The following is a 114,030-nucleotide window of genomic DNA, read 5'->3' on the forward strand; positions in this document are numbered from 1 at the left end:
CCTTGACCGAAGCCGAGGTCCGGCTGGACTGCACGATATCCTGCGCGGGGACGCAGTCGATATTTATCAAGGAATTTGGTCAGGCCTTGGGAGGCTGCGTGGGCGGCTCAACGAGGGCGGACGGTCGTTGGTCGTCGCGCAGCGGGCCATGCAAAACTGCACGCACGCGCCGGACAACAGAGTTTGGCGAGTTCTCGCAGGCTATGGCGGGTGAATAGCAGGTCAACGCCTGAGGGCAGAGGCCGCCGCAGTCGCGCGTCTGTGCCGGCAGTTCGCTGCGGCAGCAGTCGTCCTTGTCCATGCCGGGTTCCATGCCGGGCATCGCACCTTGATGTGCCTCGGACATGCCCATCATTGCCGGCGCGGCCGCAGCCGCATAGACGGGAGCGAACACGATCCCGAGCAAAGCCAGCAGAAAGTAGAGTCGTCGGAACACCGCAATTGCAAACATGGGGCGCAGAATGGCACGCGGCGGCGCCGGTTGGAAGCGGGCTGCGCGCATTGCGACGCACGGCCGCAACCTGGTTGGCTCCCCCTCGGGAGACCTGCTTCAATAGCCAAGCGCAGACTGGGCCCCGACCGTCGCCGCGGCCAGGGCAACGTAGCGGCCCGTCTTCGCAACGGCCACCAGCAGCAGAAAAGACCACAGCGGCTCTCTCAGAACGCCTGCAAGGACGGTCAGCGCGTCTCCGAACAGAGGCATCCACGACAGCAGCAGTGACCAGCGGCCATACCGCCGATACCATTTGCCCGCCCCGTCGAGCGAAGAGCGTTTTGCGGGGAACCACGTTCTGTCACCGAACCGATCGATGAACCGCCCGAGGATCCAGTTGCACACCGCACCGGCTATGTTACCGACGCTTGCCACCAATACGAGGCTGGGAATGGAGAACTGTCCCGACACCAGAAGACCGACCAGGACCGGCTCGGACTGAAACGGCAGCACGGTCGCGGCCCCGAAGGCCGTGAGAAACAGGCCGACGTAGGCGCCCAGGCTGGTCATCACGCGTTTCCGCATCCCTATGAAACGCGCCTCTTGTCTCATGCTTCGGTTTGCCGAGCAAACCGGTGCCGGCCTTGAGCAAGCGGATAAAAAAGAGCGCCATTGCCACAAATTCTTTGCATGCCTGCGCTATGGACTTACGCGCAGGCTGTCAATCCAACACCGACGCGGTGAAAATCTGCTCCGTCCCTAATGGAGCCCAAGCCATTAAAACGGAGAATTGCATCTATTTACAGCTTGATTGCCGCAATGCAGCGTGGCAACCATGACGAGAATGAAGGAGGGGACGCATGAGCAATCCTTCAACGATGCAGGCCAAAGGTGAACTGTCTTCCCAGTTCGGCCCGTGGGGGGCCGCATTCGACTACTTCCTGGACGCAACCCAGCGAAGCGTTCTGTTTTGGGATGTCATGCGCCAGCGTGGCAATCAGTATCGCACCCAAGCCGCCAAGACAGCGCCACATGTACTAAGCTATACGCCGGAAATCCTGATCGATGGCCGTACATTGGAGCGGCCCGTCAACTATGGTCTCGCGCGGATCGTGCCTCCCGAGGGCACCGAGGTGGATGAGACCCGCCGCCCGTTCGTGGTCGTCGACCCCAGGGCCGGACACGGTCCGGGCATCGGTGGTTTCAAGGCCGACAGCGAGATTGGTGTCGCGCTGCACGCCGGCCACCCGTGCTACTTCATCGGCTTCCTTCCGGAACCGGTTCCTGGCCAGACGATCGAAGACATCACCAGGGCCGAGGCGATATTCCTGGAAAAGGTCATTGCGCTGCACCCGGATGCCGACGCCAGACCCTGTGTTATCGGCAATTGCCAGGCCGGCTGGGCGGTCATGATGCTCGCAGCGCTTCGTCCCGAGCTCTTCGGGTCGATCATCATTGCAGGGGCGCCGCTGTCCTACTGGGCAGGGGTGCACGGCCAGTATCCGATGCGCTACAGCGGCGGCCTGCTCGGCGGCAGTTGGTTGACCGCGCTGGTGAGCGACCTTGGCCAGGGCAAGTTCGACGGCGCCTGGCTGGTACAAAATTTTGAGAACCAGAACCCGGCCAATACACTCTGGACCAAGCAGTACAACCTCTACTCCAAGATCGACACGGAGGCGCCGCGCTACCTCGGCTTTGAACAGTGGTGGGGCGGGCACGTCAATCTCAACGCCGAAGAGATCCAGTTCATCGTCGACGAACTGTTTGTCGGCAACAATCTGGCAGCCGGCCGGATCAATACATCCGACGGGTCGACGATCGATCTGCGAAACATCCGCGCGCCAATCGTCGTGTTCTGCTCGAAGGGCGACAACATCACCCCGCCGCAACAGGCGCTTGGCTGGCTCCTCGATCTCTATGACGACGTCGACGAGATTCGCGCCCACGGGCAAACCATCGTCTATACCGTGCACGAAAACGTCGGCCATCTCGGCATCTTCGTGTCGGGCGGCGTCGCGCGCAAGGAACATGGAGAATTCGCCGACAACATTGACCTGATCGATGCGTTGCCGCCCGGCCTCTACGAGGCGATCTTCGAGCCGAGGACCGAGGAAACCGCGGGTGCCGAGCTTGTGACGGGCGACTGGATCATGCGGTGCGAGGCGCGGACGCTCGACGACGTCCGGGCGCTCGGCGGCAACGATGCGGCCGATGACCGCCGCTTTGCGACCGCCGCAAGGGTCTCCGACACCAATCTGGCGCTCTATCGAACATTCGTGCAGCCCTTCCTGCGCGATCTCTTGCCGGATGGATATGGCGAGTGGCTGCGCAAGCTTCATCCCCTGCGGCTTCAGTATGAGATCTTCTCCGACGCCAACCCGCTGATGGCGGCCGTCGCCGAACTGGCCGCGCAGGCTGCACGCGAGCGCCGGCCGGTTTCTGCCGACAATCCGTTGCTTGGCCTCGAACAGGTCGCCTCCCGTCAGATCGTCGCCGGTCTCGACGCCTGGCGGCAATGGGTGGAAACCGCATCGGAAGCGACCTTCCTCTCCGTCTACGGTTCACCGCTATTGCAGGCTTCGGTCGGCATAGACCCCGCCAGCGATGCGCCGCAGCGCAAGGCCGGCAAGACGGGCCTGCACCGAATGATCCTTCAGTCGCGAATTGAGGAATTGAAGGGGCGTATCAACGAAGGGGGATTGCGCGAGTGCCTGGCGCGTGCCCTGCTTTACGTATCGATGGCACGTGGCGGCGCCGACGAGCGCGGCTTCGTCGCCATCCGCCGTCTGCGCAGGGTAGAGGACGGCTTGCCCCCCATGACGCTCGGTGAATTCAAATATCTCATCCGCGACCAGTTCCTGATGCTGGTGCTCGATGAGGACGCGACAATTTCGGCGATCCCGAACTTGCTTCCGGCAGATCAGGAGCAGCGCCGCAAGGGCCTTGCCGCCCTTCAATCGGTGGTCAGCGCTCGCGGCGAGTTGACCGGGGAGGCAAACCTACGTTGGCAAAGGATCGCGGGGCTTTTTCTCCCGGACGGCGAACCGACTGCCGTCGCGCCCCCGTCACGGGCCAAGACACGACATGTCAAGATCGTCCGGCAATGAATGGCCGGTCTCATTCCGGGTTTGGTCGCAGCGGAAGCGTGAAGTAAACACGAACAGGGATCTGCGTGATGCAAGTTGACAGCCCCCTTCAGGAAAACACGCACGAAAAATATGAGCGCCTGATCGCAAGAGCGAAGCAATCGCCTTCCGCGCGGACAATTGTCGCCCACCCTTGTGACGAGACGTCGCTGCGCGGCGCGATCGAGGCCGCCGAGGCGGATCTGATCGTACCGACGCTCGTCGGTCCGGCCCACAAGATCGGCGCGATTGCAAAAGCGCACGGCCTCGACATCGGCTCCTACGAGATCGTCGATGTGCCACACAGCGACGCCGCGGCGGCCAAGGCCGTGGAACTGATCCGCGAGGCGAAGGGTGAACTGCTGATGAAGGGCAGCCTGCATACCGACGAACTGATGCGTGCCGTCACCTCGTCGACCACTGGGCTGCGCACGGAGCGGCGGATAAGCCATGTCTTTGTCATGGATGTGCCGACCTACGCTGAAACGCTTTTCGTCACGGATGCGGCGATCAACATCGCCCCCGACCTCGACGCCAAGCGCGACATCATTCAGAACGCCATCGACCTGTTCACACAGGTCGGGCTGGGGACGCCGCGGGTCGCGATCCTCTCGGCCGTCGAGACGGTCACCTCGAAAATCCCCTCCACAATCGATGCAGCCGCGCTCTGCAAGATGGCCGAGCGCGGGCAGATCACCGGCGGGCTTCTGGAGGGGCCGCTCGCCTTCGACAACGCGATCGATCCCGAGGCCGCGAAGATCAAGGGCATTTCATCCCCCGTGGCCGGCCGAGCGCAGATCCTGGTCGTGCCCAATCTGGAGGCCGGCAACATGCTGGCGAAAAACCTGTCGTTCTTGGCACGGGCCGACGCCGCCGGCATCGTTCTTGGCGCCCGCGTTCCGATCATATTGACTTCGCGGGCGGACTCGATCCGCACCCGCCTCGCCTCTTGTGCGGTTGCCGTCCTTTTTGCCGCGGCCCGCCTGCGCACAGCCGCCCTTACGAGCGCGTGAAGCCCATGGACACCATCCTTGTCGTCAATGCGGGTTCGTCCAGTCTGAAATTCGAGGTCTTCGCCATCGGCAATGGCCCGAGAAAACTTCTACGCGGGCAGTTGGAGGGCATCGGTACGGCACCCCGGCTGCGCATCAAGGGCAGCGACGGACAGATCCTCGCCGATCAAACCCACACGCAATCCGACGTGCCTGACCTGCCCACCGCCATGCGGTTTGTCGGAGCCTGGCTTCGCGAGCACCATGAAGGCCGCCTTGCCGCGGTCGGCCACCGGATCGTCCACGGCGGCCCGGACTACGACCGGCCGGTGCTGATCGACGAGGAGGTGCTGGACCGGCTGGAACGCTACGTGCCGCTCGCCCCGCTGCACCAGCCGAACAACCTTGCCCCGATCCACGCGATCCTCGAGCGCAGACCGGACCTTCCTCAGGTCGCCTGCTTCGACACCTCGTTCCATCGGGACCACAGCCTGGTGGCGAGCCACTACGCGATCCCCGAGCGCTTCTACTCCGAGGGCGTCCGGCGTTATGGTTTCCACGGCCTGTCCTACGAGTACGTGGCCGGGAAGCTGCGTGAGGTCGCACCGGAATTCGCCGGCGGCCGGGTGATCGTGGCGCATCTCGGCAGCGGCGCCTCGATGTGCGCGATCTCCGGCGGCAAGAGCATCGAGAGCACGCTGGGCTTCACCGCCCTTGACGGATTGCCGATGGGGACACGCTGCGGGCAGATCGATCCGGGCGTCATTCTCTACCTGCTCCAACAGCGGGGCATGACAGCGCAGGAAGTGCAGGACCTGCTCTACAAGGATTCGGGCCTGAAAGGCTTGTCCGGGATCAGCAACGACGTGCGGATGCTTCTGGAGAGCAAGGATCCTCGCGCCGCCTTTGCCCTCGATCACTTCGTCCATCGCATCGGCCTGCATGCCGGATCGCTTGCCGCGTCACTCGGTGGCCTGGATGCCTTCGTCTTCACGGCAGGCATCGGGGAAAACTCGCCGCAGATGCGCGCGCGGATCGCAGCGCGGCTTGAATGGCTCGACGCGCGGATCGATCCGGCCCGGAACGTCGCCGGCGAACTCGAAGTGTCGACGGCGGAGAGCAAGGTACGGATCCTTGTCATCCCGACCGACGAGGAACTGATGGTCGCCCGCCACACGCTGGCGCTGCTCGGCTGACAAAATCGCAGGCCGCAGATACGACGAGGTATCCTGCCAATTCTCGAACGGTGAGGCCAAGATGATCCCACAGGTGCAGGCAAAATTGTTGGCAGGCAAGAAGGGCCTGATCGTCGGCATCGCCAACGACCAGTCGATCGCCTGGGGCTGTGCCAGGGCGTTCAGGGCGCTTGGCGCCGAGCTTGCCGTCACCTACCTGAATGACAAGGCGAAGCCGCATGTCGAACCGCTGGCGCGCGAATTAGCTGCACCGATCGTGATGCCGCTCGACGTCGCCGTGCCCGGCCAGATGGAGGCGGTCTTCGACCGCATCGAGAAGCACTGGGGCGAGATCGACTTCCTCGTCCATTCCATCGCCTTCGCGCCGAAAGACACGCTGCAGGGACGCGTCGTCGACGTGCCGCGCGACGGTTTCCTGACGACAATGGAGATCTCATGCTGGTCATTCATCCGCATGGCTCACCTGGCGGAACCGCTGATGAAAAACGGCGGCACGCTGTTCACCATGACCTACTACGGCAGCCAGATGGTCGTGAAGAACTACAACATCATGGGCGTCGCCAAGGCCGCTCTGGAAAGTGCCGTGCGCTACCTGGCGGCAGAACTCGGCCCGAAAGGCATTCGCGTGCACGCCATCTCTCCGGGCCCACTCGCAACACGCGCCGCCTCCGGCATTCCGCAGTTCGATGAACTGCTGCACAAGGCGCAGGAAACCGCACCGGCCCGCAGCCTGGTGAGCATCGATGACGTCGGCATGGCGACCGCCTTCTTGGCGCACGACGCCGCCCGGCTCATCACGGGGGAGACGCTCTATATCGATGGGGGATACCACATTATCGACTGAACGCGGCGGACTGGCGGACCCGACAGTTTGTTTGTCATTGCCTCGGCTGGTCGGGCAGCAGGGCCCAGAAGGCAAACAACGGGCGCTCTTTCGAACGCATCGCATGCCTGATGCCCGGCGGGTTGTAGAACGACCCGCCGATGCCGGGAGAAAACCAATCGGAATCGCCGTGCATGAACTCGCCATCGGACAGGACCAGATAGGTTTCCTCCGGCGCATGGTCGTGATCCGGATAGCGCACGTTCGGCGCCATCAAGGTTGCGCCCAGCCAGATGTCCTTGCGATCCTCGAGGCCACCCGGTCCGACGATAAGGGCATTGGCATGACTGTCCGGGAAGTTCTCGCTGGCGGTGATGCCATGGCTCTCGCGTTGTTCCCATTCCAGGACTGGTTCGAGCGCCTTGAAGCGTTCGATCAGCACATCCAGGGACGCGTGCCCGGTCTTCGTCGCAAGAGTGCTTTCGAGGTAGCGGTCGCACACCGGAAGCCGCTTTCCGATGTTCGATTGCTCCGGCTGCGGTGTCTCCAGACCAGCAAAAATCTGCGCGATGGATAGCCGCGACTGTGGGTCCTGCGCGAAACTGTCGTACGCGGCAAGCGCCGCGTCGAGGAACTTCTGCAATGCCTCGCTCCGCGCCATCGTCAGATATCCTTGGCAAGGCGCAGCGCATCGTAGACGGCCGCATGCGTGTTGCGGGCAGCGACCGCATCGCCGATCCGGAAGAGCTGGTAGGTGCCGTTCGGGTTGCGCTCGACAGTCTGCGGTTCACCCGAAATCAGTTCGTCGTAGGAGACTTCCCCAAGGTTCTTCGATCCCGGCTTGAGCTCGAAATAAAGGTCGTCCAGCGGAATGGTGCCGTGGTTGACGACGATCTGGTCGACCGTGCGCTGCTTGGCGACGCCGCCGTAATCGCTGCCGACGTGAGCAATGAGCTGGTTGCCGCTCTTTTCCGCCGACTCGAGCCGATAGGTGACGGTGAAGGTCGTGTCGAGCTTCTGCAGCGAGCGCATGTAGGGAACGAGGTTCATCGCCATGACTTCCGGCGCGAAGGAGCGATCCGGCGTCATGATTTCCACCCTGCCACCCGCCTTGGCAATGAACTCGGCCGCCTGGAGGCCGGCATGGTCGCCGGCATCGTCATAGACGAGCACGTTCGACCCAGGCTTCACGTCGCCGGAGATGATGTCCCAGGAGGAGACGACAAGCTCGTTGCCCTTCGACAGAACCTCGGTATGCGGCAGGCCGCCGGTCGCGATGATCACGACGTCTGCATTTTCTGCCGTGACCGTGGCGGCGTCCGCCCAGGTATTGAAGCGGAAGGTAACGCCCAGCTTCTCGCACTGGCCCATGCGCCAGTCGATGATGCTGATCATTTCGCGACGGCGCTCGCTCTGCGCCGTCAAGCGGATCTGGCCGCCGGGTTTGTCCGCCGCCTCGATTACCACGACCTCGTGGCCGCGCTCGGCGGAAACACGCGCGGCCTCAAGCCCGGCCGGGCCAGCGCCGACGATCACCACCTTCTTGCGGACATCGGCCTTTGGGATTTCGTGCGGCATCGTCTCCTCGCGGCCGGTGGCCGCGTTGTGGATGCAGAAGGCCAGTCCGCCCTGATAGATGCGGTCGAGACAGTAGTTCGCCCCGACGCAGGGGCGAATGTCGTCCTCGCGCTTTTCCATGATCTTGCGCACGATGTGCGGGTCGGTCATGTGGGCGCGGGTCATGCCGACCATGTCGACCTTGCCGGCGGCAATGGCGTGACGCGCCGTCGCGACGTCCTGAATCTTTGCCGCATGGAAGGTGGGGAAGTTCGTGGCCGCGCGAACCTCACCGGCGAAATCGAGATGCGGCGCGCTGGCCATGCCCTGGATCGGGATGACGTCGGTGAGGCCGGGGTCCGTGTCGATATGGCCGCGGATGACGTTGAGATAGTCGATCAGGCCGCTGTCCCGCAGGCGTTTTGAAATCTCGATGCCCTCGGTCTTTCCAGTCCCGCCGGGCAGACATTCGTCGGCGGTATAGCGAACGCCCAGGATGAAGTCGTCGCCAACCCTCTTGCGGATCGCCTTGAATACGTCGAGACAGAAACGCATGCGGTTTTCCAGTCCGCCGCCATACGGGCCGTCGAGCTCGTTCGTCAGCGGCGACGTGAACTGGTCGATCAGGTGGCCGTAGGCCTCCAGTTCGACGCCGTCCATGCCCCCCGCCTTCATGCGCTCGGCCGCGTCGGCGAAATCCTTGATGATGCGTTCGATATCCCAGTCTTCCAGCTTCTTCGGGAAGGCCCGGTGCGCCGCCTCGCGGTGATGGGACGGTGCGACCACCGGCAACCAGTCGCCCTTGTCCCAGCGCGTGCGACGGCCGAGATGGGTGAGCTGGATCATGATCGCCGCGCCGGTTTCATGGACGGCGTCGGTCATTTCCCGGATCCACGGAACGATCTCGTCCTTGTAGGCGAGCAGGTTGTTGAACACCGGGGGACTGTCCTTGGAGACGGCCGCGGAGCCGGCGGTCATCGTCATCGCCACTCCACCCCTCGCCCGCTCCACGGTATAGGCTCGGTAGCGTCCCTTCGGCATGCCATCCTCTGGATAAGCGGGCTCGTGCGACGTGACGATGATACGGTTGCGAAGGGTCAAATGCTTCAGTTGGAAGGGCTGAAGGAGGGGATCGTTCGACATGCGACGGCTCCGGCTTAAGGGACTTTGTGTGAGGCTAAACGGAAATGTACATACGCGTCAATTATCAAAAACAGGAAGGTACGGAATATTGACATGGCTGTACATTTTGCTTGTAGCAGCACGCTGAATTTGCTAGGAGGCAATCATGGAACAGGCGATGAGTGACAGCGGCTGGCGAGGCTCTCACGACGGATGGCTCGAAGCGGCCTATGACTCCCTGCTCGAATCCGGAGTGGATTCGGTAAAGATCCTGCCGCTCGCCAAGCGACTCAATCTCTCCCGGACTAGCTTCTACTGGTTCTTCAAGGACCGGGAGGAACTGTTGAGTGCGCTCATCGCGCGCTGGAGGGAAAAGAATACGGGCAATCTTGTGAAACAGTCCGAAGCCTACGCGGAGTCGCTTGCCGAAGCGATGCTGAACGTCTTCGACTGCTGGCTGAACAAGGAGCTTTTCGATTCCCAGTTCGAGTTTGCCGTCCGCAGCTGGGCGCTGCAATCGCCGGACATCCTCGAAGAGGTTCAGCGCGCTGACCAGACGAGGATAGAAGCGCTGACACGCATGTTCATGCGATTTGGCTATGGCGAAGGGCCTGCGGACGTTCGCGCACGAACGACCTACCTCGTCCAGATCGGATACATCTCCATGCAGTCCAAGGAAGACCTTGCGCTGCGCGCGAAGCGCATCCCGGAATACATCGCAATTTATACCGGTCAGGTTCCCCAGCAGAGAGAACTCGACCGCTTCTTCGCCCGCCATGGCTACAAGCCAAAAAAATGAGGTCTCGGTGGAAACAGGCAAGGGCTTGAGGATTGGCGTGATCGGCGGTGCCGGCTGGCTGGGCGGAGCCATTGCCGCAGCGATGCTGGACGCCGGCGTTGTCGAACCTCAGAACCTCTCGCTTTCCTATCGCCGGGAATGTCCGCAGCGCTTCCCCGGCGCTTTCTGGACATCGGACAACCAGGCCCTGGCCGATCGCTCGGACGTCGTCATCCTCTCCGTCCGTCCAGCCGACTGGCCCGGCCTGAACGTCGATGCAGGAGGCAAGCTCCTCATCTCGGTCATGGCCGGCATTCGCCTGGGAGCGCTTTGCAAGCATCACCAGACCCGGCGCGTGATCCGGTCTCTACCGAATGCCGCCGCCGAGGTGCGCAAGTCGTATACGCCGTGGATCGCCACCCCGGAGGTGGGCGACGCGGACCGCGCCATCGTACGCGCTGTCTTCGATGCGTGCGGCATTCAGGATGAGGTTCGGTCAGAGGCCGAGATCGACTACCTCACCGGTCTGACAGGTTCCGGGCCAGCCTTCCCGGCGCTGCTTGCCGAAGCGATGATGACCGACGCCCTCGCGCAAGGGTTAGACCCGCAGGTGGCGCAGCGGGCCGTCAACACGCTGATCGTCGGCGCTGGCCGAATGCTGGAACAAAGAGACGACTGTCCCACCGACACAGTCAAGACCTTCCTCGACTATCGCGGCACCACGGCAGCCGCGATCGAGGAGATGCGCGCTGCGGGCTTCAGCACCGCCGTTGCGCGCGGACTGTCGGCGGCACTCCAGAAATCGGTGCGCATGGGGGAGGCCTCGTAGCTCCGTCAGGGCGGGCCAAAGCGGCACCCCGCTCGAAAGAAGAAGCCGCAAACAGAGGGAACGATAATGAAAAGCTTGCTTGCATCGACATGCCTCATTCTCGGAACTATCGCCGGTTCGTCGCTGGCCAATGCTGCGGAGTGCGGAAACGTGAGCATCGCCAGCATGAACTGGCAGAGCGCCGAGGTGATTTCCAACCTCGACAAGATCATCCTCAACGAAGGCTATGGCTGCAACGCCGAGATCACCATCGGCGACACCGTCCCGACCATCACGTCCATGTCAGAAAAGGGCGAGCCCGACATCGCCCCGGAAGCCTGGATCGACCTGCTGCCCGACGTGGTCAAGAAAGGCACGGAGGAAGGGCGCATCATCCAGGTCGGTTCGCCGCTCCCCGACGGAGGCATCCAGGGCTGGTGGATCCCGAAATACTTCGCCGATGCGCACCCCGACATCAAGACCATCCCTGACATGTTGAAGCATCCCGATCTGTTCCCCGCTCCTGAAGATCCAAGCAAGGGCGCGATCTATAACGGCCCGCAGGGCTGGGGCGGCACCGTCGTTACTGCTCAGCTTTTCAAGGGTTTCGAAGCGGAAAAGGCAGGCTGGACGCTCGTTGACACAGGCTCCGCGGCAGGCCTCGATGGCTCCATCGCCAAGGCCTACGAGCGTCAGCAAGGGTGGGTCGGCTATTACTGGGCCCCGACCGCCCTGCTCGGCAAGTACGAGATGGTGCAGCTGGAAGCCGGCGTGCCGTACGACGAGGCTGAATGGAAGCGCTGCGTTACCGTCGCGGAATGCCCTGACCCGAAACCGAGTGCGTGGCCGGTCGACACGATCGTGACGCTCGTCGCAAAGCCCTTCTCGGAAAAGGCCGGCCCGGAGGTGATGGACTACCTGACCAAGCGCTCCTGGAGCAACCCGACGATCGCCAAGCTGATGGCCTGGATGACCGACAACCAGGCCAGCGGCGAGGACGGTGCCAAGCACTTCCTCAAGGAGAACCCGGACGTCTGGACGAAGTGGGTCACCCCCGAGGCCGCAGCGAAGATCGAAGCCGCGCTCTAAGCGGCAACCGCCATGCAAAGGGTGCGATGTGTCTGACCCGCACATCGCACCTTTCATTCCGAAAAAAACAATAAGAACGAAGCGGCTCTTTTCGAGACGGGGAACCGAATGGACTGGTTTTACAAGTTTCCGCATATGGAGGACAACGCCCTTCGTGGCCTGAAGAAGGCCATTGATGAAGGCTTCCGCGGCTTCACGCGCAGCTACGGCGACATGATCGAAGGCTTCTTCACGCCGCTGCAGCACTTTTTGATCGGCGCCGAGCGGTTCATGTTGAAGACGCCCTGGCCCATCATCACGCTCCTCATCCTGGCCATCGCCTATGCGGCCACGCGAAGCGTCCGCATCACACTCGGCTGTCTCGCGACGCTGCTTCTGATCGGCTACTTCGATATGTGGGACGACACGATGCGGACGATCTCGATGATCTTCGTCTGTACCGTGCTGTCCATCGCGATCGGCATTCCGATCGGCATTCTGATGTCCCGCTCGGATCGGGTGCAGCGGACCGTCAATCCCATACTCGACGTCATGCAAACGATGCCGAGCTTCGTCTATCTGATCCCCGTCGTCATGCTGCTCGGCATCGGCAAGGTACCCGGCCTCATCGCCGTCGTCATCTACGCAATCCCGCCGATGATCCGGCTGACCGATCTCGGCATCCGCCTGGTCGACAAGGACGTACTGGAAGCCGCAGACGCCTTCGGCGCCGACAACAAGCAGAAGCTTTTCAAGGTACAGCTCCCCCTGGCGCTCCCGACGATCATGGCCGGCATCAACCAGACGATCATGATGGCGCTGGCGATGGTCGTGATCGCCTCGATGATCGGCGTACAGGGCCTCGGCCAACCGGTGCTGAAGGCGATCGCCAACCAGTACTTCACCCTCGGCATCTTCAACGGCCTTGCCATCGTCGGCATCGCCATCATGTTCGACCGCGTTAGCCAGGCCTATGGCAAGCGCCTCCAGCGGCACCGGGAGATCGCGCATGGCTGAGCACGTCTTTGGCGGAATCAAGATCCGCCACCTCTACAAGATCTTCGGACCCAACGGGCAAGCTCACATCGAAGCCGTCAAGAACGGCCTGACGAAGGCCGAACTGAACGAAAAGCACGGGCACGTGCTCGGCCTGCGCGACATCAACATCGAGATGCCGTCGGGATCCATCCAGGTCATCATGGGGCTGTCCGGCTCCGGCAAGTCGACGCTTATCCGGCACATCAACCGCCTGATCGATCCGACGGTCGGCGAGGTCCTCGTCGACGGCGTCGACGTGGTGAAGATGCCAGACGCCGACCTGCGCCAGTTCCGCCGCCACCAGACGGCCATGGTGTTCCAGAGGTTCGCGTTGCTTCCCCACCGCAGCGTGCTCGACAACACGATCTTCGGTCTCGAAATCCAGGGCCTATCTCACAAGACGAGCGTCGACACCGCCATGCGGTGGCTGGAGCGCGTCGGCCTGAAAGGCTTCGAGCAGAAGTACCCGAACCAGCTCTCCGGCGGCATGCAGCAGCGCGTGGGCCTTGCCCGGGCGCTGGCCAACGACGCGCCGGTTCTCCTCATGGACGAGGCCTATTCGGCGCTCGATCCCCTGATCCGCATGGACATGCAGTCGGTCCTCCTCGACCTCCAGAAGGAGATCAAGAAGACGGTCGTCTTCATCACCCACGACCTCGATGAGGCGCTCAGGCTCGGCGACCAGATCGCCATCCTGCGCGACGGCGAGGTCATCCAGCAGGGCACCAGCCAGGACATCGTGCTGCGCCCGGCCGACGACTATGTCGCCAACTTCGTCAAGGAGGTGAACCGGGGCCGGGTCGTCCATGTCGAGGCCGTCATGAGCCCGCTGGGTGCCACGAACGCCGCAGGCGGGCCGGCAATACCCGCCGGTGTCACGATCGAGGAGGCCGTGCGCACCTTGGCATCCGCACCCGAGGGAGACATCACCGTCGTCGATCCATCCGGAAAACCGCTCGGTACCGTCACATTCCGCCAGCTCGCAGCAGCGATGGTCAACTCTGGTGATCCTGGCCATAAGGCCGCAGCTTGAAAGAAGCCGGCCGGCGAATGGCGCCGGCCTCCCTTGTCTTAGAACCCAACTGCACGCTCGGAATTGCGCGATGTCGAAAAGATTCCCTCGCCTGTTTTCTCCGCTCAGATTGCGCTCGCACACGCTGAAGAACAGGATCGTCTTCGGCGCGCATACCGCCAACATGGCCGTCGAGGGTCTGCCCACCGAGCGCCACGCCGCCTACTACGAGGAGCGGGCGATCGGCGGCGCTGCGATGATCGTCGTCGAGCCCATGCCCGTGCACGCGGCGGCCGTTCTCACCCGCGGCAACTTCCGCCACTCCGATGACGCGGTGGTTGCCCCCTTCAAGAAGGTGGTCGGGGCCATGAAGAAGCATGGGGCCGTGGCGATCCAGCAGCTCTATCACATCGGGGCGCATGGCGACTCCGACAACTCGTTCCATCCGCATTGGTCTCCGTCCGGCCTGCCCAGCTATCACGACAGCGACGGATCGCACCCGATGACCGAGGCGGAAATCTGGGAAACGATCGACGGCTTCGTCCAGGCCGCGCGCCGATGTCGCGACGCCGGCTTCGACGGCGTCGAAGTCTGGGCGGCCTATCTCGGCATGGTCGACCAGTTCTGGACTCCCTGGTGCAACCGGCGTGACGACCAATGGGGCGGTTCGCTCGAAAACCGCACGCGCATGTCGCGGGAGATCCTGACGCGCATACGCGAGGTCTGCGGCCCCGACTTCATCATCGGCCTCGCCATCAGCGACGAACCGGATGTGAAGGTTGCCCTCCAGCGCGATGAGCTCGCCGAGATCATAAGGCTGCACGACGAACTGGGCCTTATGGATTATGTCACCTGCGGCTCGGGCGGCTATCTCGATTTCTACAAGCTGATGCCGACCTTCCTCTATCCGGAAAAGCTTGGCGCCGACCTCGCCTCCGTCCTGAAGGGCGTCGTCAAAAACGCCGTCGTGATCGCCGAAAGCCACATCAGGACCCCGGAAAACGCGGAGACGGTGCTGGGCGAAGGTGCTGCGGATCTCGTCTCGATCGTGCGCGGCCAGATCGCAGATCCGCATCTGGCAACGAAAGCGGGCGAGGATCGCCCCGAGGACATTCGCGGCTGCATCTCGTGCAACCAGATGTGTTGGGGCCGCCGGTCGCGGGATTACTGGATCAGTTGCCTGATCAATCCGTCCGTCGGGCGCGAGGCCGAATGGAATGGCGACCGTATTCTCAGAACGGGCGATCCGAAACGCGTGCTGGTGATCGGCGGCGGCCCGGCCGGACTGGAAGCGGCGCGGGTCGCTGCCGAACGCGGCCACCACGTGGTGCTCGCCGAAGCCTCGAACCGCCTCGGCGGCAACTTCCTGCTGGCGGGCATGCAGCCCCGACGGGCGCAGATCCTCGACCTCATCGCCTGGTATGAGCGACAGCTGGAAAAGCTGGGCGTGGAGGTTCGCCTCAATACCTACATCGAGGCCGACGACATCGATCCGTCAGACATCGATGTGGCGATTGTCGCGACGGGCTCCTATTCCCCGGAGACGGGTTTCCAGAAAGCGCTGCCGACGGTCGACACGATGCCGGGAATCGAGAAGGGCAACGTCTTTACGGTCGAAGCCGTCATGGCTCGGCAGGCGAGACCTGGCAAGCGCGTTCTGCTTCTGGACGAAGGCGGCGGCTGGCGCGGCTGCGGCACGGCCTGGAAGCTTGCGGAGGAAGGCTATCAGGTAACGATCCTCACGCCCGACCCCTTCGTCGGCAAGGAATTGCAGAGAACCGCCGCCGACGTACCGATGCGGCAGGCGCTGCGCAAACTCGGAGTGCAGTGGATTGTCGAAGCCAGCGTCGCCGAATGGCATGGGAACGGCGCGACCATCATCGACCACAACTCGGCGGAGCATCGCTTCGTCGACGCCGAGACGCTCGTCACCGCGACGACAAATTTTCCGGCCGACTGGCTGATGCCGGGTTTGGCTGCGAAGGGGCTGGCCACCCGCCAGATCGGCGATTGCGCAGCCCCGCGCCAGGCGCCATACGCGTTTTTCGAAGGCCGGAAAGCGGGGCTCGAAATCTAGTTTAAGATGTTCCGCAGCTAGTCGACGTAATACTTGGCATAGTGCTTGCGGAATTTCTCCGATCCGCCCTGATCGCTGTAGGAGGGAAGTTCGTCCATGTCGGTCTTGTTCAGCACGACGCCGAGGATCTTCGAATTGATGTCGATCTCGGCCTCGAGGATCTCGCTGACAAGACGCGCGGGCGTCTTGCCCCACTCGAGCACCAGGATGAAGCCGTCGGCGTGCTGCGCGAAGGCCTTCGCATCCACCACAGGTCCGAGCGGCGCCAGATCGACGACGGTGTAGTCGAAGGTCTTGCGCGCATTCTCCATCAACGTGGCCATGCCAGGAGCCGCGAAGATCTCGTTGGTGTAGTGAAACTCGTCGTCGAGCGCTCGCGGCGCGAGCGGCAGGATCGCGAGCTTCGTCTGCTGGTCGACCTTGATCGTCGACGCCCAGGGCACCTCGCCTAGTGCCGCTTCGACCAGACCGGCCTTCGGCGCGGGCTTCAGCATCCGGCTGAGGGAAGGATTGCGCAGGTCGGCGTCGACCAACAGCGTGCGCTTGCCCATCGAAGCGAGCAGGAGGGCGAAGTTGGCGGCAAAGGTGGTGTTTCCCTCGCCAGGAGCGGCCGAAATGATGCCGATGACCCTGTTCGGCCGCCGCTGCAACAGCACGTCGCAGGCAAGCTTGGCATGCCGCAGCGTTTCCGCAAAAGTCGATTGCGGCGCCTCGCGGACGATGCGGGTCATTCGCTCGAGGGGCAATGGTTCCTCGGGCGCATCCGGCTCGACATCCCGTGGACGGAGCAGATCGCGCAGGTCAAAGCGCTTCTTCGGCCGCTTGCCGATCAATGGCAGGTATCCGATCGACCTGTGCCGCAGGAGCCTGCGGACGTCGCTTTCCAGCCTCAAGCCACGTTCCTGCATCTCCTGAAGGAAGGCGAAGGCCCCGCCTGCCATCAGGCCAAGGACCGCCGATAGCGCGAGCACCATCGTCTTCTTCGGACTGGACGGCGAAACCGGCACGCCCGCGTCGGAAATCACCCGCGCCCTCGCGATCGGAAACGATCGCTGCTGCGAAGCCTGCTCGTAACGGTTCAGGTAGGTATCGTAGAGCGCCTTGAGCGCGGTCGACTTCTGTTCCAGCTCGCGAAGCTTGACCAGCGCCTGGTTGGCGTCCGAGTTCGTGCCGGACACCGTGTCGATGCTGTCCCGCAGCGACTGTTCACGCTTTCGGGCGACCTCGTATTCGTTGCGATAGGTTGCCGTCATCTGCTGCAGCTCGCGGAAGATCTGTTTCGACAGGTCTTCCCGCTCCGCCCGCAGCGCGACGGCCTGCGGATGGTCGGCGCTGAAATTCTGCGTCACGTCCTGTTCGCGTTTGCTGACGGCGGAGTATCGAGTCTTCAGCTCCTGGATGACGGAGCTGTCGATTTCCTTGGAGGCGACAGTGGAATTCTGGACGGCGTTCTCCGGCCCCTTTCCGACGATCGCCTTCAACTGCTCGTAGCGAGCCGAGGCGCTGGCCGCATCCGCCCGGGCAACGATCAGCTGGCTGTTGAGGTCGGTGAGCTGCTGTTCCGACATGAGCTCGCCGCGGGTCGAGGTCAGATTGTTCTCGCGCCTGTAGGTCTCCACCTCCATCGCGGCGGCCTGCGAGCGCTGGCCGAGGTCGTCGAGGCGCTCCTGCAGCCACACGGTGGCCCGTTCGGAGGCCTCGAGGTTTGCGCTCAGCTGGTCGGAGAGGTAGGCGTCGGCATAGGTCCGCGCGATCAGTGCCGCCAGCTGGGGTTCCGGCGAGGTGAAGGCGACCGAAAGAACGGAGCTTCGACCGACCCGCTCGACCTTCAGCGCCTGCTGGAGCATCGCTGCCGCCTTTTGCCGCCTGGCGTTCGCGGCCGCTTCCTCGGAAACGGGATCGCTTCCAGAAAAGACGCTCATGACCGCCTTGACCGATGATTTGACCGTGGCGATCGGCGAGCGCGCCGGATCGATCAAGGTCGGTTCGCCGGAAAGGTCGGCCTGGTCGACGACGCGTAGCGCCAGCTTGCCGGAGCGCAGCAGCTCAACCGTACTGGCGATGCGCGTATCCAGTTGCTGGCCGCTCTGGGGTGAAGCCTCCTGATCTTCCGCGTAGCGTGACATGCTGTCGTCGATGAGGATCTGCGTCATCGACGTGTAGAGCGGGGTGGCAAAACCGAGATAGGCAATGCCGCCGACGATGAAGACACCGGTGAGGATTGCGATCGTCTTTGCACGCCGCTGCACGGCGGAAAGCAGACGATCGAGGTCGATGAAAGAATCGGAGCTCTCCGCGTTTCGCGGCAACGGTCTGGTCAACGGTAGACTTCTCTGGTTCATGAAACCTCGCTCTCCCGGAGAGGGAAACCTGCCCCGGCGGCCGGGACAGGTCTGTGATCGGCTTGGTCCCGGCTCGGCCGGGGGCACGCTTATGCCGCGTGGATGCGGCCTTGATGAGACAGAACCATGTCCCTGACGGACTCAAACACCATTCCGCCGATGTCGGGTCGCGCTAACGCAAAGGCGACGTTGGCTTCAATGAAGCCCTGCTTCGAGCCACAATCGAAGGTGCGCCCCGTATAGGGATGGGCGTGGAACGGCTGGGTTTGCGACAACTTCAGCATGCTGTCGGTAAGCTGGATCTCATTGCCGGCGCCGCGCTGCTGGCGGGCGAGAAAGCCGAAAATCTCCGGCTGGAGGATGTAGCGGCCGTTCAGGAAATAGTTCGAGGGCGCCTCTCCCTGCTTCGGTTTCTCCACCATTTCGGTGACGGCGAAGCCATGCGGCACCGTGTGCCCCTTGCCGACGATGCCATATTTCGACGCCTCCTCAGGAGCGCACTGCTCGACGCCGACGACATTTCCGCCGGTAGATCCGTACAGGTCCATCAGACCCGCCATACAGCCGCGCGGCCCGTGGCAGATCATGTCGGGCAGCAACAGCGCGAACGGCTCGTCGCCGATCAGGTCGCGGGCGCACCAGACGGCATGGCCGAGACCCAGCGGGGCCTGTTGCCGCGTGAAGCTGACGGTGCCCGCCGCCGGGAGCATCGCCTCGAGTTCGGAAACCTGTGCGTCCTTGCCCGATCGCGCAAGCGAGGAGATCAGCTCAGGCGCATCGTCGAAATGGTCCTGGATTGCCTGCTTGTTGCGCCCGGTGACGAAGACGATGTGCTCGATGCCGGCTTGGCGTGCCTCGTCCAGCGCATATTGCACCACAGGGCGATCGACGATGGTCAGCATTTCCTTCGGCATGGCCTTGGTGGCGGGAAGGAAGCGGGTTCCGTTTCCTGCAACCGGAATGATGGCTTTGCGCACAGGTCTGATTGTGTCCATGGCGTTATCCTTTGCTGCTGTATGGGCTTTTGCCCGGGATCGATCGTCCGCCTGCCGGTTTGGCGGCGGAGCGTATGGAGGAAGGCGCGGAACGGCCCAGGAGACGGCGCAGGCGGGCGGCGATCGGCATGCGCAGATGCCGGATCGCGGCGGGATTGCCGATGGCCTCGCCGAGCGCGCGCAAAAAAGCACCGCGTTTGAGATGTTCGACCAGCGCGAGGAAAGAGCGCGCCTCGTAAAGGCTCTGGCTGCGGCGCTGTTGTGCCGCCTTCGCAGCCCGGTCGAGGCGGTGATCGATGACGAAGCGCTGATCGGACAGGATCATCGCCTCGACATGATGCGGCTTCAGGACACGGGAAATGGATCCCTCGCGCAGGTGGTAGACGTATCCGGCGGTCGGCTCGACCACGCATCTGCCGCCACGGGCCAGCGCCGAGGCGAGCAAGATGTAGTCCTCGCCGATCATCAACGTCTCGTCGAAGCGCAAGCCGTGGTCCGCAAGGAAGCTCCGTGCGAACACCGGCTTCATGTAGCCGAAATTGTGCTCGGTTCGGAACAGGACATTGGAGGCGATGAAGGCTGGCAGCGTCAACTGATTCTGCCGCGCCAACTCCGCTTCCGAAAACATGCGCTGGCGGGAACCGTCGCCCGCGACGACGTCGAGATTATCGACGGCGATCTGCGCCCTCGCCTTCTCGGCGCGCGCGATCAGCCGTGCCAGCCGGTCTGGCTCCACGGTATCGTCGGAATCGAGGATCGCGACCCATCGCCCGCGTGCCGCCTCGAGGCCGGCGTTGCGTGCACCGCCGGGACCGCGGTTCTGCGCCAAAGCGATCAAGCGCACGCGGGGATCGGCGATCTGGCTGACGATGTCGCGCGTCGGATCCGACGAGGCATCGTCGACGACCACGACTTCCGTGACGACATCGCGTTGGGCGAGCGCGCTCTCGATCGCCCGACCGATCGTATCGGCGGAATTGTAGGCGGCAATGACGAAGGTGACGTCAGGAGGTTCGATCATGGCGTGCGTGTCTCCGGCAGGCCGTACTGCTCGATCTCCCGCACGCCCATCAGGCCGCTCACCACACCGGCGTGCATGATGGCACGCAGCGCATAACCGTAGCCTTGAGCCGGCAAAATAGCCGTCGCGACGCAAGCGCCGGCGCAAAAGAGTGATTTTGCCGCGGCCAGTCCGACCTGCGCAGCTCTGCCAGCATTTTGGGGGCGACCGGCAAGCAGCCGGCCGTGGGTTTGCCCCATGCGGTAACGGCGCTTGGCAAGCCATCCGAAGGTAGCCCGATTTTCGGTTACCGGCTCGTGCACCCAGGCGGTTGGCGCAAAGGCAATGCGGGCACCGGCACGATTTGCGAGCGAGAAGAACTCGGTGTCCTCGCCGCCCGTGCGGCCGAGCGACAGGCTGAAGCGACGTTCCGCAAGGGGCCTGGCAGTGAGACGCAGCAGGACGTTGCATGTGTAGCCGGTACGGATTTCGCCTCCGACCCAGACCGGGCGGGTCGAGTGCATGTCCGCGCGGCGCATCCATTTCGGCGCGGGGGGGCGGTACTGTGCCTTCACCGGTCCCAGGACGACGTCTGCTCCGCTGTCGCTCATCGTTTCCATGAGACGGACCAGCCATTCTGGCGAGGCAGTTTCGTCGTCGTCGATGAATGCGAGAAACTCGCCACGGCTATGATCGAGGCAGGCGTTCCGGGCAATCGAGATGTTTGACGCGGGGCAGTGGACGTAGTCGATCCCGAAGGGGATTTCGGCGCGTAGGCTTTCGACGAGGCCGGCGGCGCTCGGTACCATATCATTGTCGGCGATAATGATGCGCACCGAACTGTCGGCGGGCACGTCGATAGCAGCCAGCGATCGCAGCGTCCGCTCCAGTTCCGGACGCCTGAAAGTGCACACCGCGATATCGATGCAGGAGAAAGGCAGTGTCTGCGGCGTCGGGGTCATGGCATCACCCGCGCGTCGGCACCATAGGCCTCCATTCGCCTGCGGCGAAAATCGAGAAGCTCGCGCCAGAAGCCGGCAGACCAGGCGAAATGCATGACCATCGCCGAAATGGCGGCAAGCGGGCCGTAGGGGTTGCGTTGCCCGACGGCCATCCAGAAGCCGTAGCCAAGGCAGGCCACAGCCCAGAACCCGACCGGAATGACCGCGGCCCAGTTGATGAAGGCGAGCAATGCACCCGCGGCCACCGGCGCGACCGAAAGTGGGATCATCTGGCGCAGGCTCGGCCAGGCGCGATGTTTGAGAAAGTTCCGCGCCCGACCGCGTCCGTAGGCGAAATACTGACGGAAGAGCGGCCCGGCGCTGGCGCGCGGATAGTAGATCATGCTTGTCCTGTCGGTCATCCAGATGCGGTATCGCGCCCGGTTCAGCCGGTAGTCGAGTTCGGCGTCCTCGTTGTGGCTGAAGTCTTCGTCGTAGCCGCCGACAGCCTGGAAGGCTGCAATCCGCATGAGGGCGTGGTGGCCGTGGTCGGCCCAATGGCTGGCCGCGCCAACGCGATGCCTGGCGCCGCCATTGCCGAGCTTCGAGTTCTGCGCAAAGGCGGTCGCCTTCTGGAACGCGCCGAAGCCAACCGTCTGCATGGCGACCACGACGGAATCGGCACCGGTCGCCGTCGCCTCGTCCACCAGCACCTGGCAATAGTCGTCGGGGTATTTTCCGTGGGCATCGATCCGGATCAGGTAGTCGTACTGCGCGCCGAAGGTGGCGACGGCGAGATTGACGGCCGCGCTCTGGATGCGTCGGGGATTGTCGAGCAGTTGGACCTTCGGGTTTTCCGCCGCAATCTCGCGAACAATCTCCCGCGTACCGTCGGTGCTACCACCGTCGACGACGACCAGTCTCGAATCGAGCGCCTCAAGCGCGCCGCCGAGCTTGTCGATCAGCGGGCCGATGTGCTCGGCCTCATTGAGGCAGGGAATGATGATCAGGCAGCGCACGGATTTAAGCGTTTCACCTGTCATGTCAGTCGATCTCCATTGTTGCTTCTGCCAAGGCACGGGGGCGACCGCTCGATTGCGGCGTCCCGGCCACTTTCGCGAGACGATGCACCAGGGCCTGGCAGTCGCTCCGGCCGAAGGTCCATTGGCCGGCGCCCAGTCCGGCGATGCGGTCGAAGTGGTCGGCGTAGCTTTGCCGGTCGATCGCCGAAAACAGCTCGCACAGGCTTGCGACGGAGGCATTCTCGAGTGTGAGACCGATCCGCTTGCCGGCGATGAAGCGGGCGGTCTCCGTGCCCCTGATCGCGATTGGAACAGCGCCGTACCGACAGCCTTCGTAAACCCGGTTTGGCAGCAGCCAGGCCGAGTTCAGGCCCTCTTCGAAGAAGTCGATGGCCCAGCAGAACTGGACTTCGCTGTAGATCTCGCCGAGGTCTTCCGGATTGCGGTAGGCGCCACGAAAGCTCATGAAGGGTTCCCCGCGCATGAAGCTGTCGAAGTCCTTCAGCTCGGCATAGGTCGGACGGCCGCGAATGATGATCTCGACCTTGCCGCCCATTGCGCGCGAGAAGCTCGAAAGCAGGTCCAGCGATTTGCGGCAGCGCAACGCACCGAACCAGCCGATCCTCCAGGGGTCACCCTCGCCGGGGCAACGCGGCTCGGGTACGGACGAATCGTCGTCATCAAGTTCCAGGACCTTGTTTTCAAGGAGAAGAACCGGTGCAGCGATGCCGGACAGCGGACGAAAATAGTTTTCGACGAACGCGGGCGAGCTCGTCACGAGCAGGCGCGCGTTCCGCCCGAGCCTGGCTTCTACAGTCCGCATGGCCCGACCGGCCCAATCCTTGCGCAGCAGCAGGCGGTGGATGTCCAGGCACTCGTAGACGATCGGCACATCGCCGCCGAAGACTGACACGGCCTTTTGCGCGATCGCGAGCATTTCGAGATTGCGCGCGATGATCAGGTCCGGCTTCGCGACACCTTGCAAGGCGCGCTCGAGCCGCAGGCGCGCAACGGCAATCGCGCCGACGCGCTGGACGAAGCGGGCATCCTCGGTCACGCCAAGCTCGATCGGCGTGACGCCGTTGATTGGCACACCTGTCTTCTCGCCGCGGCGGAACCCGGCGAGCGTCACCTTGGCGTCGCCCGCCTGTAGGGTAAGCACCCTGCGCCGGACTGCCGGGTCGGCAAGGTCGTGTGCGAAATACAGGATTCGCAGCATCAGAACTCCCGTTCTCCTGCCCGGAGCGGACCGGGCGCGTTTAAATCTTGATGGCAGCCACGACGGGGGTCCCTGCCGTGGCCGACGATTGCGTGACGGCGCGTGTGGTTGTCAGTTCAGCGTGCAGGCCACGGATGCGGCGAACTGGCACGCCTCCCCTTCGGCGGTGAACGCGATCCGGTCGATGAGGAGCTGCGTCGGCGCGCTGTAGGTGAACGTGCCCATCCAGTCGCTCAGGCTGTCGGTGCCCCAGAGACTGGCAAAGATCTTCTGGGCATTGACGGGAAGCTTCGCGGCATCCGTCACCTCGTGGACGAGCTTGCCGTTGACGAAGTAGCGCAGGCGCTCTTTTTCCCAGACGAAGGCGTAGTCGTTGAAGCCCTTGTTTGCGCCGCCGGGCACGTCCGCCAGCGCCTCGTTGCCGCCCTTGCCGGAAACGTACTGATTGAGCTGGACCTTGGCCGGGTTCTTGCCGAGCACCTCGAAATCGATCTCGTCGTGCGGTTTCTTGTCGGCCGGACCTATATAGGTGAAGAAGGCCGAGTTGAGACCGGAACCGTCGGCGGTTTTCATCCGAACCTCATAGGTGCCGTAGCCGAAGCGGCTGCGTGTCTGGATCTCTCCGCAGGCATATTCCCGTTCGCCAAGCTGGCGCTGCTCGAAGGTCAGGGAAAGTACACCGCCCTCCACACGGACCTGGTCCTTCGACCATGTGCAGTTCTGGTGCGCGCCGTTGTTCCAGCCATCCGAGACGTACCAGACGGATGTGTCCAGCTTGTCGAAATTCTCGACGAAGGATGCGCCGGTTGCGCCCTCCTGCGCAGCCGCCGGGGCTGACAGGACTGCGGCCAACGCAGCGGCAAGGGTCAGGGAGTGGGGTCGTTTTGTCATGATTGGTCTCCGTTTCAGCGTTGTCGGGTCGCGTAGCCGACGCTCGCGGCTGTGGCCGGAGCAGGCTGTTTCTGCGAACCGTGGCGCGAGGTGCGGCTCCCGGTCAGAAGCGCGTGCAGGCCTGGAAGCCTTCGCTGCACGAAAGCGTGGGAGGGAATGAGGATCGCGAACGCCAGCGCTGGAGCCGCGAAATAGAAGAGCACGTAGTGGTCGATCTGCAACCGGTTCCAGACCATCCAGAACGCCAGCAGCAACGGGTAGTGCCCGCAGAAAATCCAGAAACTGAGCCCGCCACCCGCAGCAAGCCGTGCGCCGAGAGACGTGCGGACGAGGAATTCGGAAAGGGCCCATGACCCGACGATGCCGCAAAGCGCCGTCATGGCGCGGAGGATGTCCAGCCAAAGCGGAAACACCGGCCCGGTCAGGTAGAGACCAACGGAAAGGAGCAGCGTGACCGACAGCATGGCCAACGCGATCGCTCCGGCATGCCGATCCACGACCTTCAGGTCGATCCGGTGCAAGGCGACGGCGATGCCGGCGCTGAAGCCGAAGAGGATCGACTTCTTCAGGAGAATTCCGTTCGGCAGCGGGAGCACCGCATAGGCGAACAGTGCGATCAAGGTGGCGCGCGGATAGCGGATCACCAGCAGGGCAAGCACCGGCGACAGGAGCAGGCACAGGAGCAGGTCCCGCAGGAAATAGAGCGGCAGGTTGATTGGCCAGGTTTCCAACGCAAGCGCCAGGCTCGCCATTTCCCGCGGCGTCGCATTGACGACATCGGGCAGGTATCCGAAGCCTATTCCATTCTTCTGGGCGAGGAAGACAAGTGCGAGAAACGCTCCGTTCCAGAGCAGAAATGGCACCAGCACGGTCAGCGCCTTGGTCCGCATCGTCCTTCCGTAGCTGAAACTTTCCAGGCCGCGTCGGAAAAGCAGATAGCCGGAGATGGCGCTGAGGCAGGGCACGCCCACACGAAACAGGCTGTCGCCGAGAAAGACCCGCAGCCAGTCGATCAAACCATTTTCGCCCGAAAACGGGCTGTTCGCCGGATCATAGGGCACGTGCACGAAGACGATCCCCGAGATGAGCACGATGCGCATCAGATTGATCCGCGAAGAGACGTTCGCGTTCATGTCCACGATGTCAGTCACCTCTATTGGGGCCGCATCTTTGGCGGTCGTTTCAAACAGAGCAGACTCGAGCCCGCGCCAAAAAGGTTAGGGTGGTTCGGGCAGAAAAATATGGCGATGCAGCAGAAAACACCCGCGCTTGCCCTTGCAGTGCATCGCCAGCAGGCGGTGGTCGCGACAGGCGGTGGCGGTTGATTGCTCGCTTCAAGGGGGAAAAACACCCGCCCACCTAGGCTATTGAAGCACATGCTCATAAACGCAGAGACGCACAACTTAAGGCCGCACTCCAACAGCCGTTTTTATTGGGAAATTATCTTCGAGCGGCTGTTGCAGTGTTCAATTTGACGGCGAGCGCGGCAGAATGTGGCGAGGCCATGGCGACTGTATCTGGCTTTGCCACCCTATTCGGCGGGACTTGTCTCGCCGATCGGTGTGCGCTTGCGCGCCAGCTGCATCAGCTTCGTGAGCAGGGGCCGCTCGGTGAGCAGGATAAGCCCGCCGTAGATCGCGCTGCCGACTGCAGCGCCGAGGACAACCTGCGCTGCAGCGTTCGGCACCAGAGGACCGAAATGGTCAAGCAGATAGCGAACGATGAGCGCCATGATGATGGCGGTGAACATCGGTCGGCAGGACAGCACGAAGCCGCGCAGCAACGGCGTGCCGTCGGCGCGAAAGACGACGATGGAATAGCCGACAAGCACGAATACATTGACCACGCACAGCCAGACCATGGCTTCAACGAGCGAACCAGCATAGGCGCCGCAAGCGACGGCAGCCGTGGTGATCACTGCACGCAGGATAGCCCACCAGAACAGCGTGCCGCCATGGCCGACACCCTTCAGATACGGAATATAGGTGCTGCAGGGGGTGAGGATTCCCTTGGACAGCGCCAAGAGGCCCAGCACCGGCCAGGCATAGGCCCACTGGTGGCCGAAGAGCGTCAGCATCGCGGGCTCGGCCAGGGCCCAGAGGCCAAACATCATCGGCGCGAGCAGCACGGTCGTTACCTGGGTGCTGAGCATAAGCGCGTTCGAGCGGCGGGCGCTGTCCTGCATCATGCTGCTGAATGCCGGAAACAACACCCCCATGACCGCAGACAGAACCACCTGGTTCGGGATGCTGGAGAAACGATTCGCCGCCGAATAGGCGCCGGCGTCGGCAAGACCGAGAAAGCGGGAGATGATCACCATGGGCGATTGGAAGCTGACAAAGTTGGCGATCTCCGACCCCATCATGCCAAGGCTGAACCGCGTTAGTCCCAACACGCGGCGCGGTGAGAACACCAGTCGCGGTTTATAGCGCGAGACCGCGAACAGGCCGGCGAGGCGAATCAGCGCCGACAGGAAAATCTGCGCGACCAGCGCCCAGACGCCGAAACCGACCAGTGCCAGCACGACAGCGGCCAACGCACCGGCCGATTCGGAGATCATGTTCCACAGCGCATCCGTGCTGAACTGCATGCGCCGGGCCAAAAGCGCATAGGCGACGTCGCCGCCAAGCTGCAACGGAATGAGCAGGCTGAGCAGCCGCACGAGATAGGCTGCATCGGCGGCGCCGAGCAGCGCCGCAATCGGCTCGGCCCACAGAAAAATGCCGAATGCCATCAGGCTGGAAATCGCCAGGTTCGCCCAGAAAACCGAGTGAATCGTCTCACTGTCTTCCTCGCGCTGGATGATCAGCGCGGACGCCAGACCGGCACCGCCGATCATCGCCAGGAACTGCACGACGGTGAGCGCAACGGCCACCGCGCCGAACTCTTCGGGGCTGAGGATTCGCGCCAGAATCGGCACGGTGACAAACTTCAGCCCGAATGTGCTTGTCTTGGATAGGACGCTCCAGCCGACGTTTCGTGTGACCGATTTCGCGTTGATGACGGTGGGCATATTGGCATCCTAGGCGCGCTGAGAAGAGCGAAAATCGTTTAGGATCAACGCTGTAGGTAAGGCCGAACCCCATTGGGAGAAGACCAGGCACACCTCTTTTTAGGAAAACCGCAAGGGCGAAAAGATGGCGAAGCTGACCGTTGCAATCCCATACTACCAGAAGGAACCCGGTATTCTGAGGCGTGCGCTCGCCTCCGTCTTCGCCCAGACCTTCACCGATTTCGACATCATTGTCGTCGATGACCAGTCACCCTATCCGATCGATGACGAGCTTGCGCCGCTGCCTGCCGAGCAACGATCCCGCATCAGGATTATCCGCCAGGACAATGCCGGACCGGGCGGGGCGCGCAACACCGCGCTCGACCATGTCGACGCGGCCACCGAGTTCGTCGCCTTCCTCGATTCCGACGACGTCTGGACCGCCGATCACCTGCGCAATGCCTATGAGGGCATGACGCGCTTCGGTGCAGACTGCTACTGGGCCTCCATCACCGGCGGCGACGCGTTTTACTACCACTTCGGCGTCGCCGATCTCGAAAAGACGGAGCGCGTCGAGCGCCTGCAGGAGACGCCGCTGCTGGTCGAAATTCCGGAACTTTCCAGCGTCATGCTGAAGAACTGGAGCTTCCTGCACCTCTCCTGCATGGTCATCGGCAGAAAACTTTTTGAGGCGATCCGTTTCGATCCCAAGCTGCGGCTTGCGGCAGAAGACGTTCTGTTCTTCTGCGACTGCGTGCTCGCGGCCGAACGTGTCATCCTGTGCGACGCACCCGGTGCGGTTCGTGGCGAGGGCATCAACATCTTCCACGGGATCGACAACGATTCCCCCCAGTTCCTGAAACAGCAGTTCAACACCTGGGTGGCACTCGATACGCTCGAGGGTCGCTTTGCCCGCCGCTCACCAGAGGCGACCTCGATCCGCTCCTACAAGGGCACGGCCCGGCGGCAGGCGCTGTGGAGCCAGGCGCGGCTGGTCAAGCGGCGCAAGCTGCCGCAATTCAACCTGCTTGCCAAATGGGTCTGGCGCGATCCCGTGCTGCTGCGCAGCGCCATCGAGCTTGCCGCCGGCAAGTTTTCCCGCTGAGCATCATCCGCTCGCGCCTATCCCGAAGACACAGGAGACCTGAATGAAGCCCTATTACTGGGAATCACAGCACGGCAATTTCGGCGACGACCTGAACCTCTGGCTCTGGGATTTCCTGCTGCCCGGCTTTCGCGACGTCCATCCTGACACGCTGCTGGTCGGAGTGGGTACCGTGCTCAACGAGATGCTGCTGCCGAAGGAGGGCCGCAAGCTGGTGTTGGGAAGCGGCTTCGGCTATGGCGCGCTGCCCGACATGCGCGACGCCGCCACATGGGATATCCGCTGCGTCCGCGGGCCGCTGACCGCGCAGAAGATCGGCATCGACGAGGCGCTCGGGATCATCGACCCGGCGGTGATGGTGGCCGACATGCCGGAGTTCCGCCATCTCGCGAAGGCACATCGAAAGAGCTTCGTGCCGCATTGGGAATCGGCGATTGCCGGCTTGTGGCCGGAGGTCTGCGCTACGGTCGGTGTCAATTACATCGACCCACGCGGTGACGCGAAGGAGGTGATCGCCGAAATCGCCCGGTCGGAAATGATCATCGCCGAATCGATGCATGGCGCCATTCTCGCTGATGCGTTCCGCGTTCCCTGGGTGGCGGTGACCACATCGCCCAACATCAACAGCTTCAAGTGGAACGACTGGGCGGACACCGTCCGCGTCAGTTACCGGCCACGCTATGTTCCCGTTTCCAGCCGCGCGGAGGCGATCTTCAAGGGCACCCGTTTCTGGGGCGTCGAGTTCGAGCCGCGACGCCATGTCGCCGACAGCCAGCAGGACCACGCTGAACTTCTGGTTCGCGAGAAGTCATCGAGCCGCAAGACGCTGCGGTCGGCCGCCAAGCAGATGCTTGCCGCCCCCTCCGCACTGGCGCTCTGGCAGGCAAGCCGTGCCGAGCCGCAACTGAGCGCCGATGCCGCGCTCAGCGAGCGCAAGGAGCGCTTTCTCACAACACTCGAAGGCGTTCGCCGCGATTATTTCTGACAGGATGGCCCGACCGTCGGACTATTGCCCACGCGGCGGCGCGGCGAGCAGGTAACGGATCCTACCGGTTCCCCCGAGCGCTTCCGGCGCCTCGGCGCGGCGGCGAAAACGCGCGGTCTTGTCGGACAGGATGCCACCAGCGATGGCTGGAAATGCAAGGGGGTGCGTCACAGCGTAGGAGATGGCTCGCGCGACGCCGAGCTGCTTTTTCAGATCGAGGAAGTGCCGCAATTCATAGCGTGCCCGGATATGGCGCTCGTGCTTGCGGATCAACGCCCGATCCTTTGGCAGCAGGCCCGGCCCGGCCAGCATTGCGCGATCGGCCTCGTAGAGACGCTTGAGGTCCTCCGTGCGGTGGCTGCCGCTCAAGGAATCGCCGCGCACGACCGCACCATAGCCGCAACTGTGAATGATCTTGTAGCGCGCTCCCTTCGCAAGAGCTCGGGCATAGAGGTTGTAGTCCTCACCGAGCCTCAGCTGTTGCTTGTAGCGCAGCCCATGGCGGTCGAGAAAATCACGCCGGATCAGCGGCTTGAGAAAGCCGATTTCACCCCTGCGGACGCCGCGCCGGGAGATATTGCCTTCGACGAAGGCCCCCAGGCCGATATGGTACGGCTTCGGCTCGAATTCTGCGATCTCCAGATGGGCTTGCGGTGCCCTTGCCTCGTCGACGAAGGCGATGTTGTCGGCGACAAAGTCCCAGCCGTCTTCGGCAAGCAGTCGCGCGGAGCGTCCCGGCAGCAGGAAGTCGTCGGCGTCGAGGACGCTGAGGATCGGCGCATGCGACACCCGGATCGCGTGGTTCCGGGCAGCAGCCGGTCCCTGGTTTTCGTCGAAACGAAGGATGCGCAACCGGCCGCTCGCATCGTCTGCGGCGCGCGCAGCCCCGCCCGTGTCGTCCGTCGATCCGTCGTCGACGACGATGACTTCGCTCGTTTCCGGCTCTCTCAATGCTGACGATACGGCACGCCCGATGGTTGGGGCGGCATTCTTGGCAGCGATGATGACGCAGATTCCATTGTTCATCGTTCCGACCGTTCTCCGTTGCAAGTGTGCGCGTGAAACGCGGGGCCAGTCGCCCGGGTAGGAGCGAAGCGGCACGTCGGGACCATGGAAAATGATCGTGTCCCCTTCGGGGCCATGCTGGAGATGATCGCAACAGTTGGCACGAAAGCGAGCCTAAAGAGGCGTCAGTAGTTGGAAGGCCCGGGTTCGTTCAGCCTGGAAACTGTGAGGCTCGAGGCCGATTTATCCTCAGCACCCACTGCAGTGGGCACGATCGCCTCATCGACCTTCCGTTGGCGCTCGCGCGCTTCCCTCCAGACGAGAAAGAGTACGCCCGCGAAATAGCCAACCTGCAGCAAGACCGCGCAAATCAAAGTTCGAATGAGGGTCCCGGTTAGCGAACCCGTCAGCCCATACGTCACCAGTCCGAAGACCAGCAATGTGCCGACCATGCTTATGAAGACGCGCGGACCATACATCGCGCTAGCTCGGGCCCATGGAATGAATTGGGAATGTCATGTCGAGGCGGCCTCCTCCCGGACACCTTGGGAGCGCGTCGAGTATATTCGCCGGGCGTCGCAGGTTCAATCTTTGGCTGCGCTTCCTTATTGAACAGGATGAAAAGGCGGGCAATTCAACAGGTTGTGATCGCCTTGGCTCGACCTCGTCTCCTGCAACGAATCGGACCGCGGCCAAATCGGGCGGCATTCGGCCGTATTGCCGCCGCATTACATCAACTGCGTGATCGGCTGAACGCAGATGCAGCCTCTGATGTATGCGACCAGCTCCCCTGCGATCACCTTTTGTTACAGGATCTATACCGACAGTCCCCTGCGATCAGCACATCGCCGCGCAATGCTGCACTGCAATAGCAGAAGGAAATTTGCTATAAATAGAAACACTGCATCCGTTCACAAAGACAAACAAAGAACTACTTAAATGAAAAAGATAAACATGTTCAGCGATTAAACTATCAAATTTGGCCAAGCGCAAAAAATTGCAATATTATTTATATAAATTACTCCATACGATAAGATGATACATGCGAGAATTGAACTATAACTATGAAGAACATATATTATAAGCGCCTTAAATAGAAGGCCTCACGCGCTGTCACCAAAAATTCTCCCCTGAAACAAACTCTGACCAAACGTTGCGTGTTGGATGGCGCCCGCGTCCCAAGCGGACACGACCAATCGACAAACCGGAACGGAGCCCCCTCTATGAAGTCCGCGACACGATCGGCCAGTTCGACGTTTCTCAGCACCGGTACAGCCGGCGCCCCGCCCCTTGGCGGAATTACCAAGCGTGGTTTTGATATCCTGGCCGCCTCGATGGCACTCGTTTTTCTCAGCCCGATCTTCCTGCTGATCAGCCTGCTCGTCAAAATGTCCGATGGCGGCGCGGTGTTTTACGGACACCGCCGCGTCGGCCACAACGGGCGCAGCTTCCGCTGTCTGAAATTCCGGACCATGCGGGTCGACGGCGACCGCGTCCTCCAGCAATACCTCAAGGCCAACCCGGATGCCTATGAGGAGTGGCGCACGACCCGCAAGCTCAAGGACGATCCACGGGTGACGGTCGTCGGCACCGTGCTGCGCAAGCTCAGCCTCGACGAGCTGCCGCAACTCTTCAACATCCTCCGTGGCGAGATGAGCATCGTCGGTCCGCGGCCCGTCGTCGAGGACGAGCTCGAGCTCTACGAGGCTGCCGCCGCCTACTACCTGCAGACGCGCCCGGGCCTGACCGGTCTCTGGCAGGTCAGCGGACGCAACGATGTCTCCTACGCCGCCCGCATCGCATTCGACTCCCAGTATGTCCGGACCTGGTCGCTGACCAACGACGTCATCATCGTTGCCAGGACGATCCCCGCCGTCTGCCTGTCGCGCGGCAGCTACTGATCTCACTGAACGGGTACATCCATGACGAAGGTTAGAGCGGCTGCGATGCCGCGACGATTCCGTATTCGCACTTCCGCCGCCGGCATGGCCCTCGGTCTGGTGCTGGGGTTGCTGCACAGTGGCCAGGCACGTGCCGAGGAATATCGGCTCGACGTTCTCGACAAGCTGCGCATCCGCGTCGTTGAGTGGCAGACCGCCGAGGGGGCCGTGCGGGACTGGTCTGCGCTCAGCGGCGACTATGCCGTTGGCACATCCGGGCAAATATCCCTGCCGCTCGTCGGGGAACTTCCGGTCGCCGGCAAGACGACCGCCGAAGTGGCCGCCGAAATTGGCGATCGGATGCAGAAGCTCTTTGCGCTGCGCGACCTGCCCTCGGCGTCGGTCGAGTTGGCGCAGTACCGGCCGATCTATGTCGCCGGCGCGGTGCAGGATCCCGGCGAATATCCTTTCGCCCCCAGCATGACGGTGCTGAAGGCCATCAGCCTCGGCGGCGGCTTGCGCCGCGGTGAGGCGGGGCAGCGCTTCGCCCGCGACTTCATCCGGGCGGACGGGGATGCATCGGTGCTGGTGGCGGAGCGCAACCGGCTCCTGGTCCGGCGCGCCAGGCTGCAGGCCGAAATCACCAACAAGGATAAAATCGCTCCGCCCGGCGAACTGAAGGACGCGCCCGACCTGACGAGCCTCGTGGAAAGCGAGACAGCGCTGATGGAATCCCGCGACCGCAGGCAGAAGGTCCAGCTCGCGGCGCTGGCAGACCTGAAGGCGCTGTTGCAGAACGAGATTGATTCGCTTGCCAAGAAGTCGGAGACGCAGGCCCGCCAACTTTCCCTTGTCGATGAGGATCTCAAAAAGGTCGAAAGTCTCACCGAAAAGGGCCTGACGGTCAGCTCGCGAAAGCTGTCGCTCGAGCAGCGGATCGCCGATGTGCAGGCTTCGCTGCTCGACATCGACACGGCGTCGCTGAAAGCCAAGCAGGACGCCAGCAAGGCAAACCAGGACGAGACCAATCTGAAGAACGATTGGGATGCAATGCTTGCGCAGGAACTGCAGAACACCGAACGCGAACTGGAGGCGGTGACATTGAAGCTTTCAACCAGCCAGAAGCTGGTGTCGGAAGCCTTGCTGCAATCGGCGGAAGCGGCCACCACCAAGGAGAACGGTTCCGGTGCCGACATCGCCTATGTGATCGTCCGCCAAAAGGACGGTCAAGCGACCGAAGTCACGGCTGACGAGATGACGGAAGTACTGCCCGGCGACGTGGTCAAGGTTCAGTTGAACATGGCCATGCGATGAGGCTCGCATGAGGATCGCCAAGGCCAGCCTGGTAACGCCCGGTGAGAACCGGGCCTACGGCATCGTTGCGGTGGCCCTGTCTCTCTTCGTGTTTGCCTACTCGACGCTGTTCGGCCAAGTATCTATCCTCGCCTATTACGGGTTGTGGCTCCCGCTTGTCCTGGTCGACTACCGCAGAGTGCTCGGCAACTACTCGCGCTACCTCTGGATCCTCCCATTCGCGGTCTTCGCCTGCCTGTCGATGTTCTGGTCAGCCGCCCCCGCGCAGACGCTGCGCACGGGCATCCAGTACCTGTCGCATGTTATCTGCGCGCTGATTGCCATGCGCACGATCGACATTGCGACGCTGGCGCGCGGTGTGTTGGTTGGGGTCGGCCTCGTGCTCCTCTATTCCTTCGCTTTCGGCGTTTATCATGCCGACCCGCTCGATGGCACGGTGAGCTTCGTTGGCGCCTTCGCCTCGAAGAACCAGCTCGGCTTCTACGCCTCGCTTGGCGTTTATTTCGCGGTCGCGGCGGTCACGATCCTCGGCGAGCGCCATCTGTGGATGGCCGTGAGCGCAGGCGTGGGACTGCTCTCTGGCTATGCCCTTGCAGTATCGCAGTCGGCAACCTCCGTGCTAACGACGGCTGCAGTTGTCGGCTGCTGCATTGGCCTTAACATATTGACGTGGCTTACGCCGCGAAACCGCAAATCGCTGTTTGTCGGCGGAACCATCCTGTTTGCAGTCGGTGCTGTCGCCTTCATCTCAGCCGGAGGCTATGGCCTCGTGCTCGGAGCCTTCGGCAAGGACGCGACACTGACTGGCCGAACCTATCTTTGGCAACAGGGGATCGAGGCGGCCGCGGCCAACCCGTGGTTCGGTGTCGGCTATCAGGCGTACTGGGTCCAGGGCTTTTCGGAAGCGGAGCGGCTGTGGGAGGAATTCTACATCGGCACCCGAACCGGTTTTCACTTTCACAACACCTTCATCGGGGCTGCGGTCGAGACAGGTGCCATCGGGCTCCTGCTGCTGTGCATGGTGCTGGCCGTCACGATCGCCGGGCATCTTGGCCGCTTCCTCTCGACTGACCGCCATCCGGAGGCCGCACTGCTGCTGGGCCTGGCTGTGCTGCTCGCCATGCGCGCCTTCGTGGAGATCGACATCATGACGCCCTATCATGTGGGCTCGTTCCTCCTCTATGTCGCCGCCGGCAAGCTGACCATCCGCCAGCCGCGCCGGATGGCAGGCCCGACACCATGGCCGACCGTTCCCCGACTGCCCGTGGCGTCGCTCGCCACGGCCACCAGCCAGCGACATCACCTTCGCAGCTAGAGCAGGCCCAGCCAGCGCGGCAGAGCCAGCGACAGCGCCGGGATGAAGGTCGTCAGCACCATCACCGGCAAGGCGACGAAGGCCATCATCCGCAGCGCAGGACCGACGGCGTGATGGACCGAGACCTTGCCGATCCTGCAGGCCATGAACAGCACCGGCGCCATGGGCGGGCTGTTAGCGCCAATCACCACCGAGGTCGCGACGATCGCCGCGAAGTGAACGGGATGGACATCGACCGAGACCATCAGCGGCAGCAACAGCGGCGCAATCACGACTGTGACCGAGACATCGTCGATCAGCGCCCCGGCGATGATCAGAAAAACGTTCACCAGAATCATCACCCCGATCGGGTTGCTGACGAGCTGGGCGACAAGTTCGGTCAGGTCCTGCGGGATGCGCTCGGCAACGAGGATGCGGCCGATCACGAAGGAAAAGAGCAGTATGAGCACGATCGAGCCGGTCGTCTCGGCGGCCGCGACGGTGCTGTCGCGCAACCGCGCAAGGCTCATGTCGCGATAAACGAAGATGCCGATGGTGACGGCGGCGACGACGGCGAAGGCGGCCGCCTCGGTTGGGGTGAAATAGCCTCCGTAGATGCCGCCGATGATGATCACGGGCAGGGAAAGTGCCGGCAGTGTGCGCAGCGTGATGCGCCTCTTCTCAGGCCCCGAGAGCCTGCGCTCATCGTGAAGCTCGTGGATGCGACGCCCGATCTGGGCGCGGTTGAAGAGCATGAGCCCGATCATCAGCATGATCCCGGGCACGATCGAGGCGGCGAAGCAGGCCGCGACCGACTGCTGGGTCGCCACGGCGAAAAGGATCATGGTGATCGACGGTGGAATGAGGATCCCGAGCAACGAGGAAACCCCGAGAAGCGCCGCCGAATAGCCGCGTGGATAGCCGCGCTCGGCCATCGGGTCGATCATCAGCGTCCCGATCGCCGCCACTGCCGCCGTGGCGGTGCCGGCAATCGCGCCGAAAACCCCCGATGCCCCGACCATGGCATTGCCAAGCCCGCCGCGCCGCCGACCGATGGCCATTTCGATGAAGGCGACGAGCCGGCTCGCGATCCCGCCCGACTGCATGAGATAGCCCGCGAGGATGAACAGGGGCAGTGCCAGCAGGATCACGGAATTGAGCGACCTGAAGCCCTGAAGCATCAGGGTGTTGAGGTTCACGTCATAGATCCAGACCAGCGCCGCGACGACACCGGCGAAGGACCATGCGACGGGAAGGCCGATCCCCAGAAGGACAAGCAGCAGCCCCAGGACGAGTAAAGCCTCCATCTTAGGCCCCCTTGCTGGAATAAACGATCTGAAGGCCTGTGCGGACGAGGTCCCGCAGCGCGTAGAGGATGGCCGAAAGTGCGGCGAGCGCAAACGATGCCTGCGCCGACCACAAAGGCAGGTCAAGGACCGGAATGGTCTGGGGACGCTTCATGCCCCATGCCAGCATCTTCCAGACCCACAGCGCGAAGAAGCCGGCAATGACGAGGGTCAGGGCAGCGACGACGAGACTGTGGATCGCCTTGACGCGGGGCGATTGAAGCGAGGTTGCCAGGAAATCGACAACCAGATGCTCGTTGCGGCGCGAGGCCAGAACGGCCCCTGCCATGTAAAGCCAGATCGCTGCGAGAAGGCTCGCTTCATGCATGCCAAGCAGCGCATAGTTGAAGAAGAACCGGCAGATCACCAGAGCGACCAGCGCAAGCGTTACGATTGCGCTGGTCACCAGGACGGTCGCGCGCAGGAGCCAGGCAAAGACCCGGTCGGTTTTTGTCAGGAAGGCGATCACGCGAACCTCGATGGCGACAGGGATCAATCGGCGGATGCGTTCTGCCGGACGAGATCAAGGAGATCCGCGCCGATGAGCGGCTCCATCTGCGGCCAGACCGCCTCGCGCACGGTTCGCCGCAGCGTTTCCAGCTCTTCGGGGCTCAGTTCGACGTACTTGTGGCCGAGCTTCTTCCATTCCTCCACGTACCCGTCATCGGCCCGCTTGGCGGCCTCGAACTGTGCCAGCATGACCTTTTCCGCCCCGGCGGCGACGGCCTGCTGCTGTTCGGGCGAGAGCTTGTCCCAGCTTTCCATGTTGGCGGTGAGGATGCCGGTCAGGAACTGCTGGCGGCTGTGGACGTAGTCGGTCAAGACATCGCCGAAGTACTTGAAGTCATAGAAGATCACGTTGGCGCTGTCGCCATCGACGACGCCGGTCTGAAGCGCCGAGTAAAGCTCGCCCCAATCGATCGTCGCGGTCTGATAGCCCATGGCGGCGATGGTCTCGGTGAAGGGCGAAACCGGCGGCACGCGGACCTTGAAGGCCTTGGCTGCCTCGACGGTGGTCGCATGGCCGCCCTTGGTTCCGACGCCGTTGAAGCCTTCCGGCCATGCGCCGAGATACTTCAGCCCGGCATCGGCATAGACTCCGGACAGCGCGCTGCTCAGCCAGCCGTCCTTGCCATAGGCGGTCAGGGCGGCAGACCAGTCGGTGAACATGTAGGGCGTGTAGATCAGCGAGATGCGCTTGTCATAGGAGGTCATCGGCCAGTTCAGCATCAGATCCACGTCGCCGGCCATCAGCAGGTCGAACACCTCCTGCTGGCCGCCAAGCTCGTTCTGATAGAAGATCTCGAGCTTCAGTTCGCCGTTGGTGGCGGTCTCGATCTCCTTCGCCCAGGTCTCGATCGCATTGCCCGCATCCGAGCCTTTCGCGCCGGAATCGGTTGCGATCTTCAGCGTCTCGGCCACGGCCGGGGCCGCCCATGCCGTGCAGGACATGAACGCAGCCGTAAACGCTGCCGCTTTCAGGTTGCGCATTGCATTCGTCATCGTGTCTCCTCCCCCAGGGTTGGTCTTCCCTCAGGCCTCGTGTCGGTTCTTGTAAATCTCGTAAGCGAAACGCGCCCTCACCCCGATGTCGAGGAACGGCCGTGGCGGGACCGGCGTCGGCGTGCCGAGGCTGATCATGTCGGCGATCAGCGGATCGTCCTCGCCAAGCGCCATTTCCGCGGCAAGCCGCCCGCTGATCGTGCCCTTGGCGACGCCCACGGCGTTCTGGCACACCGCGCTCCAGACGTTCGGGGCGACCTGACCGAAACCCGGCGCGCCATTGCGCGACAGGCAGATATAGCCCGTCCAGGTATGCTCCATCGTGACGCCCTGGAGCATCGGGAAACGGTCGTCGAACAGGCGCTGGTGTTCTGCGCGGATCTTCAAACGGCGCTCGTCGGATTGCCGCAACCCAGGGCAGAAATGAATGTTCTGCCGGATCAGGATGCGGTGATCGTTGGTGTAGCGCATGGTGATGCCCGCGAAGGCATTGGCCGGAGTCGAGCCCCACGGCGCGATATTGCCGAGCGCAGCCTGTTCCGCCTCGGTGAGACGACGCGAAAGGCTGGCGTGCGCGGCGAAGCTCAGGAGCTTGCCTTTCCAGAAACCGAAGCGCGCGGCGAGCCCGTTCACGGCCAGGATGGCCTTAGGCGCCTTGACGGAGCCCTGCGCGGTCCTGAGTGTGATGGTGGAGCCAAAATCCGCCTCGAGCACCGGGCAATTTTCATAAAGCGTCACGTTCTCGGGCAGGTTTTCACCCAGACCGCGATTCAGGGCGGCAGGATTGAGAAGCACCGTCCCGCGCGTGTAGACCGACGCCGCGAAGTGGCGCGTGCCAAGCCGTTTAGCAGTCTCTTCGCGCCCCAGCCATTCGTAGGGCTCGTTCAGCCGGTCCAATTCCTTGATCGTCGGCCTGAGAACCTCTTCCGCCCCTCTCTCCGAGCTGGCGGTATGATACTTCCCATGCTCGCTCCAGTCGCAGTCGATACCGTAGCGCTGTACGCAGTCGCGCAGGGAGGAGATCCCTGCACGGGAAAGCCGCATGTAGGCATTTCCCTTGGCCAGTTCTTCGAGCGACGAGCCGACGTTGTGGGGCAGATCGATGGCAAAGCCCGAGTTTCGCCCCGAGGCGTTTTCGCCGAGTTGCTGCGCATCAAAAACGACGATCTTTGCATTCGGACGCAACTCGCCCAAGCGACGCGCCGCGCCGATCCCGGCAAAGCCGGCGCCGATCACAACGACATCGGCGCTGATATCACCGGTCAGCGGCGGACAAGGCTGACGCGACGGCAGAAGCGCACTCCAGCCGTTCACGCGGTCGTCCTTGGGAAGCAGCTTGATGCGGGTCATGCGGCAACCCCGCGCGCCCAGCTTGCAGGCTGAAGACTGTAAAAGACCAGCGCATCCTTCGAGCGATAGCGCACCGGCGTACCGGCGGGCAGCCAGATCGTGTCCATCGGCGCCGCTTCGAGCAGACCCGCGGGTGTCTCGACGGAAAATTCGCCCGAGATCACAAGGATCAGCTCGTCATATTCCACCTGCCACGGAATATCCGCATCCCGAAAACGGGCAAAGCCGCCGGAAAGCTCGCTCCGATCGGCAAGCCCTGCAACCTCCACGACATCCGCCATCTCGGGATAGGCGAAACGCGGTTGAAATTTCAACGCAGAAAAGCGGTTCACGCGCGCCGGCGCCTTGGCTTCGTCCGTCATCTTTCTCTTCCACCCGGTCGTTCTGTCTGATCTAAATAAATCATGACCACAAGACACATGTGTATGGACACATGCATGCCTGTATGGAGAAGTCAATGACGAACCGCGAACTGATCGAGCGAGTCAGCGCTGCCGCCGGGGAGAACCGCGCCGAACCGCGACTGACGCGCGCCGATTGGCTCGACAAAGCATTGAGGGTGCTGATCGAAAGCGGCATCGATTCGGTCAGGATTACGCGTCTCGCGGATTTGCTCGGGGTCACGCGTGGCAGCTTCTACTGGCACTTCGCCGACCGCGGACAGTTGCTCGCGGCGATGCTCAAGGTGTGGGAGCAGTCCAATACCGCCAGCATCATCCGTGCCGCGACCACTCCGGGAACACTCGAGGACCGGGTCCTTGCGCTTTTCATGTGCTGGATCGATCCTGGACTGTTCGATCCCCGGCTCGATTTCGCCGTGCGCGACTGGGCGCGCGGCGATGCGGAGCTTCAGCGCAATATCGCAATGTCGGATCAACAGCGGATGGACGCGCTTGTTGCCATGTTCGAGTCCCATGGCTTTCCCGAGCGCCAGGCTCTCATCCGCGCCCGCAACTTCTACTATACGCAGATGGGATACTACGCCCTCAACATACACGAGCCGCTGTCGGCCCGCTTGTCTTATCTGTCGACCTACTTCGAGACCTATACGGACGAAACGCTGAGCGCCGAAGCCGAACGCGCCTTCCGTGTCCGCATCATTGCACGCAAGGATCTCTGGGGCGATGAGCCCATTCCGCACTGTTGAGATGGACTGGTTGATGTCGGCGCGCGAACCATTAGATCAATGGAATTGATAGGCGTTCATCGACCACGGATGCCAACGCTTGGCCCGCATGCCACCGCCGGCTCAGATAGCGCCTTGTCCCAAGCCGATCTATTCAGGCGCACGCGGCCATCTTGGCTTCTTTCAAGCGGGGATAGTCGTAGGCGTTGACCTTCGAGGTGGTGTAGCCGGCACCGACCAGCGCCTCGGCCAACTTGATCGCTGCCGTAACACCGTCGATGACGGGGACGCCCGTCGCCTCGCGCAATCGATCGCAGAGAGCGGACATGCCGGCGCAGCCGAGAATGATGGCCTCCGCCCGATCTTCCTTTTTCGCCGCCTCGATCTCGCGGATCAGCAGTTGCTCGGCCTCGGCCGGATCCTCCTCCAAACCGAGCACCGGCAAGTTGATGGCGCGAACCATGCGACAGTGGCGCTCCGCGCCGTAGTCGCTCACCAGGTCTTCGATAATCGGGATCGATCGGGGCAACGTCGTGATGATCGAGAAGCGGCGGCTGATGGTCATGGCGACCTGCACGGCCGCCTGGCAGATTCCGATGACAGGTCCGCGCGCCACTTCTCGCGCGGCATGGAGTCCCGGATCGTCGAAGCAGGCGACCACATAGGCATCGACGCCCAAGCGCTCGCCCTTGCGGATCTCGTCGAGCATGCCGGGCACCGCCATCGCCTCGTCGGCACCGCCCTCGATACTGACGGGCGTGTTCACGGGATTGACGGCCGAGACATGCGTATCCTTCTGCTTGACCCGCAGCGCGCTCTCCAGCGCCTGCGCGGTCATGGAGGCCGTGGAATTGGGATTGATCAGACGGATGTGCATGTAGTCAAACCTTTCAAAGCCCTTACTCGCCCTGCGGCTTGATAAAATCGGCAATCGGCGGAGCCTTCAGGACGAACTGGCGGTCGGAGGTGATGTAGTTGTCGGAATGCAGACGCGCGATCGGCTGATAGCGCTCGGGGTCGACATAGCGCCCCTCCCCGTCCAGGCATTCCCGACGGACATGCATGTGGACGACCTCGCCGAGGACGAGAGTGCGGCGCGGGTAATCGATCAGCCGCTCGACCCGGCATTCGAAAACGCACGGCGATTCCGCAGCGTAGCTCGCATCGATTTTGCTGCAGGCCTGAGCCGTCAGCCCGGCCATGGAAAGCTCGTCGACTTCGTTGTCGAACCCCAGGCCGCAGACGAGCATCTGCTCGGACAACGCCATGTCGACCATGTTGATGGCGAACTCCTGCGTGCGGCGAATGTTCGCCATCGTGTCCTTTTCCTCGCCGGTCAGGCGCGGCTGGATGCCGAGCACCACGATCGGCGGATCGTGGGAAAAGACGTTGAAGAAGCTCATCGGCGCCGCATTGTTGTGGCCGGCGGACGAACGCGTCGTCACGAGCGCGATTGGCCGGGGCCCGATGAAGTTCGTCAAAAGACGGTAGCGGCTTTGCGGCTCAAGCTCGGTAAAGTCGAATTCCATGGCGCTTTTCCGGATTTATGATCTACAATGTAGTGTCATATTGTTGACAATTCTGCAATCAAAATCCTACTGTTACAGTTGACTTTTTCTGCGGCATCCCGCTTGTCTAGCCCCAATGGGGAGTGAATCCGATGTCCGAGCAATCCGGCCCGTCCACGCAACAAATTGTCGAGAAAGTCTGGCTGTCCATCGCCGAGCGCAGGCTCCGTCCCGGTGTGCAGCTGAAGGAAGAGCAGATGGCGGCGATCTTCAATGTCAGCCGCGCCCGCATCCGCCAGGCCCTTGCCGTTCTTGAACGCGACGGTCTCGTCACCATCGTGCCCAATCGTGGCGCCTTCGTCTCCAAGCCTTCGGTCGAGGAAGCCCGCGATGTCTTCTTCGTGCGCCGCACGGTGGAGCGCTGCGTCGTCGATCGGCTGTGCAAGTCGGTGTCCAAGGCCGATCTCAAGCGCCTGCGCGACCACGTCGCCAAGGAACGCGTTGCCAATGCCAACGATGTCACGACCGATATCATCAAGCTCTCCGGCGGTTTCCATCTGCTGCTCGCCGAAACCGTGGGCTCCGACTTCTTGTTCACGACCATGCGCGACCTGATCTCTCGCTCCTCGCTGATAACCGCGGTCTACCGCAACACCAATCGCTTCAATTGCGGGCCGGACGAGCATGCGGACATCGTCGAGGCGATCGCCGCCAACGATGCCGACACGGCCACCCATCTGATGGCCCATCATCTCGAGCACGTTGAATCCGAACTCGACCTCAGCGAAATCCGCGACCTTTCCCATGATCTGCGCGCAGCACTTGCCTGACGCATAACGTCAGGCAGGCACCGCTTCCTCCTCGGCGAGGTGGCAGGCGACGCGCGTGCCGTTGCCCAGAGCACGGATGGCCGGCACTTCCGCGGAACAGCGCGCCGTTGCGAGCGGGCAACGCGGATGGAAGGTGCAGCCGGACGGCGGCTTGAGCGGGCTCGGCACTTCGCCGCCCGAAGGTTCCCGGTCGCGCCGCGGCGCGTCGATATTGGGGATGGTCTGCAGCAGAAGCTGCGTATAGGGATGGCGCGGGTGGGCGAAAAGCTCTTCCGTATCCCCCTCCTCCACGATCCGGCCGAGATACATCACCGCGATGCGATCCGACATATGGCGCACCACGCTCATGTCGTGGCTGATGAAGAGATAGGTCAGGCCCAGCTCGTCCTGCAGCCGGCGCATCAGGTTCAGAACCTGCGCCTGCACCGAAACGTCGAGCGCCGAGGTCGGCTCGTCGCAGACGAGAAATTCCGGCTCGCTCGCAAGCGCGCGGGCGATCGAGATGCGCTGGCGCTGGCCGCCGGAAAACTCGTGCGGAAATTTCTCGCCGTCCGAGGCCGAAAGACCGACGGTGCGCAGCAGCTCCTCCACGCGCTCGGTAATCTCGGCCGGCGTCTCGCGCAGCTTCAACTCGCGTAGCGGCTCGGCGATGATGTTCTTCACCCGCCAGCGCGGATTGAGCGAGGCATAAGGGTCCTGGAAGATCATCTGGGCGGAAAGCGGTGCCCCCTTGCGGCCCGGCGCGAAGCGGACTTCCCCGGCACTCGGCCGGTACAACCCGGTGACCAGTCGCGCGACCGTCGACTTGCCGCAGCCACTCTCGCCGACGATGCTGAGGCACCCGCCGGCCGGAACGGTGAAGTCGATGTCGTTGACCGCCTGTACGAATTGGCGCGGCTTGCGCTCGATGACACGGTTGAGCCAGGGCGCGGAAACATCGAAGGTCTTGACCAGGCCGTTGACGGTCAGGGCCGGTGCTTTCTGAGCGGATGTGGTCATATGTTTCCTCCCGCGTTAAGCCAGCAAGCGCTGGCGCCTTCGCCGACGGCTATGAGTTCGGGCCTTTCGCGCAGACAGCGCGGGCCGGCGGAAACGCAGCGCGGATTGAAGGCGCAGCCGGCAGGGATGGCGTCAAGCCGCGGCATCGAGCCGTCGATCTGGTTCAGCTTTGCCACCCGTGCACCAAGCGAAGGGATCGAGGCCATCAGCCCCTGTGTGTAGGGATGGCGCGGTGCATGCAGCACCTGCTCGACCGGGCCGATCTCGATGAGGCGACCGGCATACATGACGGCGACGCGGTCGGCGGCTTCGGCGATCACGCCCATGTCGTGGGTCACCAGCATGACAGCCGTCTGCTTCTCCTTGCAGAGGCGCCGCAGCAGCGAAATGATCTGCGCCTGGATCGACACGTCGAGCGCCGTCGTCGGCTCGTCCGCGATGATCAGCTTCGGAGACGCGGCAAGCGCGAGCGCGATCACCACGCGCTGGCGCATGCCGCCGGAGAACTGATGGGGATAATGGTTGACCCGCTCCTCCGGCGAGGGAATGCCGACATCTTTCAGCAGCTGCACCGCCCGCGCTCGCGCCTCGACCTTGCTGAGCGACAGGTGCTGGCGGATCGTTTCGGTAAGCTGAGCGCCGACCGTGAAGAGCGGATTGAGCGAGGTCAGTGGATCCTGGAAGATCGCGCCGATCTCGCGGCCACGGATACGCTCCATCTCCCGGTCGCCGAGCGTATCGATGCGCCGCTTGCCGAGCCAGACCTCGCCATCGGCGATGCGGCCGGGGCGTTCGAGCAGGCCCTGGATGGCAAGGCCGGTCATCGACTTGCCGGCGCCGGATTCACCGACCACGCCGAGGATCTCGCCGGCGCGGATGGAGAGGCTGACATCCGACAGCGCGGTCACGGTGCCGCGCCGCCCCGGAAACTCGACCTTTAGATTGCGGACATCGATGACCGCCTGTTCTGCTTTACCCATTTTCGTCCACCTCGATCGGATAGCTCGGCGGGAAGATCTCCGAAACCGGGGGATTGGCCCAGCTTCGCTCGGGATATTTGGCGATCAGCCCGTCATACTGGGCCTGCGCCTTCCTACGCGCCTCCTCCATGTCGATGCCCGCCACCTTGCGGGCGAGCATGGAGACGCGGCCATCGACGAAGACGGCGCGGGTGACCTTGCCCGAACCGCCGGTAACCAGCGTCGTGATCGGATCGATCGACGGCGCCATGACCGCATCATCGAGATCGAAGACGGCAACATCGGCGCGGGCGCCGGGCGACAAATGGCCGAGGTCCGACCGGCCCAAGGCCCGGGCACCGCCGAGCGTGGCGGCATCGAAGAGATCGGCCGAACGCAGCTGATCGGACGCGCCGTCGGCGATGCGGCCGGTGATCAGGCCCACCAGCAGGTTCATCCACATATCCGCAGGCGTCGTATCCGTGCCCATGGCGATGTTGATGCCGCGCCTGCGGCAGGCGGAGAAGGAGTTGAGGATGCTGCCGCCACGGCCGGAGACCAGCGGGCAATGGACGATGGAGACGCCATTTGCCGCGTACAGCGCCAGGTCCTCCTCGGTGGCATTGGTGGCATGCGGCGCGATCAGCCGGTCGCTGAGCAGGCCGGCCTTGGCGAGCCAGACCGGTGCGGTCGAACCGTGGAGTGCGCGAACCGTGTCCACCTCCATGCTGCCCTGCGCCATGTGCAGGCGGAACTTGCAGCCGAGATCGCGCGCCGCCGCGTCCGTGCGCTGGATCAGCGCCAGGGTGGAGGTTTCGACCCGGTCGGGCGCCAGCATGCCACGCACGAGATCGCCGTGGCGGCCGTTCTGCCGCTCGATATAGGCGATGGCGTCCTTCAGCCCCTGAAAGCCGCGCTCTTCCTCGAAAACCGGCACCATGCGTCCCGGCGCTTCCAGCACCATACCGCCGGAGCGATAGGCGGGGCTAAGATAGACCCGAAGGCCGAGTTCGCCGGCGGCATCAGCCGCCGCATCGAATTCGGCAACCGTCTCACCCCATTCGCGATAGAACAACGAGGCGATCGGTGCTGCGGTGGTAATCCCGTTCAAGAGCAGCTGACCGAAGGCGAAACGCTTCTGGAAGGCCAGCTCTTCCTGACTGTACATCTCATAGGGACCGGCCTCGACATAGGAGCGCGGCCAGACGCGGCCCTTGGCCCAGCCGGGGTGATGGTCGATGCCGAGAACGGTCGTATCGAGATCGGAAAGCGCGTCGAGATCGATCAGGCCAGGGCTGATCAGAGCATTGCCGAAATCGATGCGCCGTGCCACTTCACCGGGAAAGCGATGGCCGACGAAGAGGATCTCGCCATTTTCGAAAACCACCTCGCCGTTGCGCAGAAGACGATGGCTGCCATCCTTGTGGCCGACAACCCAGCTTGCGGTGACGAGCGTGCGGCCTTCGGGACGGCGGCCGAGTTCCAGGGAGATATCGGCCATCACGGCATCTCCACGATCGCCTTGCCCTGACGGGCAACGACGCGACCACCCTTGACGACCAGCGGTCGCGGCGCGATGTCAACGACGGCATGGGCAAGGGTCTCGCCGGTCAACAGCGTGAAGTCGGCATTGCAGCCGACATCGAGGCCATAACCCTCCAGTCGCATGACATCAGCGCCGCCCTGCGAGACGACGTGCAGCACGTGGGCGAGCTCGTGATCCGAGCGCAGCCCGTTCTTCATACCGATCACCTTGGCGCGGTCGAGCATGTCCGGCTGGCCCCACGGGCCCCAGGTATCGCGGATACCGTCACAACCGCCGCCGACGCGGACGCCCGCTTCTTTCAGCCGCATGATCGAGGGCACATTGGCGGACGGTGCGCCCGTCGTCAGGATCGCGACGTCGAGGCGGGCGATCTCTTCGATCAGCTTGCCGACGCGGACGTAATCATTCATGCCGAGGGCGAAGGCGTGGCTGATCGCCACCTTGCCTTCCATGCCGTTGGCGCGAATGCGCTCGAAGATCAGTTCCATGGTGAAGGCGCCGAGATCGGCCGCCTCATGCAGGTGGATGTCGATCGGAACGCCGTGCTTGACCGCCAAGGCGAAGAGAATGTCGAGCTGGCCCTTCGGGTCGCGGTCGATGCCGCAGGGATCGATGCCGCCCAGCACCTCGCAGCCCTGACGCAGCGCTTCATCCAAGAGCTCCACTGTACCCGGCATGACCATGACGCCAGACTGCGGGAAGGCGACGATCTCGATATCGATGACGCCCTTGAGCTTCTCGCGCGTCTGCCACACGCCTTCGACCAGCGAGAGGCCGTGGGTCGGGTCGATATCGACATGGCTGCGGATATGGGTGGCGCCGTTCGCCGCAAGGCCGATCGCATGGCGCATCGACTGGCGGTGCGGATCGATGCCGATCTCGAGCCGGTGCTCGCGTTCGAAATCGATGCGCTCGCGCAGGATCGCGGCGCGGTTGTTGACGTGCCAGGGCATGCCCCAGGTCGTCTTGTCGAGATGGGTGTGGGCGTCGATGAGACCCGGCACGACGATCGCGCCCTGTCCATCTTCCACGACCATGCCGACCTCCGGCTGGTAGGCGCTCAGGCCTGCGATCTTTCCATCCTTGATCAGGATGTCGCAGCGTTCGCCGGCCATCGGCCTGACATTGCGGAGCAGGAGATCGTGCATAGTACTTACCTCAATTTCGGATTAAGCGCGTCGCGCAGCCAGTCGCCGAGCATGTTGACGGTGACGACCAGCAGGCAGAGTTGAATGACGGGGAACAGGACGATCCACCAGGAACCAGAAAACAGGAACTGGTTGCCGATGCGGATCAGCGTGCCGAGCGACGGTTGGGTCGGCGGCATGCCGATGCCGAGGAACGACAGCGTCGCCTCCGTCAGGATCGCCATGCCGAAGTTCAGCGTGGCAGCGACCATGATCGGCGTCAGCGTGTTGGGCAGGATGTGCAGCGCCATGATGCGCCGGGCCGGCACACCGATGAGCTTTGCCGCCGCAACATAATCCTTGCCGCTTTCGACGATCGCCTGCGCTCGCACGGTTCGCGCATATTGCACCCAGGCCGACAGCGCGATGGCGAGAACGAGCACGGCGGACGCCCCGACCTCGCGCAGGCTTTCCGGCAGCATCTGCCGCACGACCGTAGAAACGAGGATGGCAACGAGGATGGTGGGGATCGACAGTGTGATGTCGCCGATGCGCATCAAAAGGTTATCGGTGAAGCCGCCGAAATAGCCGGCGACGAGGCCCGCCGCCATGCCGATCACCAGCGACAGCGCCACCGAGGCGATGCCGATGACGATGGAGATGCGCGTGCCGTAGAGGATGGCCGAGAGCATGTCGCGCCCCTGCGTATCCGTGCCGAGCAGATAGGGCCATTCGCCGTCCTGGCTCCAGATCGGCGGCAGTTCCGCCTTCCACATGTCGAGGGAGGCGCCGTCATAGGGGTTCTGCGGGGCGATCAGCGGTGCAAAGATCGCCGCGAGAATGAGTATCGCCAATACCAGCGCGCTGATCTGCGCCGACCGGCTCTGGGTGAAGGACCACCAGACATCGCTGTTGCGGATGCGCTTCAGGAGCGACGGGCGGGCGGGCTTTTCCGTTTGCGGCTTGGCGGTTTGCAAAAGGGTCATCGAACCGGGTCCCCTCGGGTTAGCGCGCCGTGCGCAGGCGCGGATCGATCACCGCATAGGTGATGTCGACCAGCGTGTTGAGCACGACGAAGATGAAGGAGATGATGCAGAGATAGGCCGCCATGACCGGGATATCGAGGAAGGTCACCGCCTGGATGAACAGCATGCCCATGCCCGGCCACTGAAAGACGGTTTCGGTAATCAGCGCAAAGGCGATCAGCGAACCGACATTCATCGCCGTCATGGTAACGACCGGCATCAGGCAGTTGCGCAGCGCATGACGGAAATAGATTCGCCAGCGCGGAATGCCGCGCGCCCGGGCGAACTTGACGAAATCGGAACGCAGCACTTCCAGCATCTCCGCCCGCACCAGCCGCATGACCAGCGTGATCTGGTAGAGCGACAGCGCGATCGACGGCAGGATCAGCGCGGCCCGGCCGGACGGCGTCAGGAGGCCCGTCGACCACCAGCCGATCTGCACCACGTCGCCGCGCCCGAAGGATGGCGCCCATCCGAGGATGACGGCGAATACGAGGATGAGCAGGATGCCGACCACGAAGCTCGGCAGCGACACCCCGACAATGGAGAGGAATTGCAGGCCCTCCGTGTACCATTTGCCGCGCTTGATGGCGGTCAACACGCCGAGCGGCAGGCCGAGGACCAGCGAGATGATGGTCGCCACCAGGACCAGCTCCAGCGTCGCCGGGAAGCGCTCGGCGATCAGCGGCAGCACCTTCTGGCCGTTACGGTAGGAAACGCCGAAATTGCCCTGGGCCGCATCACCGACAAAACGGACATATTGCGTCACGAGGCCATCATTCAGGCCGAGCCGCTCGCGCAGCGCATCCTTGTCCGCCTGCGATGTCTGCTCGCCCACCATCAGTTCGACGGGATCGCCCGCGAGCCGGAAGATCAGAAAGGCGAGCATGGCGACGGCAAGCATCACCAGGATCGCATTTCCGAGGCGCTTGATGATGAAGACCAGCATGAGTGACCTCTCGGCTTCGCGCCGTCCGCGGCAGCCGCCGGACGGTTCGTTCAATGACTTCAAAAGCTGGGAGAGACCGACACAGAGGACTGGACCGAACGGCACACAGCCTGGGCCCAACCGCAACAATCTGCTGCGGTAGCGAGACGAGCGCTCCTCCGCGCACAACCACCTCCCTTGGCTTTCGTCTGGATCTATTAAGACAACGTCGTCAAAATTTGTCAACGCAATTGTCGACAATATTGGCGCTTAAATTTTCCGCTTTTACCAACATTAATCGCCTTCCCTGCCCGCCCACAACGGATAGCTCGGCGTAAACAATGCCTCAACGGGCGGATGCCCCCAGCTTCTGTCCGGATATTTCGCGACGAGCCCTTCGAACTGGCGCTGCACACGGCTGCGGGCTTCCTGCATGTCCAGCCCCGCAAGCTTCCCCTCCAGCATCGATAGCCGGCCATCGACAAAGACGGCCTGGGTGACCTTGCCGGAGCCGCCGAGCACGAGTGTCGTGATCGGATCGACGCTCGGCGTCATCCTGGGATCATCGAGGCGGAAAACGGCGACATCGGCCCGAGCCCCCGGCGCAAGCCGGCCAATATCATCGCGGCCAAGCGCTCTGGCGCCGCCCAAGGTCGCCGCATCGAACAGGTCGGCCGAGAGCACTGCGTCGGACTTCCCCTCGCTGATGCGACAGGCGACAAGCCCCATCAGCAGGTTCATGAGCATATCCGGCGGCGCCGTATCCGTCGCCATGCCGATATTGATGCCAAGCCTGCGGCAGGCGGCAAAGGAATGGAGAACACTGCCCATGCGAGCCGAGACCAGAGGCGAATGGGCGATGGAAACTCCATGGGCCGCATAAAGCTCGAGGTCATGCTCCGTGGCGTAGGTGGCATGGGGCGCGATCAACCGTTCGCTCAGCAGACCGTGATCGGCCATCCAGCGCGGTCCGGTCGCGCCATGCAGCTTCTGCATGGTTTCGAGTTCCATCGGCCCCTGTGCCATATGCAGCCGCACGCGACAGTCGAGGTCTTGGGCCGCCGCCATTGTCCGCTGCAGGAGATTTAGCGTGCAGGTCTCGACACGATCCGGCGCAAGCAGTCCGTTGACGAGACCGCCGTGCCGACCGTTCTGGTGCTCGATGAAGGCGATCGCATCGTCCAGGCCGCGCAATCCCTTCTCCTCATCGAACACCGGCAGCATTTGCCCGGGCGCCTCCAGCACCATGCCGCCGGAGCGATAGGCCGGGCTCAGAAAGACGCGCAAGCCCAGCTCGCCGGCCGCATCGGCCGCCGCTTCGAATTCGGCGACCGTCTCGCCCCATTCGCGATAGTAGAGCGAGGCGATCGGCGCCGCCGTGGTGACGCCATTCAGAAGCTGGAGGCCGAAAGCGAAGCGCTTCTGGAAGGCCAGCTCTTCCGGGCTGTACATTTCATACGGCCCGCGCTCGACATAGGAACGCGGCCAGACACGCCCCCTCGCCCATCCCGGCTGGTTGTCGAGAACCAGCGTATAGGTATCGAGATCGGACAGCGCATCGAGATCGATCAGGCCGGGGCTGATAAGGGCCGCGCCGAAATCGATGCGGCGGGCGACCTCGCCGGGAAACACCGGGCCGACGAAGACCACCGCCCCGTCCTCCATGACCATCTCGCCGCGCGGCACGAGACGATGACCACCGTCGCGCCAGGCAAGCAGCCAGTCTGCGGTCAGAAGCGTACGGCCCGCCGGCCGCTCGCCGAGGGTAAGCATGTGCAGAGGATCAGATATCATGGCATGTCCGGATGATGTGTTTGAAATTCATATGAAGAGAGCGCTTCATGGATCATGAAACGCTCTCTTCCCGTCAAAACCTAAGCCTCTGGCGCTGCCGTCAGTCGCCCATCTGGGTCAGCCAGTGGCGCGGCTTGTTGTCGGCGCGGAAATCGACGCTCTTGACGGTGCCGAGCATGGCCCACGCGATCGGCTGCTGGTGCAGCGGAATCAGCATCACCTCATCCTTGGCGATCTTCAGGGCCTCGCCTTCGAGCGCAAGACGCTTGGTCTTGTCCGACTCCTGCGCGGCTGCCGCCACCAGCTTGTCGAGCGCCGGGTTGGACCAGTTGCCGTAGTTGGAGACGCCCATCGCGCCCTGTTTGGTCGACAGCACCTGCGCCAGCAGCGAATAGGCATCGAGCGTCGGTTCGTTCGCCCAGCTGAGGTTGAACATGTCCGCCTTGCCGGCACTGCGCTTCGGCGTCTGCACGGCGCGCGGAGCGATATCGATCGTCGGGTTGAAGCCGCCACGCTTCAGCATGTTGGCGATACCCGAGCAGATGTCTTCCTCGTTGATGTTCTCGTCGTTCATGCAGGTGTAGGTGAAGGCGAGATCCGACTGGCCGGCCTCTGCAAGGAGCTTCTTCGAGAGTTCCGGATCGGCCGGCGTGTAGGTGTCGAGCGAGGCGGCGTAGCCGGAGATTTCCGGCGCAATCAGCGAACCGGACGGGCGCGCCAGCCCGCGCATCACCTTCTTGTTGATCAGGTCGCGGTCGACAGAGGCTTCGACAGCCTGGCGCACGCGGAGATCATTGAAGGGGTTCGGGCGGCCGTCTTCCAGCTTTTCCTTGCGGTTGAAATTGAGGAAGACGGTGCGCAGTTCGGTGCGCTTCTTCACGGTGAGGCCCGGGGAGGATTCGAGCCGCGGCAGGTCCTGGATCGGCGCGGAATCGATCAGGTCGATCTCGCCGGAGAGAATTGCTGCGACGCGGGTCGCGGCAGAGGCGATCGGCGTGAACTCGATGCGGTCGAGATTGTGCTTCTTCTCGTCCCACCAGCCTTCATTGGCGACGAGCACGGTCTTGCTGTCCGGCACGCGGCTTTCGAGCTTGAACGGACCCGTGCCGTTGGTGTGCATGGTCGTGTAGCCTTCGGTCTTCGTGGCGACGTCCGTCGGCTTTTCGCTGTTGTTGGCCTTCAGCCAGCCCGCATCGAAGATGAAGATGTTGGTGATGTCGTTGAGGAACAGCGAGGTCGGCGCGGTGACCGCGATATCGACCGTGTAGTCATCCACCTTGGTGACGCCGGCATAGAGCGGGATGTTGCCGCGCAGCGGTGAGGTCGCATCGGAAACGCGGGTGAAGGAGGCGACCACGTCGTCGGCCGTGAAATCGGCGCCGTCGTGGAATTTCACGCCCTTGCGCAAGGTGAAGCGCCAGGTCTTGCCGTCGATCAGCGTCCACTCGGTGGCGAGCGCCGGCTCGATCTGGAACTCCGGCCCGTAGCGCACCAGGCCCTCATAGATGTGGTTGAGGAAGGCGAGGTTCGAGGTCGAAGGCACCGAATATGGGTCGAGCGAGTAGAGATCGGCGCGCCCGCCCCAGCGAAGCGTCTCGGCGCTGGCCGGTACGGCGATGGCAGTCGCGGTCATCGCGGCAAGAAGGAAGCTTTTCAAACGGGACATTATTCCCCCCTTATGGATCGTTGATAAGCCTGTGCGGCCTAGACCCCAGGCGAAGGGGAGTATTGTTTCACCCATCTCTATTGTCAATGATATTGTAGACAATTATCGTAACCCAAATTCTCCATAAAAGTCGCCAAAACGACAAACACCGGAAAAAGCGAGGGCATGGGATGGGAAATTTTCTGCTGCTGCACGGCACCATGGTGACCGTGGACCGCGAAAGGCGGATCATCGAGGATAGCGCTTTGGCGATCCAGGATGACAGGATCGTGGACATCGGCACCGCGGACGAACTCCTGCCGCGGCACCCGGAAAAGCAAGTCATCGATTGTCGCGGCAAACTGATCATTCCCGGCTTGATCGACGCCCATGGCCATGCCGGCCACGCCTTGATCCGCAGCATCGCCGCCGACACCAATTCCCTATGGATGAAGGTCGTCACCCCCGCCTACTACCACTATGTCACGCGCGACTACTGGTATGCGGACGGTCTCGTCTCCGGCATCGAGCGGCTGCGGGCCGGGGTGACGACCGGCGCCAGCATCATCACCTCGATGCCGCGTGCCGACGATCCCGTCTTTGCGATCAACCACGCCCGCGCCTATAGCGAGATCGGGTTGCGTGAAATCATCTGCGTCGGCCCTTCCGGCCTGCCCTGGCCGCATCCTGTGACGCGTTGGGAAAGCGGCGCGCCAGAACGACGTCAGGTCAGCTTCGACGAGATGATCGAGGGCACCGAGGCCGTCATCGAAACACTGAACGGCAGCGCCGATGGCCGCATCCAGGTATTCCTCACACCCTTCACGATCGTTCCGTCCGTTGAGCCGTCGAACGCATCGACGCCGGATCAGGCGGTGAAACTCACTGAAAACGACCGGATGCAGGCGCGCCGCGTTCGCGAAACCGCACGAAAATGGGGCGTTCGCCTGCATTCCGACGCCTTCGCCGGCCAGATCCGCATGGCCTTTCAAGACAAGGAAAACGCCCTCCTGGGGCCGGATATCCACCTGCAGCACTGCTGGGGCATCTCGCACGAGGAGATCGATATCCTGGCCGAAACAGGCACCCATGTTACCCATGCGCCGCCCGGCCGCTCCACGCCGATCATGGAGATGATGTCCAAGGGCATTCGGGTCGCGATCACCACGGACGGCGCGGCCCCCAGCCGCCACTTCGACATGCTCCAGACCGCGAGGCTGGCGCAGTTCACCCAGCATCTGCTTCACAATCACGACCGCTATCTGCTGCCACCCGGCAAGGTCTTCGAGATGATCACCATTGATGCCGCCCGTGCCATCGGCATGGAGCACGAGATCGGTTCGCTCGAGGTCGGCAAGAAGGCGGACATCGCCATCATCGACATGCGCAAGCCGCATTTGATGCCTATGTGGATGCCCGTCCACCGCCTCGTCCATCAAGTCCTGGGAAGCGATGTCGATACTGTCATCGTCGACGGCAAGCTTCTGATGGAAGGGGGCCGGGTGCTGACCACGGACGTCGACGCGGCCATCTCCCTCGGCCAAGAGGAAGCGCTTGCCTTGGCGGCGCGTGCCGGTCTCCAGGCCCATATGCACGACCCCGGCTGGGGCCGACTGCTGCGCACTTTTGAGGAGCCGGTCATTCCGCCCCAGCCGCCCGCCTGCTGAGCGCTGCGGCAACGGCCCGCCCTCCACTGCCCTTCGTAGACGACGAGCGAGACTCGGTGTTGTCAATGAAGGAAAGGTATTGTAGACAAAACTGTACGCATTATCGCATCCAAAGGCGGAAGAGGAGCTGCCGACGATAATGCCGCCAAACGGGAGGAATGAATGAATAGACGGACTCTGGCAGGTTGCCTCGGTGCAGTTCTCGGACTTCTGGGAACGACGGCAGCCGGTATCGCCCATGCCGATACGCTCGACACGATCAAGCAGCGCGGCAAGCTGGTTTGCGGCGTCTCGCTTGCGACGCCGGGCTTTGCCGCCCCGAACGATCAGGGCCGCATGGAAGGCTTCGACGCCGACATCTGCCGCGCCGTAGCGGCAGCCGTCTTTGGCGACGGCGATAAGGTCGAATACGTGCCGACCAACATCAACACCCGCTTCCAGGCGCTGCAGTCTGGCGAGATCGACGTGCTGTCGCGCCAGACGACGCAAACCTTCACCCGCGAAGCCTCGCTCGGCCTCGATTTCGCGCCCGTCGTCTTCTATGACGGTCAGGGCCTGATGGTGTCGAAGGCGCTCGGCGTCACCAGCGCCGCAGAACTGAAGGACGCCGCCATCTGCACCTTGCCGGGCACGACGACGGCGCAGAACCTCAGCGATTTCTTCGGCAAGCTGGGTGCGAAGTTCGAGCTCGTCGTTTTCGAAAGCCCGGATGAAAACCGCGCCGCCTTCTTCAGCGGCCGCTGCGATGCGATCTCCTCGGATCGCTCCGACCTCGCCTCGATCCGCGCTGTCGCCAACAACCCCGACGACTATGTCGTCCTGCCGGAAACGATCTCCAAGGAACCGCTTGCACCGGCCGTCCGCCAGAACGATGCCAACTGGCGCGATATCGTTTCCTGGTCTGTCTGGATGCTGATGGCGGCGGAAGAAAAGGGCATCACCCAGGCCAACGTCGACGAGAAGCTGAAGAGCGACGATCAGGAAGTCCAGCGCATGCTGGGCGTTGCCGACAGTCTCGGCGAGATGCTGAAGCTCGACAACAAGTGGGGCTACAACATCATCAAGTCCGTCGGCAATTACGGCGAGGTCTTCGACCGCGCCCTCGGCGAAAAGACTCGCCTCGGCATGACCCGCGGCCCGAATACCCAGTGGAACGCCGGCGGCCTGCTCTACGCTCCGCCTTTCCGTTGAGATAGAGGTTTGCGCCCGTACCCTGCGGGCGCAAACACCTCTCGCGGTTCTCAGGACGGAGGGCACTGATGGCTCTGCTGTACAATGCGCGCTACCGCGCGCTTTTCTATCAATGGCTGGCGATCGGCGTCATCGCCCTCATCGCCTGGTCGATGTTTTCGACCGCAAGCCACAATCTCGCCAAGAACGACATCGCGACCGGTTTTGCCTATCTGTCACGACAGGCCGGTTTCGTCATCAGTGAGGCCGCGATAGCCTTTGAGCCGAGCGACACGGTCGCCCGCGCGCTGCTGGTGGGCCTCGCCAACACCATCAAGGTCTCGCTGCTGGCCGCCGTCCTCGGCACGGTCCTGGGGCTTCTGGTCGGCATCGGGCGCATGTCCCGCAATCCGCTGCTGCAGCGGCTCATGCTGGCTTATGTCGAGGCGCTCCGGAACGTTCCGCTGCTGCTCTATCTGCTGTTCTGGTATGCCGTCATTATCAACGTGCTGCCGCCCGTGCGCGCGGCCCTTCCGCTGGCACCGCACGTCTATCTTTCCAACAGCGGCCTGGTCATCCCCTCCGTCACGTTCGAGCGCGGCTCTGCCATAGCTGTCGCCGCCGTCGTGCTCGGGATGGTTTCGGCGCTCGTCATCAGGCATTTTTCGTTGCGCCGCAGGGTTGCGACGGGCACACCGAACCATGGCGCCCTCATCGCCTGGATCGCCGGCATTGCACCGATTGCACTGGTGCTGCTCCTGGGTGGCATCGCCATGACCTTCGACCTGCCGGAAAAGGGCCGCTTCCGCCTGACCGGCGGATTGCAGGTGAAGCCTGAATTTGTCGCCCTGCTGTTCGGGCTGGCGCTCAGCGTGTCGGCCAATGTCGCCGAGATCGTCCGTGCCGGCATCCAGGCCGTCAACAAGGGACAATGGGAAGCCTCGATGGCCCTCGGCCTGCCGCGGCGCCGCACCATGCGTCTCGTCATCCTGCCCCAGGCGCTGCGGTTGATCATTCCGCCGCTCACCAACACCTATCTCACCGTCTTCAAGAACAGTTCGCTGGCGATCGCCATCGGCTATCCGGATCTCGTGATGATTTCCAACACCGTCATGAACCAGACCGGACAGGCGATGGAGACCATTGCGATCTTCATGGGCGCCTATCTCAGCCTCTCGATCGCCATCTCGCTGTTCATGAACTGGTACAACAAACGCGTCGCCCTGAAGGAGCGCTGACCGTGACAGAGCTTCAACTCGTGCTCGGTGCCACCACAAGCGAAGCCCCTCCCCGGCGGTCGTCGCGCTGGTGGCAGGACTGGTTCGGCACGCCGGGCAACGCACTGATAACAGTGCTTTGCAGCGTAAGCCTTCTTGCCATCGGCTGGTTCGCCACCCAATGGCTTTTCCTCAACGCGACATTCGCCGGCACGCCGGAAGACTGCAAGACGGCCAGCGGCGCCTGCTGGCCGTTCCTCAACGCCAAGCTCCGCTACATGGCATTCGGCTTCTATCCGTTCGAGCAGCAGTGGCGGCCGCTTCTGGCGCTCCTCGTCTTCATGGGCGGAGCGGTCGTATCCATGGTGCCACGGTTCTGGGGCCGCGGGCTCCTGCTGCTCTGGGTGGTGGCCATCCTGCCCGGCCTGTACGCCCTCATGGCCGGCGGCATCTTTGGCCTGCCCGCCGTTCCGACGACGCAATGGGGCGGCCTGCCGCTCTCCTTCATGCTGTCCTTCGTCGGTCTCGCCTGTGCGCTGCCACTCGGCATCCTGCTTGCGCTGTCGCGCGCATCCGAGCTGCCGGTGATCCGCGTCCTGGCCACGTGCTTCATCGAGGTCGTCCGCGGTGTGCCGCTGATCAGCATCCTCTTCATGGCAACGGTGATGCTGCCGCTGTTCATGCCCGACGGCGTCACGGTCGACAAGCTGCTGCGCGCACAGATCGCCATCATCATCTTCGCCGCCGCCTATATCGCGGAGATCGTGCGCGGCGGCCTGCAGGATGTGCCCAAGGGGCAGCTCGAAGCCGGTGCGGCGCTTGGCATGGGCTATTGGCCGGTGATGTTCAAGATCGTGCTGCCGCAGGCGATCAAGAAGGTCATCCCTCCGCTCGTCGCGCTCTTCATCGGCTTCTTCCAGGACACCACGCTCGTCACCATTGTCGGCCTGCTCGACTTCCTCGATACCGTGCGCTCGGCAATGCGCGATCCGGCCTGGCAGGGCATTGCCGTGCTGGAAGGCTATGTCTTCGCCGCCGCCGTTTATTTCACCTTCAGCGCGCTGATGGGAGCCTATAGCCGCTTCCTGGAGCGCTATTTTAGGACGACCCATGACTAAGGCCATCCACGTCATCCGCAATGTCGAGACGATCGTCGCCTATGACGAACAAACCGGCACCCACGCCTATCTTTCCGATGGCGACATCGCCTTCGACGACAGCGCGATCCTCCACGTCGGCGGCCGCTATACCGGTCCGTTCGAGCAGGAGGAACAGGGGCGCGGCCGCATGCTGTTGCCGGGCTTCGTCAACATCCATTGCCATTCCGACGAGGAGCCGCTGTCCAAGGGCATCTTCGACGACATGGGCACCGCCGCCCTTTGGGGCCAGGCGATGTACGAATACTCGACCCTGATCGAGATCAGCGAGGAAGCCCGCGAAGCCTCGCTGACTGTCATGCTCGGCGACCTCATCCGCAGCGGCGTCACCACGCTGGTCGACATCGCCGGCCCACACGACGCCTGGCTGCCGACGCTTGCGAAAAGCGGCGCCCGTGCCTATGCCGCGCCGGGCTTTCGCGAGGCCCGCTGGCATGTCGAAGACAGCCACCGCCTCGATTATCGCTGGGATCATGCCCGTGGACGGGAAGCCTACGAGCGCGCGCTGGCATGCGTCGATGCCGCCCAGGCCCATCCTTCCGGTCGGCTCGGCGGCATTGTTTCCCCGTCCCAGGTGGAGACCTGCTCTTCCGAACAGCTGATCGAAGCCGCCGCAGCCGCAAGAAGCCGCGGCGTTCCGATCACCGTCCACGCGGCCCAGACCATGGCCGAACATGAGGAACTGTTGCGCCGGTCTGGCCAGACCGCCGTGCAATATCTCGAGGGCCTCGGCATCCTCGATGGCAATTTGATCCTCGGCCATTGCATCTTCATTGACAGCCATTCCTGGACACGACAGCGCACCGAAACCGACATGGCGCTGCTCGCAAGACGTGGGACGACCGTCGCCCACTGCCCGGTCACCTTCTCGCGCAGCGGCATGATACTGGAGTCCATCGGCCGCTATCGCCGCGCCGGCATCAATGTTGGCCTCGGCACCGATAGCTACCCCTACAACATGCTGGAAGAGATGCGCCGGGCACTGATCTGCTCGCGTATCGCCGGCAAGAGCGTGTTCGACCTGAAGACCGCCGATATCCTCGAAATGGCCACGCTTGCCGGCGCGAAGGCGCTGGGCCGGCAGGATATCGGCCGGATCGCCATCGGCGCCAAACCGGACTTCTCGCTGGTCGATCTCAACCACCCCGCTATGCAGCCGGTCTATGATCCGTTGCGCAACCTGCTGCATTGCGCCGCCGAAAGGGCGGTCGAGGCCGTCTATGTCGACGGCCGTTGCATTGCTCGCGGCGGGCGGCTGCTCGGACTGGACTATGATGCAGCCGTTCAGGTCATGCGGGAGGCGTCGAAATTCACGAAAAGCCGCATCGCCGCGAATGATCCCCGCGGCAGGTCGCTTTCCGAACTTGCGCCGCTGTCCCTGCCAACGAGGCAGCCGAGCAGCCGATAGCCCGCGCGATCGCAATGCGGCTGCCGCGCCAGTTCAAAAGGTTTTACGATCCGGCTCAGTCTTTGGCCTTGTCGGCTTCGAGCAGGGCGGCAACCGCGGAAAGTCCGCGGGCGCGAGCGTGGACCAAAGCGTTTTTTCCGTCGAAGTCCTTGATGCCCACGTCTGCCCCCGCCGAAAGCAGGGAACGGACGATACGCTGAGAGGCAGGCCCGCCATCGGTGAGGATCGCGACTTCGAGCAAGGCAGTCCATCCCAGTTTGTTAACATGGTCGACATCGATCCCGGCGGCGATCAGCATGTCCACCGCATCGGGATGGCCTTTCTCGGCAGCCGGGATCAGGGCGGTGCCACCATACCGATTGGTGCTGGTCAGATCGGCTCCATGAGCAAGGATCATGCGCAAGATGTCCGTTCGCCCCTGTGCCCCGGCCACGAGGAACGGGCTATCCTGAATGCTGTCCTTGGCGTTGACGTCGGCTCCGGCGGCGAGAAGGAGGCGCGCAGCCTCGACATCGTTTTTCCAAACCGCCACCAGAAGCGGCGTTTGGCCCTGCGTGTTGCGCTCGTCTACGGGATTGCCGGCGGCCAAAGCTTGTTCCAATCCACCATGGTCGCCGCTTTCCACGGCGCTCAACACCGGGGCCTGCGCATTGCCGCCTAGTGCCATGATCAGGACTCCTGCCAGAAGAAAAAGTCGCATTGCTGCCTCGGAGCGTAAAGCCCGCGCGCCGAGGGGGCGCGCGGGCGAAGGAACTATTTCAGGCGCTTGGCATGGGTTTCAAGGGCCTTCATGGCGCAAGCCTCGTCGAATTGCCCCCCCGGAGCGCCGCCGACGCCGATGGAACCGATCGTTGCCTTGCCGACCTTGACCGGAACGCCACCGGCCAGAACGAGGAAGCCCGGAATATCGACCAGGCCGGCCGCAGCCGGGTTTTCCGCCACGGTCTTGGCCATGCCGCTCGTCGGGTTGCGCGAGGACGCCGAGGTATAGGCCTTTGCGGTTGCGGCATCGGCGGTGTGAGCGCCGGCATTTTCCGCACGCACCAGCGCAAGCAGGATGCCCGAGCGATCCGTAACGGCGGCAGCCACGTTGTAACCGTCAGCGGCACAGGCGGCGACGGCGGCCTGCGCCAGATCGACGGCAAGCCCGGTGCCGAGGCTTGGCAAGGCGACCGTATCGTCGGCGAGCGCCGGTGCGGCGATCAGGGCAAGAGCGGCAGCAAGAACGGTGTGCTTCATTTGAATCTCCAGAACGGAACCATTTCCTGAAGCCAAAGTAGAAGCTTGCCGCACCCTGCGAAATTCGCAGTGCAACCGACACCTATCGGTAGGATTACCGATGCGCGCTCAGCCAGAGCCTCGTCTGCTCCGCCACTGACGGCGTGCCGAGCTTGGCCGCAATATTGGCACGATGGCTGTCGACCGTCCGCACCGAGACAGTCAGCGCCGCGGCGATTTCCTTGCTGCCGAGCCCCTTCGACACCAGTTCGATGACCTCCGCCTCGCGCCCGGTCAACTGTTTGAGCAGTGCAGCCGTCTCGGCCTGAGCGAGATGTTCGGCAAGCTGCACTTCGCAGGCTGCAATCGCCTCCATCAGCACATGCTCGTCGACCGGCTTCGTCAGAAAATCGGTCACGCCTGCGCGAAAGGCCCGGCGGCAGGCTTCGACATCGCCATGGCCGGTGATCATGATCGTCGGCCAGGAGATGCCCTTCGCCGACAATTGCGTCATGAGCTGAAGACCGCTGACGGCGGGCAGCCGTAGATCAAGGACCAGAACGCCCGGTCTCGTCCAGTCCGCATGCGCTATGAGATGCGCAGCATCCGGAAAGGTCGCGACTTCCTTGCCGTAGGTCGAAAGCAGCATCGCCAGCGCTTCCCGCACGGCGGCATCGTCATCCACCAGATAGATCATCGCGTCGTCTCCAGCGGCAGGCGGACGATGAACCGCGCTCCCCCCGCATTGACCGCCTCCATGCTGCCTTCCATTTTCTCGATCAACCGTGCGCAAAGCGGCAAGCCCAATCCCATGCCCTCGGGCTTGGTGGTGAAGAAGGGTTCGAAGATATGCGGCAGCGCCGCGGCGGGAATGCCCGCGCCGTTGTCGGTAATCGTGAGCACAGCCTGCTTGTCCGAGCCCTCAGCGCGTATGGAAATGCGAGGATCGTCCTTTCCGTCGAGCGCTTCCGCAGCATTGCGCAGGATATTGTGGATCACCTGCTGAAAACCGATCGTGTCGATACGCACGAGGCGCTCACCGGATGCGATGACGGTATCGAGAGCGATGCCGCGTCTAGCGAGATCGGGCTCGGCAAGACGCATTGCTTCGGTCAAGGCGCGCTCCAGTGGAATGGTTTCGAGCTGCGATGCTCCGCCGGCAATATAGGCACGCATTCGCCCGAGAATGTCGCCGGCGCGCTTTGCCTCGCGCACATTGGCATCCAACGCCTGTTCCAGGATATCACGTCTCTCAAGCGCGATCGCCCGGCGCGCTGCCTGGCTCTGGCTCAGAAGAGCTGCGACAGGCTGCGCCAACTCATGCGCAATGCCCGATGCCATTTCGCCGAGGGCATTCACACGCCCGGCGTGAGCAAGTTTCGTTTCCTGCTCGAGCAAAGCCGCTCGACGCTCTTGATGCCGCTCCGCACGCACCGCTCGGCGATATGCGACAAGCAAATAGAATGCCGCCGCAAGCAACAAGAGAAGCGGCAGGACAATCATCGGCGGCAACAGCTCCGTGGCGCGAAAACCCCGGCTCATTTCCAGTCGTAACGGCTGGCTGGCGCTGTTGACGTCAAGGTTGCGAGTAGCGGTGAGCAGCGTCGAAGCACGCAAGGGACGGTCGATCAGTTGGGTTTCCCGCAGCCACAACTGATAGCCGTAGTCCTGGGGAAACAGACCGTCAGCAACCAGTCCATCCGCATCGATCTTCATCAGCAGATAGAGCCCCGGTGCGACCAGCTTGTAGATCTCATAGTGCTGCACATCACCCGTCTGGCTGCGAACCTCCGTGCTGCCGGGTGTCGTCAGAACCGGCAGTCCGGCGGAGCTCTGCTCTTCCACCTGAGGATCATTTGGCCGGTCATAGCGCGTCATTACCGCGCGCGCACCCTCCACATGGATCGTCGCGATTTCTGTGATGCGCGGATAAAAGGCAGCTATCGCCTCGGCGAGCCCCCGAACACTTTCGTTTTGCTCCTGCTCCCCCATGCGAACCACGGCCGCAAGGGCAGTCAGGTGTGCCTCATGCTGGGCGAGCTTCTCGCCGAGGCGCGTGCCCGCCGCTGAGAGGCCGCTGTTGAGGTCGTCCAAGCCGGCCCGATATTTGAACGCCGCAACCAGCGCGGCGACAAACATGGCGGTGGCGAGACCGGCGAGCAGCACCAGGACGGAATGATATTTGCGTTTCATCTTCATTCTGCGTACGCGGCTGCCCGCATCTTGTCCAACTCTTCATGGAAGGCGGCCGCGGCTTTTCACCAACCCGCCCCAGCGTCTGAACCAGACGCCGCCCCTTTCGTTGGCGGAAATCCCTGGAAACCGCAACTCCGCAATGGGTGAGTGCTCAATACTCAGAACTAAGGTCAGAACCGAGAAAGAGGGGCTTGGGCATTGGCGGCGCCCAAGTGCCCTGCAGCATCGAAGTAACGCCCAAGCCGGCGTGCATCTGCCGAGTTAGGACGCTACTCCGGGCCTGCGGGATCGAAATGCCCGCCAGGTCAGGCTGTGCGGGCAATCGACATGTCAGGCCGCGCCGTCCCAGGCCGGTGCCAGGCCATCCGGGCTGACGATGCGGCCGTCCGGCCGGGCAAGCTTGTGGATGCGCATCATCTCATCCGCCGTCAGCGCAAAGTCGAAGACCGCGAGATTTTCGGCAAGCCGTGCCTCCGTCGCCGTCTTGGTGAGCGCCACCACGTCCGGCTGCTGGATCAGCCAGCGCAGCGTGACCTGCGCAGCCGACTTGCCATGCTTCTCGCCGATCTCCTTCAGCAACGGATCGTTCGGCACCTTGCCGTCAGCCATGGCATAGTAGGCGGTGAGCGCCATGCCATAGGTGGCCGTGGCTTCCAGCACCTTCGTCTGGTCGAGGAAGGGATGGTATTCAACCTGGTTGGTGGCGAGCGGCGCGGCGCTGAGGCGCACGGCCTCGGCCATCAGCGCGGTGTTGAAGTTGCTGACGCCGATATGCTTGGTCAGGCCGCGTTCGCGCACGGCGTTGAGCTCGGCGATCTGCACCTCCAGCGGCACGACCTCGTTCGGCCAGTGCAGGAGGAGAAGATCGACATGGTCGGTCTTCAGCTTGCGCAGGCTTTCCTCGACGGAAGCCGCGAAGGCGTCCTTGGCGTAGTTCGCGACCCAGACCTTGGTGGTGAGAAAGATGTTTTCGCGGGCGATGCCGAATTGCTGGATCGCCTCGCCGACGGCCGCCTCGTTCTCGTATATCTGGGCGGTATCGACATGGGTGAAGCCGCTTTGCAGCGCCTTCGGCAGGATGGAGAGGACTTCGTTTTCCGGCATGCGGAAGGTGCCGAAGCCGAGCTGGGTGATGTGGGCGCCATTGGCGTTGACGGTTTTCATCGGTTTCTCCTTGTGAGGTTGGTGGCCCGCCGGAGCGCAAGCAATTCCAGCAAAAGTGCGAAGCGGTTTTGCGTCCGGAATTACGGCAAAGGTTGAAGGGGGAACGCCCCGGCGGGGTAATGGGCTTCAGGCGGGCTGACAGGCGGCGTCCGGCTGGCTGCGTTCGCGCCGATCGAGCGCGCCGCTCAGAAGGGTCAGGGCGAGCGCGGCGGCGACGAGGATGGCGCCGATCCACGGCGTTGCGCCAAGGCCGAGCGGCGAGGCGACGACCAGCCCGCCGATCCACGCGCCGGCGGCGATGCCGAGGTTGAAGGCGGCGATGTTGAGCGCCGAGGCGACGTCGATGGCGGCCGGGCGGTGGCGCTTGGCCATGTCGACGACATAGAGCTGCAGGCCTGGCACATTGGCGAAGGACAGGAAGCCGAGGGCGGCGAGCGTGACCAGCGCGAAGACCGGCGACGGCGCGGTGAAGGTGAGGATGACAAGAACGGCGGCCTGCAAGGCGAAGAGCACGACGAGCGCCTTCACGGGGTCGCGGTCCGCCACCTTGCCGCCGACGATGTTGCCGAAGGCGATGGCCGCGCCATAGAGCACCAGCACGAGGCTGACGGTGCCCTCGGAAAGACCGGTGATTTCCTGCAGCAACGGTGAGAGGAAGGTGAAGGTCACGAAGGTGCCGCCATAGCCGAGCGCCGTCATGGCGAAGACGATGAGCAGGCGGCCCGAGCCGAGCACGCGCACCTGTTCCATCAGGCCCGCCGGCTTTTCGCGCTTGAGGTTTGCCGGCAGCAGCAGGGCGATGGCGGCGAAGGCGACGAGGCCCAGGGCAGCCACGGCCCAGAACGTGGCGCGCCAGCCGAACGTCTGGCCGATGAAGGTGCCGAGCGGCACGCCGGTGACGATGGCAACGGTCAGGCCCATGAACATCATGGCGATGGCCGAGGCCCGGCGGTCCGGTGCCACGAGATCGGCCGCGATGGTGGCGCCGACGGAGAAGAAGACGCCGTGCGCGAAGGCCGAAAGCACGCGGCCGACGAGCAGCATTTCATAGCTTGGCGAAAGCGCTGCGATCGCATTGCCGGCGATGAAGAGGGCCATGAGACCGAGCAGCAGCGGCTTGCGCCCGAGCTTTCCGGTAAGCGCAGTGAGCACCGGCGCGCCAAAAGTGACGCCGAGCGCATAGACCGAGACGATGAGGCCGGCGAGCGGCAGGGTGATGTTAAGGTCGGTGGCGACGGTCGGCAGCAGGCCGACGATCACGAATTCCGTGGTGCCGATCGCGTAGGCCGCGACGGTAAGGGCAAAGAGGGCAAGTGGCATGGCGGGTCCCCACGCCCGGCGCTAGACCGGGTCCTTTTGGGTTGAAGTTTGTTCGGGGCGGAATATGGGGCACGGCCACTTGCGCGTTAATCCGCGGAAGTGGATAAGCATATGTGAATTGAATTCACGGGTAAGGAATGGACAACCGCGCAGGCGAAATGGAAGTCTTCGTGCTGGCGGCGGAGCTGAAGAGCTTTTCGGCCGCCGGCCGCAAGCTACGTCTGTCGCCTTCCGCCGTCAGCAAACTCGTCACCCGCATAGAGGACCGGCTCGGCGCACGGCTTCTCGTGCGCACCACGCGCCGGCTGGAGCTGACGCCGGAAGGCGAGGTCTATCTGGGGCGGGCGCGGCGCATCCTCTCCGACATTGCCGAAACCGAGCGCATCGTGGCCGAGGGCGCGCGGATCGTGCCGCGCGGGCCGCTGCGGGTAAATGCCTCGGTCGGCTTCGGCGAGCGCTATATCCTGCCGCTCGTGCCGGCCTTTCTGGCACTTTATCCGGAGATCGAACTGGACTTGACGCTCACCGACGGCGTCATCGACGTGATCGGCGAACGCACCGATGTCGCCATCCGATCGGGCCCCTTGCGGGATTCCTCGCTGAAAGCGCGAAAACTGCTGGAAAGCCGCAAGGTCGTCATCGCTGCGCCGGCCTATCTCGAACGACACGGCACGCCAAAACACCCAGCGGAGCTATCCAGCCACAATTGCCTGCGCTTCAATTTCCGCCGTAGCATGGACGATTGGCCGTTTCTCCTCGAGGACGGCCAGACCGTCGAAGCCTACGACGTCACAGGCAACATGCTGGTCTCCAACGGCGCGATCCTGCGTCAGCTCTGTCTCGACGGCCTCGGCCTCGGCCGCATCGGACGTTTCCATGTCGAGCCGGACATTGTCGCCGGAGCGCTGGTGCCCGTACTGGAGGGCTTCAATCCTGGCGACACTGAAGTCATCCACGCCGTCTTCGCCGGGCACGAGCATCTTGCCGCACGGATCCGGGCGTTCATCGACTTTCTGGTGGAGAAGATTTGAGAACTGGCGCTAGATGTTTACCCAGTTAGGCAGCGCGCGGCGCTGCCTAACTGTGCGCTCGATGCCAGTCAGTCCTCGGCGTTGTGGCTTACGAACATGTCGGCGAAGCGCGCGGCAAAGCTCTGGGTGGCCGAACGGGCGCGGTCGCTGACATAAATGCCGACGACGGCATCCTCCAGACGCGGCAGCGACTTGTCGAGGCCGATCTGGAAGACCTTGTCGGACAGGACCCTCTTCGCCAGGACGCTGACACCAAAGCCGTTGGCGATCGCGGATTCGATGCAGGACTGGCTCGGGCTCGAATAGACGAGGTCGAAGTTGCGCCCTTCCCGCTGCAGCGCGCCGAGCATGCTGCGGCGGTAAACGCAGCCTTCCGGGAAGCTGACGATGCGCAGCGGATCATTAAGCGCAGCCTCGGGACTGCTGCCCACCCAAGTCAGCGGCTCACGCCAGGTCATGAATGCCGACTCCGCCGGCCCGTCCGCCGTCATCGCGACCACGATGTCGAACTGGCCTTCGCGCAATCCCTTCAGCAGGACGTAGGAGAGGTCGCAGACAACCTCGAAGGTGAAGCCTGCCTGTTCGAAAGTCAGGCCAGCCATGAGCTTGGGCATGAAATGATCCGCGTAGTCGCTGGGGATGCCCAGCCGCAGCTTGCCGCGTGTGTCGCGCCGGGAAATCCGCAGCATCATCTCGTCGTTCAGAAGCAGCATGCGCCGGGCGTAAGTCGCCACGATCTCCCCTTCCTCGGTAAGATAGACGCCGCCGGCTTCCTTGATGTCACGGCTGAAAAGCTGAACGCCGAGCAGGTCCTGAAGCCGCCTTATCTGGGAGCTGATCGTGGGTTGCGTCCGACCGAGACGCTCGCCGGCACGGGTGTAGCCGCGCACGTCGATGATGGTGACGAAAGTTCGCAGCAGATCGGTCGGAATACTCCGCATGGAATGAACCTCGTTGTCTCGTGACTGCAGACAGTTGCGACGGCCGGCCTCTGTTCGGCCGTCGCCGGTTCTAGGCGAACTCGTGTCGCCGGCAAAGCGGTACCGCGTCCTTGCGCGCGCCACCCGTGAACATGCATCCTGGAAGATCGAAGGCGCCCGATCTTTTTTTGGGGCCCCTTCGGCTTCGCGTCAGGCCAGGATGATGTTGTGTTTTGGTCCAAACGGGAACTTGGTGATGTTCTCGTTGCTGCCATCCTCCTTGAGCACCAGAATGTCGTGCTCGCGGTATCCGCCGGCCCCTGGTCTTCCTTCCGGGATGGAGACCATGGGCTCCATCGAAACGACCATGTTGGGTTGCAGGATGGTGTTGACGTCCTCCCGCAACTCCACACCCCCCTCTCGGCCGTAGTAGTGGCACATGACGCCGAAGGAATGTCCGTAGCCGAACGACCTGTACTTCAGCAGGCCATGCTCGCGATACATCTCGTTCAGCTCGGCGGCGACGTCGCCGCAGCGTGCACCGGGCTTCAGCAGCTCGAGGCCGCGGCGGTGGACCTGGCAGTTGATCTCCCAGATCCTCAGATGCTCATCGGAGGCGTGGTCCAGGAACATGGTGCGCTCGAGCGCCGTGTAGTAGCCAGCGATCATCGGGAAGCAGTTCATCGACAGGATGTCGCCCTTCTGCAGACGACGGCTGGTCACCGGGTTGTGCGCACCGTCGGTGTTGACACCGGACTGGAACCAGACCCAGCTGTCCATCAGCTCCGCGTGCGGATAGACCTGCGCTATGTGACGGACCATCGCCTGGGTTCCGGCAAGCGCGAGATCGTATTCGGGCACGCCTTCGGCGATCAGCGCCTTGATGGCCGCGCCGCCGACGTCCGCCGTGCGGGCGCCCTCGGTGATGATGGCGATCTCCTCCGGCGATTTGATCGTGCGCATCCACATGACCGGCTGTCCGATGTCGCGGAACTCCACGTCCGGAAACGCCTCTTGCAGAAGCGCGCGGGTCTCCAGCGTGACATGGTCGAACTCGATTCCGACCCGCTTCATGCCTTTCAACTGGCGCTGGAGCGCGTGAAAATAGTTGTCCTTGCGCCAGTCCGTGTAGGTGATGTTGTCGCCAAAGGTCCGGCGCCAGGGCTGGCCGGCGTCCACGCCGGCGGAAATGCTTGTCGCCTTGCTGTCCGTCACGATCAGGGCGTAGCGGCGGGCGAAGGAGCAATAGATGAAATCGGCGAAATAATTGATGTTGTGGTAGGACGTCAGCAGCGCCGCATCCAGTTTCAGATCGTCCAGAACTCGACGCAGGCCGTCCTGTCGACGCTTCATCTCAGCTTCGCTGAAGGTGGGGACGACCTTCTCCCCATTGTGCATTTCCTGGAGCCGGGGCAGGTCGCCCGACTGTATGCCTGTATTCATTCTCGGTGTCTCCTAAGCAAGATGCTCCCAATGCGAGAGGTCGCTCAGCTTAGGAACTGCCGAGAAGGCGGTGAAATAGAAAAAGGACATGCCTTGATAGAGTTCATTCGCGGCTCTTACCGGGCTCCGCAGGTAAGAGCACATGCCTTCCTTCTGGTCATAGATCCCGTATTCGAGAACAAGTGGCGCAAAACCAGGGCGTCTGGATGATGCTCCCATCGCGAAGTACTGCTCGGGTGCTATCATTCTGAGCCAGGAGCTTGCATGAGGCGATGTGGCCGCGCCTTAGATACGGGCGCGGCCGATCTTCACTTGAAGTGACGCACGCGCCCCAGCAAGCCAGGTGACACCGTCAATAGGCATGCTCATATGCGGCGCAGATCTCCGCCTGGGACTTGTCGGCCAAAAAGGCGATCTCGCCTTCCTTGTGCTTCACGTAGACGTCGGCAAACCCTTCTGGAAACCAGCCGCAAACCGTCGAATTCTCCCTGAAGCGCTGGAGGGCCGCTTCCAGCGTCTGCGGCAGGCGGACATAACCGCGGGCGGCCAGAGCTTCGGTGCTCAGCAACGAGAGATCTTCCTGGGTCGCCTCGGGCACCTCCAAGCCTTCCTCGATTCCCTGTACGCCGGCATGGACGATCGCGGCGAGCGCCAGATGCGGATTTGCCGCACCATCGGCGGCACGGAACTCGAAATTGAACTGGGAGGCGCGGTCGATGTCGCTGATGTCGGAGACCGGGCAGATACGCACCGAGGCTTCCCGGTCACGAAAACCGAGATTGTTGAATGCAGCGCTCCAGCGATGCGGCGTCAGGCGCAGGTAGGAAACCACGCTCGGCGCAGTGATGGCGACGATCGAATCGAGATATTTCAGGATGCCCGCGACGAATTTTCCAGCAACGTCGGAAAGCTCGTGCTTGCCGTTCGGATCGTAGGTAACGGGATTGCCTGCCGAATCCAGCATGCTCATGTGCACATGCACGCCGTTGCCGACGCCGGCTGGATCGCGGATCGGCGTGAAGGTTGGATCATAGCCGAGTTCGCGCGCAACCAGGCCGACGAGCTCCCGCGTAATCAGCGAATGATCCGCGACGGTGACGCCCTTCTGCGGCCCCATCGTCACTTCAAACTGGCCCGCGCCGAATTCCTTCAGGATCGTATCCGGCGTCACGCCGGCCTGACGCATCGCGGCGATGATCGCCTCGCAGAAATGACGCTCCTCCTGGAAGCCGCCAAGCGTGAAGGCCTGTCCGACTTCGGAAACGAGATGCTTGATCTGGAACTCATGCTCGAAGGCGCCGTAAAGGGTGACGCCCGCCACCTTTTGCAGGCGTTCGAGCGCCGCTTCGAGGATCGAGCGCGTGCAGAATTCCCAGGGCCGCCCGTCCGTATAGCGGATATTGCCGAGAACGAAATTCTCGTTCGGCGCCCCCTCCTCGCTTTCGATGCTGACGCTGGTTGCTGGATCGGGAATGAGCACGAGATCGCCGAGCGAGCCGAAGGGGCTTTCGGCGATGGCGTCGAAGCAGGTGATCTGCACATTGGTCGGCGTCCAGCCGACCCCCCGCTTCAGGCGCTTTTCCATCTGCGACAGCGGAAAGGCCTTGCCGCGCACCTTCCCCGAGAGATCGCCGCAGCAGGCAACCATCATTTCTTCACGTTTCATCTGCGTCCCCATTGATCTGGTTCTGGTCATATCCCGGCAGCGAGAAACGGATGCCGTCCCAATCGCCGATGCGCTTCTGCGTTGCCTCCCAATCGGCTTCGGAGACGCGCACAATCAGCGCCTCGACGAGAACGATTGCCGCCGCGACCGTGTCCCAGGCCGTGCCTGCATCAATCGGCAGCGCGATGATGTGATCGGCGCTGCGTGCGGCGGGAGAAATCCATTTGTCGGTAACGACGACGATCGTCGCGCCCTGCTTTTCCGCGATTGCCTCGGCAAGGCGCGAGAGGCTGGGCTGGTACCGCCGGAAGTCGAACAGCACGACCACGTCCTTCTTGCGCATGCGCAGCACATACTCCGGCCAGAACTCCGGATTGTCGGCCATGTGGTAGATGCCGCTGCGGATCTGCCGCAGATGGATCGACAGGAAGGAAGCGACATTGTCGCTGATGCGGCCGCCAAGCAAATAGATGTTGCGCGAGGAATCCGCGAGGAGAGCGGCAAGAATATCGAACTGCGCCAGCGAGACGGTCGCTGTCATTTCCTGCAGGACGGAAGAAACCCGCTCGATGTATTCCGGCAGAAACTCCGATTGACCAACCGGCTTCTGGGTGGACTTCAGGTCGAGCGGCGAACGCTGCCCCTCCTTCAGCTCGGCAATCAAGTGGCGTTGCAAATCATGGAAGCCACCGCAGCCGATCTTGCTGACGAAACGGGTAATGGAGGGCGCGCTGACGCCGGTCTTTGCTGCCAGTTCCTGGATGCTTTCAAGGCCGGTGAAAGGATAGTCCGCGAGGATCGCGTTTGCGATCTTCCGCTCGCTGGCGGTCAGCTGCGCGGCGGCCTCGCGAATTCTCGTGCGGACCGTCGTCGATGATTTTCCATCGCTCATTGGCGTTCGTTCCCTTGTTGGGGCGGATACTTGCGCCATGAAAAAATTTAGTCAAACGGAAAAAATAAGATTGACTATGATTGAAAAATTTCTTTGACTGTCCGTCATCGAAGCCCGTGCTTCCGGCCCTGCCGGACCGTTTGACGGATTTGTTTGCATGCTCAGGTTTACTGATCGCGACACGACCAGAGTGCTGAGTGCAGGCGACCCCGATCCCGTGGTGCGGATCAACGCCGGCGGCGCCTCGACGATCTTTCTCACCTGCGAACATGCGGGTCGCAGCGTGCCTCTGGCACTCGGCGACCTCGGCATCGCCCCGGAGGAGATGGATCGCCATATCGCCTACGACGTCGGCGCCGAGGGTGTTGCCCGCGGCCTTGCCGAACGCCTCGATGCCGCGCTCATTCTCCAGCGCTACAGCCGCCTTGTCGTAGACTGCAACCGCCCCTTCGATGCGACGGACTGCGTCGTCCTGCAAAGCGATGGCACGACAATCCCGGCCAACGCGGATATCTCCGACACGGAACGCCGCGCCCGCTACGTGGAAATCCACCAACCGCTGCACGAGGCCATCGCCACGGCGCTAGACCAGCGGCAGGCGGCTGGCAAGCCATCCTGCCTTGTCTCGGTGCATAGTTTCACGCCGATCATGCGCGCGACCGGCGCTGTGCGCGATTTCGAACTCGGCCTTCTCTATAACCGCGATGCCCGTCTGGCCGAGCGGTTGGCGGAGGCGTTTCGCGCGGCCAATCCGGACGTCACGGTGAAACTCAACGCACCGTATCACGTCGACGATATCTCGGACTACACGATCCCGGTGCATGGCGAGCGGCGCGGCATTCCGCACGTGCTTCTCGAAATACGCAACGATCTCATCAACGACGCCCGCGGCCAACAGGAATGGGCCGAGCGCCTCGCCATGCCTCTGCGCCTTGCGGCCGAAAACCTCGAAGGAACCCCCGATGGCCGCTGACCATCTGACCACGCGGAACCTGCCGCTCGACCCGGCCGCCTCCGCCATCCTCTTCATCGACGTGCAGAACTTTTCCGTGCGCCGCGAGGGCGGTGAGTTCAAGGACGTCTCCGATGCCGAGATCGAAGGCAAATACGGCTATTATTTCAAGCGCATCCACGAGGTGGCGATCCCCAATATGCAACGCCTGCTCGACGGTTTTCGCAAGGCGGGCATCGAGGTGCTGCACACGACGATCGAGAGCCTGACCAAGGATGGCCGCGACCGCAGCCTCGACTACAAGATCACCGGATTCAACGTGCCGAAGGGATCTTGGGACGGCAAGGTCATCGACGAACTGGAGCCGCTGGAAGATGAGATCGTTTTCCCGAAAAGCTCCTCCAGCGTCTTCATCTCCACCCATATCGACTATATCTTGCGCAATCTCGGCGTGAAGCAGATCGTGCTGTGCGGCCTCCTGACCGATCAATGCGTGGAATCGGCCGTACGCGACGCCTGCGATCTCAACTATCTTGTGACGCTCGTGCCGGACGCCTGCGGCACCTACTCGCAGGAGCGGCACGATTTTTCGCTCAGCGCCATCAAGGGCTATTGCCGCCAGATCTCGACTGATGATCTCCTGAAGGAAATCGGGCAGTAAGACTGCCGGGAAGGATCGGCGAAACGAACAAGGAGCATTCGAAAGCGGGCCTACAACAAAACAAAAGGCCGGCCCGCGTCCATCCACTGCCATAAGGCATCATAAGGGGAACGATAATGAAATTGAGGACTTCCAAACTGCTTCTGGCGGCGAGCCTGGCGCTTGCCTCTTCCGCTGCCCTTGCCGACGACGACAAGATCGTGATCGGCGGCGCGCTGTCGATGACGGGCATCCAGGCCCCGCTCGACACCCCCGGCTATAACGGCGCCCAGGTGGCGGTGAAATATCTCAACGACAATGGCGGTGTGCTCGGCAAGCAGGTCGAGTTCATCAACATCGACGGCAAGTCCGATCCGGTTACGGTCGGCAACGTCGCCGTCGAGCTGATCGACAAGGGTGCTCAGGTCATCGTCGCGCCGTGCGACTTCGACTTCGGTTCGCCGGCAAGCCGCGAGGCGCAATCGGCCGGCCTCGTCGGCATTTCGACCTGCGCCTCCGACCCGCTCTATTCGTCCTGGTCGCTCGGCGACAAGCAGTTCACGCTCTCCATGTGGAACACCACGATGGGGGCGACGGCAGCCGATTTCGCGGTCAAGGAGAAGGGCTGGAAGACGGCCTATGTCGTGACCGACCAGTTCATCGCCTACACCAAGTCGCTCTCGAAATATTTCGTCGAGCAGTTCAAGGCCGACGGCGGCGAGATCCTGCTGGAAGACACCTATACCAACGGCGACAACAACTTTTCCGCCCAACTCGCGCGTCTCCAGGCGCTCGGCAAGAAACCGGACGTGATCTTCGTTTCGTCCTACGGCACGGATATCGGCGTGATCATCCGCGCGCTGCGGGAAGTCGGCTATGATGCGCCGGTCCTCGGCGGCGACGCCTATGACGACCCGGCCATGCACGAGTCGCTCGGCGAAAAGTTCGGCAACAACGTCTTTTTCGTCACCCACACCTGGATGGGCCCGGAAGCGCATCCGGACATGCCGAAATTCATCGAGCTCTATACCCAGATGCACGGCAGTGCGCCGGATACGTCCTTCGTCTCGACCGGCTGGGACACGATCATGATGATCGCCGACGCAATTAAGGCGGCTGGCACGACGGAAGGCGGCGCGCTCGCCAAGGCGCTGGAAGACGGCCAATTCAAGCTCTTGACCGGCGACCTCGATTACGGCACCGCGGAAGAAGGCCATGTGCCGAACAAGGCCGCGGCCGTCATCGAACTGAAGGGCGGCAAGCCGAGCTTCGTCGGCTGGCGCAAGCCGGAATCCCTGCCGAATCCCTGATCCGCGTTCACGGGCCGGTGTGAAAGCCGGCCCCCCCACTTTCGGAAAAGCCATGCCTGAAACGCGTCTCGCGGTTAACGACGTGTCGGTGGAATTCACCGGCCTCCGCGCCCTCGACCATGTGTCGCTCTCCGTCGCCACCGGCGAGGTCGTCGGCCTGATCGGGCCGAACGGCTCCGGCAAGACGACGCTCATCAATGCTATCACCGGCCAGGTGAAGCTAGCGACCGGCACAATCCTCGCCGGCGACACCACTCTGTCCGGTCTCTCGCCGCGCAAGATCGCCCTTGCCGGCGTCAGCCGCTCATTCCAGATCGTCCGCCTTTTCAACACGATGACGGTATTGGAGAATGTCGAGGCCGCGGCACTCGCGAAGGGCGCCTCCCGCGCTGTCGCCGCCGAGCGCGCGGCCGGCCTTCTTGCCGAGCTCAATCTATCGGCGAAGGCGGACGAGTTGGGCGAAAGCCTCAGCTACGGCGACAAGCGCCGGGTCGAGATCGCCCGGGCGCTCGCCGCCGAGCCGCGTTTCCTGCTCCTCGACGAGCCGGCCGCCGGCATGAACGACGCCGAGTCCGAGACCCTGCTGCACACGCTTTCCGAACTGCCGAAGACGCGCGGTCTCGGCCTGCTGATCATCGACCACGACATGGGCCTTATCATGCGCCTCTGCCACCGGCTGCACGTCCTCGCCTCCGGCCGCACCATTGCCGAGGGCGATGCCGCCCATGTCCGCAGCCATCCGGCCGTCATCGAGGCCTATCTCGGCAAGGGGGCGGTCCATGCTTGACGTCACCGATCTTTCCGTCAGCTACGGCACGATCCGCGCCGTACGCGGCATCAGCTTCACCGTCGGCAAGGGCGAGTTGGTCAGCCTGCTCGGCGCAAACGGTGCCGGCAAATCCTCGACCATCAAATGCATCGCCGGCGCGCTGAAGACGGCGGGCGGCTCGATTACGCTCGAAGGCAAGGACATCACCGCTGCCAATCCCGAGCAGGTCATCCGCGCGGGCCTTGCCACCGTACCGGAAACCCGCGACGTGTTTCCTGACCTGACGGTCGCCGAGAACCTCATGCTCGGCGCCTACATCCACCGCCGCGACCAGGCCGGAAACCGCCAGAACCTCGAAAAGCTGCACGCGCTCTTTCCGCGCCTTGCCGAACGCTCGAACCAGCCGGCCGGCACGCTTTCGGGCGGCGAGCAGCAAATGCTCGTCATCGCCCGCGCGCTGATGGCGCGACCAAGCGTCCTGCTCCTCGACGAGCCTTCGCTCGGCCTCGCGCCGGCCGTCGTCGAGCGCATCTTCGAGATGATCGCGACGCTGAAGGAATCGGGCCTGACCATCCTGCTTGTCGAGCAGAACGTGAACCAGGCGCTTTCCATTGCCGACCGCGCCTATGTCATGCGGCTCGGCGCCATCGTCGCATCCGGCACGGCCGACGAGATCCGCTCCGGCAGCGATCTCAGTGCGCATTATCTGGGGGGCTGATCCATGGCTTTCGCGATCCAGTTCGTCATCGACGTCCTGAGCCTTGGCGGCGCCTATGCCCTCATGGCCCTCGGCCTCGTCATCATCTACGGCATCCTGCGCCTCGTGAACTTTGCCTATGGCGAACTCATCATGGTTGCCGGCTATACGATGTATCTTTCAAGCGGCTCGGGCCTGCCCTGGCTCGTCATGGCCGCGCTTGCCGTCGCCATGGCGGTACTGTTCGGCATTCTCACCGACTACGCCGCCTTCCGTCCGGTGCGGGCAAAATCGGTGACGGCGGTGCTGATCACCTCCTTCGCCTTCTCGAACCTGTTGCAGAACGCGGCGCTGCTCTTCATCTCGCCGCGCCCGCGCAACGTGCCGCTGCCGGAAATCTTCTCGCAGACGGTCTCGATCGGCGGGGCGATCACGCCGGTGCGCAACCTCATCACCATCGCCGCCTCCATCGTGCTGCTTGCCGCCGTCGCCTTCCTCATGCGCAAGACGACGCTCGGCATCGCCATGCGCGCCGCTGCGACGAACTTCACCATGGCCCGCATGCTCGGCGTGCCGGCAAACCTCATCATCTCCTCGGCCTTCGCGCTCTCTGGCTTTCTTGCCGGCGTTGTCGGCATCCTCTGGATCGGTCGCATCGGCACGGTCGTGCCGGGCGTCGGGCTGGAGCCGCTGCTCGTCGCATTCATCGCCACCGTCATCGGCGGCATGCGCAGCCTTCCCGGCGCCGTCGTCGGCGGTTTCCTGCTGGCGCTGATCGATACGACGCTCAACTACACCCTGTCGCAGGATCTCCTGAAATTCCGCGACGCCTTCACCTTCAGCCTCGTCATCCTGATCCTGCTCTGGCGCCCCCAGGGCCTTATCAAGGGCCCGGCGAGCGGCCAGCGGACCTGAAGGAGCGGACCTCATGAAACATTCCTACCTCACTGCGCTCATTCTGATTGCCGTCATCGCCGTCATTGCGGTCGGCAGCCAGGTCCTCGGCATCCGTCTCTACGACCGTATCGCCACCAATCTCCTGATCTCACTGGTGCTCGTCGTCGGCCTCCAGACCTTCATGGGCAATTCGGGCCTGCTTTCCTTCGCCCATATCGGCTTCATGGGTCTCGGCGCCTATACGTCCGCCGTGCTGACCATCCCGGCCCAGATGAAGGGCATGGCGCTGCCCGATCTCTACGAGTTCATGAAGGCCGTGGAGATTTCGCCGCTTCTGGCGATGTTTGCGGCCGGTCTGGTGGCCGCGGTCGTGGCGGCGGTCGTCGCCTATCCGCTGATGCGGCTTTCCGATGCTGCGGCCGTCATCACCTCCTTCGCGCTGCTCGTCGTCCTCTACACCGTCATGAACAACTGGAGCGCCTTCACCAACGGCCCGCGCACGCTCTTCGGCCTGCCGAAAACCACGGACATGCCGATCGCCGCCATCGTCGCGGCCGTCGTGGTGGTCGTGGCGCTGTTCTTCAAGGAATCGCGCACCGGCAAGCTGCTCCGCGCCTCCCGTGAGGACGAGGTCGCCGCCGCGGCGCTCGGCGCCGACATACCACATCTGCGCTGGCGGGCCTTCATCCTCGCCGCCTTCATCGCCGGCATCGGCGGGGCGCTGTGGGGTCACTTCATCACTTCCTTCGCACCGAAGGCCTTCTACCTGAAGGAAACCTTCCTCATCATCACCATGCTGGTGATCGGCGGGGCCAATACGGTGACGGGAGCCGTCGCTGGCGCAATCCTCGTCACCTTCGCCTATGAAGGCCTGCGCGGCACTGAAGGCGCACTGAACGCCACCGCGGTGGGCGCCGGCCAGGTCGTTGGCCTCACCGAGATCGTGCTGGCGCTCGCCATGATCGCCGTGATGATCGTCAAGCCGGGCGGTCTCTTCCCGAACCGCGAGATCGGCCACATTCTCACCCGCACCCGCCGCGAGAAGGAGATTGCTACCTCATGAGCTGGAAAACCGCCTATCGTTCCTTTTACTATGCCAACGCTGAGGCGCCGGACGACATCGTGCTCGATCCGGAGACGACGGCGCTTCTCGTCATCGATATTCAGAACACCTATCTCGACCCGAAGGATACGCCCGAGGAAACCGCCCGCTGGCAGCCTTTCTACGATCGGATGCGGAAAACGGTGATCCCGAACACGGCCCGCCTCATCGAAGAATGCCGCAAGCGCAAGGTAGAGGTCATCTTCGCCCGCATTGCCTGCCTGAAACCCGATGGTCGCGACCGCTCGCTCAGCCAGAAGAAGCCGGGCTTCAACTACCTGCTCTTGCCGCAGGACCTGCCCGAAGGCCAGATCGTGCCGGAACTCGAGCCGCGTTCCGACGAAATCGTTATCTCCAAGACGACCGACAGCGCGCTGACCGGCACGAACCTCCGCCTCGTGCTGCATAACATGGGCATCAAGAACGTCATCTGCTGCGGTATCTTCACCGACCAGTGCGTCTCCTCCACCGTGCGCAGCCTCGCCGACGAAAGTTTCGGCGTCGTGGTGGTCGACGACTGCGGCGCGGCGGCGACGGATGAGCTGCACCGGCGGGAACTGGAGATCATGAACATGATCTACTGCCACGTCGTCCAGCTCGACGAGGTTCTGACCTTCTTCAAATAGTTGGGGGTAGCTGCATGTCCGGTCTCTACGCACGCGAAAGCCGATCCGTCTCGAAAATGGCGCACCTGCGGTTCTTCCCGCAGGCGATCGTTGGCGGCAGTGGCGCGTATGTTACCGGCGACGACGGCCGGCAGCTTCTCGATTTCGCCGCGTCCTGGGGCGCGGCGAGCCTGGGTCACTCACACCCAGCCCTCCGCGAGGCTGTTAACCGCGCGCTCTCCGATCAGGCGGGAGCAAGCTACCTTTCCGCCGCAAACGAACCCTGCGTCCTCCTCGCCGAAAAGCTGCTGTCGCTTGTGCCGGAGCGCGCCCGCGGCCGTGTCTGGTTCGGCCATTCCGGCTCGGATGCCAACGAAACCGTCGCCCGCATGGTGGTTGCCGCCACCGGCCGGCCGCGCATTCTCGCCTTCGACGGCGCCTATCATGGCGGCACCGTCGGCTCCATGGCCGTCTCCGGCCATCCGGCGCAGCAAGGCACGCGGGCAAAGGGTCTGACGCTCGTGCCCTATCCGAACAGCTATGCCGCCGGCAGTCCCGAGGCGGCAAGGGACGCGGCCCTCGCCCATCTCGAACGACTTTTCGCAACCGAGGTGCCACCGGAAGAGGTCGCCGCCTTTTTCATCGAGCCGATCCAGTCGGACGGCGGCATGCTGGTGCCGCCCGACGGCTTCTTCCTGGCGATCGAGGCGCTTTGCCGCCGCCACGGCATCCTCCTCGTCTCGGACGAGGTGAAGGTCGGCCTCGGCCGCAGCGGCCGGTTCAACGCCTTCGAACATGCCGGCATCGAGCCGGATATCGTCGTGTTCGGCAAGGGCCTGGGCGGCGGCCTGCCGATTTCCGCCGTGGTCGGCCCCGAAGCGATCCTCAACCACGCGGTGGCGTTCTCCCTGCAGACCGTGCATGGCAACCCGGTCTGCGCCGCGGCGGCGCTCGCCGTTCTGGAGACGATCGAGCGCGACCATCTCATCGAGAATGCCGAACGAACCGGGCGCGCCCTGCGGGAAGCGCTTCACGGTCTTGCCGCGCGTCATGCTCTGATCGGCGATGTCCGTGGCCACGGCCTTGCGCTCGGCGTCGAGCTTGTGACGGATCGCACCACCCGCGAGCCGGCTGCGCGGCAAACAGCGCTTACGGTTTTCCGCGCCTTTCAGCTCGGCCTCGTGCTCTATTATGTTGGTGTGCGTTCCAATGTGCTGGAGTTCACCCCGCCCCTGACGCTCACGCAAGGCCAGGCGCTTGAAGGCACCGCCATCCTCAGCCAGGCACTCGCCGATGTCGTCGCGGGACGGGTCGACGAAAGCTTACTGGTCGATTTTGCGGGCTGGTAGGCCTGGTTTCATCCTACGATCGTGACCGTCGATCGGCTTGGCGAAAACGGAAAAATAACTGACGGCGGGTTTGCCACGGCGTTACCGGCCGGTGCGCTTGGCACCAGTGTCAAAACGCTTTTATTCCTGGCGCGAAGGGAACTGCATGAAACTCGACGCCATCGACCTGCGCATCCTGGAGTCCATCCAGGAAAACGGGCGGATCACCAAGCTGGCGCTGGCCGAAAAGGCGGGCCTTTCGCCCACGCCCTGCTGGCTGCGCCTGCGCAGGCTGGAGAAGGCGGGCATCGTCACCGGCTACCATGCCCGCCTCGCGGTGCGGCGCGTCGCGCCAGTCGCCAGCGTGATGATGGAGGTGACGCTCGCCAATCATCGCCAGTCCGATTTCGAACGCTTCGAGCGAGCTGTTGCGGCAACGCCGGAAATCGTCGCCTGCTGGTCGGTCGGCGGCGGAGTTGATTACATCCTGAAGATCATGGCGGCGAACATCGACGCCTATCAGCGCCTCGTCGACAGCCTGCTCGATCGCGAACTCGGCATCGACCGCTATTTCACCTACATCGTCACCAAGACGGTGAAGGAGGAGACCGTGCTGCCACTCACGACCCTGCTTCCCGCCTCCGAATAGAGAGATTGTCTATCTCAGCCTCCACCATTGGCCAAAGTCTCTACTCTTGGCCCGGCAATAGACAATCTGTCGCCCCGCCTCTGGCACACTCCTCCCACAAATCCAGAGGAGGCCGCCATGACCGCCGCATTCGCCCGCACGCCCTTTCACGACGCGCTTGCCCGCCTCGGTGATCCACACCTGTTGCGGGAGCTCTGCTATGTCGGTGGACGCTGGGTTGCCGGCAGCGGCGGCGACAGCTTCAAGGTCACGGATCCCGCGTCGGCCATCCCCCTCGCCTGGGTCGCCTCGCTCGATGGCGAGCAGACATCCGAGGCGGTTTCCGCCGCGGCCAAGGCATTCCCCGTGTGGCGGGACATGCTGCCGCAGGAGCGCGCCGCCATATTGCGCAACTGGCATGGACTTATGCTGGAAGCCCGTGAGGACCTTGCGTTGCTGATGACATTGGAGCAGGGCAAACCGCTTTCGGAATCCCGTGGCGAGATCGACTACGCTGCCTCCTTCATCGAGTGGTATGCCGAGGAAGGAAAACGCCTCAACGCCGAAGGCGTCACGAGCCACTTGGCCGGTGCAGAGATGATCGTGCGCCGCGAGGCACTTGGCGTCGTCGGCATCGTAACGCCATGGAACTTCCCCTCCGCCATGATCACCCGAAAGGCAGCGGCCGCCCTTGCCGCCGGCTGCACCGTCGTCGCACATCCCTCCAGCGAGACCCCGCTTTCCGCGCTCGCGCTTGCCGAACTCGGCGAACGGGCAGGTCTGCCTGCCGGCGTCTTCAATGTGGTTACGGGGGATGCGGCGACGATCGTTGGCCGACTGAACGCAGACACCCGCGTGCGGGCCATGAGCTTTACCGGCTCCACCGAGATCGGCAAGCTGATCGCCAGCCAATGTGCGCCGACCATGAAGCGGCTCGTGATGGAACTTGGCGGCCATGCGCCGCTGATCATCTTTGCCGATGCCAATATCGACAAGGCTGCCGACATCGCCATCAACGCCAAGTTCGCGACCTCGGGCCAGGATTGCCTCGCCGCCAACCGCATCTATGTCGAGCGTCCCGCCCTGGCCGCCTTCACCAAGGCATTCAAAGCGCGGATCGAAGCGCTGAAGGTTGGCCCCGGGCTGGAGGCCGGCACCGAGATCGGTCCGCTGATGCATGAGCGTGCCATCGCCAAGGTGGAAGAGCAGGTGGCAGATGCGCTCAGCCACGGTGCAAAACTCCTGACGGGCGGAAAACGCCACACGGCCGGTCCGCTGTTTTATGAACCGACTTTGCTGGCGGACGTTTCCGACGACGCGCTGATCATGCGCGAGGAAACCTTCGGCCCCGTCGCCGCCGTCACTGCCTTCGACAGCGAAGCGGAAGTGATCGCGCGCGCCAATAACAGCGAATACGGCCTCGCCGCCTATGTCGTCACCGAAAACGGCGCCCGCCAGATGCGCCTTGGCCGGGCTCTGGAATACGCGATGGTGGCGATCAACCGCGTGAAAATCACCGGCAGCCCGATCCCCTTCGGCGGCTGGAAACAATCCGGCCTCGGCCGCGAAGGCTCGCGCCACGGCACGGAGGCCTTCACCGAACTCAAATATCTCTGCATCGACACGGCCGCCTGACCCTGGCGCCGAACCCAACTGAAAGGAAAGACCATGCTCGACAGACGCAACGAACTCACCGCCTGGGACCGCGACCACTTCTTCCATCCCTCCACCCATATGGGCATGCATGCCCGGGGCGAGACGCCGACGCGCGTCATCGGCGGCGGTGAAGGCGTCTACATCACCGACACCAACGGCAAAACCAGCCTCGACGCCTTTGCCGGCCTCTACTGCGTCAATGTCGGCTACGGCCGCCAAAAGATCGCCGACGCGATCGCCGAGCAGGCGAAGAACCTCGCCTACTACCATGCCTATGTCGGCCATGGCACGGAAGCTTCGATAACGCTGTCCAAGATGATCATCGATCGCGCACCACAAGGCATGACCCGTGTCTATTTCGGCCTCTCCGGTTCCGATGCCAACGAGACGAACATCAAGCTGATCTGGTACTACAACAACATCCTCGGCCGACCGGAAAAGAAGAAGATCATCTCGCGCTGGCGCGGTTATCACGGCTCTGGCGTCATGACCGGCTCGCTGACCGGCCTCCACCTGTTCCACAATGCCTTCGACCTGCCGCGGGCGCCAATTCTCCACACGGAAGCCCCCTATTTCTTCCGCCGTCCGGACCGCTCGATGGATGAGGAGCAGTTTTCGCAGTATTGCGCCGACAAGCTGGAGGAGATGATCCTTGCCGAAGGACCGGAGACGGTCGCTGCCTTCATCGGTGAGCCGATCCTCGGCACCGGCGGCATCGTGCCGCCGCCGATGGGCTACTGGCCGAAGATCCAGGCGGTGCTCGACAAATACGACATCCTGCTCGTCGCAGACGAGGTGGTCACCGGCTTCGGCCGCCTCGGCACGATGTTCGGCTCGGACCATTACGGCATGAAGCCGGCGCTGATCACCATCGCCAAGGGCCTCACCTCCGCCTATGCGCCACTGTCCGGCACGATCGTCTCCGACAGGGTCTGGGACGTCCTGGTCAAGGGCTCAGACGAACTCGGCGCCATCGGCCACGGCTGGACCTATTCCTCCCACCCGATCTGCGCCGCGGCAGGTGTCGCCAATCTCGAACTCATCGACGAGCTCGGCCTCGTGGAGAATGCCGGCACCACCGGCGCCTATTTCCGCGCGGAGCTCGCCAGGGCCGTCGGCGACCATAAGAATGTCGGCGAGGTGCGCGGCGACGGCCTGATGGCCGCGGTGGAATTCGTCGAGGACAAGGACGACCGCGCCTTCTTCGACCCGTCGAAGAAGATCGGCCCGCAGATCGCAACCGCGTTGGTCGAACGCGGCGTCATCGGCCGCGCCATGCCGCAGGGCGATATTCTCGGCTTCGCCCCGCCGCTGTGCCTGACCAGGGACGAGGCCGATATCGTCGTGAAGGCGACAGCCGACGCGGTGAAGTCCGTTCTCGGCTGATCCTGCCTGAATTGGCAGAGGCAGCGGCTACTGCTGCCTCACCCCGCATACGGCAGCTGAAGGTGGAAACTGTCCCGCTGCCGGCACCTACTTCCGCCGACCGGAAAAAACCGATCGAGCGCCCGCGGGACCAAATGTCCGGAGACGACGGCGCTCAGGACGCTTGGTTCATTCGCTTCCGGCCTGAACCGGGTTTGGTCTTCTTTTCTCTATTGCATGCTTCAAAAGCGCCGCGGAACGGAAGATGCCGTGGGCGAACTTGCCATAAGGGAGGGTGAGGAAAAGCCCCATCACGAATCCCAGGTGGATCGCCAATAGGAGTGGCATCCATGTGGTTTCGCGCCATGCGAGCAGCGCCAGTCCGGTGAGGCTGATGAAGAAGAGGAGCGCGATAAAGCCGCGATCCATGGTCTTCTGCCTTTCGTCTATCTGCATGTCATTGCGGCGCATGCTCAGCCAAAAGAGACCCGCCGGGCCGATGATCAGGCCTATGCCGCCAGCGGTGCCGAGCAACACCGGCAGGCTGAAGACTGGATACGGAGCTTCCACGCCCCACAGATAGTGATAGAGCGTCGCCACCGACGTGGACGCGAAGCAGAGCATGAACCCGTAGAACGTAAGGTGATGGAAACGCCGGCGCCACAGCGTGAATGCGTCGTCCTCGTTGTTGCACCCGTCACCGTGGCCGCCCCCGAGATACTTCAGCGTCAGAGCGGACTTTGCGGCCTCTCCGATGGCGTCCGGCACCAGCACGGAATGTCCCGGTTCCGAGACCTGCCGCCAGAAGCGGCTAACGCCGACTGCGAGCGCGATGGCCGACCAGCCGAAGGCTGCGCCAAACGTGACGGCGAGAACGTTGTGGGGGAAGATCGCATAGAAGTCGGCCTCCAGGCCGTCGATGAAGAGACCGCCTTGGCTCAAGATCGTGGCAATCAGGAACAACGCCACGCCGAGACTGACTGCCATTGCGACGGCAAGACCATTTTGGCGGTACAATTCTCCGAAGGCCTTGGGAAACGCGTATTCCATATAGGTGTCGCGGCGCACGCGCGACAACGTCTTGGGCAGGTTGACCCCAAACTCGTGCGGAGGCGCATACTGACACGCATAGAGGCATGCGGAGCAATTGTGACACAGGTTGGCCATGTAATGCGCGTCGGCCACATTGAAGTCGAGCCTTCGCGTCATCGCGGAGAAGACGGCGCAGAAGCTTTCGCAGTATCGGCAGGCGTTGCAGATGTGCAGGATGCGGTCGACCTCGGCGACGTTGGCATCGAGCTCCCGTTCGGCCTTGCCGGCAAGGTCCATCAGATTGTCGATGACGGCCATTTCTACTGTCTCCTGATCTGTTGTTCGCCGCGCGCCGCTGCGGCCGCTTGCGTTCCGGCGATCCGGCCGAAGGCCGTGCCGATGCTCATGCCGACGCCAGCGGTGTAGCCCTTGCCGAGCACGTTGCCGGCCATCATTTCACCGGCGACGAAGAGGTTCGGGCTGGGACGATCGGCGAACCGCACCGCAGCCGTTTCGTCGACCTTCAGGGACAGGTAGGTGAACGTGATCCCGGGACGGAGCGCATAGGCGTAGAATGGCGGCTTATCGATCCGCTGCGCCCAGTGCGTCTTGGGCGGAGACACACCATCGGTTCTGCAGTCATCGAGGATCGTATGGTCGAAGGTTCCGGGCTGACACGCCGCGTTATACGCGTTGACCGTCTGCATGAATGTGCCGACCGGCAAGGCCAGCTTTTCCGCCAGTTCGGGAAGGCTCTCCGCCGTGACGCCTGGAAAGACTGGCGGCATGAAGCGTCCGATTACTTTCCTGTCGATGATCGAATAGCCTATCTGCCCGGGCTGCTGTGCAACAAGGCGACCCCAGATGGCGTAGCGCTTTGGCCAGAAGTCCTCGCCTTCATCGTAGAAGCGTTCGCCTTCCCGATTGACGACGACGCCGAGGGAGACGCAGTCGATGCGCGTGCAGATGCCTCCGTCATAGAGCGGAGCGCGCGCGTCGATCGCGACGCAATGTCCCTGCGAGGGATCGCCGATGATGTCGGCCCCGGCTTTCATCATGTACTTCAGAAGCACCCCTTGGTTGAATCGGGTGCCACGGATAAGGAAGTTGTCGGCCGGCCACTCGCCTCTGTCGTTGCGTCCCCAGGCCTCGCGCAGCCATTCCCGGTTGGATTCGAACCCTCCCGCGGCGAGAACTGCTGTCTTGGCCGTGATCTTTTCGCCGGTTTCCGTAATTGCCCCGACAAACCTGTCGCCATCGAGGATGAGTTCGGCGACCGGTGTGTCATACCGCACCTTGACGCCGAGAGCTTCCGCGCTGCGGTAATACGCGTTGACCAGCGCCTTGCCCCCACCCATGAAGAACGCGTTGGTGCGGGCGACGTGCAGCGCTCCCGAGAGCGGCGGCTGAAATCTCACGCCATGCTTGCGCATCCAGTCGCGACAGGTCGACGAGGCTCGGATTGCAAGACGCGCGAGGTGCTCGTTCGTCTCGCCGCCCGTAACCTTGAGCAGGTCCTGCCAGAATTCTTCCTCGGGATAGGCGTCGACAAGCACGTCCTGCGGTGCATCATGCATGCATCTCAGGTTCCTGGTGTGCTGGGAGTTGCCCCCTCGCCACTCCTTCGGCGATGCCTCGAGCATCAGGACGGAAGCACCCGCCTCCCTTGCCATGAGAGCCGCGCACAAGGCCGCGTTTCCGCCTCCAATGACCAACACATCGATCAAGACCGCAACTCCCCCAGAGGTAACTTGTCACACCTCTAGGAAAGTCCCGCTGCCGCGACCATCAAGCTCAGATGAAGGAGGCTTCACTCTTCGTGAAGAGTTGCACCGAACCACTTGCCCCCGCGAACGAGACGGCCCACCACTTTTCGCAGTTGAGCACGCAGGGCAAGCGCTGCAGGTGATAGCTCGTGGTCCGGGAGGCTCGCCAGGAGATTGGTGCGGTAGGCACTGGAATCCGCAATGGCGCGAACTGCCAGCCCCTTCATGGTGGTGCGCGTCAAGGCCGCGCCGGGTTGGATCGTATAGCCCAACCCGGCGGCGACTGCGTCCATGATGACGGCAAGGGAATCGATCTCCATCACGATGTTCGGACTTGTCTTCGCCGTTGCGAAAGATCGGTCCAGGCTGGCCCGCAGGCCATGCCCCCGGCTCGGGAGGATGAGCGGCAAAGATGCGACCTCCGCAAGCCGCACCGCGCTTAGTTCCTGAGGTGAAGGATCGCCCTCCAGCGTTTCCGGAGGGCGACCGATCAGGAACAGGCTTTCTTCAAGCAGGGGAATGGCTTCACTTCCTGCGAAGCTGACTGATTCGGAATTGAACAGGATCGCCAGATCTATCTGGCGTGCCTTCAGCATGTTCTCGAGGTGCCCGGACATCCCTTCCACGAGTTGCAGACGGATGGCAGGATAGCGGCGGGCCATCGCCTCGATGAGAGGCAGCGCAAGAACCGAGGAGGTGGTGGGGGCGAGGCCCAGTGATACAACACCAGACAGGCGTGCCCCCTGCGCGGACTCGACCGCCGCGTCCAGATGCCTGAGGGCGAGCGTCGCGTGCCCGCAGAACACGGCGCCGGCCTCGGTCGGCGTCACGCCCGATGCCCCGCGAACCAGCAGGCGCGTCGACAGCTCACTTTCAAGACGGCTGATCTGCTGGCTGAGCGCCGACGTCGCCATTCCAAGCTGGGCGGCGGCCTTGCCGAGGCTTCCACATTCGACCGCCGTTAGCAGATACCTGAGCTGCCGCAACTCCATGCCTACTCCATTCAGCTTCGATGGCAGGACCGGCCACGGACAACCTGTGCACTCTCGACCTTATGCGAGGCTCGCGAACAGGCCGCGAAGCAAATCAACATGTAGGCACCGTCTATACAATCACCAGATCGCCTTTTCGATCAGCCCCGTCGCAACGACTGTAAGAACGACAAGAAAGATGCGGTCGAATATTTTCTTTGGCAGTCTGGGGCTCAGCCAGCCGCCAAGCGGCATGAAAATCGCCACGGGGATCAGGGCAAGGGCACTTTCCACCAGAAAGCTGGGCTTGATGAGACCCGCAACAAGAAAGGTGACAAACTGGAAGATCGAAAAGATCAGGAACACGGTCGAAATCGTAAAAACGATAGCCGTTCGGCTCATGCGGGTCGATTGCAGGAAGGGCACGATGACGGCGGCACAAAGCCCGGTTGAGCCTTGTGCAAAACCACCGAGGAAGCCGGCAAGAGGCGCGAACCGACCCGCGGTTTTGTCCGCGAAGGCAAACTGCGGACTAAAGAGCCGCAGGCCGATGTACAGAAACAGCATCAGGCCAAGGCCAAGATTGAGCCTGTTCGGGTCCATGACATTGAGGATCCACGTGCCGGCACTCAGGCCGACAGCGCCCGTCAGGAGCCCCGGCCAGAGAAATTCGGCCTCACGCCATGCATCACGCGTCTGAACAGACTGATGAAGGTTCGTGATCAGGATCGGAAGCATCAGCACGCTGATTGCATGTGGGAGCCCCAGGAAGTAGCTGAGCACCGGGAGAGCCACGACAGGTAGCCCCAGCCCGGTGATCCCCTTCAGAAAGGCCCCGATTGCGATGGCTACGAAGACCATCGCCGTCGATACGGGTTCCATGACTTCTACTGCTGCCTATAAAATCGTGCTCAGTGCTTCCCGCGAACAGCCCACCTGGTCATCCTCCGCTCGATCAGCGCGAAGATGACATAGGTTATGATCCCAAGCGCTGCGATGACGGCAACGCCCGCAAACATCAGCGGAACACGAAACTGGGAGGACGCCTGCATCATCAGGTAGCCGATGCCATCGTTCGAGGCGATGGTCTCGGCAATAACGGTGCCGACAAACGCCAGGGTGATGGAGATCTTGAGCGACGCGAAGAAGTAAGGCATCGCCCGCGGGAGGCCGATCTTCCTGATGAGATCAAGCTTGCTGGCCCCGAGAGACCGCAGCACGTCCTCCACCTCGGGCTCGACCGTCGAAAGACCGGTCGCCACATTCACCGCGATCGGGAAGAAGCACAGGACGAATGCTGTCGCGATGGCCGTGGGCTGGCCGATACCCAGCCACAGGACGATGATCGGCACCAGCGCGACCTTCGGGACGGAATTGAAGCCGATCAGCACCGGATAGAGCCCGGAATAGGCCAACGGCACCGTACCGATGAGAATACCCAGCAGCAGCCCGACAACCACACCCAGCCCGAAGCCGATCATGGTGTTTGTCATGGTCAGCGCGGCGTGATGCAGGATGATGGGTTGATATTCCGCGAAGGCATGCACGATCGCCGTCGGAGACGGCATGATGAACGACGGTACGTCGAAGAGGAAAACGGCCGCTTCCCACACGAGAAGGAGGACGACGATCACCAGCCAGGGCATGGCGAGATGGAGGACATAATTCTTGGGCGTCGTCATGTCAGGCGGCCTTGATCTCATCGCGGATCTGCGCGATCTGATTTCGTATAGAGTGAACGATTTCCAGGAACGCAGGCTCGAACGTCGTTTCGATCGTCCTCGGCCTCGGAAGGTCCACTCGATGGGTCGCGATCACCCGTCCCGGCCGGGCACTCATCACGTAGATCACATCGGCCAGGTAGGCGGCTTCGCGAAGGTCGTGGGTGACCAGGATCGTCGTGAACTTCTTCTCCATCCATATGTCTTGAAGGACGCCCCACAGTTCTTCACGGGTGAATGCGTCCAAGGCGCCGAACGGCTCGTCGAGCATCAGCAGATCCGGCTCATGGATCAGCGCACGACACAGGTTCGCCCTCTGTTGCATGCCCCCTGACAGCTCCCAGGGATGCCGCTCCTCGAATCCGTTCAGGCCTACCATCTTCAGCAGGCCCTTCGCCTTCTCGACATATTCCTGGCGGTGGAGCGGAAGACGGCGGCGATGCGGTTGCACGATCTCAAGCGGAAGCATCACGTTGTCCAGAAGCTTTCGCCACGGCAGCAGCGTCGGATTCTGAAATGCCATGCCAACGCATTTGAGCGGCCCGGTGACTTCCTGACCCGCGACCGTGATCTTACCTGCCGTGGGGGGAGTGAGCCCGGTCACCAGCTTCATCAAAGACGACTTGCCACAACCGGACGGGCCGACGACCGCAGCGAACTCGCCGCGTTTGATCTCGATATCCGTTCCGTTGAGCGCAAGAACGCCTCTGCTGCCGCCGTACCGGAGGTCAACACCCTCCAGTTTCACAAAATTGCTCATTCTTCGGCTCCATGCACCACACGACACCGGCGGCCTGATCTCCCGCAACTGGGGATAAGGTGTCGTGAGCCCGTCCTCTGCGACCCACGACCAACACCTGCATCATTCAAAAAACAGTGAGCGCCGCCCCGCCAGGACGGGGCCGACGCAGTCATAAAAGCGCGCCGTCAGCCAAGGATTTTCAGTTCTTCGGCGCTGGGCAGGAAGGAGGCGTCGTAGAAGTCCGCAAGTTCTGGGGCTTTCTCCCATCCGAAGCCCTCGGCCATCAGCCCGAGTCCCTTCGAAACACGCGCGGGATCCAGATAACCAAGACCGTTCTGCTTGACCGATTCAGTCTGGACATGCGTTTCCAGAATGAACTTCATGCGCTGCAGTTCGACATCCGGTTTGAGCAGAGGTTCGCGGGCGACGGTGGCATTGATTGCCGCTTCCGTGTCCTTGTACGTCGCCCCCCATGCCCGGGCCGTGCCAAGAGCGACGGCACGGCACAATTCGGGCTCTTCGGCGATCATCTTCTGGCTGGCAATCAACGCGTTGCCCGGGAAGTCGAAGCCAAACTGATCGAAGTACAGGATATTGATGTTCTCGCGCTTGACCCCGTTCTCGATGAAATTGAAGACCGAGGTGTAGTCGTAGCCCACGACCCCATCGACCTCCCCCTGCATCAGCATGGTGTCGCGGATGCGGACATCGACGGCCGTGAATTCGATCTCGTCCGGCGCAATGTCGTTGAGCTTGAGCACGACCGGCATGATCTTCGTCGCCGCCGAATTTGCAGCAACGCCGATCTTCTTGCCCTTGAGGTCTGCGAGCGACTTTATCGACTCCCCGCCGATCGTCATGATGCTGGCGGGTGAGTGATCCAGGATCGGCAGGATCAGCTTGGGCGTCGCCTCCGGATTGGCGACGGCAAATTCGATCAACGTCTGAATATCGGCATAGCCGAACTGGTGCGTTCCGGTTGCAACCCGGCGGATGGATTCTGCCGATCCGGAGGCGCCCTCCAGATTGGCCGAGAAGCCGAGCTTCTGGTATATTCCCGCTGCATTCCCGAGAAAGAATGGGCTATTTCCGCCATAGATGCGGAAATCGAGTGAGAATGGGACAGTTTTCTCCTGAGCCGAGGCCACGGAGGGAAGCCCGACAGCGGCCAGTGCCGACAATTGGGCGGATTTCACAAGAAATGATCTGCGATTCAGCATCGTATGCTCCCAATTTTTTGATCGTTCCCTAGTTTCGTATTTTTCTTATTTTTTTCGATTCGCCTGGAGATATCTACCTTCGGGTTTTTCAGACAGCCGCCGTGACCTGTATCTCCACCCTGCAAGCCGGATTGTTCATGTCTACACGGCCACAAATTCGGGTCGGCGTGTGGCCCGGGACAACCCAGCTGTCCCAAATCGCGTTGAAGGCCGCCAGGTCATCGCGACTGCTCAGCCAGACCTGGGCGGTGAGCGCGCGCGACTTGTCCGTTCCGGCCTCCGCAAGAAGCGCGTCGATCTTGTCGAGCACTTGCCGTGCCTGTCCGTCGATATCCAGCGAAAGATCGTCCGGCACCTGGCCAGCGGTGTAGACGAGCCCATTGTGAACGATCGCGCGGCTGCGCCGCTGGTTCTGGTCGATGTGGGAAATGTCAGCGTTCTTCGTCATGTCGTCGTTTCCTCCTTACGCCGCGCCGTAGCCGCCGCCGCCAGCGGTTTGCATCAGCACACGGTCCCCTGCCCTGAGCACGCGGGGTAGGGTCGGATCGACCCGTTCACCGTTCACAAGCAGTTGGCCGGGCTCGCCTTTTCCGCCACCATTCAAGCCGTTGGTGGGGGACTTGCACTGCGTCATCAGGAAGGACGTCATCACGTCGGACGCATCTTGAAGAACTTCGAACTCGAAGCTGAGGCCGTTGCCGCCGTTGTTCTTTCCTGCGCCGCCGCTGCCCGTTCTCAATTCGCGACGCAGGACACGGATGGGCGCCAGGCTTTCCATCATTTCCACCGGCGTGTTGCCGAGGTTGGCCGGAAAGCTTGTTGCCGAGAAGCCCGCCCGCTTGGCATTGGCGCCCTGTCCCGCATTGAGGAAGTTGACGACGGCAAAGCGTTTGGAGCGGTACTCACCCGACATCGTCAGCGACGAATTCGGCGAACCTGCGGCCCAGATGCGTTCGGGCATGACATCCGCCCAGGCCTGGAAGACCGCGTGCGGCAGCAAGTGGCCGATCGCGCTGCGGCCACCGGAAGCAGCAGGATAGGAGGGATTGAGCAGGGATCCTTGCGGTGCGCTTGTGGAAATCGGAACAAAACTGCCTTCGTTGTTAGGGATGTCGGGGCAAAGGACAGCCTTGATGCCGTAGACCGTATAGGCGAACGTGTAGATTGGCACGACATTTAGTGCGTAGGGAAGCTGCGGGCTCGTCCCGGAATAATCGATCGTGATCTCGTCGCCTTTGACGGTCAGCGCGCACTTGATGATGACGGGTTCCTCGAAACCGTCATGTTGGACCTGCGAGTGGTAGACGCCATCCGGAATCTTGCGGATGGCCTCCCGCATGGCCATTTCCGACCGGCGGCGGACCTCTGCGCCGAGTTCGTCGAGATCGACAACGTCGAGTAGACCCTTCAGGCGCTCGCCCATGGTGCGGCAGCCGGCAACCTGCGCCCAGATGTCACCCATTCCCTGCTCCGGAACGCGGATGTTCTCGGTAATCATCTCGATGAGGACGTCGTTGGGCTTGCCCTCGTCCAGCAGCTTCATCATCGGGATCTGGAGGCCTTCCTCGTAGATCTCACGGCTGCTGTTGCTGCGCAGTTTGCCGCCAATGTCGGGCAGGTGGGAGACGACCGCAGCGAACCCCACGAGCTTGTCCTTGTAGAACAGGGGCGTCACAGTCGTCACATCGTGTACGTGGCCCGAGCCTTTCCATGGGTCGTTCGTGATGAAAACATCGCCCTGGCGAATGGTATCGGCCGGATATTTCTCGAGGAAATGCCGGACGGTGTTCGGCAGGCAGCCGATGAAACCCGGAAGGCTCATCGTCGACTGCGCCAGCGACCGGCCCTTGGCGTCGGTGAGAACGATCGCGAAATCGTTGCCGTCGCGAACCAGGGTCGAAAAGCAGGTGCGCACGAAGGCGGCCGATGCTTCATCGACGATGCTGATGAGACGTTTCCAGAGGATCTCCAGTTCAATCGGGTCGAACTTCGATGCTGCTGTCGGCTTCTGTTCAGGCGCTGGCGTCCTGATGCGTTCGATCGTGTTCATGTCAATCGAATTCCTTGATTGTTACAGAGACGGTCAGATCGCTCAGGATGGCCACATCAGCGGCGACGGCGACGACGATGGTCGATTCCCGCTCTTCGAGAATGAGCGGCCCTTGCAGGACCGCGCCCGGCGGGGTCGAGTAGCGGTTGTAGACCGGCACCTCGGCAAACTGCTTGAGCAGCGGAAGGAAGATCTCGCGCCGGCCGGACGGGACGGCCTTGATCCGGTCGTCACCCCATTCGAAGGCATGTGCCTTGTTTGGTGCGCGTCCCACCAGCCGCCAGGTCATTACCTGGGCAGCCGCATTCGGGACCAATCGACCGTACAACTTCTCGTACTGGGCCTCAAAGGCGTTCAGCAATGTCCGAGCGGGTTCGCCGGCCAGGTCCTCGTAGGGCACCATCACGGATATTTCCGCGCCTTGCCCTTCGTAGCGCATCTCGGCGCCGACGGTCCATTCGACGGTGGTCGCGCCCGCTGCCTCCAGCTCGCCCAATGCGTCCTTGCGCAGCGCTTCGAGATTGTCGGCGACGTCGGACCAATCGATGTCCGCAAGCAGCTGCGGACGCGACCAGGCGCGGTCGATACGCGGCGGCGCGGCAAGCATGCCGAGGCAGGATCCGGCACCGGCAGCGATCGGCACGACCACACGGGGAATGCGCAGCTTTCGCGCCACGTCGACGGCGTGGACAGGACCGGCACCGCCGGTAGCGATCATGGTGAAGTCCCGTGGATCGTGGCCGTTTTCGGCGATATGGATCCGCGCGGCGCTCGCCATGTTCTCGTTCACCATGTTGCAGATGCCCCAGGTCGCGTCGAGCGGGGACACGCCCAGTTGATCGGCCAGACGCGTCACCGCCGCCTGCGCGGCTGCCTTGTTCAGCATCATCGAGCCGCCGAGAAAGTTTTCACCGTTCAGATAGCCGAGCAGGAGGTCAGCATCGGTAACAGTGACATCCGTTCCTCCCCGCCCGTAGCAGGCCGGTCCGGGCACGGATCCCGACGATTCCGGTCCAACGTTGAGCAAGCCGAGGCGGTTGCAATGAGCGATCGAGCCGCCGCCCGCACCGATCTCTATAAGTTCGATGCTCGGAATGAGGATGGGAAGACCGGACCCGCGCTTGAAGCGCTCGACGCGAGCGCATTCGAAGCTATGGGTCACCGGCGCGTCCCCATCGACCGCGACACAAGCCTTTGCGGTGGTGCCGCCCATGTCGAAGGCGAGCACCTTGTCGACGCCCACCTGTTGGGCGGTGTTCAATGCCGACAGCACGCCGGCAGCAGGGCCGGACTCTAGGAGGAGAATGGGCGAATCCGCGCCCGTCTTTGCCGAACAGAAGCCGCCGCTGGAGACCATGACGCGAAGCGGCGTGCCAGGTTTTACGCTGGCGATGCGCGAATCGAGTTCCTCGAGGTAATCCTCGACGATCGGCTTCACATAGGCGTTTGCCGCAACGGTGGACGTCCGCTCGAATTCCTTGATCTCGCGCGCCAGATCGGAGGAAAGAGAGATCGACTTGCCCGGCAACGCAGCCCGCAGCTTTTCGCCGATACGCTTTTCGTGGTCCGTGTTGGTATACGAGTGCAGCAGCGAGACCGCGATGGAATCCGTGTCGATCTGCGAAAGTTCGCGAATGAGCCCGTCCAGGTCCTCGTCCGTGAGGGCGTCGAGTTCCTCGCCGCGCGCGTCCATGCGGGCATCCACCTCGACCCGGCACTCGTCGTCGATCAGCGGCTTGGGCAGCTCGATGTCGAGGTCATAGATATCGTAGCGCCACTCGCGACCGATGTTGAGGACGTCCTTCATCCCCTTCGTGGTCACCAGGGCCGTTTTCACGCCCTTTCGTTCGATGAGAGTATTGGTAATCAGCGTTGTGCCGTGCACGACTTCCCGCAGATTGGCCGCCCCCTCCCCGAGCGTCGTGTCCACCTGACGTAGCAGGTCCTCCAGCACCGTCGAAACCGCTTGCCCCGGATCAGCTGGCGTGGTGGGCGATTTGGCGACCCATATCCGCCCGGCGGGCTCCATCGTGGCGACACCATCAGTAAAAGTGCCGCCGATGTCGACTGCTACCCGCAGCCGGCTTTCTTGATTGGGTGTTTCACTCATTTGTCGCAACCTGTTCTAGGCTTCAATAGGAAATCGTTATCAATCGTTCTTCGGACATTTCCCGAACGGCGTAGGCGGGGCCTTCACGGCCAAAACCACTGTCCTTCACGCCGCCGAATGGCATCACATCCACCCGCGCACTCGAAGCTTCGTTGACATGCACGCCTCCGAAACGGAGAGACTGGGCCATTCGAAGGGCTCGGTGCAGGTTGGATGTGAATAAGCCGGCCGCAAGCCCGTACGGGCTTGCATTGGCCCGCTCGACCGCCTCCTCGACCGTGTCGAAAGGAATGATGCTCAGGACAGGCGCGAAGATCTCCTCGCAAACCACCTTCATGCGCTGGTTGACATTGGCAAGAACGGTCGGCGCCATGACAGCACCCTCGCGCGTTCCGCCGACGAGCACCTTGGCCCCCGCTGCCACAGCTTCCGATACCCAACTCTCGGCGCGCTCTGCATGAGCGAGACTGATCATTGGCCCGACCAGCACATCCGGATCGGCGGGATCACCGGCCTTGACCGTGCGAACCGCTTCAACCAGTCGCCTGACGAACACGTCGTGAATGCGGCGGTCGACCAACAATCGCTGGACCGACGTGCAGACCTGGCCTGCCTTCCTGAAACCGGCGTTCAGTATCTTCGGAATCGCCAGATCGATATCGGCGTCGTCACAGACAATCGTGCTCGCGATGCTGCCGAGTTCGAGCTGCGTGCCGCGCAGGCCAGCGGCCTGCTGGATTTCCCGACCCACCTGCGTGCTGCCGGTAAAGGCGTAGTAGGCGATACGCTGGTCCGAAAGCAGCTGGCGCCCGATGCGGCCGCCTGGCCCGTGAAGAAGCGAAAGCAGGCGCGGCGGCAGGCCGGCCTCCAGCAGGACCTCGCACAGCGCTACCGCCGACAGAGGGGTGTAGCTGGACGGCTTTATGACGACCGCATTTCCCGCTGCAATTGCCGGGCCGACCTTATGAGCAAGGGTATTCAAGGGCGAATTGAACGGGGTAATCGCGCAGATCACACCGCGCGGCGCGCGGATGGTGAACCCCATTCGATCCCGCGCCCCCGAAGCAGCCAGCATTGGCACGAGCTCGCCATTCAGACGCTTGGCCTCCTCGGCTGACAACTGGAGCGTCTGAATGCAGCGATTGACCTCGTTCTCGCCATCGGCCCGCGTGAAACCGGCCTCCTTCCGCATCGTGGCGATCAACTGCTCCCGCCGGGAGCCGAGCAACCGCGCAGCGTCCATGAGAATGCAATAGCGATCGTAGGGACCAAGAGCGGATTCAGCGACCGCCTCGACCGCCCCGGTGATGGCTTCCTCCACCTGTTCGACCGATGCGACATGCATCTCGCCGTACGCCGTTCCGGAGAAACTGTCGCGGAGGGTGTCGATGCTTTCGCCTTCACACCATCTCCCGGCAATCAGGAGCTTAGACATGACGTGCCCTTCCCGGGTTCAGACAGGATTTGATGACTCTGCGAGGCCGCGCATGAAGTTGATACGGATCCTGGCCGGGTCGCGGTCGGTGGTTCCGGCAGGCTTTTCGCCGTCGATACGGACGCTGATCAGTCTGGGACCATCCTGATTGAGTGCAGCATCGACGAGCGTCTCGAAATGCTCTTCGTCCTGAGCCCACTCGGATTGGGCAAGGCCGGCGCCCCGCGCAATGGCGACCAGATCCACTCCCCGCGATGTCAGCGTCTTCTGGGAACCGGTGATCTGGTACAGGCCATTGTCCCACAGGATGATGCAGAGGTTGGCGGGATTGACCGCGGCGACGGTTCCCAGCGAACCGAGCTGCATCAGGATCGAGCCGTCGCCGTCGAGCGCGAAGACCTTGCGCTGCGGCTGCGCTATTGCAACGCCGAGCGCGATCGAACTTGCCAGCCCCATGCTGCCCAGCATGTAGAAGTTCTGGGGGCGCTGTCCGCTTGCCCAGAGATCGAAATTGCTGTTGCCGATGCCGCCAATGACGGCTTCCTCGTTGCTCAGCTTCGCCACCAGGCGCCGCGTTAGCGCGCTCCGGTTCATGACCTTGGCCGTATGGCGGGATGTGGTGCTTTCGATAACAGACATCTTTGCCCGTCTCCTCAATGCGGCCGCTTGGTTAACAGGGGCGACAGGATGATCGCGGCGGGGGTCTTGGTGGCGAACGCCTGGCGGATCATGTTGCCCGCGATGAACTCGACCTGCGACTTGTCCTGGATGGCGAAGTTTTCGATACCGAGGCTCTGAAGGACAGGGCGCATCGTCCGGCAGACCATGGATTGGCCGAGCTGGAACTCGCCAAGCGTGCCCCGCTCCGAAATCACCATCACCACCGGCAGCTGGAACGGACAGGCCAACGACGCCAGTGCGTTGGGAATGGTGGCAAACCCGCTCGTCTGCATCAGGGTGATGCCGCGGCGTCCGGCCATGTAGGCGCCCGCTACAATGGCGACGGCCTCTTCCTCACGGGTCGGAACGACCACCGTAAAGTACGGGTCTGCCTCGATTGCATCGATAAGCGGGCGCAGAACGTTGTCCGGAATGTAGGTAACGAGATCTACATTATTGTCCTTGAGGACACGAACAAACGTGCTTGCCCATTCATCAGAAAAACTGTCCGATGCCACTGAATTCACCTCGGATTTATTGTTATTCGGCTCAACAAGCCGGCTGACAGCAATTTCAGTTTGGCCGCTGCCAGCCTCGATATGAAAACGCTAATTGCGGGCAGCTAGAAGCGCAAATGATTATTTTGCACTTATTATTCGCTTTTACAGATAAATCATGACCGACAGAGGAGGACCGCCGGCAAGGGTCCTGATCGCGTTCGCGGCTTTGAGAGAACCCACATCTGGGCGCCACAACAAAACTGTCCGCGTCCCCGGCATTAATAATCAAAACTGATTAATATCGATTTTCTAATCATTTGTGGCGACGGCACCGCACACCTATTCTCCCCCTCGATCAGCAACGGAGTGTTTCAATCATGGCGAACAGTACAACCATGAGAGCAATGGCCATTCGCGCTCATGGCGACGTCGACCAACTCAATCTGGAAGAGTGGCCTGTCCCCCAGGCGAGCGACGGCCAGGCCCTCGTGGAGATCAAGGCGTGCGGCCTCAACTATATGGATGTCTTTGTGATCCGCGGCATGCCTGACATGCCGACGACCATGCCGCGCATTCCGGGCGGTGATATCGCTGGCATCGTCCGCGCTGTCGGCGCCGGCGTTTCGGACGAGTGGGTCGGCAAGCGCGTCGTCCTTTTCCCCCGCTTCCCCACGGGAGGGGTGCTCGGCGAAAACGGCAATGGCGGCCTGTGCGAGTACATCGCCGTCGACGGACGCCAGTTGATCGAGATCCCGGACAATGTGAGTTTCGAGGACGCGGCAGCGCTTCCGATCGCCTATGGCACATCCCACCGCATGCTGTTCACGAGAGGCCATATAAAGGCCGGTGAAAAGGTCCTGATCCTTGGCGCAAGCGGCGGCGTCGGCGTTTCGTGCCTGCAGTTCGCAAAAATGGTCGGCTGCGAGGTCTACGCCTGTACGTCGAGCGAGGAGAAGGGCGAGAAGCTCAAGGCGCTGGGTGCAGACCACATCATCAACTATGTCGAGACGCCGGAGTTTTCGCGGGCGGTTTGGACCGCCACCGGAAAAACCGGCGTCGACGTCGCCATCAACTTTACCGGCGGCGACACGTGGATCCAGACGCAGCGAAGCATGGCGACCGGCGGGCGTATCCTGACCTGTGGCTCCACGGCAGGGCATCTCTGCGATATCGATGTCCGCTTCCTCTGGCACCGCGAGACCGAAATCATCGGAAGCCGGGCCTATGTTCCCGAGGATATCGTCGCCTGCCTTGATTATGTCGCCTCCGGCAAACTGAAGCCCGTCGTCGAGGTCCGCCTGCCGCTCGAGCGTGCGGCCGAAGGGGTACGTCTGCTGGAAGACCGCCAAATCTTCGGAAAGGTGATCGTCACACCATGACCGAAACCATCCCCAATCTCGGCTGTATCGGTCGCAACTTTCAAACAAGCGGCCAACTCGCCGTCATCGACCTTTGGGATCCGGAAAACCCGCGTGTCATCGACTATCCGACCTACAATGCATCCTGCGATTCCGTGGCGCGCGGCCTGCTCGAAAGGGGGCTGCGCTCCGGCGACCGGATCGGCGTCTACTGTTCCAACCGGCTCGAATTCCTCGAAGTCTTCTATGGCGCGATGCGGGCCGGCATCGTGCCGGTGATGATGGGAATTCTCCAACCCAGGGACACGATCGATTGGATCGTGCAACAGTCCGACCTTCGACTGGTGTTCTGTGAACGCGCATTGGCGGTGAACCTGCCCAGCGACACACCTGCGGTCATTGTCGACAGCAACGGTGCCGACGGCCTCGCCGCACTCAAGCGCCCGGGGCCTTTCGAACCCTTCGTGCCGGAATACGACTCGACGGCGTTCATCGCCTACACCTCCGGCTCGACCGGTCGCCCGAAAGGCGCCCTGCTGTCGCATCGCGCCCACAGCTGGGTCGCCAAGACCATCTCGCAAGACCGGGACTTTTCGCCGGCCGATACGATGATCGTCGCCGCACCGCTCTATCACAAGCATGCGATGAACTCGATCAAGTGCGTCTTGTACGGCGGTTCGACGGTGGTGCTTCTGCGCAAGTTCGAAGCGAAGACCTACGTATCAGCCGTCAACCGCTACAGGCCGACCATCGTCTCCGGTGTGCCGACCATCTTCGCGATGATTCTCCAGCAACGCGAGCTGTTGGAAGGGAACGACTATTCCTTCGTCCGCCTCGCGACAATGGGCGGTGCCCCGGCCTCGGACCAGTTGATCGATTCCGTCGCCGAACTGTTCCCGAATGCCAAGATCAACCTCATCTTCGGCATCACGGAAACCAGCGCCGCCCTGTTCGGCAATCACCGCGGAGGATTGGCGCGCCCCCGCCACTCGATCGGCTACCCCGTCGCCGGAAACGAATTCCGTCTCGTCGGCGGCGACAGCAACGCGTTTGGAACGCTGCTCGTTCGCAGTCCCGGCCTGATGAGCGGCTATCTCAACAATCCCGAGGAGACCGCCAAGCGCATCGATGCGGACGGATGGTACAATACCGGCGACATCCTTCGACGGGACGAACAGGGCTGGTACTACTTCGTCGGCCGGTCGGACGACATGTTCACGTCCAGCGGACACAACATCTATCCCGCGGAAGTCGAGCTCGTGCTGGAGCGGCACGCCGACATCGAACAGGCCGTCGTTGTTCCCGCGCCGCACGAACTGAAACACACGGTTCCCTACGCATTTGTCGTGAAGCGGATCGGATCCCTGGTCAGCCAGCGGGACATTCAGGACCACGTCCTGCGCAATGCACCACCCTATCAATATCCGCGAAAGGTGGTCTTCCTCGAAAAGCTCCCCATGACCAATGTCGGCAAGATCGACCGGCGCGCCCTGGAAGCGGAAGCGCGACGGCTCACGGAAGAAGAAAAGCTCGGAGAAAACGCATGACCCTGCAAACCCTCAACAAGACCGTCGGCGATGTCCAGGCGATCATCGACCGGAGTGCCTTTCTATCGTGGCTCGGCTTGAAGGTCCTGTCGCTCGGCGAGGATACGATCGAGGTCGAGGCTTCCTGGCGGCCTGAATGGGTCGCAAACCCGGTTGTCGGGCAGACGCAAGGTGGCATTCATGCGGCTTTGATCGATTTCGCGGCGAATCTGGCGATGATAAACAAGATCGGCGGCCCGGTCCTGACGATCGATCTGAGGGTCGACTATCACCGCGTCGCCAAAAAGGGCAACCTGATCGCGCGTGGCAAGGTCATCAAATTCGGCCGCACGATCGGGACCAGCGAGGCCCAGATTTTCGATGGTGAAGGGCGGCTGATCGCAAGTGGTCGGGGCAGCTTCCAGACAACGCAAACCTCCGAAGCCGGCTCCAAATCCAAAGAGGCCTGACGAGGCCCGGCGCGCGCCAGCCCCGACCCTTCCACCTTCTATATCTGAAAGGACACCTTCCATGGCCATCGACATGTCCGGCGAAGAACGTATCTCCGCGCCGATCGACCGAGTCTGGCAGGCCTTGAACGACCCCGCGGTTCTGGAACGGTGCATTCCCGGCTGCGAACGGCTGGTGGCCGAAAGCGAAAATGCGTTCAGCGCCATCGTCACGATCAAGATCGGCCCCATCAAGGCCCGCTTCGCCGGCGAGGTCGAACTCTCCAATATCGATGCACCGCGGTCCTGCACCATTTCGGGCGAGGGCAAGGGCGGCGTGGCCGGCTTTGCCAAGGGCGGGGCGGACGTGACCCTGCATGAAGAAGGTCCGGGAACGACGTTGCTGATCTATGCCGCCAAGGTCGACATCGGCGGCAAGCTGGCCCAACTCGGCAGCCGCCTGATTCAATCGACATCCAAGAAGCTTGCCGGCGAGTTCTTCGGGAAATTCAACGAAACGGTAAGCTCCAGCTGAGCATCGGGCCGGATGATCCGGATGCTGGCGTCATCCGCCCTTTCCAGCGCTTTGTCTCAGTTGAAGGCGGTGTCGAGTATTCGCACGCCGTGGACCGGTTTTGTCTCTCGAATCGTCTTCAGGAGGATTTCCAGAACCCTGCGTGTCGTCGGCGACGACGAGCGCATGTGGCGGGTTATGATGCACACCTCTCGCTCGACCTTGGGCTCGTGCAATTCGCGGAATTCGAATTCCGCCATCTGCCCGGTGTGGGCGGCGAGCGACGGAAGGACGGTAATGCGGTCACCGAGCTTCAGGAGGGCATAGAGCGACGTCGTGCTCGAGGCATAGTCGACCTCGGTTCCACGATGCTTTGGCTCAAGATCCGGGAAATGCCGGATAAGCGCACCGATGCCCGTGTCCTTCGTCAGCGCCACGTAGTTATGGTCGCGCAGGTCTGCCCACGTCAGGTCGCCCTTGTGGCTCGCCAATGGATGACCCTTCGGAAACACCGCGCCGAACGGGTCGGCCAGAACCGGCCGATAGTCGAGATCCGCGAAATGATTCAGCGGCGACGAAAGCCCGAAGTCTGTGGTGCCCTCGAGAACGGCGCGCTCGGTCTTTTCGGACCCCTCGTCCCGAACCGAGATCTTGACGTCGGGATAGGACTTGCGGAACGCCTCCAGTGCCGGCGCCAGAATGTGTGGCATCATCGACGGCACGACAGATATTCTTATGTTGCCATGCTCGCTGCGCGCGGTGGCTTGAAGATCGGAAACCGCGTTGTCGAAGTCACGGATGATGCGTTCGGCCACCTCCTGGAACCAGACCGCATCTTTCGTCAATTCCACACGCCTCGTCGTACGATCGAAGAGCTGGACACCGGCGAGATCCTCCAGTTGCTTGATCGTCGCCGTCAGCGAGGACTGCGTCTTGAACAACTGCTGTGCGGCCACTGTGAAGGATCCCGTTCGCGCGACGGCCGAAAAGCAGCGCAAGTGCCGGAGTGAAATCTGCGTTCCCATATTCTGCTCTCCATTGGCGCGGACGATGCATTGCCGGTGCGAAGATCCTAACGCCGATCGGAACATATCATCGAAAACGATTAATACGAGCGTTTTTATGATTTGCATCGCCAACCCTGAACGCTAGTCTGCACGCTCACAAAGCATCGCAAGGTGGTCGGGTTTAGAGAGTGCGGGGTAGTATGGCGGACGCTGGCGAGCCTGAAAGCAAGGGGACATGGGTCGGAAGATCCATGCTCCGCAAGGAAGACCGGCGGCATCTTGCCGGTGCGAGCACCTTCGTGGCCGACCTCCGCCTGCCGCGCATGCGCGATATTGCCTTTGTCCGCAGCCCCGCCGCGCACGGCCGCATCGTTTCGATCGAAAAGCCGACGGGACGCGAGAATTCCGTATTCACCCTCGAGGACCTGCAACCGCTCAACCCGATTTCAGGCGGCCCGGAAATCGCGACGTTTCGGAACGCCACCTATCCTCCGCTTGCGGATGGAAAAGTGCTGTTCGTCGGCCAGACGATTGCCATGTGCATCGGAACGAACCGTGCCAGCGCCGAGGACCTTGCCGCGGACGTCGTTGTCGAGATCGACGAGTTGGCGGCCGTCGTCGACGCGGTCGACGCCCTGACTGATGAAGCCCCGTTGCTGCATGAAGACTGGCCCGACAATTCCTTCATCGACGCGACAATCACGGAGGGCGACATCGCCGCCGTCCGTGATGCGCCCGTAAAGATCCGCCGCCAGCTGAAGATGAACCGCCAGGCGACGAACCCGCTGGAAACTCGGGGCGTCGTCGCTTATCAAGACCATCGGCTCGGTGAGCTCGTCGTCTATTCCTCGACGCAAGGCCCGCATGTGATGCGGCACGGGCTCGCATTGGCGCTTGGCCTGCCGGAACACAAGATCAGGGTGGTGGCACCCGATGTCGGCGGCGGCTTCGGCGGCAAGAACCGCCTGATGCCGGAAGAGATCGCCGTCGCCGCACTGGCAATGAAGGTGGATCATCCTGTCCGCTGGATCGAGGATCGCAACGAGCATCTGGTCGCGTCCATCCAGGCGCGCGAGCATCATTATGACCTGACGCTCTACTCCACGGCGGAAGGCCGGGTGCTCGGTATCGAGGGCAGCGTACACGTGGATGCCGGCGCTTTTGCGCTATGGCCATCCGGCCCGTTCATGGAAACCGGCATGGCGGCCCGCAACCTGCCGGGCTCCTACACCGTCGAGCATCTTCACATCAGGACTCATACCGTCGCAACCAACAAGGCGCCCATCGGACCCTATCGCGGGGTTGCACGGCCGGGCGCCTGTTTTGCGATCGAGCGCATGATCGATGAACTCGCAGACGAACTTGGATGCTGTCCCGTCGAAATCCGCCGGGGGAACCTCGTCCAGCCGACGATGATGCCTTATCGGACGGCTGGCGGCCTGAGGCTGGACAACGGCGACTATCCAAAAGCGCTCGCACATGCGCTTGAAATGATCGATCTTCCCAAGCTTCGCGAACGGCAGCGCAAGGGCGAGCCCGATGGACGCAAGCTGGGCGTCGGCTTTGCCGTCTATACGGAGCAGAGCGGCCACGGAACGCTGGAATGGGTCAAGCGAAAGTCGCGCGTGGTGCCCGGCTTCGAATCCGCAACGATACGGATGCTGCCTGACGGAACGATAAATCTGCTGGTCGGGATCCAGAGCCACGGACAGGGGCTAGAAACCTCGCTATCCCAGATCGCCGCACAGGAACTTGGCGTTGACCCATCCGCCATCCTGGTCCGCCATGGCGACACGGGCCTGTCACCGCAAGGGTTCGGCACCTTCGCCTCGCGCAGCATCGTGTTTTCCGGCGGGGCGGTGGCGAAGGCGAGCCGCGCACTCGCAACCAAGATCAAGGCAATCGGCGCCCAGCTTCTTCAAGTGCCCGCTGGGGACGTGAGGCTGCGCGACGGGGCCGTCCGAAGCAGTTCGGGTCAGATCCCGATCGCCGACATCGCGCGTGCAGCCAATATCCGGCCGGAGCTCCTGCCTGCCGGCACAGCGCCCGGCCTTGAGGCCACGGAAACCTATGAACCGCCCGAATCCGGCGGCGTCTTCTCCTACGGCGTGCACGCGGTGACCCTGTTGTCCCACCCGGTCACCGGCGTAACCGAGATCATCGACTACGTGATCGTGGAAGACTGTGGGACCCTCATCAATCCCATGATTGTGGACGGGCAGATCATCGGCGGCGTAGCGCAGGGCATCGGGACGGCCCTGTATGAGGAACTGCCCTACGACGAGAACGGGCAGCCGACCGCCACCACGTACGGGGATTACATGATCCCGTGCGCCCCGGAGATACCGAACTTTCGCATCCACCACATGGTTACGCCGGCCGAAAGCACGGAGTTCGGCGTCAAGGGCATGGGCGAAGGCGGCGCAATCGCGCCGCCGGCAGCCATCGCCAACGCGTTGAACGACGCCCATCGGGACTGCAAGGCCAAGTTCCTCGTGACCCCCATGACGCCGCGACGCGTCTCGGACACCGTCGCCGATGCTCTTGCTCGCGAGAATGCCGAATGAAACCTGCCCCGTTCGATTATGCCAGGCCCGAAAGCCTGGAAGAGACGCTCAAGGTGCTTTCCGCAAGCGACGAGGCGACCGTCATAGCCGGCGGGCAATCCCTGTTGCCGATGCTGAACCTCAGAATTGCATCGGCCGAAACGCTCGTCGACATCAGCCGTCTTCGCGAACTGAAAACGCTGAGCGAAACCGAAACCACCCTTTCGTTCGGAGCCCTCGTCACCCATGCGGCGATCGAGGACGGGCTGGGACTCGACGCGTTCAACGGCCTGTTGCAGAAGATCGCCTCGAAGATTGCCTACCGGGCCGTGCGAAACATGGGGACGATCGGCGGAAGCCTCTCCCTCTGCGACCCATCCGCAGACTGGCCCGTATGCCTGCTGGCCCTCGGTGCCAATGTCGCCATTGCCTCGCGCGAGGGCGAGCGATGTCTCCCCATGGAAGACTACCTCGTCGACGCCTATACGACCGCGCTGGAACAGGGCGAACTGCTCGTACGAATTGATATCCCGAAACAAGGCAACTGCGCCTGGGGTGTCAGCAAGGTAAACCGCAAAAGCGGAGCCTTCGCGGATTCTCTGGCGATTGCAGTTCTCGGAACCGACAGTCAGCCGGCGCGCGTCGCGCTGGGCGGTACTGCGAGCTGCGCCCAACTGCTCACCGCGACATCCGCATTGCTAGGTCAGCACCCAGACATCGGCGCAGACGCGCTGTCGAGCGCTATAGCCACCGACGTCGCCGCAGCCCATGAAGAGGCCACGCCCTATCAGCTGCGCTGCCACATCCACACCGTCACATGCGCCATTGCGGAGGCCAGATCATGGTCGAGGTGAAACTGACCGTCAACGACAGGGAGGAAGCCGTCTTCGTCGATGCACGGGACAGCCTCTCCGATCTGCTGCGCGAGAAGCTGCAACTGACCGGCACGCATGTCGGCTGCGATCACGGCGCTTGCGGCGCCTGCACCGTCCACCTCGATGGGACGCCGGTTCGGTCCTGCATCGTGCTGGCAGCAAGGTGCGACGGCAGCAAGATCCGCACGATCGAAGGTACCCGCAACGACGCGATGATGGACATCGTGCGCCGACATTTCCATGAAAAGCACGCACTGCAATGCGGCTTCTGCACGCCTGGAATGCTGATGATGTCGGTCGACATCATCAGCCGCTACGGTGTCCCCAGCGAGAACCAGGTGCGCTCCGAGCTGAGCGGCCAAATCTGCCGGTGCACCGGCTATATGGGCATCGTCGCGGCGATCCAGGCCGCCGCGCGGGAGATCAATGGAAACGGCGACAACTGAATCTATGCCGCTTTTCCTAGAAACGCGGAACCGCTCCTTGCAATACAGTGTTTTGACAGACTTTCTGAACGCCGGGCAGGAACCGGTCACGCTTCGGGGACGCTGCCAGAGCTTCGAAACCCAAGAATGACACGACTCGGCCCGTTTTGCCCATTCCGGTCAGCGAGGCGATCGTCTGGTCCCTGCTCGGCAGACTAAACAGCTAGGGTGCGTTCTCGTCCGTCCCAGCGTCCACGGATTCAGTGCCGTGGCGCCGTCTGTTGTTCCCAAAATCGACAAGTGATTGCGAATCTTGCGGCTCCAGGCTCACCTCGCTCATGATGTCCTCTGCCGACAACTCGGCCGGCACGTATTTCGGCAATCTCGCGGCTGGGAAGATCGACAACAATGAAATACCCGCCACGACCAGGAACGCCCCCCGCAACGCACGGAGCCGGGCGTCCGCGTTGATCGCCACCGCCGTCTCCACCTGGTCCGGCGTCCCGGAGGTCGCGCCGAGCACGCTCCTCAGTTCGTCATTGGTCACGAAGTCGACATTGTCGAAAAGCATGTGATTACTGAGTTCGGGCGGCAGTTCGGACTGGCTGAAGGCCGAGCCGAGAAACAAGCTTAGCAGCGCCACCGCCACAACGCTGGCGAAGGCCGCACCCAGCGCGTTCGAGACGTTGTTCGCCACGCCGCGCAACGCAGCCACGTCGCCGGCGAGGCGCTTGGGAGAGGACGATACGAGCACGTTGAAAAGCAGGGTCAGCAGCGTGCCCTCGCCGATTCCGACGAGGATCAGGCCGAGAATGACCGTTACGGTGCTCCAGTCGTTGCCGACGGTGAAGGCGACCACCACCAGACCGACCGCGATCAGGACAAACGAGGCGATGCCGAGGCTGCGTGGGGGGAAGCGGTCATAGAGCCGCACCGAGAGAACACCCGCTGCCGCGATCGCCCCGGTATATGGCAGGATGGCGACCGCAGAGAACAGGGGCGTGAGGCCCTGTATAATCTGCACATAGAGCGGGATGAGAAATCCCACCGCGAGGCCGAGGCTCCCTGCGGCAAGAAACGCGATGACCGCTGCCTTTTCTTCCCTGCTGTCCAAAACCTCCATCGCGAGCAGGGGTTCCTTGTGGGCTGCGACGCGCCTATTGGACCAGGCGAAGAACGCCTGACCAAGCACTACTCCGAAAAGAATGAGTATCGGCGCCGGCGACAAACCCAACAGCGAAAACGGCGCCGCGCTCTCCGCCGTCAGAATCCCCCAAGCCTGAAGGCTGTTGAAGCCAAGCAGGATAAGCGCGACAGCGGCCGCCGAGAGGACGAGCCCGAACATGTCGATCCTCGTGCCGGGCTGGCGCGGGATCGGGGCCAGGCGGAAGCTCAGGATCTGGACGATGACCGCCAGCAAGACGATCAGCCAATACGAGTAGCGCCAACTCAGCACCGTAGCCAGCAATCCGGCGATGACGAAGGTAACCGCGCTGGCGACCGCGGGGATGCCAGCCAGCACGCCGAGCGCCGTTTCCTGCTGCCGGCCGTGATAGTTGGCGGCGATCAACACCACCAGGGTCGGCACGGCAGCGGCTGCGGCGACTCCCGCGATCGACTGGGCGGAATTCATGATACTTGCATTGGTGCTGGTCGCCATCAACGCCATCGCCACGCCATGAGCGACGAGGCTGACCTGCAGTACGCGGCGTTCACCCACGAGCTTGCCGATCTTTGCGCCCGGCATGACGAACGCAGCAACGAACATCGAGTAGAGGAGAAGTGCAGTTGCCGCGGCGGTCGCCGGCGCGCCAAGATCCTTGGAGAGCGGCCCGAGCGAAACCGGCAGGGCGCTGATGTTGATGGCCATCTGAAGTTGAGCGAGGACGATGACGATCAATGGCAGCCAGGGCGCCCGGCCAGCGTGCTGGTGTGTTTCGACGGAGTCGGCAGTCGGATCCGGTGGTGTTGTCATGTGATCCACTCTGAAGGTTCAATGCCCGCCTAACGGCTAGATCGGAAAGCGCAGGATGGCGGCCAGCTCCATCTGACCCGGCAGTTCCGATCGACGCACACCGAGCACGCGCGCTCCACTGGTGAAGGCGCGGCTAGCGATCTCATCGACGACGCCATAAGTCGTGGCGTCTCCATCGGTGAAAGAAATGGCGCCGGTCTCCGCATCGACCGTCCCCGGGATGACGCCGTCTATGTCAACCAGCAGCGTTTCGACCGCGCCAAACGTGGCCGCGCGCGCGGCATCGGAGATATCGGTCGTCGCGCGGCCGCTACTCGCGCGCTGGTCGTACAGCGTCTTCAGTTCGTCGATCTCTCTCGCGTAGGCGGCATCGAGAATGGCACGCGCGGCCTGTGCGAGTTCGGCATCCGGTACACGGTCAGGACTGGTCTTGATATCGTCCGGCAATAGGTTTGGATAGCTGTTCACGGCGCGAAACACGGATGCGAGCCGCCCGGTCGCCGCCAGGATCAACGGCGTTTCGTGCCCACTCAGGACTGGCCGCAACGCAGCGTCGATCTTGCGTGCATATTGCAGGAAACGGACGTTCTGGCTCTCCAGTCCGCCCGTGCGCCCGTCCGAAGTGCGGTCGTTGAGCGTGGATTTGCCGGCCGCGCTCGCTGCATCCTTCGGCATGTTGTCGACCTTCAGCGTGGTGGCCGGCATGTCAGCATGCATTTCCACCAGCCGCACCGCGTTTTCGGAGAGCGCGAGAATGAAGGCGGAGTGCGGAAAGGTGATGGCCCGGATGAGCGGCTTCAGATGGAATCTGTCTGCAACTTCGACCATCGGGGCCAGATGGTTGGCAAGCCGAAATGTCCTCAGACTGTCCGGGGTGGCGAGGACTGCGAGGCTGTTGGCCTGAAAGCGCCAGAACTCTTCATCATCAGCCAGGGCATCGAACTCTTCCGTCAGCGACAGGAGCCGCTTCTTGTCGAGCTCCGCCGTCTCGAGTCGCTCACGCGCCTCCCGGGCGAAGTTGCCCAACTGGATCCGCGAAGCATCACTCTCCTGCGTGAGTGGCGTGGTCCTCAAATAGATCGACACACAGGCGTCGCTTCTGATGTCGTAGAGCGCCTTGAATTCGGATCGCGTGGGGATATCAACGTACAACATTGAACAATCCTTTCTGTGTTCCGGGGCCGCAAGCGCGGCGACGAGTTTCGCTTTCGCGCCGCAGCGGGCCGCCCTCACAGCGGCAGCAGCCACGGCACCAGCAGCACGCTGACGATCAGCACAATCAGCGAGAACGGTACGCCGATCCGGACGAAGTCGCTAAAGGTGTAGTGTCCAGGCGCGACCACGAGCGCGTTCACCGGCGAGGACACCGGAGTCATGAACGCGGTCGAGGCCGCAAGGGCCACGATCATCGCAAACGGATAGGGCGAGGCGCCCAATTCCTGTGCGACCGCGAGAGCCACCGGCGCCATCAGCACAGCCGTTGCGGTGTTGGAGATGAACATTCCGAGCAGGGCCGTGATGGCAAAAAGTGTCCCCAGCACGACACGCGGGCCCGCGTCGGCCGTCAGCGCCCGCAAGCTGTCCGCGGCCAGCTCCACCCCGCCGGTGCGCTCGAGCGCAATCGAAAACGGCAACATGCCGACGATCAGCACGATCGTCTTCCAATCGATCGCACGATAGGCGCTGTTGAAGTCGATGCAGCGCAGTACCCCCATCAGCAGGCAAGCGATGAGGGCTGCCTGGACATTGGGCATGACGCCGCTGACCATCAACCCGACGACAAGCGCGAGACAGGCCAGAGCATAGACGGCTTTTTCGCGCGCTGGCAGCGCCTCGTCACGCTCGACGACCATGTTGAGAACAACCAACGGGCTGCCGTCCGATCGGAGCTTGTCGAGCTCCCGCCAAGGCCCGATCAACAACAACGTGTCGCCGATCGCCAGCGGCTGATGCAGAAACTCGCGGCCGTAAGCGACGGTACCCCGGCGCAGGCCGATCACGGTCAAATTGAACCGCGTGGAGAAATCCGCATTGGCAATCGTGTGGCCGGCGAGATCGGATGTCGCCGGCACGACGACCTGGGCCAGGCCGATTTCCTGCGACCGGTCGGCGAAATCGGCGCCGCGCAGCGATATTTCTTCAAGCGCGAAGCGCTTACAAATGGATCGAATGTCCGAATTTGACTCGGCATAATCGATGAGCATGACGTCATCCGCTTGCAGTTCCGTCCTTGCCAACGGCTGCATGACCTCGCGGGCGAACCGGTGGCCGCGCTCGATCGCGACGATAGTGGCACCGGGCCATGCTTTCAGGTCGACCCCTTCCAGGGCCTTCCGGCCAGCGGCGACTGCGCCGTTATCCGCAGCCGGTGTTCACGATCGGCCAGCTTGTATTCGTCGATCCAGGCCGCAAGGTTCGGCCGGCCGGAACTTGTTGCCGGCGTGGCGGCATCCTGAAGCCAGCGCCGGGCGACGCTCATATAGAGGATGCCGAGCAGCAGAATCGGCAGCCCGAACGGCGTGAAGCTGAAGAACCCGAAGCCTTCTACACCATGGCGCTCGAGCTCGCCGTTAACGATCAAATTGGGCGCGGTCGCAACCAGGGTCATCATTCCGCTGATCAACGCGGCCACGCTGAGCGGCATCATCAGCCTGCCCGGACCGATGCCGGTTGTCTGGGAGATGCGCAACGCGACCGGTATGAAGATCGCCGTGACCGCAGTCGAGCTCATCGTCGCCCCCAGCGCGCCCACGACCATCATCAGCAGGACAAGCAGGCGCACTTCGCTCTTGCCCGCCCTGGCGATCAACCAGTCGCCCACCCGCTGGGCGACCCCGGTGCGAACCAGCCCATCGCCGAGCACGAACAGCGCAGCGATCAGAACGATGTTCGGATCGCTGAACCCGGCCAGGGCCTCCCCGATCGTAAGAACTCCGGTAAACGGCAGCGCCACCAGCATGATCAGGGCGACCGCATCGAGGCGCGGCCTGTTGATCGCGAACATCACGATTGCAGCACCGAGAAGCGTGAGAACGATCAAAAGATCCGTAATGACCGCCTCCTACGCCGAGCATCTGCATCGAGCCGCGCTCCGCCGTCGTGACCTGTGCCGACGCATCAGGTGAGTTGCTGGTGTCCGTCATTTCCGAAATTCGGCCCACCGGGCCAGGCGTTGCCAAACGCGCGCATGTGTTCGGCATACTGCCGCAGCCGATCGTGGACGAGCCGGTGCACCGTCCCTTCTGGAAACGTCCCGTCCGCTGATGGTTCGCCGGCCATCTGCTCCATCAGCAATTCGATTCCCTCGTCGACGTGGCTGACCGCCCAGACGTGGAAACGGCCCGCCCGCACCGCCTCCACGACCTCCTCCTTCAGCATCAGGTTCTTGAGGTTGGCCGTCGGCACCATCACCCCTTGCCCGCCGGTCAGTCCCCGATCGCGGCAGACATCGTAGAAACCTTCGATCTTGCGCGTCACCCCGCCGACCGCCTGCACCTGGCCGTGCTGGTTCACCGCGCCGGTCACGGCAATTCCCTGGTTCAGCGGAAGACCGGAGAGGGCCGACAGCAAGGCGTAGAGTTCGGTCGTTGAGGCCGAGTCGCCGTCGATCCCTCCATAGGACTGCTCGAAGGTGATCGTCGCCCCCAGCGAGAGCGGCCAATCCTGGGCGTACTGCGCTTGCAGATAGCCGGTCAGGATCAAGAACCCCTTCGCATGGATCGGGCCGGAGAGCTCGATCTCCCGCTCGATGCTCTGAACCGTCCCCCGTCCGACCGAAACCCGTGCGGTCACCCGTGACGGCTGCCCGAAGCTGTAGTCCCCGACGTCGAACACTGACACGCCGTTCACCTGCCCCACCCGAGCGCCGTCTGTGTCGATCATGACCGTGCCGTCGGCGATCGCCTCCCGCATCCGCTCCTCGGCCAGATTGCGCCGTCGCTCCTGCTGTGCGATCGCCGCGTCGACGTCCTGCGCCAGCACGAACTTGTGCCCCGCCTTGCCTGCCCGGTGGCTGGCCTCGACGGCCAGCCTGGCAACGTCGAGGAACCGCGTGGTCAGCTTTCGCTGGTGGTCGCGCAGCCGCGCTCCGTGCTCCACGATCCGGGCGACGGCAGAACGGTCGAAGTGGAGCAGTCGGCGGTCATGTACGATGAGGCTCAGGAAGGCGGAGTAGCTTGCGAGGTTCTCGTCGTTCCAATCCATGTCCGGTGCGAATTCCGCTTTCACCCCGAACAACTCCGGGAACTCGACGTCGACCTGATGAAGGGTCCGATAGAGTGCGGCCGGTCCTATCAGGATCACCTTCAGGTCGAGCGGAATAGGCTCCGGCCGCGGTCGGCTCGTCGGCACCGGCGCCCCCTGCTCGCCCGGGTTCTCGATCACCACTTCGCCGGACATCAGCGCGCGCTTCAATCCCTCCCAGGCAAATGGGTTGTGCATGATGTCGAGGGCGTGCAGGACGAGGAAGCCGCCGTTGGCGCGATGCAGGGCCCCCGCCCTGATCTGGCGGAAGTCGGTCACCAACGTCCCCATCACGGCCCGGTAGTCGAGCCGACCGTTCAGGTTGTAGTAGGTCGGATTCCGTTCGAGGATGACCGGCGCACCCGTGATCCCACTATTGTCGATCAACACGTTGACCTCGTACCGCGCCGGCGGCCCCTGATGTCTTCGCACCCCATTCGCGCCGTCGGCTTGCCCGGGGCCGGCCATCGGCAGGAAGTCGTGCAGATGCTCCGGCAGGTCTTTCTCTATCTGCTCGATGAAGGCTAGGACGTCCGGCTGGTCGCCGTACTCGTCACGCAGCTCCGCGATAAGTGGGCCTACGGCAACGAGCGCCACCTCTCGATCGATCGCCGTGACGCGTTCGTGGGCTTCCTTGTCGATCTGCCGCATCTGGCGCACGTAGGCGCCGAGCTCGGCCTGGATCTGAGCGCCCCGCTGCTCGAGCTCCGCCCTCGCCTCGGCCGGCAACTGCTCGAACGCCTCTTGTGGCATCGGCTCACCGTTCAGCAGAGGGATTTTGGCAATCCCGGTCGGCCCCATTTCCAGCGCGAACTCGCGTTCCTGCGCAAAGGCGCGCAGGTCTGCGGTCAGCTCGCCGCGGCGCGTCCTCACCTCGGCGAGGGACTGTTCCCGTCGTCGCGCGTAATCTTCGCCCTCGAAAGCGCGAGGAATCTCGTGCTGGGCCGCCTCCACAAACGACGTCATCGCCTTTGCCAGCTTGCGACCGTCGCCGGTCGGCATCGGGAAGGCGCGTGGGCGGTCCGGCTCGGCGAAGTTGTGGACGTAGACCCAGTCCGGCGGTGTCGGCCGCGCCGCTGCGAAGGCGCGCACGGCTGCCAGGACTGTGCTCTCGCGCCCGGTGCCGGGAGAACCGGAGGCGTAGAGGTGGAACCCACGCGCGCTTACCTCGAGTGCAAAAGCGATTGCTTCGGCCGCGCGCGGCTGCCCGATCGTCGTCTTGACGGGCGACACCTCAGCCGTTGTCTGAAATGGTAGCGCGGCCGGGTCGAGCCGCCGCCTCAGATCCTGCGGCTGCACCTCCAACCGCTCGCGCAAGGCCCGCATGGCGTTTCTCCGCTTAAGGCTAGCGACGCTTCTTTGCAGTCTGCTCTCCCCGGCCGCGGAGAAGATCTCGGAGAACGCTCGTACACGCGGCGGCAAGCAGTCCTGGCTGAAACCACGGCAACGCGCCGAGGAGAGAATCGCGCCACATCAAACTGCCACTAAGCGGAGCGCTCTGGTACGACAACCGCGAAACAGCGCCGAGCCGTTAGTGTCCGCTTCCGACGTGTAACCATGACACTCCAACCGCGCTGAGGCAATGCCGGCGTTGGGACGGAAGGAGACCTAGGTTGTCGAATAGTTCGCAGATTTGTTCTGAATGGAGGGTGGTTTGACACACCACATTGGATTCGAACTTTTTCGCCATTCAATTGCCGGGGCCTGGTGGCAGGTCATGACGCCACGACCTCCCACGTGGGCGTCAACGAAGTCTGTTTTTAGGATGCAGCGAAGCTAATCGTTACG

Annotated in this window: 101 protein-coding genes; 42 read left to right on the top strand and 59 right to left on the bottom strand. The window is 62.8% G+C overall.

Features of this window, described 5'->3' with window-relative positions; genetic code table 11:
- Nucleotides 1–79 precede the first annotated feature (79 nt).
- Both AC1DDS_RS12750 and AC1DDS_RS12755 read right to left on the bottom strand, forming a co-directional pair.
- The gene (locus AC1DDS_RS12750; protein WP_477479228.1) at nt 80–502 is read right to left on the bottom strand and encodes a hypothetical protein; all 423 of its coding nucleotides are present in this window, start codon (nt 500–502) and stop codon (nt 80–82) included.
- A 48-nt stretch (nt 503–550) separates the two neighbouring features.
- A complete protein-coding gene (locus AC1DDS_RS12755) occupies nt 551–1,003 on the bottom strand; it encodes a YqaA family protein (RefSeq protein ID WP_477479229.1) in 453 nt (150 codons plus the stop codon).
- Nucleotides 1,004–1,293: 290 nt separating this feature from the next.
- Here AC1DDS_RS12755 and AC1DDS_RS12760 point away from each other — a divergent pair, with 290 nt between their 5' ends.
- The 4 genes from AC1DDS_RS12760 to fabI all read left to right on the top strand — a co-directional run bounded on the left by AC1DDS_RS12760 (nt 1,294) and on the right by fabI (nt 6,590).
- Nucleotides 1,294–3,540, top strand: coding sequence for a DUF3141 domain-containing protein (locus tag AC1DDS_RS12760; RefSeq protein ID WP_477479230.1), 2,247 nt, complete (start codon nt 1,294–1,296; stop codon nt 3,538–3,540).
- 68 nt (nt 3,541–3,608) lie between these two features.
- Nucleotides 3,609–4,571, top strand: coding sequence for a phosphate acetyltransferase (locus AC1DDS_RS12765; RefSeq protein ID WP_477479231.1), 963 nt, complete (start codon nt 3,609–3,611; stop codon nt 4,569–4,571).
- Between the two features lie 5 nt (nt 4,572–4,576).
- Complete coding sequence (locus tag AC1DDS_RS12770) at nt 4,577–5,746, top strand: acetate/propionate family kinase (protein WP_477479232.1); 1,170 nt, start codon at nt 4,577–4,579, stop codon at nt 5,744–5,746.
- Between the two features lie 61 nt (nt 5,747–5,807).
- The gene (gene fabI / locus AC1DDS_RS12775) at nt 5,808–6,590 is read left to right on the top strand and encodes an enoyl-ACP reductase FabI (RefSeq protein ID WP_477479233.1); all 783 of its coding nucleotides are present in this window, start codon (nt 5,808–5,810) and stop codon (nt 6,588–6,590) included.
- 34 nt (nt 6,591–6,624) lie between these two features.
- Here fabI and AC1DDS_RS12780 read toward each other — a convergent pair whose 3' ends face one another.
- A complete protein-coding gene (locus AC1DDS_RS12780; protein ID WP_477479234.1) occupies nt 6,625–7,230 on the bottom strand; it encodes a dimethylsulfoniopropionate lyase in 606 nt (201 codons plus the stop codon).
- 2 nt (nt 7,231–7,232) lie between these two features.
- Nucleotides 7,233–9,269, bottom strand: coding sequence for an oxidoreductase (locus AC1DDS_RS12785; protein WP_477479235.1), 2,037 nt, complete (start codon nt 9,267–9,269; stop codon nt 7,233–7,235).
- Between the two features lie 145 nt (nt 9,270–9,414).
- Between AC1DDS_RS12785 and AC1DDS_RS12790 the strand changes: the two genes are divergently transcribed.
- The 6 genes from AC1DDS_RS12790 to AC1DDS_RS12815 all read left to right on the top strand — a co-directional run bounded on the left by AC1DDS_RS12790 (nt 9,415) and on the right by AC1DDS_RS12815 (nt 16,029).
- Nucleotides 9,415–10,047: a TetR/AcrR family transcriptional regulator gene (locus tag AC1DDS_RS12790; protein ID WP_477479236.1), complete on the top strand. Its 633-nt coding sequence runs from the start codon at nt 9,415–9,417 to the stop codon at nt 10,045–10,047.
- Nucleotides 10,025–10,855 carry a pyrroline-5-carboxylate reductase family protein gene (locus tag AC1DDS_RS12795; protein ID WP_477479237.1) on the top strand — a complete coding sequence of 277 codons (831 nt, stop codon included), beginning with the start codon at nt 10,025–10,027 and terminating at the stop codon, nt 10,853–10,855. Before AC1DDS_RS12790 ends, AC1DDS_RS12795 begins: the two co-directional genes overlap by 23 nt.
- Before the next feature lie 66 nt (nt 10,856–10,921).
- Nucleotides 10,922–11,923: an ABC transporter substrate-binding protein gene (locus tag AC1DDS_RS12800; protein WP_477479238.1), complete on the top strand. Its 1,002-nt coding sequence runs from the start codon at nt 10,922–10,924 to the stop codon at nt 11,921–11,923.
- A gap of 108 nt (nt 11,924–12,031) precedes the next feature.
- Complete coding sequence (locus AC1DDS_RS12805; protein WP_477479239.1) at nt 12,032–12,919, top strand: ABC transporter permease; 888 nt, start codon at nt 12,032–12,034, stop codon at nt 12,917–12,919.
- Complete coding sequence (locus AC1DDS_RS12810) at nt 12,912–13,973, top strand: quaternary amine ABC transporter ATP-binding protein (RefSeq protein ID WP_477479240.1); 1,062 nt, start codon at nt 12,912–12,914, stop codon at nt 13,971–13,973. The genes AC1DDS_RS12805 and AC1DDS_RS12810 overlap by 8 nt, the downstream gene beginning before the upstream one ends.
- 70 nt (nt 13,974–14,043) lie before the next feature.
- The gene (locus tag AC1DDS_RS12815) at nt 14,044–16,029 is read left to right on the top strand and encodes an oxidoreductase (RefSeq protein ID WP_477479241.1); all 1,986 of its coding nucleotides are present in this window, start codon (nt 14,044–14,046) and stop codon (nt 16,027–16,029) included.
- Between the two features lie 17 nt (nt 16,030–16,046).
- On the opposite strand, the gene AC1DDS_RS12820 is transcribed toward AC1DDS_RS12815, so the two are convergent.
- The 9 genes from AC1DDS_RS12820 to AC1DDS_RS12860 all read right to left on the bottom strand — a co-directional run bounded on the left by AC1DDS_RS12820 (nt 16,047) and on the right by AC1DDS_RS12860 (nt 27,452).
- Complete coding sequence (locus AC1DDS_RS12820) at nt 16,047–18,371, bottom strand: Wzz/FepE/Etk N-terminal domain-containing protein (protein WP_477479242.1); 2,325 nt, start codon at nt 18,369–18,371, stop codon at nt 16,047–16,049.
- Between the two features lie 89 nt (nt 18,372–18,460).
- Nucleotides 18,461–19,366: a UTP--glucose-1-phosphate uridylyltransferase gene (locus AC1DDS_RS12825; RefSeq protein ID WP_477479243.1), complete on the bottom strand. Its 906-nt coding sequence runs from the start codon at nt 19,364–19,366 to the stop codon at nt 18,461–18,463.
- A 4-nt stretch (nt 19,367–19,370) separates the two neighbouring features.
- On the bottom strand, nt 19,371–20,387 hold the full coding sequence (locus tag AC1DDS_RS12830) for a glycosyltransferase family 2 protein (protein ID WP_477479244.1): 1,017 nt from the start codon (nt 20,385–20,387) through the stop codon (nt 19,371–19,373).
- On the bottom strand, nt 20,384–21,328 hold the full coding sequence (locus AC1DDS_RS12835) for a glycosyltransferase family 2 protein (RefSeq protein ID WP_477479245.1): 945 nt from the start codon (nt 21,326–21,328) through the stop codon (nt 20,384–20,386). Before AC1DDS_RS12835 ends, AC1DDS_RS12830 begins: the two co-directional genes overlap by 4 nt.
- Entirely contained in the window at nt 21,325–22,350 is a 1,026-nt protein-coding gene (locus tag AC1DDS_RS12840; RefSeq protein WP_477479246.1) for a glycosyltransferase family 2 protein, read from the bottom strand. Before AC1DDS_RS12840 ends, AC1DDS_RS12835 begins: the two co-directional genes overlap by 4 nt.
- A gap of 1 nt (nt 22,351) precedes the next feature.
- Complete coding sequence (locus AC1DDS_RS12845; protein ID WP_477479247.1) at nt 22,352–23,548, bottom strand: glycosyltransferase family protein; 1,197 nt, start codon at nt 23,546–23,548, stop codon at nt 22,352–22,354.
- A 111-nt stretch (nt 23,549–23,659) separates the two neighbouring features.
- A complete protein-coding gene (exoK, locus tag AC1DDS_RS12850; protein ID WP_477479248.1) occupies nt 23,660–24,439 on the bottom strand; it encodes an endo-1,3-1,4-beta-glycanase ExoK in 780 nt (259 codons plus the stop codon).
- Between the two features lie 14 nt (nt 24,440–24,453).
- The gene (locus AC1DDS_RS12855) at nt 24,454–25,572 is read right to left on the bottom strand and encodes an acyltransferase family protein (protein WP_477479346.1); all 1,119 of its coding nucleotides are present in this window, start codon (nt 25,570–25,572) and stop codon (nt 24,454–24,456) included.
- 398 nt (nt 25,573–25,970) lie between these two features.
- Nucleotides 25,971–27,452 (bottom strand): lipopolysaccharide biosynthesis protein, encoded by a 1,482-nt coding sequence (locus tag AC1DDS_RS12860; RefSeq protein WP_477479249.1) that lies wholly within the window; start codon nt 27,450–27,452, stop codon nt 25,971–25,973.
- Between the two features lie 124 nt (nt 27,453–27,576).
- On the opposite strand from AC1DDS_RS12860, the gene AC1DDS_RS12865 reads away from it, so the two are divergent.
- Together AC1DDS_RS12865 and AC1DDS_RS12870 are read left to right on the top strand one after the other, a co-directional pair.
- Nucleotides 27,577–28,536, top strand: coding sequence for a glycosyltransferase family 2 protein (locus tag AC1DDS_RS12865; protein ID WP_477479250.1), 960 nt, complete (start codon nt 27,577–27,579; stop codon nt 28,534–28,536).
- A 43-nt stretch (nt 28,537–28,579) separates the two neighbouring features.
- Nucleotides 28,580–29,521, top strand: a complete 942-nt coding sequence (locus AC1DDS_RS12870) for a polysaccharide pyruvyl transferase family protein (protein WP_477479251.1) — start codon at nt 28,580–28,582, stop codon at nt 29,519–29,521.
- A gap of 21 nt (nt 29,522–29,542) precedes the next feature.
- Here AC1DDS_RS12870 and AC1DDS_RS12875 read toward each other — a convergent pair whose 3' ends face one another.
- Together AC1DDS_RS12875 and AC1DDS_RS12880 are read right to left on the bottom strand one after the other, a co-directional pair.
- On the bottom strand, nt 29,543–30,547 hold the full coding sequence (locus AC1DDS_RS12875; protein WP_477479252.1) for a glycosyltransferase family 2 protein: 1,005 nt from the start codon (nt 30,545–30,547) through the stop codon (nt 29,543–29,545).
- 164 nt (nt 30,548–30,711) lie between these two features.
- Nucleotides 30,712–31,005 carry an exopolysaccharide production repressor protein gene (locus AC1DDS_RS12880; protein ID WP_310420095.1) on the bottom strand — a complete coding sequence of 98 codons (294 nt, stop codon included), beginning with the start codon at nt 31,003–31,005 and terminating at the stop codon, nt 30,712–30,714.
- A 744-nt stretch (nt 31,006–31,749) separates the two neighbouring features.
- Between AC1DDS_RS12880 and AC1DDS_RS12885 the strand changes: the two genes are divergently transcribed.
- The 3 genes from AC1DDS_RS12885 to AC1DDS_RS12895 all read left to right on the top strand — a co-directional run bounded on the left by AC1DDS_RS12885 (nt 31,750) and on the right by AC1DDS_RS12895 (nt 35,035).
- Nucleotides 31,750–32,427: a sugar transferase gene (locus AC1DDS_RS12885; RefSeq protein WP_477479253.1), complete on the top strand. Its 678-nt coding sequence runs from the start codon at nt 31,750–31,752 to the stop codon at nt 32,425–32,427.
- Between the two features lie 84 nt (nt 32,428–32,511).
- Complete coding sequence (locus tag AC1DDS_RS12890; protein ID WP_477479347.1) at nt 32,512–33,720, top strand: polysaccharide biosynthesis/export family protein; 1,209 nt, start codon at nt 32,512–32,514, stop codon at nt 33,718–33,720.
- Nucleotides 33,721–33,727: 7 nt separating this feature from the next.
- On the top strand, nt 33,728–35,035 hold the full coding sequence (locus AC1DDS_RS12895; protein ID WP_477479254.1) for an O-antigen ligase family protein: 1,308 nt from the start codon (nt 33,728–33,730) through the stop codon (nt 35,033–35,035).
- On the opposite strand, the gene AC1DDS_RS12900 is transcribed toward AC1DDS_RS12895, so the two are convergent.
- From AC1DDS_RS12900 to AC1DDS_RS12920, 5 genes are read right to left on the bottom strand one after another with little or no spacing between them, the layout of a single operon-like run.
- Nucleotides 35,032–36,321 carry a TRAP transporter large permease gene (locus AC1DDS_RS12900; protein ID WP_477479255.1) on the bottom strand — a complete coding sequence of 430 codons (1,290 nt, stop codon included), beginning with the start codon at nt 36,319–36,321 and terminating at the stop codon, nt 35,032–35,034. The genes AC1DDS_RS12895 and AC1DDS_RS12900 overlap by 4 nt on opposite strands.
- A 1-nt stretch (nt 36,322) precedes the next feature.
- The gene (locus AC1DDS_RS12905; protein ID WP_477479256.1) at nt 36,323–36,856 is read right to left on the bottom strand and encodes a TRAP transporter small permease; all 534 of its coding nucleotides are present in this window, start codon (nt 36,854–36,856) and stop codon (nt 36,323–36,325) included.
- Nucleotides 36,853–37,863, bottom strand: coding sequence for a TRAP transporter substrate-binding protein DctP (gene dctP / locus AC1DDS_RS12910; protein WP_477479257.1), 1,011 nt, complete (start codon nt 37,861–37,863; stop codon nt 36,853–36,855). The genes AC1DDS_RS12905 and dctP overlap by 4 nt, the downstream gene beginning before the upstream one ends.
- A gap of 30 nt (nt 37,864–37,893) precedes the next feature.
- Nucleotides 37,894–39,213, bottom strand: a complete 1,320-nt coding sequence (locus AC1DDS_RS12915) for an NAD(P)/FAD-dependent oxidoreductase (RefSeq protein ID WP_477479258.1) — start codon at nt 39,211–39,213, stop codon at nt 37,894–37,896.
- Complete coding sequence (locus AC1DDS_RS12920) at nt 39,210–39,575, bottom strand: hypothetical protein (RefSeq protein ID WP_477479259.1); 366 nt, start codon at nt 39,573–39,575, stop codon at nt 39,210–39,212. Before AC1DDS_RS12920 ends, AC1DDS_RS12915 begins: the two co-directional genes overlap by 4 nt.
- 95 nt (nt 39,576–39,670) lie before the next feature.
- Here AC1DDS_RS12920 and AC1DDS_RS12925 point away from each other — a divergent pair, with 95 nt between their 5' ends.
- Nucleotides 39,671–40,360, top strand: a complete 690-nt coding sequence (locus AC1DDS_RS12925; RefSeq protein ID WP_477479260.1) for a TetR/AcrR family transcriptional regulator — start codon at nt 39,671–39,673, stop codon at nt 40,358–40,360.
- A gap of 133 nt (nt 40,361–40,493) precedes the next feature.
- Here the strand turns inward: AC1DDS_RS12925 and AC1DDS_RS12930 are convergent, their stop codons facing one another.
- Both AC1DDS_RS12930 and AC1DDS_RS12935 read right to left on the bottom strand, forming a co-directional pair.
- A complete protein-coding gene (locus tag AC1DDS_RS12930; protein WP_477479261.1) occupies nt 40,494–41,216 on the bottom strand; it encodes an aspartate/glutamate racemase family protein in 723 nt (240 codons plus the stop codon).
- 22 nt (nt 41,217–41,238) lie between these two features.
- Complete coding sequence (locus AC1DDS_RS12935; RefSeq protein ID WP_477479262.1) at nt 41,239–41,868, bottom strand: flavin reductase family protein; 630 nt, start codon at nt 41,866–41,868, stop codon at nt 41,239–41,241.
- 131 nt (nt 41,869–41,999) lie between these two features.
- On the opposite strand from AC1DDS_RS12935, the gene AC1DDS_RS12940 reads away from it, so the two are divergent.
- Nucleotides 42,000–42,677 (top strand): GntR family transcriptional regulator, encoded by a 678-nt coding sequence (locus tag AC1DDS_RS12940; protein ID WP_310420116.1) that lies wholly within the window; start codon nt 42,000–42,002, stop codon nt 42,675–42,677.
- 9 nt (nt 42,678–42,686) lie between these two features.
- Here the strand turns inward: AC1DDS_RS12940 and AC1DDS_RS12945 are convergent, their stop codons facing one another.
- The 8 genes from AC1DDS_RS12945 to AC1DDS_RS12980 all read right to left on the bottom strand — a co-directional run bounded on the left by AC1DDS_RS12945 (nt 42,687) and on the right by AC1DDS_RS12980 (nt 52,721).
- Entirely contained in the window at nt 42,687–43,676 is a 990-nt protein-coding gene (locus AC1DDS_RS12945; protein WP_477479263.1) for an ABC transporter ATP-binding protein, read from the bottom strand.
- Nucleotides 43,673–44,656 (bottom strand): ABC transporter ATP-binding protein, encoded by a 984-nt coding sequence (locus tag AC1DDS_RS12950; protein WP_477479264.1) that lies wholly within the window; start codon nt 44,654–44,656, stop codon nt 43,673–43,675. Before AC1DDS_RS12950 ends, AC1DDS_RS12945 begins: the two co-directional genes overlap by 4 nt.
- A complete protein-coding gene (locus AC1DDS_RS12955; protein ID WP_477479265.1) occupies nt 44,649–46,136 on the bottom strand; it encodes an amidohydrolase family protein in 1,488 nt (495 codons plus the stop codon). Before AC1DDS_RS12955 ends, AC1DDS_RS12950 begins: the two co-directional genes overlap by 8 nt.
- A complete protein-coding gene (locus tag AC1DDS_RS12960; RefSeq protein ID WP_477479266.1) occupies nt 46,136–47,329 on the bottom strand; it encodes an amidohydrolase family protein in 1,194 nt (397 codons plus the stop codon). The genes AC1DDS_RS12955 and AC1DDS_RS12960 overlap by 1 nt, the downstream gene beginning before the upstream one ends.
- A 5-nt stretch (nt 47,330–47,334) precedes the next feature.
- Nucleotides 47,335–48,294, bottom strand: a complete 960-nt coding sequence (locus tag AC1DDS_RS12965; protein ID WP_477479267.1) for an ABC transporter permease — start codon at nt 48,292–48,294, stop codon at nt 47,335–47,337.
- 19 nt (nt 48,295–48,313) lie between these two features.
- Nucleotides 48,314–49,282 carry an ABC transporter permease gene (locus AC1DDS_RS12970; RefSeq protein ID WP_310420128.1) on the bottom strand — a complete coding sequence of 323 codons (969 nt, stop codon included), beginning with the start codon at nt 49,280–49,282 and terminating at the stop codon, nt 48,314–48,316.
- A gap of 273 nt (nt 49,283–49,555) precedes the next feature.
- The gene (locus AC1DDS_RS12975; protein ID WP_477479268.1) at nt 49,556–51,055 is read right to left on the bottom strand and encodes an amidohydrolase family protein; all 1,500 of its coding nucleotides are present in this window, start codon (nt 51,053–51,055) and stop codon (nt 49,556–49,558) included.
- Nucleotides 51,056–51,155: 100 nt separating this feature from the next.
- A complete protein-coding gene (locus AC1DDS_RS12980; protein WP_477479269.1) occupies nt 51,156–52,721 on the bottom strand; it encodes an ABC transporter substrate-binding protein in 1,566 nt (521 codons plus the stop codon).
- A 170-nt stretch (nt 52,722–52,891) separates the two neighbouring features.
- Here AC1DDS_RS12980 and AC1DDS_RS12985 point away from each other — a divergent pair, with 170 nt between their 5' ends.
- The 5 genes from AC1DDS_RS12985 to AC1DDS_RS13005 all read left to right on the top strand — a co-directional run bounded on the left by AC1DDS_RS12985 (nt 52,892) and on the right by AC1DDS_RS13005 (nt 59,319).
- Nucleotides 52,892–54,367 (top strand): amidohydrolase family protein, encoded by a 1,476-nt coding sequence (locus AC1DDS_RS12985; protein ID WP_477479270.1) that lies wholly within the window; start codon nt 52,892–52,894, stop codon nt 54,365–54,367.
- Between the two features lie 162 nt (nt 54,368–54,529).
- Complete coding sequence (locus AC1DDS_RS12990; protein ID WP_477479271.1) at nt 54,530–55,558, top strand: amino acid ABC transporter substrate-binding protein; 1,029 nt, start codon at nt 54,530–54,532, stop codon at nt 55,556–55,558.
- Between the two features lie 68 nt (nt 55,559–55,626).
- Nucleotides 55,627–56,775 carry an amino acid ABC transporter permease gene (locus AC1DDS_RS12995; protein WP_477479272.1) on the top strand — a complete coding sequence of 383 codons (1,149 nt, stop codon included), beginning with the start codon at nt 55,627–55,629 and terminating at the stop codon, nt 56,773–56,775.
- Between the two features lie 2 nt (nt 56,776–56,777).
- Nucleotides 56,778–57,872 (top strand): amino acid ABC transporter permease, encoded by a 1,095-nt coding sequence (locus AC1DDS_RS13000; RefSeq protein WP_477479273.1) that lies wholly within the window; start codon nt 56,778–56,780, stop codon nt 57,870–57,872.
- Complete coding sequence (locus tag AC1DDS_RS13005; protein ID WP_477479274.1) at nt 57,865–59,319, top strand: amidohydrolase family protein; 1,455 nt, start codon at nt 57,865–57,867, stop codon at nt 59,317–59,319. Before AC1DDS_RS13000 ends, AC1DDS_RS13005 begins: the two co-directional genes overlap by 8 nt.
- A gap of 55 nt (nt 59,320–59,374) precedes the next feature.
- Here the strand turns inward: AC1DDS_RS13005 and AC1DDS_RS13010 are convergent, their stop codons facing one another.
- From AC1DDS_RS13010 to AC1DDS_RS13035, 6 genes are all read right to left on the bottom strand, one after another.
- Nucleotides 59,375–59,986, bottom strand: a complete 612-nt coding sequence (locus AC1DDS_RS13010; RefSeq protein ID WP_477479275.1) for an ankyrin repeat domain-containing protein — start codon at nt 59,984–59,986, stop codon at nt 59,375–59,377.
- Nucleotides 59,987–60,072: 86 nt separating this feature from the next.
- Nucleotides 60,073–60,558, bottom strand: coding sequence for a GlcG/HbpS family heme-binding protein (locus AC1DDS_RS13015; RefSeq protein WP_310420145.1), 486 nt, complete (start codon nt 60,556–60,558; stop codon nt 60,073–60,075).
- Between the two features lie 94 nt (nt 60,559–60,652).
- Complete coding sequence (locus AC1DDS_RS13020; protein WP_310420147.1) at nt 60,653–61,234, bottom strand: response regulator transcription factor; 582 nt, start codon at nt 61,232–61,234, stop codon at nt 60,653–60,655.
- Entirely contained in the window at nt 61,231–62,730 is a 1,500-nt protein-coding gene (locus tag AC1DDS_RS13025) for a sensor histidine kinase (RefSeq protein WP_477479276.1), read from the bottom strand. The genes AC1DDS_RS13020 and AC1DDS_RS13025 overlap by 4 nt, the downstream gene beginning before the upstream one ends.
- A gap of 333 nt (nt 62,731–63,063) precedes the next feature.
- Entirely contained in the window at nt 63,064–63,897 is an 834-nt protein-coding gene (locus tag AC1DDS_RS13030; protein ID WP_477479277.1) for an aldo/keto reductase, read from the bottom strand.
- A 126-nt stretch (nt 63,898–64,023) separates the two neighbouring features.
- On the bottom strand, nt 64,024–65,217 hold the full coding sequence (locus tag AC1DDS_RS13035; protein ID WP_477479278.1) for an MFS transporter: 1,194 nt from the start codon (nt 65,215–65,217) through the stop codon (nt 64,024–64,026).
- 137 nt (nt 65,218–65,354) lie between these two features.
- On the opposite strand from AC1DDS_RS13035, the gene AC1DDS_RS13040 reads away from it, so the two are divergent.
- Nucleotides 65,355–66,248, top strand: a complete 894-nt coding sequence (locus AC1DDS_RS13040) for a LysR family transcriptional regulator (RefSeq protein WP_477479279.1) — start codon at nt 65,355–65,357, stop codon at nt 66,246–66,248.
- Between the two features lie 68 nt (nt 66,249–66,316).
- Here AC1DDS_RS13040 and AC1DDS_RS13045 read toward each other — a convergent pair whose 3' ends face one another.
- The 4 genes from AC1DDS_RS13045 to AC1DDS_RS13060 form a co-directional block, all read right to left on the bottom strand.
- The gene (locus AC1DDS_RS13045) at nt 66,317–67,189 is read right to left on the bottom strand and encodes a LysR family transcriptional regulator (RefSeq protein ID WP_477479280.1); all 873 of its coding nucleotides are present in this window, start codon (nt 67,187–67,189) and stop codon (nt 66,317–66,319) included.
- Nucleotides 67,190–67,378: 189 nt separating this feature from the next.
- Nucleotides 67,379–68,611, bottom strand: coding sequence for a M24 family metallopeptidase (locus AC1DDS_RS13050; protein ID WP_477479281.1), 1,233 nt, complete (start codon nt 68,609–68,611; stop codon nt 67,379–67,381).
- 352 nt (nt 68,612–68,963) lie between these two features.
- Nucleotides 68,964–70,277: a glutamine synthetase family protein gene (locus tag AC1DDS_RS13055; RefSeq protein ID WP_477479282.1), complete on the bottom strand. Its 1,314-nt coding sequence runs from the start codon at nt 70,275–70,277 to the stop codon at nt 68,964–68,966.
- The gene (locus AC1DDS_RS13060; protein WP_477479283.1) at nt 70,267–71,169 is read right to left on the bottom strand and encodes a MurR/RpiR family transcriptional regulator; all 903 of its coding nucleotides are present in this window, start codon (nt 71,167–71,169) and stop codon (nt 70,267–70,269) included. The genes AC1DDS_RS13055 and AC1DDS_RS13060 overlap by 11 nt, the downstream gene beginning before the upstream one ends.
- 157 nt (nt 71,170–71,326) lie before the next feature.
- On the opposite strand from AC1DDS_RS13060, the gene AC1DDS_RS13065 reads away from it, so the two are divergent.
- The 12 genes from AC1DDS_RS13065 to AC1DDS_RS13120 all read left to right on the top strand — a co-directional run bounded on the left by AC1DDS_RS13065 (nt 71,327) and on the right by AC1DDS_RS13120 (nt 83,139).
- Complete coding sequence (locus tag AC1DDS_RS13065) at nt 71,327–72,142, top strand: N-formylglutamate amidohydrolase (protein ID WP_477479284.1); 816 nt, start codon at nt 71,327–71,329, stop codon at nt 72,140–72,142.
- The gene (locus tag AC1DDS_RS13070; RefSeq protein WP_477479285.1) at nt 72,132–72,782 is read left to right on the top strand and encodes a cysteine hydrolase family protein; all 651 of its coding nucleotides are present in this window, start codon (nt 72,132–72,134) and stop codon (nt 72,780–72,782) included. Before AC1DDS_RS13065 ends, AC1DDS_RS13070 begins: the two co-directional genes overlap by 11 nt.
- Nucleotides 72,783–72,898: 116 nt before the next feature.
- Nucleotides 72,899–74,071, top strand: coding sequence for an ABC transporter substrate-binding protein (locus tag AC1DDS_RS13075; protein WP_477479286.1), 1,173 nt, complete (start codon nt 72,899–72,901; stop codon nt 74,069–74,071).
- 52 nt (nt 74,072–74,123) lie between these two features.
- A complete protein-coding gene (locus tag AC1DDS_RS13080; protein WP_477479287.1) occupies nt 74,124–74,858 on the top strand; it encodes an ABC transporter ATP-binding protein in 735 nt (244 codons plus the stop codon).
- On the top strand, nt 74,851–75,558 hold the full coding sequence (locus AC1DDS_RS13085; RefSeq protein ID WP_477479288.1) for an ABC transporter ATP-binding protein: 708 nt from the start codon (nt 74,851–74,853) through the stop codon (nt 75,556–75,558). Before AC1DDS_RS13080 ends, AC1DDS_RS13085 begins: the two co-directional genes overlap by 8 nt.
- A 3-nt stretch (nt 75,559–75,561) precedes the next feature.
- Nucleotides 75,562–76,452, top strand: coding sequence for a branched-chain amino acid ABC transporter permease (locus AC1DDS_RS13090; RefSeq protein WP_310420175.1), 891 nt, complete (start codon nt 75,562–75,564; stop codon nt 76,450–76,452).
- Nucleotides 76,453–76,465: 13 nt separating this feature from the next.
- Nucleotides 76,466–77,497: a branched-chain amino acid ABC transporter permease gene (locus AC1DDS_RS13095; RefSeq protein WP_477479289.1), complete on the top strand. Its 1,032-nt coding sequence runs from the start codon at nt 76,466–76,468 to the stop codon at nt 77,495–77,497.
- The gene (locus tag AC1DDS_RS13100) at nt 77,494–78,162 is read left to right on the top strand and encodes a cysteine hydrolase family protein (protein WP_477479290.1); all 669 of its coding nucleotides are present in this window, start codon (nt 77,494–77,496) and stop codon (nt 78,160–78,162) included. Before AC1DDS_RS13095 ends, AC1DDS_RS13100 begins: the two co-directional genes overlap by 4 nt.
- Before the next feature lie 14 nt (nt 78,163–78,176).
- Nucleotides 78,177–79,490, top strand: coding sequence for an aspartate aminotransferase family protein (locus AC1DDS_RS13105; protein WP_477479291.1), 1,314 nt, complete (start codon nt 78,177–78,179; stop codon nt 79,488–79,490).
- Nucleotides 79,491–79,635: 145 nt separating this feature from the next.
- Nucleotides 79,636–80,118 (top strand): Lrp/AsnC family transcriptional regulator, encoded by a 483-nt coding sequence (locus AC1DDS_RS13110; RefSeq protein WP_477479292.1) that lies wholly within the window; start codon nt 79,636–79,638, stop codon nt 80,116–80,118.
- Between the two features lie 117 nt (nt 80,119–80,235).
- On the top strand, nt 80,236–81,732 hold the full coding sequence (locus tag AC1DDS_RS13115) for an NAD-dependent succinate-semialdehyde dehydrogenase (protein WP_477479293.1): 1,497 nt from the start codon (nt 80,236–80,238) through the stop codon (nt 81,730–81,732).
- Between the two features lie 33 nt (nt 81,733–81,765).
- The gene (locus AC1DDS_RS13120; protein WP_477479294.1) at nt 81,766–83,139 is read left to right on the top strand and encodes an aminotransferase; all 1,374 of its coding nucleotides are present in this window, start codon (nt 81,766–81,768) and stop codon (nt 83,137–83,139) included.
- 168 nt (nt 83,140–83,307) lie between these two features.
- Here AC1DDS_RS13120 and tcuB read toward each other — a convergent pair whose 3' ends face one another.
- The 13 genes from tcuB to AC1DDS_RS13185 all read right to left on the bottom strand — a co-directional run bounded on the left by tcuB (nt 83,308) and on the right by AC1DDS_RS13185 (nt 97,343).
- Nucleotides 83,308–84,468: a tricarballylate utilization 4Fe-4S protein TcuB gene (gene tcuB / locus AC1DDS_RS13125; protein WP_477479295.1), complete on the bottom strand. Its 1,161-nt coding sequence runs from the start codon at nt 84,466–84,468 to the stop codon at nt 83,308–83,310.
- A 2-nt stretch (nt 84,469–84,470) separates the two neighbouring features.
- Nucleotides 84,471–85,823, bottom strand: a complete 1,353-nt coding sequence (gene tcuA / locus AC1DDS_RS13130) for an FAD-dependent tricarballylate dehydrogenase TcuA (RefSeq protein ID WP_477479348.1) — start codon at nt 85,821–85,823, stop codon at nt 84,471–84,473.
- A gap of 137 nt (nt 85,824–85,960) precedes the next feature.
- Entirely contained in the window at nt 85,961–86,908 is a 948-nt protein-coding gene (locus tag AC1DDS_RS13135; protein WP_477479296.1) for a LysR family transcriptional regulator, read from the bottom strand.
- Nucleotides 86,909–87,028: 120 nt separating this feature from the next.
- Nucleotides 87,029–87,769, bottom strand: coding sequence for a sulfite exporter TauE/SafE family protein (locus AC1DDS_RS13140; RefSeq protein WP_477479297.1), 741 nt, complete (start codon nt 87,767–87,769; stop codon nt 87,029–87,031).
- A 29-nt stretch (nt 87,770–87,798) separates the two neighbouring features.
- Nucleotides 87,799–88,569, bottom strand: coding sequence for an ABC transporter permease (locus tag AC1DDS_RS13145; protein WP_477479298.1), 771 nt, complete (start codon nt 88,567–88,569; stop codon nt 87,799–87,801).
- Nucleotide 88,570: 1 nt separating this feature from the next.
- The gene (locus AC1DDS_RS13150) at nt 88,571–89,368 is read right to left on the bottom strand and encodes an ABC transporter ATP-binding protein (protein WP_477479299.1); all 798 of its coding nucleotides are present in this window, start codon (nt 89,366–89,368) and stop codon (nt 88,571–88,573) included.
- A gap of 167 nt (nt 89,369–89,535) precedes the next feature.
- A complete protein-coding gene (locus AC1DDS_RS13155) occupies nt 89,536–90,570 on the bottom strand; it encodes an ABC transporter substrate-binding protein (protein ID WP_477479300.1) in 1,035 nt (344 codons plus the stop codon).
- Nucleotides 90,571–90,658: 88 nt separating this feature from the next.
- Nucleotides 90,659–91,018, bottom strand: coding sequence for a RidA family protein (locus tag AC1DDS_RS13160; RefSeq protein WP_477479301.1), 360 nt, complete (start codon nt 91,016–91,018; stop codon nt 90,659–90,661).
- Between the two features lie 15 nt (nt 91,019–91,033).
- The gene (locus tag AC1DDS_RS13165; RefSeq protein ID WP_477479302.1) at nt 91,034–92,620 is read right to left on the bottom strand and encodes a hydantoinase B/oxoprolinase family protein; all 1,587 of its coding nucleotides are present in this window, start codon (nt 92,618–92,620) and stop codon (nt 91,034–91,036) included.
- Between the two features lies 1 nt (nt 92,621).
- Nucleotides 92,622–94,730: a hydantoinase/oxoprolinase family protein gene (locus tag AC1DDS_RS13170; protein WP_477479303.1), complete on the bottom strand. Its 2,109-nt coding sequence runs from the start codon at nt 94,728–94,730 to the stop codon at nt 92,622–92,624.
- Between the two features lie 22 nt (nt 94,731–94,752).
- Complete coding sequence (locus tag AC1DDS_RS13175) at nt 94,753–96,165, bottom strand: aldehyde dehydrogenase family protein (protein ID WP_477479304.1); 1,413 nt, start codon at nt 96,163–96,165, stop codon at nt 94,753–94,755.
- Nucleotides 96,166–96,183: 18 nt separating this feature from the next.
- On the bottom strand, nt 96,184–96,804 hold the full coding sequence (locus tag AC1DDS_RS13180) for a thiamine pyrophosphate-dependent enzyme (protein ID WP_477479305.1): 621 nt from the start codon (nt 96,802–96,804) through the stop codon (nt 96,184–96,186).
- A gap of 14 nt (nt 96,805–96,818) precedes the next feature.
- Nucleotides 96,819–97,343, bottom strand: a complete 525-nt coding sequence (locus AC1DDS_RS13185) for a thiamine pyrophosphate-binding protein (RefSeq protein WP_477479306.1) — start codon at nt 97,341–97,343, stop codon at nt 96,819–96,821.
- Nucleotides 97,344–97,702: 359 nt separating this feature from the next.
- On the opposite strand from AC1DDS_RS13185, the gene AC1DDS_RS13190 reads away from it, so the two are divergent.
- From AC1DDS_RS13190 to AC1DDS_RS13205, 4 genes are all read left to right on the top strand, one after another.
- Nucleotides 97,703–98,704: a quinone oxidoreductase family protein gene (locus AC1DDS_RS13190; RefSeq protein WP_477479307.1), complete on the top strand. Its 1,002-nt coding sequence runs from the start codon at nt 97,703–97,705 to the stop codon at nt 98,702–98,704.
- Nucleotides 98,701–100,230 (top strand): class I adenylate-forming enzyme family protein, encoded by a 1,530-nt coding sequence (locus tag AC1DDS_RS13195; RefSeq protein WP_477479308.1) that lies wholly within the window; start codon nt 98,701–98,703, stop codon nt 100,228–100,230. The genes AC1DDS_RS13190 and AC1DDS_RS13195 overlap by 4 nt, the downstream gene beginning before the upstream one ends.
- Nucleotides 100,227–100,679 (top strand): PaaI family thioesterase, encoded by a 453-nt coding sequence (locus AC1DDS_RS13200; RefSeq protein WP_477479309.1) that lies wholly within the window; start codon nt 100,227–100,229, stop codon nt 100,677–100,679. Before AC1DDS_RS13195 ends, AC1DDS_RS13200 begins: the two co-directional genes overlap by 4 nt.
- 61 nt (nt 100,680–100,740) lie before the next feature.
- Nucleotides 100,741–101,193, top strand: coding sequence for a CoxG family protein (locus AC1DDS_RS13205; RefSeq protein ID WP_477479310.1), 453 nt, complete (start codon nt 100,741–100,743; stop codon nt 101,191–101,193).
- 56 nt (nt 101,194–101,249) lie between these two features.
- Here the strand turns inward: AC1DDS_RS13205 and AC1DDS_RS13210 are convergent, their stop codons facing one another.
- A complete protein-coding gene (locus tag AC1DDS_RS13210; protein WP_477479311.1) occupies nt 101,250–102,197 on the bottom strand; it encodes a LysR family transcriptional regulator in 948 nt (315 codons plus the stop codon).
- Between the two features lie 233 nt (nt 102,198–102,430).
- Between AC1DDS_RS13210 and AC1DDS_RS13215 the strand changes: the two genes are divergently transcribed.
- Genes AC1DDS_RS13215 through AC1DDS_RS13225 form a run of 3 tightly spaced genes read left to right on the top strand, consistent with a single transcriptional unit; the run spans nt 102,431 to nt 106,046 of the window.
- Entirely contained in the window at nt 102,431–104,746 is a 2,316-nt protein-coding gene (locus AC1DDS_RS13215) for a xanthine dehydrogenase family protein molybdopterin-binding subunit (RefSeq protein WP_477479312.1), read from the top strand.
- Nucleotides 104,743–105,579: an FAD binding domain-containing protein gene (locus AC1DDS_RS13220; RefSeq protein WP_477479313.1), complete on the top strand. Its 837-nt coding sequence runs from the start codon at nt 104,743–104,745 to the stop codon at nt 105,577–105,579. The genes AC1DDS_RS13215 and AC1DDS_RS13220 overlap by 4 nt, the downstream gene beginning before the upstream one ends.
- On the top strand, nt 105,567–106,046 hold the full coding sequence (locus AC1DDS_RS13225) for a (2Fe-2S)-binding protein (RefSeq protein WP_477479314.1): 480 nt from the start codon (nt 105,567–105,569) through the stop codon (nt 106,044–106,046). The genes AC1DDS_RS13220 and AC1DDS_RS13225 overlap by 13 nt, the downstream gene beginning before the upstream one ends.
- A gap of 202 nt (nt 106,047–106,248) precedes the next feature.
- On the opposite strand, the gene AC1DDS_RS13230 is transcribed toward AC1DDS_RS13225, so the two are convergent.
- The 5 genes from AC1DDS_RS13230 to AC1DDS_RS13250 form a co-directional block, all read right to left on the bottom strand.
- Nucleotides 106,249–108,000 carry an MFS transporter gene (locus AC1DDS_RS13230; RefSeq protein WP_477479315.1) on the bottom strand — a complete coding sequence of 584 codons (1,752 nt, stop codon included), beginning with the start codon at nt 107,998–108,000 and terminating at the stop codon, nt 106,249–106,251.
- Nucleotides 108,001–108,036: 36 nt separating this feature from the next.
- Nucleotides 108,037–109,155 carry a baeRF11 domain-containing protein gene (locus AC1DDS_RS13235; protein WP_477479316.1) on the bottom strand — a complete coding sequence of 373 codons (1,119 nt, stop codon included), beginning with the start codon at nt 109,153–109,155 and terminating at the stop codon, nt 108,037–108,039.
- A 74-nt stretch (nt 109,156–109,229) separates the two neighbouring features.
- Nucleotides 109,230–110,204 carry an SLC13 family permease gene (locus tag AC1DDS_RS13240; RefSeq protein ID WP_477479317.1) on the bottom strand — a complete coding sequence of 325 codons (975 nt, stop codon included), beginning with the start codon at nt 110,202–110,204 and terminating at the stop codon, nt 109,230–109,232.
- A gap of 104 nt (nt 110,205–110,308) precedes the next feature.
- Nucleotides 110,309–111,004 carry an SLC13 family permease gene (locus tag AC1DDS_RS13245; protein WP_477479318.1) on the bottom strand — a complete coding sequence of 232 codons (696 nt, stop codon included), beginning with the start codon at nt 111,002–111,004 and terminating at the stop codon, nt 110,309–110,311.
- Nucleotides 111,005–111,117: 113 nt separating this feature from the next.
- A complete protein-coding gene (locus tag AC1DDS_RS13250) occupies nt 111,118–113,568 on the bottom strand; it encodes a Lon protease family protein (RefSeq protein WP_477479319.1) in 2,451 nt (816 codons plus the stop codon).
- Nucleotides 113,569–114,030 lie beyond the last annotated feature (462 nt).

The sequence above is a fragment of the Mycoplana sp. 10N416 genome, assembly GCF_056394765.1.

Excerpts from the sequence above, each read along its gene's own strand:
- AC1DDS_RS12750 (WP_477479228.1), bottom strand. The coding sequence starts at position 502 with ATGCGCGCAGCCCGCTTCCAACCGGCGCCGCCGCGTGCCATTCTGCGC.
- AC1DDS_RS12755 (WP_477479229.1), bottom strand. The coding sequence starts at position 1,003 with ATGACCAGCCTGGGCGCCTACGTCGGCCTGTTTCTCACGGCCTTCGGG.
- AC1DDS_RS12760 (WP_477479230.1), top strand. The coding sequence starts at position 1,294 with ATGAGCAATCCTTCAACGATGCAGGCCAAAGGTGAACTGTCTTCCCAG.
- AC1DDS_RS12765 (WP_477479231.1), top strand. The coding sequence starts at position 3,609 with ATGCAAGTTGACAGCCCCCTTCAGGAAAACACGCACGAAAAATATGAG.
- AC1DDS_RS12770 (WP_477479232.1), top strand. The coding sequence starts at position 4,577 with ATGGACACCATCCTTGTCGTCAATGCGGGTTCGTCCAGTCTGAAATTC.
- fabI (WP_477479233.1), top strand. The coding sequence starts at position 5,808 with ATGATCCCACAGGTGCAGGCAAAATTGTTGGCAGGCAAGAAGGGCCTG.
- AC1DDS_RS12780 (WP_477479234.1), bottom strand. The coding sequence starts at position 7,230 with ATGGCGCGGAGCGAGGCATTGCAGAAGTTCCTCGACGCGGCGCTTGCC.
- AC1DDS_RS12785 (WP_477479235.1), bottom strand. The coding sequence starts at position 9,269 with ATGTCGAACGATCCCCTCCTTCAGCCCTTCCAACTGAAGCATTTGACC.
- AC1DDS_RS12790 (WP_477479236.1), top strand. The coding sequence starts at position 9,415 with ATGGAACAGGCGATGAGTGACAGCGGCTGGCGAGGCTCTCACGACGGA.
- AC1DDS_RS12795 (WP_477479237.1), top strand. The coding sequence starts at position 10,025 with ATGGCTACAAGCCAAAAAAATGAGGTCTCGGTGGAAACAGGCAAGGGC.
- AC1DDS_RS12800 (WP_477479238.1), top strand. The coding sequence starts at position 10,922 with ATGAAAAGCTTGCTTGCATCGACATGCCTCATTCTCGGAACTATCGCC.
- AC1DDS_RS12805 (WP_477479239.1), top strand. The coding sequence starts at position 12,032 with ATGGACTGGTTTTACAAGTTTCCGCATATGGAGGACAACGCCCTTCGT.
- AC1DDS_RS12810 (WP_477479240.1), top strand. The coding sequence starts at position 12,912 with ATGGCTGAGCACGTCTTTGGCGGAATCAAGATCCGCCACCTCTACAAG.
- AC1DDS_RS12815 (WP_477479241.1), top strand. The coding sequence starts at position 14,044 with ATGTCGAAAAGATTCCCTCGCCTGTTTTCTCCGCTCAGATTGCGCTCG.
- AC1DDS_RS12820 (WP_477479242.1), bottom strand. The coding sequence starts at position 18,371 with ATGAACCAGAGAAGTCTACCGTTGACCAGACCGTTGCCGCGAAACGCG.
- AC1DDS_RS12825 (WP_477479243.1), bottom strand. The coding sequence starts at position 19,366 with ATGGACACAATCAGACCTGTGCGCAAAGCCATCATTCCGGTTGCAGGA.
- AC1DDS_RS12830 (WP_477479244.1), bottom strand. The coding sequence starts at position 20,387 with ATGATCGAACCTCCTGACGTCACCTTCGTCATTGCCGCCTACAATTCC.
- AC1DDS_RS12835 (WP_477479245.1), bottom strand. The coding sequence starts at position 21,328 with ATGACCCCGACGCCGCAGACACTGCCTTTCTCCTGCATCGATATCGCG.
- AC1DDS_RS12840 (WP_477479246.1), bottom strand. The coding sequence starts at position 22,350 with ATGACAGGTGAAACGCTTAAATCCGTGCGCTGCCTGATCATCATTCCC.
- AC1DDS_RS12845 (WP_477479247.1), bottom strand. The coding sequence starts at position 23,548 with ATGCTGCGAATCCTGTATTTCGCACACGACCTTGCCGACCCGGCAGTC.
- exoK (WP_477479248.1), bottom strand. The coding sequence starts at position 24,439 with ATGACAAAACGACCCCACTCCCTGACCCTTGCCGCTGCGTTGGCCGCA.
- AC1DDS_RS12855 (WP_477479346.1), bottom strand. The coding sequence starts at position 25,572 with ATGAACGCGAACGTCTCTTCGCGGATCAATCTGATGCGCATCGTGCTC.
- AC1DDS_RS12860 (WP_477479249.1), bottom strand. The coding sequence starts at position 27,452 with ATGCCCACCGTCATCAACGCGAAATCGGTCACACGAAACGTCGGCTGG.
- AC1DDS_RS12865 (WP_477479250.1), top strand. The coding sequence starts at position 27,577 with ATGGCGAAGCTGACCGTTGCAATCCCATACTACCAGAAGGAACCCGGT.
- AC1DDS_RS12870 (WP_477479251.1), top strand. The coding sequence starts at position 28,580 with ATGAAGCCCTATTACTGGGAATCACAGCACGGCAATTTCGGCGACGAC.
- AC1DDS_RS12875 (WP_477479252.1), bottom strand. The coding sequence starts at position 30,547 with ATGAACAATGGAATCTGCGTCATCATCGCTGCCAAGAATGCCGCCCCA.
- AC1DDS_RS12880 (WP_310420095.1), bottom strand. The coding sequence starts at position 31,005 with ATGTATGGTCCGCGCGTCTTCATAAGCATGGTCGGCACATTGCTGGTC.
- AC1DDS_RS12885 (WP_477479253.1), top strand. The coding sequence starts at position 31,750 with ATGAAGTCCGCGACACGATCGGCCAGTTCGACGTTTCTCAGCACCGGT.
- AC1DDS_RS12890 (WP_477479347.1), top strand. The coding sequence starts at position 32,512 with ATGGCCCTCGGTCTGGTGCTGGGGTTGCTGCACAGTGGCCAGGCACGT.
- AC1DDS_RS12895 (WP_477479254.1), top strand. The coding sequence starts at position 33,728 with ATGAGGATCGCCAAGGCCAGCCTGGTAACGCCCGGTGAGAACCGGGCC.
- AC1DDS_RS12900 (WP_477479255.1), bottom strand. The coding sequence starts at position 36,321 with ATGGAGGCTTTACTCGTCCTGGGGCTGCTGCTTGTCCTTCTGGGGATC.
- dctP (WP_477479257.1), bottom strand. The coding sequence starts at position 37,863 with ATGACGAATGCAATGCGCAACCTGAAAGCGGCAGCGTTTACGGCTGCG.
- AC1DDS_RS12915 (WP_477479258.1), bottom strand. The coding sequence starts at position 39,213 with ATGACCCGCATCAAGCTGCTTCCCAAGGACGACCGCGTGAACGGCTGG.
- AC1DDS_RS12920 (WP_477479259.1), bottom strand. The coding sequence starts at position 39,575 with ATGACGGACGAAGCCAAGGCGCCGGCGCGCGTGAACCGCTTTTCTGCG.
- AC1DDS_RS12925 (WP_477479260.1), top strand. The coding sequence starts at position 39,671 with ATGACGAACCGCGAACTGATCGAGCGAGTCAGCGCTGCCGCCGGGGAG.
- AC1DDS_RS12930 (WP_477479261.1), bottom strand. The coding sequence starts at position 41,216 with ATGCACATCCGTCTGATCAATCCCAATTCCACGGCCTCCATGACCGCG.
- AC1DDS_RS12935 (WP_477479262.1), bottom strand. The coding sequence starts at position 41,868 with ATGGAATTCGACTTTACCGAGCTTGAGCCGCAAAGCCGCTACCGTCTT.
- AC1DDS_RS12940 (WP_310420116.1), top strand. The coding sequence starts at position 42,000 with ATGTCCGAGCAATCCGGCCCGTCCACGCAACAAATTGTCGAGAAAGTC.
- AC1DDS_RS12945 (WP_477479263.1), bottom strand. The coding sequence starts at position 43,676 with ATGACCACATCCGCTCAGAAAGCACCGGCCCTGACCGTCAACGGCCTG.
- AC1DDS_RS12950 (WP_477479264.1), bottom strand. The coding sequence starts at position 44,656 with ATGGGTAAAGCAGAACAGGCGGTCATCGATGTCCGCAATCTAAAGGTC.
- AC1DDS_RS12955 (WP_477479265.1), bottom strand. The coding sequence starts at position 46,136 with ATGGCCGATATCTCCCTGGAACTCGGCCGCCGTCCCGAAGGCCGCACG.
- AC1DDS_RS12960 (WP_477479266.1), bottom strand. The coding sequence starts at position 47,329 with ATGCACGATCTCCTGCTCCGCAATGTCAGGCCGATGGCCGGCGAACGC.
- AC1DDS_RS12965 (WP_477479267.1), bottom strand. The coding sequence starts at position 48,294 with ATGACCCTTTTGCAAACCGCCAAGCCGCAAACGGAAAAGCCCGCCCGC.
- AC1DDS_RS12970 (WP_310420128.1), bottom strand. The coding sequence starts at position 49,282 with ATGCTGGTCTTCATCATCAAGCGCCTCGGAAATGCGATCCTGGTGATG.
- AC1DDS_RS12975 (WP_477479268.1), bottom strand. The coding sequence starts at position 51,055 with ATGATATCTGATCCTCTGCACATGCTTACCCTCGGCGAGCGGCCGGCG.
- AC1DDS_RS12980 (WP_477479269.1), bottom strand. The coding sequence starts at position 52,721 with ATGTCCCGTTTGAAAAGCTTCCTTCTTGCCGCGATGACCGCGACTGCC.
- AC1DDS_RS12985 (WP_477479270.1), top strand. The coding sequence starts at position 52,892 with ATGGGAAATTTTCTGCTGCTGCACGGCACCATGGTGACCGTGGACCGC.
- AC1DDS_RS12990 (WP_477479271.1), top strand. The coding sequence starts at position 54,530 with ATGAATAGACGGACTCTGGCAGGTTGCCTCGGTGCAGTTCTCGGACTT.
- AC1DDS_RS12995 (WP_477479272.1), top strand. The coding sequence starts at position 55,627 with ATGGCTCTGCTGTACAATGCGCGCTACCGCGCGCTTTTCTATCAATGG.
- AC1DDS_RS13005 (WP_477479274.1), top strand. The coding sequence starts at position 57,865 with ATGACTAAGGCCATCCACGTCATCCGCAATGTCGAGACGATCGTCGCC.
- AC1DDS_RS13010 (WP_477479275.1), bottom strand. The coding sequence starts at position 59,986 with ATGGCACTAGGCGGCAATGCGCAGGCCCCGGTGTTGAGCGCCGTGGAA.
- AC1DDS_RS13015 (WP_310420145.1), bottom strand. The coding sequence starts at position 60,558 with ATGAAGCACACCGTTCTTGCTGCCGCTCTTGCCCTGATCGCCGCACCG.
- AC1DDS_RS13020 (WP_310420147.1), bottom strand. The coding sequence starts at position 61,234 with ATGATCTATCTGGTGGATGACGATGCCGCCGTGCGGGAAGCGCTGGCG.
- AC1DDS_RS13025 (WP_477479276.1), bottom strand. The coding sequence starts at position 62,730 with ATGAAACGCAAATATCATTCCGTCCTGGTGCTGCTCGCCGGTCTCGCC.
- AC1DDS_RS13030 (WP_477479277.1), bottom strand. The coding sequence starts at position 63,897 with ATGAAAACCGTCAACGCCAATGGCGCCCACATCACCCAGCTCGGCTTC.
- AC1DDS_RS13035 (WP_477479278.1), bottom strand. The coding sequence starts at position 65,217 with ATGCCACTTGCCCTCTTTGCCCTTACCGTCGCGGCCTACGCGATCGGC.
- AC1DDS_RS13040 (WP_477479279.1), top strand. The coding sequence starts at position 65,355 with ATGGACAACCGCGCAGGCGAAATGGAAGTCTTCGTGCTGGCGGCGGAG.
- AC1DDS_RS13045 (WP_477479280.1), bottom strand. The coding sequence starts at position 67,189 with ATGCGGAGTATTCCGACCGATCTGCTGCGAACTTTCGTCACCATCATC.
- AC1DDS_RS13050 (WP_477479281.1), bottom strand. The coding sequence starts at position 68,611 with ATGAATACAGGCATACAGTCGGGCGACCTGCCCCGGCTCCAGGAAATG.
- AC1DDS_RS13055 (WP_477479282.1), bottom strand. The coding sequence starts at position 70,277 with ATGAAACGTGAAGAAATGATGGTTGCCTGCTGCGGCGATCTCTCGGGG.
- AC1DDS_RS13060 (WP_477479283.1), bottom strand. The coding sequence starts at position 71,169 with ATGAGCGATGGAAAATCATCGACGACGGTCCGCACGAGAATTCGCGAG.
- AC1DDS_RS13065 (WP_477479284.1), top strand. The coding sequence starts at position 71,327 with ATGCTCAGGTTTACTGATCGCGACACGACCAGAGTGCTGAGTGCAGGC.
- AC1DDS_RS13070 (WP_477479285.1), top strand. The coding sequence starts at position 72,132 with ATGGCCGCTGACCATCTGACCACGCGGAACCTGCCGCTCGACCCGGCC.
- AC1DDS_RS13075 (WP_477479286.1), top strand. The coding sequence starts at position 72,899 with ATGAAATTGAGGACTTCCAAACTGCTTCTGGCGGCGAGCCTGGCGCTT.
- AC1DDS_RS13080 (WP_477479287.1), top strand. The coding sequence starts at position 74,124 with ATGCCTGAAACGCGTCTCGCGGTTAACGACGTGTCGGTGGAATTCACC.
- AC1DDS_RS13085 (WP_477479288.1), top strand. The coding sequence starts at position 74,851 with ATGCTTGACGTCACCGATCTTTCCGTCAGCTACGGCACGATCCGCGCC.
- AC1DDS_RS13090 (WP_310420175.1), top strand. The coding sequence starts at position 75,562 with ATGGCTTTCGCGATCCAGTTCGTCATCGACGTCCTGAGCCTTGGCGGC.
- AC1DDS_RS13095 (WP_477479289.1), top strand. The coding sequence starts at position 76,466 with ATGAAACATTCCTACCTCACTGCGCTCATTCTGATTGCCGTCATCGCC.
- AC1DDS_RS13100 (WP_477479290.1), top strand. The coding sequence starts at position 77,494 with ATGAGCTGGAAAACCGCCTATCGTTCCTTTTACTATGCCAACGCTGAG.
- AC1DDS_RS13105 (WP_477479291.1), top strand. The coding sequence starts at position 78,177 with ATGTCCGGTCTCTACGCACGCGAAAGCCGATCCGTCTCGAAAATGGCG.
- AC1DDS_RS13110 (WP_477479292.1), top strand. The coding sequence starts at position 79,636 with ATGAAACTCGACGCCATCGACCTGCGCATCCTGGAGTCCATCCAGGAA.
- AC1DDS_RS13115 (WP_477479293.1), top strand. The coding sequence starts at position 80,236 with ATGACCGCCGCATTCGCCCGCACGCCCTTTCACGACGCGCTTGCCCGC.
- AC1DDS_RS13120 (WP_477479294.1), top strand. The coding sequence starts at position 81,766 with ATGCTCGACAGACGCAACGAACTCACCGCCTGGGACCGCGACCACTTC.
- tcuB (WP_477479295.1), bottom strand. The coding sequence starts at position 84,468 with ATGGCCGTCATCGACAATCTGATGGACCTTGCCGGCAAGGCCGAACGG.
- tcuA (WP_477479348.1), bottom strand. The coding sequence starts at position 85,823 with ATGGCAAGGGAGGCGGGTGCTTCCGTCCTGATGCTCGAGGCATCGCCG.
- AC1DDS_RS13135 (WP_477479296.1), bottom strand. The coding sequence starts at position 86,908 with ATGGAGTTGCGGCAGCTCAGGTATCTGCTAACGGCGGTCGAATGTGGA.
- AC1DDS_RS13140 (WP_477479297.1), bottom strand. The coding sequence starts at position 87,769 with ATGGAACCCGTATCGACGGCGATGGTCTTCGTAGCCATCGCAATCGGG.
- AC1DDS_RS13145 (WP_477479298.1), bottom strand. The coding sequence starts at position 88,569 with ATGACGACGCCCAAGAATTATGTCCTCCATCTCGCCATGCCCTGGCTG.
- AC1DDS_RS13150 (WP_477479299.1), bottom strand. The coding sequence starts at position 89,368 with ATGAGCAATTTTGTGAAACTGGAGGGTGTTGACCTCCGGTACGGCGGC.
- AC1DDS_RS13155 (WP_477479300.1), bottom strand. The coding sequence starts at position 90,570 with ATGCTGAATCGCAGATCATTTCTTGTGAAATCCGCCCAATTGTCGGCA.
- AC1DDS_RS13160 (WP_477479301.1), bottom strand. The coding sequence starts at position 91,018 with ATGACGAAGAACGCTGACATTTCCCACATCGACCAGAACCAGCGGCGC.
- AC1DDS_RS13165 (WP_477479302.1), bottom strand. The coding sequence starts at position 92,620 with ATGAACACGATCGAACGCATCAGGACGCCAGCGCCTGAACAGAAGCCG.
- AC1DDS_RS13170 (WP_477479303.1), bottom strand. The coding sequence starts at position 94,730 with ATGAGTGAAACACCCAATCAAGAAAGCCGGCTGCGGGTAGCAGTCGAC.
- AC1DDS_RS13175 (WP_477479304.1), bottom strand. The coding sequence starts at position 96,165 with ATGTCTAAGCTCCTGATTGCCGGGAGATGGTGTGAAGGCGAAAGCATC.
- AC1DDS_RS13180 (WP_477479305.1), bottom strand. The coding sequence starts at position 96,804 with ATGTCTGTTATCGAAAGCACCACATCCCGCCATACGGCCAAGGTCATG.
- AC1DDS_RS13190 (WP_477479307.1), top strand. The coding sequence starts at position 97,703 with ATGGCGAACAGTACAACCATGAGAGCAATGGCCATTCGCGCTCATGGC.
- AC1DDS_RS13195 (WP_477479308.1), top strand. The coding sequence starts at position 98,701 with ATGACCGAAACCATCCCCAATCTCGGCTGTATCGGTCGCAACTTTCAA.
- AC1DDS_RS13200 (WP_477479309.1), top strand. The coding sequence starts at position 100,227 with ATGACCCTGCAAACCCTCAACAAGACCGTCGGCGATGTCCAGGCGATC.
- AC1DDS_RS13205 (WP_477479310.1), top strand. The coding sequence starts at position 100,741 with ATGGCCATCGACATGTCCGGCGAAGAACGTATCTCCGCGCCGATCGAC.
- AC1DDS_RS13210 (WP_477479311.1), bottom strand. The coding sequence starts at position 102,197 with ATGGGAACGCAGATTTCACTCCGGCACTTGCGCTGCTTTTCGGCCGTC.
- AC1DDS_RS13215 (WP_477479312.1), top strand. The coding sequence starts at position 102,431 with ATGCTCCGCAAGGAAGACCGGCGGCATCTTGCCGGTGCGAGCACCTTC.
- AC1DDS_RS13220 (WP_477479313.1), top strand. The coding sequence starts at position 104,743 with ATGAAACCTGCCCCGTTCGATTATGCCAGGCCCGAAAGCCTGGAAGAG.
- AC1DDS_RS13225 (WP_477479314.1), top strand. The coding sequence starts at position 105,567 with ATGGTCGAGGTGAAACTGACCGTCAACGACAGGGAGGAAGCCGTCTTC.
- AC1DDS_RS13230 (WP_477479315.1), bottom strand. The coding sequence starts at position 108,000 with ATGACAACACCACCGGATCCGACTGCCGACTCCGTCGAAACACACCAG.
- AC1DDS_RS13235 (WP_477479316.1), bottom strand. The coding sequence starts at position 109,155 with ATGTTGTACGTTGATATCCCCACGCGATCCGAATTCAAGGCGCTCTAC.
- AC1DDS_RS13240 (WP_477479317.1), bottom strand. The coding sequence starts at position 110,204 with ATGCTCATCGATTATGCCGAGTCAAATTCGGACATTCGATCCATTTGT.
- AC1DDS_RS13245 (WP_477479318.1), bottom strand. The coding sequence starts at position 111,004 with ATGTTCGCGATCAACAGGCCGCGCCTCGATGCGGTCGCCCTGATCATG.
- AC1DDS_RS13250 (WP_477479319.1), bottom strand. The coding sequence starts at position 113,568 with ATGCGGGCCTTGCGCGAGCGGTTGGAGGTGCAGCCGCAGGATCTGAGG.